The following is a 114,948-nucleotide window of genomic DNA, read 5'->3' as shown; positions in this document are numbered from 1 at the left end:
ATTTCAGGGTGATGGTCAGCTTCTTGCCAACCTCAGCTGCTTCTTCAACGAACGAGGCGATGTAGCCCTGTTCCTTGAGGATCTGTGCGACGCGCACCTTCAGCTTCGACGACGGCATGGAAACCGTGTCGTGGTAAGCCGAGTTGGCGTTGCGCAGACGAGTCAGCATATCTGCGACAGGATCTGTCATTGTCATTTGGGCTTCTGCCCTTCCTCGCTACGGTTTCCGCGCAAGCGCGGACCTGCAACGTAGTTGATCTAGTTGGCGGTCTTGAACGGGAAGCCCAGAGCCTTGAGCAAGGCACGGCCTTCGTCGTCGGTCTTCGCGGTGGTCACTACGGTGATGTCCATACCACGAACGCGGTCAACGGAATCAACATCGATTTCGTGGAACATTGACTGTTCCGTGAGGCCGAAGGTGTAGTTGCCATTGCCGTCGAACTGCTTCGGGCTGAGGCCGCGGAAGTCACGGATACGCGGCAGAGCCAACGTAACCAGACGATCAACGAATTCCCACATACGATCTCCGCGCAGGGTGGCGTGGGTACCAATCGGCATGCCTTCGCGCAGTTTGAACTGTGCGATCGACTTGCGTGCCTTGGTTACCAACGGCTTCTGGCCGGTGATGGCGGTGAGGTCGCGGACTGCGCCTTCGATGAGCTTCGAATCCTTGGCGGCTTCGCCTACACCCATGTTCACAACAACCTTGACGAGGCCAGGGACCTGCATCGGGTTGGAGTAGCTGAACTCGGTAGTAAGAGTCTCGCGGATTTCGGCTTTGTACTTGGCCTTGAGGCGTGGCTGGATCTTGACAGCTGCTTCAGTCATTACAGTGCCTTTCCGGAAGACTTGGCGTAGCGAACACGGACGGTCTTGGACACGCCGTTCTTCTCTACGGTTTCCTCGCGGAAGCCAACGCGGGTCGGCTTCTTAGTGTCCGGGTCAACGATGGCAACATTCGAGATGTGCATCGGGGCCTCAACGACCTCAATACCACCAGTCGTGGTGCCACGCTCGGTCTGACCGGCCTTGGTGTGCTTGGTGACGCGGTTGACGCCTTCAACCAGGACGCGCTGTGCTGCTGGGAATACCTTCAGCACCTTGCCCTGCTTGGTGCGGTCGGAACCGGTGATGACCTGAACGAGGTCACCCTTCTTGATCTTTGCACCCATGGTTACAGCACCTCCGGAGCCAGTGAAACGATCTTCATGAACTTCTTATCGCGAAGTTCACGACCCACCGGACCGAAAATACGGGTACCGCGGGGCTCGCCATCAGTCTTGAGGATGACAGCAGCGTTCTCGTCGAACTTGATGTAGGAACCGTCGACGCGGCGACGTTCCTTCTTGGTGCGAACGATGACAGCCTTGACGACGTCACCCTTCTTTACGTTTCCGCCAGGGATTGCATCCTTGACGGTGGCGACGATAACGTCACCAATGCCTGCATAGCGACGGCCAGAGCCACCGAGAACACGAATGGTAAGGATTTCCTTAGCACCGGTGTTGTCGGCAACCTTTAGTCGCGATTCCTGCTGAATCACTTTTTACTCCTGTCGTCTCGCTGGTTCTCCTAGGGAGCCTTGCGGAACGGATATGGTCCATCTCAGCTTCTGCTTACCCCCACCTCCATACACACAGTTCACAACGCACAAGTGCGCAACAACATGGTGCTGGGGAAGCAGGGCCGAGGCTTAGGCTCAGAGCTATGCCGCACAGCCTTCCGGGCCCGTAAAAAACCCTCCGGCTGCACTGTGCGTTATGTTCGGAGGTGGATAGTCCCCATACATAACGCGCACAGACTAGAAAGTCTACCGCACGGATACGCGATCCCGAAACCATGTGCTAGGGGCAATCCGAGGGTTGTTGATCACATAAGATCCAGCAACTTCCGGTCTCACGATCGAATCTTTTGCAAGGAACACCGGCCAAGAAATCACCAAAAACTCTTGACGATGCTCCTGCCGACAGTGGAGAGCACCTTGATGTCGACGACTACCGGGACCTCGCTGACGAGGGCCAATCTCTGGTCCAACCACGGACGTTTTCGGGACCCAGGTACCCACGCGCCCCATATTCCATGCCCCGAACCTTGTCGTCGCTTTACGGCCCTTGCCACACGGGCTTCCGAGGTGCAGTTCATAACCCCTTCGGACGTAATTCCATCCTAGAAGATTCAGGTTGCTCAATCTCGACTCAGCAGCAAATCTTGCCTAGACATCCAGAGGGAGCCCCCGAAGCTCATCAGTTGGAAAGCTCCGGGATGTATGCCGGGCACCATGCTGGGATTCCGACGCGGCTTAGGTTGGCGGGAATCAACCGTTGGCTTACGCACGGGGCGGTGAACAGCCACCTGACATCAGCCGCACGCGCTCAACTGCGCAATGATTCCGAAGTGGTCTGTGCCGGGTACCAGAAAACGTTGGGAGCCTTGCGATGCCATCCCACGCACCAACACATGGTCGATGGCCGCAAACGCAGGAAACACGCTGTTGGCCGGCCACGTACCCATCGGCACCGGCCCGTACGAAGGCGGAGCCTCGTCGAAACCTTCTGCCAACGCACGAAACTGTGGGTGCGCTCGGGTGCCGTTGAAGTCGCCGGCCAGAACCAGCGGCAGGTCCGTCCGCGGCTGCACCCAGTCTGCAAGGACATTCAATGTCCGTTCCCAAAATGCAGGATCATGGGTCGGGGGCACGGGGTGGATTCCAGCTACCCGGATCTGCCCTGCCCGAGGAAGATCGATCAGGGCCACCGGAATATCGAAAAGCGCGCCATCGGATTGCCATGCAGCCGGCTCTTCGCTGCGTAGCGGGTACCGGGACAAGATCACCGTGTCCACCGAACCCCCGGTCCTCAACGGCCCGGTCCGCTCGGTGTAGTCCCACCCGGCCGTCGATGAGGCCAACGCCTTGATCATGGGTTCGCTGGCTTCCACCAGTACCAGGATGTCGGGGTCCGCTGTACTGACTTCCTTAGCAAGGCCGGCGGGATCCGTGTGTCCACGTCCGGCATTCAAGGACAGGACCGTGAATTGGCTCCCCGGTGGGCAAACTGCCTGGGTACCGGGTGCGAGTGTGGGGGCCAGGGAAAGAACCAGACAAACCAGCAGGACCGCCGCCAATATCCAGGCACGTCTGAACAGCAACACCACGGAATATGCCACTGCCGCCAGACACAGGAGCGGAAGAAGTGCTTGCAGCACCGAAACGAACCGTGAGGGCCAGAAATCAATCCACGGAAGAAGCACCAACAACGCCCCGGCCAGCGACACGGGAATTACCCGGTGAAGCAGTCGCGAGCGAACAATGCCCCGCTCCCCCGGTTCGGTGTTTCCCATCTCGTTCCTCCCACGTCCCTGCCGTCAATCCCGTATTCGGAGGTTCCAAGTCAACGGCCCATGCTACAGGCGGCTTCTAGGAGGAAACGCAAAACACCCCGGCACCAGCTGGATAAATCCAGTGGTCCCGGGGTGTTTCGGGTGTTTCACGTCAGAGTGAAAACCAAGAAGAAGGCTTACTTAGCCTTTTCGAGGATTTCCACGAGGCGCCAGTGCTTGTCCGCAGACAGCGGGCGGGTCTCGGCGATGACAACAAGGTCGCCGATGCCGGCGCTGTTCTCTTCGTCGTGGACCTTGACGTTCTTGTTGCGACGCATGACCTTGCCGTAAAGGGCGTGCTTCACACGATCCTCCACGTCAACGACAATAGTCTTCTGCATTTTGTCAGAAACCACGTAACCACGGAGGGTCTTGCGGTCGTTGCGCTCTGCTGGAGCAGCCACTACGTTCTCCTTCTCGCTCATTACTTGGCTTCCTCAGTCGCTGCGGCCGCTTCAGTCTTCTTGGAAGACTTCTTGGCCTTGGTGGTCTCTTCGACCGCTACCACGACGTCGGGACGAATGCCCAGTTCGCGTTCGCGCAGCACCGTGTAGATGCGAGCGATATCGCGCTTGACACTCTTCAGGTTGCCATGCGATTCGAGCTGGCCGGTAGCCGACTGGAAACGGAGGTTGAACAACTCCTCCTTGGCCTTCTTAAGCTCCTCGACCAGACGGGCGTTATCAAAGCCGTCCAGTGCTTCGGTTGCTAGATCCTTGGATCCGATTGCCATTCCTATTCACCACCTTCGCGACGCACAATGCGTGCCTTCAACGGCAGCTTGTGAATTGCCAGGCGCATGGCCTCGCGAGCTACCTCATCACTGACACCGGAGAGCTCAAAGAGAACTCGTCCCGGCTTTACGTTTGCGACCCACCATTCCGGCGAACCCTTACCGGAACCCATGCGGGTTTCGGCAGGCTTCTTGGTCAGCGGACGGTCTGGATAAATGTTGATCCAAACCTTACCGCCACGCTTGATGTGGCGGGTCATGGCGATACGAGCTGCCTCGATCTGGCGGTTGGTAACGTAGGCCGGTGTAAGGGCCTGGATACCGTACTCGCCGAAGGCTACCGTTGTACCGCCCGAAGCCGTACCACTCCTACCGGGGTGGTGCTGCTTGCGGTACTTTACGCGGCGTGGGATAAGCATTTAAGCCTGTCCTCCTTCTGCGGCTGCAACCGGAGCTGCCTCGGCAGCCGGAGCTGCTTCCGCTGCCGGTGCAGTGTTGCGGTCGTTGCGACGACGGCGTTCGCCACCTTCGGGACGTCCAGCCGGACGCCCGCCCGGACGATCGCCGCGGCCACGGGCCGGAGCTGCTGCAGCCTGAGCTGCCAGTTCCTTCGAGGTGATATCGCCCTTGTAGATCCAGACCTTCACGCCGATACGGCCGAAGGTGGTCTTGGCTTCGAATGCACCGTAGTCGATGTTCGCACGCAGGGTGTGCAGCGGCACACGGCCTTCGCGGTAGAACTCCTTGCGGGACATTTCTGCACCGCCAAGACGACCGGAGCACTGCACGCGGATGCCCTTGGCACCTGCACGCATAGCCGACTGCATGGCCTTCTTCATCGCACGGCGGAAAGCCACACGTGAAGCAAGCTGCTCGGCAATGCCCTGGGCAACAAGCTGTGCTTCGATCTCGGGGTTCTTGACCTCGAGGATGTTCAGCTGAACCTGCTTGGCGGTGAGCTTTTCGAGCTCGCCGCGGATGCGGTCGGCTTCGGCGCCGCGGCGACCGATAACGATGCCCGGGCGTGCGGTGTGGATATCCACACGAACACGATCACGGGTACGTTCGATCTCCACGCGTGCGATGCCGGCGCGTTCCATGCCAACGGTCATCAGTTCGCGAATACGGATATCTTCTTTTACGAAGTCCTTGTAACGCTGACCAACCTTGGTGCTGTCGGCGAACCAGTGCGAAACATGGTCGGTAGTGATACCGAGACGGAACCCATGCGGGTTAACCTTCTGTCCCATTTACTCTTCCCCACCCTTCTTAGGGGTTGCGACGACCACGGTCACGTGGCTCGTGCGCTTCTTGATTTGGTATGCCCGACCCTGAGCACGCGGCTGGAACCGCTTCATGGTCGGACCCTCGTCAACAAACGCTTCGCTGATGAACAGCTCGTCTTCGTTGAACGCGACACCCTCGCGGTCTGCGGCGGCACGGGCGTTAGCCACTGCCGATGCTACAACCTTGAACACTGGCTCTGAAGCTGCCTGTGGGGCAAACTTCAGGATCGCCAGTGCTTCGTTCGTCTGCTTGCCACGAACAAGGTTGACGACGCGCCGGGCCTTCATAGGCGTCACGCGGATATGGCGCGCAATTGCCTTGGCTTCCATTGCTTTCCTTCTCTCGTCTCTCGAAGAAGTGCTAAGCACTCGCTGAACCCTTGCGGGTTAGCGGCGCTTGCCCTTCTTGTCGTCCTTCACGTGGCTGCGGAACGTCCGGGTCAATGCAAATTCGCCGAGCTTGTGCCCGACCATCGACTCGGTGACAAACACGGGGATGTGCTTACGTCCGTCATGTACGGCGATCGTGTGCCCGAGCATGTCGGGGACGATCATCGAACGGCGGGACCACGTCTTGATGACGTTTTTGGTGCCCTTTTCGTTCTCAGCTTCGACCTTGAGGAAGAGGTGCTGATCGACGAAGGGGCCTTTCTTCAGGCTGCGTGGCATGTTTCCAGGCTCCTATCGCTTGTTCTTGCCGGTACGACGACGGCGGACAATCATCTTGTCGCTGTCCTTGTTCGGACGGCGAGTGCGTCCTTCGCGCTTACCGTTCGGGTTCACCGGGTGACGGCCACCGGACGTCTTGCCTTCGCCACCACCATGCGGGTGGTCAACAGGGTTCATGGCAACGCCACGCACGGTCGGGCGAACGCCCTTCCAGCGCATACGGCCGGCCTTTCCCCAGTTGATGTTCGACTGCTCGGCGTTACCGACCTCGCCGACGGTTGCGCGGCAGCGCACGTCAACGTTGCGGATTTCGCCGGAAGGCAAACGAAGCTGCGCGTAGCGACCCTCACGGGCCACCAGCTGCACCGAGGCACCTGCTGAACGAGCCATCTTGGCACCGCCGCCGGGACGAAGTTCCACAGCGTGGAGCACCGTGCCCACCGGAACGTTGCGCAATGGCAGGTTGTTGCCGGGCTTGATGTCAGCGTTTGCGCCGGCCTCAATCGTGTCACCCTGGGAAAGCTTGTTCGGTGCGATGATGTAACGCTTGGTTCCATCAGCGTAGTGAAGAAGCGCGATGCGAGCGGTGCGGTTCGGGTCGTACTCGATGTGAGCGACCTTTGCCGGCACGCCGTCCTTGTCGTGACGACGGAAGTCGATCAGACGGTACTGGCGCTTGTGCCCGCCACCCTTGTGACGAGTGGTGATCTTACCGGAGTTGTTGCGGCCGCCAGTCTTGTGGAGCGGGCGAAGCAACGACTTTTCCGGAGTGGATCGGGTGATTTCTGCGAAGTCGGCTACGCTCGAGCCGCGAAGGCCCGGGGTAGTCGGCTTGTACTTACGGATTGCCATAGTTTATTTCCTCGTTAAAGTGGTCTCCGCTTATGAAAGCGGACCGCCGAAGATGTCAATCGAGCCTTCCTTCAGGGAGACGATTGCGCGCTTGGTAGCTTTGCGAGTCCCCCATCCGAATTTGGTGCGCTTGCGCTTGCCGGCACGATTGAGGGTGTTTACGGAGTCAACTTTGACCGAGAAGATAGCTTCTACGGCGTTCTTGATTTCCGTCTTGTTCGAACGCGGGTCTACCAAGAAGGTGTATTTGCCTTCGTCGATCAGACCGTAGCTCTTTTCCGAAACGACGGGTGCGATGACCACATCGTGCGGAGCCTTGGAGAAGTCGCTCACTTGGCTTCCTCCTTCTTGACCAGGGCATCGAATGCGGCCTTGGTGAAGACAACGTCGTCGGAAACCAGCACATCGTAAGTGTTGAGCTGATCGACGTACAGGACGTGGACCTCGGGGAGGTTGCGGACCGAGAGGGCTGCAACGTCGTTGGCGCGATCGATGACTACGAGCATGTTCTTGCGCTCGGACAGAGCGCGCAGGGTGGCCATTGCAGCCTTGGTGTTAGGCGTGGTGCCTTCAACCAGGGATTCAACAACGTGAATGCGGTTGTTGCGAGCGCGGTCAGACAGGGCGCCGCGCAATGCAGCAGCCTTCATCTTCTTGGGGGTGCGCTGGCTGTAATCGCGAGGAGTCGGGCCGTGGACAACGCCACCACCGGTCATGTGAGGAGCACGGATTGAACCCTGACGGGCGCGGCCGGTGCCCTTCTGCGCGAACGGCTTGCGACCCGCACCGGAAACTTCGGCGCGGTTCTTGGTCTTGTGCGTGCCCTGGCGTGCAGCTGCAAGCTGGCCAACAACGACCTGGTGCAACAGCGGGACGTTGGTCTGAACGTCGAAGATCTCCGAAGGGAACTCGACGGTAAGTGCCTTAGTCATGTAGTTATGCTCCCTTCACAGCGGTGCGTACGAGAACGACGCGTCCGCGGGCGCCGGGTACGGCACCCTTGATCAACAGGAGGTTCTTCTCGGCATCCACAGCGTGAACCGTGAGGTTCTGCGAGGTGACGCGCTCGGCGCCCATGCGACCGGCCATCTTCTGACCCTGGAACACGCGGCCCGGGGTCGAAGCGCCGCCGATGGAGCCCGGCTTACGGTGGTTCTTGTGAGCACCGTGCGATGCCGGAGCACCGTGGAAGCCGTGACGCTTCATGACGCCGGCGAAGCCCTTGCCCTTGGAAGTTCCAACGACGTCGACCTTCTGGCCGGCGGCGAAGATTTCGACGGAGAGTTCCTGGCCTGCGGCGTAGGACTCGGCGTCTGCAGTGCGCAGCTCAACGACGTGACGGCGCGGGGTAACCCCGGCTGCCTCGAAGTGGCCGGCGAGCGGCTTGGTGACCTTGCGCGGGTCGATCTGGCCGTAGCCGATCTGAACCGCTACGTAGCCATCGCGCTCGGCGTTGCGCAGCTGAGTGACGACATTGCTGTCGGCCTGTACAACGGTTACCGGGATGAGGTTGTTGTTCTCGTCCCAAACCTGGGTCATGCCGAGCTTCGTGCCCAGCAGGCCCTTTACATTACGGGTTGCGGTCATAGTTTTCTCGCCACCTCCCCTTAGAGCTTGATTTCGATGTTGACATCCGCCGGCAGGTCAAGACGCATCAGCGAATCTACGGCCTTCGGGGTCGGATCGATGATGTCGATCAGACGCTTGTGCGTGCGCATTTCGAAGTGCTCACGGCTGTCTTTGTACTTGTGGGGTGAACGAATAACGCAGTACACGTTCTTCTCCGTTGGGAGCGGCACTGGGCCGACTACGGTTGCGCCAGCGCGCGTCACCGTCTCAACGATCTTCCGGGCAGAAACGTCAATGACCTCATGGTCATACGACTTCAGCCGGATGCGGATTTTTTGTCCCGCCATGGCGTGATGCCTCTTTCTAATTAGCACTCTCTGTACAGTTACTGTGCCCTACGGGCCCCTTTCGGGACCGGCACGCCTCGCATCGAACTGAATCCGGATAAATCCGGGTTCCTCAATCCGCCGAAGCCCGACCCCCGCGGTCGGGCGTGTCGCACTTTACCGCGACACCAAACCCGCATAAAACCTTGGGGGACATTGTTGGTGTTTCCAAAAATTCGGTTGTATTGCTCCCCAGCCCCGGGCATTATCCCGGGTGAGACACAATCTCGGTTGAAACCCCGTGTCCCGGTGTCGGTTTCCCGACCAGCAGACACAAAGCATGGAAATGTTCACAAACAACTTATCTAGTGTGGCAGGTTCGGGGCCCAAACACAAAATCCTTGGGCCCGCGGACTGTGAAGATATTTTCCCGGCTCTACCCTTTTACACTCCCCAGAGGTAGCGGGAAAAGAAAAACCTCCGGAAATTCGGGACTTCAAAACTCCTTGGAAGCACTCCATGGTTACCGGCACCGATGGTGCCGGTGAGGAAGCTCACCAGCGCTGTCCGATCCCTCAAGGAGGGGTCAGCGGTCGTCGCGCTTCGAACGCCGGATTTCTTTGGCCCTATCGATCTCCTTGGAGAACTGTTTGCGCAGGCGTGCAACCACCACGACCACCGCCACAACGATCAGCAAAACAATCAAAAACTTCATGGTTCCAGCCTAACTGCTGACAGCGCAGAGAACACTAGCAGCGCTCGGTACGTATTTTGGGTCCCTGCCAGCGTCCTTGGATCAGCGCGGAGGATCGTTTGGATTCTGCGGTCTGGGTCTCATCCATGGCATACCGGGTGGTGGCGCTGGAGCTTGGGGAATCGGAGCTTCCGGCGCAGTCGTCGCCCTCGGCACATCCTGGACCGTGCCAGGTGCCCCTTGAACGGGCACCTCCCCCGGGGTCGCCGGCGACGGGTGCTGGGTCTGGGTCCGGGGATGCTGGTAGTGAGTATTTCCCTGGGAAGGGTCCATAGGCATCGCGGGCGGCTGCCCGGTATCCGGAGCACCGTTCTCTGAGCTGCCCTTGTTCATCTTCCCGAGCCGCCACAACGCCAACGCGATCAGTCCAGCCGCAATCAGCAGCAGCAACAGGAAGGTGAACCCACGTAGGAACCAGAGCACCGAAACGGCAATACCGATGGCCCCCCAGATGGTGAAAATCTTGCGGTTGGTCACGAGGCCGAAGACCAGCAATGCCGTGAAGCTCAACAGGACCACCAGCTGCTGGGCCAGCGTCGAGGAAAAGAACGTCCCCATCCCGGCCAGGGTAAGTACTGCTGCGGAGACCGAGAGCACCACCGTACCGTTACGTTCACGCTTGCGCATGAATTCATAGGAGGCAAGAACCCCGAGCACGATCACCCAGTAGTAGAGGGTAGAGAAGTTAGACAGTCCGTCAACGGCCACCCACCAACACCGCTGGATGGCAACGGCTGATATCAAGACCGCTGCCTCATAACCGATTTCGCGGCGTGCTTTCGGAACTTCCGTGGCAGCTGCGGCGAATACGGCCAGCACCAGCAGCAGCGCCCCGAAGTACACATAGCGCTCCGATGCCGCGGCCAGGCCCACCACTGCGCCCAGGCCGAGGGAGACCAACGAGGCAGTGAAGAGCACCCGAGCATGGGCAGGGCCCCAGCCCTCGGTGCGTTGAGCCACCTCCGTGAAGGGCACCTCCTCGGTGCCAAAACGTCCACCGAAGATCGCGGCAATCAGCAGGATCACGCAGGTGGCGCCAAACCCGACCATGGTGTCCAGCGGCTCACTCCCCCGTGCCCCTGCCAGTTCGTGGATGAACTGGGTTCCGCGCACCGAAGCCAACAGCACCAATGCCGCACTGCCGAGCAGCAACAACGGGATGCCCCAGCTCGAGGCAAAGACCACGATTCCGGCGGCACCCACCAGTGCTGCACAGACCTGCCAGCCGGGCTCGGCGGCACTGTGCAGCCCGAAGAGCGCCATCCAGTAGGCCAGGGCAACCACCGCGCGAATCCAGCGGAAGTCTTCTCCACCCAAGCGACGGAATTCGGCAACCAGGATGCCGACCAGCAGCAGCGTCAACACCACGAACGCCACGTTTTGGCCCCAGAGGGGTGTCGGCAGCCATCCGCCGACCCGCAAGTCCGTGCCGAGGCTCGGGGCCAGGACCACGCCCAGCAGACCGAGTGCGGCGGGGATCGAAACATAGGAGAATCCTGCATCTCGTCCGGCCCGGGTCTTGACGACAAGTGCGGCGAAGAGCAGCAGGCACAAGAACTGGACCAGCAACCCGGCTTGGTCGAGGTTGCCCGCATGCACGGCCAGGTAAGTGAGCGGGACCAGCACCAAGATGGCCACGGCGGCCAAGGTCAAAAGACTGCGCGGGTCCGCCGGTTTGCGCGCCTCGGCCTTCCGGGCCGTGTAGGCACGAACCGACTGGCCCGCAGCAATGGTGAAAGCAAACAGTGCGTACTGTCCGTGAGCATCCATCTGGAACCGGTCCGCGATATGCCAGGCGGTCGCGGAGAACAACACCTGGGCGAGCACCGAATACCCGATCCTGAGGGCGAGCTGCGTCTCCACCAAGATCCGTACCCCTACGTAGGCCAGGCCCAGCAGCGCCACGACCTCCACCATCCAGGCCGGCTCCTTGCCGGCGGCGATGGACAGTGCCGCACCCAAGGCCAGCAGCCCGCCCAACTGCACCAACAGTCGTGGACCGCGCGGCAGCTCCCGTGGATCCGTGCCGTCGGCGGGAGCTTGCCGACGATGCCCCAGCACGGCGGTGGCAGCACCCAGGGCTAAGAGAACCAGGAACCAGAGCAGGATCGTGTCCCATGGGTAGCCTGCCCACAGCACCGTGCTCCAGCCCTGGCCATTGTCTGTGATCTGCTCAAGCAAGCTTGGGGTGGCCCTTTGCAACAACACCGACAGCGACCACGTGGCCATCGAAGCGCACAACACCGCGGCGCTGAAACCGATCGATTCCCCGGTGAGCCTGAGGCCTCGGGCGGGTACCGATTCTGCTTCGGGTGCGTTATGTCGCAGGTTTCTGGCTGTCACCACGATCTGTACCAGCAGTGCCAGCACCACTCCGACGAATGTCGCCACCTCGATCGCGAGCTTCAGTGCCGCAAGGCTAGCGCTCTCGGCACCGGGTAGGCTCGGAAGCATCTGCGCGAATCGTGGTTGCAGGATCCAGCCGGCCGCAGCGAAGGAGAACATGGCCCCTGCCGCCGGCACCGAGGCAATCCGGGCCGCCCAACGCAGGTACTGCCCGTGCACGCCGATCACCTGGCGGGCCAGCAGCCAGGTGCCGATGGCGGCTGCAGTGAAGAGTAGTCCCTGCCGTCCCAGGTTCCCGGTCATCGGTTCGATGATGCTCAGGATTGCGACGCCCAGCGGGACCCAGCGGAAGTGCCCGCCAGTCTTGGCACCAAGGAAGAGGCCGGCAATCAGGAACAGGACCAAGGTCCAGTTCGGATCGAGGCCAGTCCCAGCTCCGGTGAGGAAAGGATCGCGCAGTAGTGCTTCGGCACCGAGCACGCTCGCCAGGGCCGCGACGCCGAGCAATACCCAGGTCTCACCGCGGGTGAAGCCGGGCGTGAGTCGCAGTTTTTGTCGGTAGCCCGCGGCGAATTGTGCCAGCAGCACCACTTGGAGCAGCAGCAGCACGGCAAGGATCCGGAAAGTACTGGTCCACGTGAATCCGCCGACGTGCAGGAAGCAGGCGACGGAGATCATCGAGGCGGCGCGTGCCGCGGCAAGGTGCCAGAAACGTTCGTTCACCGGAGCCGCTAGCAGAGCCACGGCGTAGTACAGCGCCGCGGCGGCAAAGAGCCAACCGTAGTCGCGGGCCTCAAGCACCATGGCTGAGAAGATGGCGGCAAGCAACGTGGCAGGTACCAGGTACCGGTGTGCCGTGGTGAAAGAGACCACGTAGATGTTGGTGATCCAGCGCGGCTTTTTGAATCCGACCAGGGTGATCGCGGTGGCCAGCAGCATGCTGAAGAGGAAGTAGAAGATGAGGCCGCGGTTGAGCACCGCACCGCCGGAATAGGCGGTGGAGACCAGGAAGGTGGTGGCCAGGCCGGCAACGATCTTGGACTGAAGTTTGCCTGCGGCGTAGATGAAGGCAGCGGTTCCCACCAGTGAGGTGACAAACCAGCTGGTACCTGGCGCCGTGGACAGCAGCAGGTAGTGGGCCAGCCCCGTCATCGGAATCAGGGCCAGGCCCGTGGCGGTGAATGCGGCGGCCGCCGGGCGCAGTCGCTCGCTTCTGGCATGCATCAGAAGTCCGACGACGTAGAAGCCTGCTGCCACGATTCCCAGTCCGATAACCTTGGCCGCGGCCGGCAGCGCCAGTGCGATGAACAACGATGCCGCGGCGACTAGCAACAATGCAGCCACATACAAGGTGATGTTGATGTTCCGCAGGGCCCGGACACGCGGGTCAAGAGGAACCGCGGGTGGCGGTGGTGGCTGGGGTGCTCGTACCTGCATCTGGGGATGCGGTTGGGGCAACACGGGCGGCATCGGGCCGGGTGCTTGGCTTGGCATGGCACCGGCGATGACCTGTTCCGTCCGGGGGAATCCGGCGGGCTCTGCGGCGCCACGTGTGGAGCCGGAACCACCGTGTGGGCCTTGCCGCAGATCGGGTTGCGGCATGGGTTGCGCGTCGTCGAGCGCGCTCTGGGCACGGTCTCGCACCGCGGCATCGAATCCGCGCTGCCAGGCCTCGGCCAAAGCCAAGCGATCGGGGGTCTGGACGGGGGTTGCTCGCTCGGCCGCTTTCTTCGCCAGTACGTGCTTGCCGAAGAGCATCCCTGCAACAAACATGATCGCGGCTACCGTGATCAGTGCCAATCCATCCATGCCAGGTCCCCTCTTAAATCTGTAATATCTAGTGTCTTCGGCCCGGTACTCACCAAGCATCTTCCTCAGCGTACCGCAGTCAAACTATTCGTTTGATATAAGTGTCGGGCGTCCGCGGGATGTTTCCCCCGGGACGCGAAAAGACCCCTGATGCATTGTCGAAACAATGCACCAGGGGTCTTTTCTCAGACCATTAGGTCAAGACATCCAGGTAGAAAAGACTACTTGGTGATCTTGGTGACCTTGCCCGAACCAACGGTGCGGCCGCCTTCGCGAATTGCGAAGCCGAGGCCCTCTTCCATGGCGATCGGCTGGATCAGCACGACCGACATTTCGGTGGTGTCGCCGGGCATAACCATTTCCGTGCCTTCCGGCAGGGTGATGACGCCGGTAACGTCCGTGGTGCGGAAGTAGAACTGCGGGCGGTAGTTCGAGTAGAACGGGTTGTGACGCCCACCCTCATCCTTGGACAGGATGTAGACGTTGGCCTCGAAATCGGTGTGCGGGGTAATGGAACCCGGCTTCACGATGACCTGGCCACGCTCTACGTCTTCGCGCTTGATACCGCGAAGCAGCAGACCACAGTTCTCGCCGGCCCATGCCTCGTCGAGCTGCTTGTGGAACATCTCGATGCCGGTAACCGTGGTCTTCTGGACCGGGCGGATGCCGACAATTTCGATTTCCGAGTTGATCTTCAGGGTTCCACGCTCGGCGCGGCCCGTAACAACGGTGCCACGACCGGTGATGGTGAAGACGTCCTCAACGGGCATCAAGAACGGCTTGTCCTTGTCGCGAACCGGGGTCGGGACGTTTGCGTCAACGGCGTCCATCAGGTCCTCAACGGACTTGACCCAAACCGGGTCGCCTTCCAGTGCCTTGAGGCCCGAAACGCGGACAACCGGTGCTTCGTCGCCGTCAAAGCCCTGCGAGGAGAGAAGTTCGCGAACTTCCATTTCCACGAGGTCCAGCAGCTCTTCGTCATCGACCATGTCGGACTTGTTCAGTGCGACCAGCAGGTAGGGAACGCCAACCTGGCGGGCAAGCAGAACGTGCTCGCGGGTCTGAGCCATCGGGCCGTCGGTGGCGGCAACCACGAGGATTGCGCCGTCCATCTGTGCGGCACCGGTGATCATGTTCTTGATGTAGTCCGCGTGACCCGGGGCATCAACGTGCGCGTAGTGGCGCTGCTCGGTCTGGTACTCAACGTGTGAGATGTTGATGGTGATACCGCGCTGGCGTTCTTCCGGCGCGGAGTCGATGTTCGCGAAATCGCGCTGCTCGTTCAGATCCGGGTACTTGTCAGCCAGTACCTTGGAAATGGCGGCGGTCAACGTGGTCTTACCGTGGTCAACGTGACCAATGGTGCCGATGTTGACGTGCGGCTTGTTCCGCTCGAACTTTGCCTTTGCCACAGGTTCCTCCTAGAAACGTTTACAGAAGACGTACCTCGTCCACACGGGTCGCGGACGAAACTTGTACAAGTCTACTGGGGGCTTAGTGAAATGTTTAAATTGTGGTTAGCTGCGGGATCCACTGGGGATCCGTTAGTTGGCCTGGCCGGGCCGGATTGGATTTCTCCGCACCGGCCCCACCCTGCGGCCACTCACCCAAGACTCGGGTTCACGGCCAATTCTTCGTCCTGACGATTACTCGCCGCGGGACTTCTGGATGATCTCTTCGGCAACTGCCTTCGGGACCTCTGCGTAGCTGGAGAAGGTCATCGAGTACACGGCACGGCCCTGGGTCTTCGAACGCAGGTCACCAATGTAACCGAACATCTCGGACAGCGGAACCGTCGCACGGATGACCTTCACGCCCGAAGCGTCTTCCATCGAAGCGATGGAACCACGGCGGGAGTTCAGGTCACCGATGACGTCGCCCATGTACTCCTCAGGAGTACGGACTTCGACATCCATGACCGGCTCGAGGATGATCGGGGTGGCGCGGCGTGCGCCTTCCTTGAACACCTGTGAGCCAGCAATCTTGAACGCCATTTCCGAAGAGTCGACGTCGTGGTAGGCACCATCGAGGAGGGTAGCCTTCACGCCGACCATCGGGTAGCCGGCCAGGATGCCGAACTGCATGGCGTCCTGGATTCCGGCGTCAATCGACGGGATGTATTCGCGAGGAATACGTCCACCGGTTACGGAGTTCTTGAATTCGTAGATGACACCGTCAACAACTTCCAGAGGCTCGAACGAGACCTGGACCTTTGCGAACTGGCCCGAACCACCGGTCTGCTTCTTGTGGGTGAAGTCAACCTTCGCCACAGCCTTCTTGATGGTTTCGCGGTATGCAACCTGCGGCTTGCCGACATTGGCTTCGACGCGGAATTCGCGGCGCATGCGGTCCACCAGGATATCCAGGTGGAGCTCGCCCATGCCGCCGATTTCGGTCTGGCCGGTGTCTTCGTTTTGGGAGACAGTGAACGTCGGGTCCTCGGCCGAAAGCTTCTGGATGGCCGTGGAGAGCTTCTCCTGGTCACCCTTCGTCTTCGGTTCGATCGCCACGAAAATCACGGGAGCGGGGAACGACATTGACTCAAGCACGATCGGGTGTGCCGGATCGCACAAGGTGTCACCGGTGGTGGTGTCCTTGAGGCCGATCACTGCGTAGATGTGACCCGCGTGGATCTCGTCTACCGGCATTTCCTTGTTGGCGTGCATCTGGAAGAGCTTTCCGATGCGCTCCTTCTTCTGCTTCGTCGAGTTCAACAGCTGCGTACCGGAAGTTGCCTTGCCGGAGTACACGCGGATGAAGTTGAGCTGGCCGAAGAACGGGTGCGTAGCAATCTTGAAGGCGAGGGCCGAGAACGGCTCGTCTTCCGAAGGCTTGCGGACCAGTTCGATCTCTTCGTTCTTCGGATCGTGGCCAACCATGGCCTCGACGTCGAGCGGCGAAGGAAGGTAGTCGATGACAGCATCGAGCATCGGCTGGACACCGCGGTTCTTGAATGCAGAACCACAGAAGACCGGGTACAGTGCCGAGTTCAGAACCATCTTGCGGATGCCGGACTTGAGTTCAGCAATGCTGATCTCTTCGCCCTCAAGGAACTTCTCCATGAGCTCGTCAGAGCTCTCGGCGACGTCCTCTACCAGCTTGGCGCGGTATTCTTCGGCCTTTTCCAGCATGTCGGCAGGGATTTCGCGGGTCTCGTAGGCGGCACCCATGGTGACGTCACCCTTGGAGTCGCCTTCCCAAACGAAAGCCTTCATCGTCATCAGGTCGACAACGCCGGTGAACTCCGACTCGGAGCCGATCGGCAGCTGCATGACCAGCGGCTTGGCACCAAGGCGCTTGATGATGGTGTCTACGGTGTAGTAGAAGTCAGCACCCAGCTTGTCCATCTTGTTGACGAAGCAGATACGCGGAACGTTGTACTTGTCAGCCTGGCGCCAAACAGTCTCGGACTGCGGCTCCACGCCTTCCTTGCCATCGAACACTGCAACTGCGCCATCGAGGACGCGCAGTGAGCGCTCAACCTCAACGGTGAAGTCAACGTGACCGGGGGTGTCAATGATGTTGATCTGGTTGTTGTTCCAGAAGCAGGTCACGGCGGCAGACGTAATCGTAATGCCGCGTTCTTTTTCCTGTTCCATCCAGTCGGTCGTTGCGCCACCGTCGTGCGTTTCGCCGAGCTTGTGGTTCACACCTGTGTAGAACAGGATGCGTTCCGTAGTAGTGGTCTTACCGGCATCGATGTGAGCCATGATACCGATATTGCGGACCTTGTTAAGGTCGGTAAGCACGTCCTGTGCCACGTTGTCTCCCTTTGTAGGTTAAGTCCGAAACGTTGGCGGGACTGATCTGCGATCAGTCCCGCCAACCGGACTAAACGCTTTTTACCAGCGGTAGTGGGCGAAGGCCTTGTTGGACTCTGCCATCTTGTGAGTGTCTTCGCGACGCTTGACAGCGGCACCAAGACCATTCGATGCGTCGAGGATCTCGTTCATGAGACGCTCAACCATGGTCTTCTCGCGGCGAGCCTTCGAGTAGCCAACGAGCCAGCGAAGAGCCAACGCGGTGGAGCGTCCGGGCTTGACCTCAACGGGAACCTGGTAGGTCGCGCCACCGACACGACGGGAGCGAACTTCGAGGGCCGGGCGGATGTTATCCATGGCCTTCTTCAGAGTCACAACCGCGTCGGCGCTGTTCTTGGCGGTCACACCTTCGAGTGCACCGTAAACGATACGCTCTGCGGTGGACTTCTTGCCGTCGACCAAAACCTTATTGATCAGCTGGGTTACGAGCGGGGATCCGTAAACCGGATCCGAGACGAGGGGGCGCTGTGGCGCGGGGCCCTTACGAGGCATTACTTACCTTCCTTCTTGGCGCCGTAGCGGGAACGAGCCTGCTTACGGTTCTTGACACCCTGGGTATCGAGAGCGCCACGTACGATCTTGTAGCGCACACCCGGGAGGTCCTTCACACGTCCGCCGCGCACGAGCACGATGGAGTGTTCCTGCAAGTTGTGGCCGACACCTGGAATGTAAGCTGTAACTTCGACGCCACCGGCAAGACGCACACGTGCGACCTTACGAAGTGCGGAGTTCGGCTTCTTCGGGGTGGTGGTGTACACACGAGTGCATACGCCACGACGCATTGGGTTGCCCTTAAGGGCTGGGGCCTTGGTCTTAGTGACCTTCGGCGAGCGACCCTTACGGATCAGCTGCTGAATAGTAGGCACTTTCGTGTCCTCCGATTTCTTTGTTCTGCGGCGCCACCCACAATCAAACTGCATTGGAGACGCTGCGTTTATAGTCGTTTCATCACAGCGACTTCGGATTTGACCCTAGGCGTGCGAAAATGTGGCATCTGTTGCGCAACCTACCCGCAACCCGGACCGTGTCCATTTGCCACACATGAAAAACAATTAGCTCAAGCTTAGCACGCACTTTGCGATGCCCTTGACACTGCCGTTACCTGCGCGTGCCCCGAAAACCATGCTGCCACGCTACCGAGCAGGGACGGCGGACCAATGCGCCCCGTAATTCCGCTCTTACGGCCGATCACCGGGCACCTCACGTGGCATCACGCTGAAATGCAGATCACTTAATTTGGCTGGCAGCTCGCCTAGATCGCACCGTTTGCCCACCGCCCACTCGGCCGGAAGACACCAGAATTCATGAAAAGTTATCCACAATTTTCCGTTCCCCGGTTTTCGAGGCCTTCAGGGGTCCATGGTGGACACATGAGAACACTGGCAGCATTCGCTAGCGACGGGTTGGATGGACTCCACCAATCCTTGGCGCCGTCCACCACGGAAGGTACGGATACAACGGTATCCGTAGACCACGTGGACGATCCGTTTCGCCTGCTCGCTATTCTCAATCCGATGCTCACATCACTTTTGGACGATCTAGCGGCCGCGGCCGGCCCCTCGCCCGTTCGGGCCGTACTTCTGGCCCTCCTCACCGAGGACCTCGCCAGAACGATCGGCCGCGCCCAGATCATTGCCGCAGGAATGTTGGAGGATTCCGACGCACATACGCTGAAGGAAGAGCCACTCACCCAGGTGCACAGGATCCACACTCACCTGAACGAATTCATCGAAGGCGAGATCGCCCTACCTGCCGACCAGCGTTACTCCCCCGGCACCAAGATGCTATTCAAGAACGGCACCGATGTGGCCAAGGACCAGCTGCACCTTTCCCATGCTCAGGCCAAACATCGAATCACCACCAGGGACCTGCTGGTGCCGCGTCGCGGCTTCAACGGCGCCACCATCGAGCCTCGCTTCGGACAGCTGGCCACGGTATTCCACGACGGCACCGCCGACCCTCAGCAGGTCGCCAACGCTGCCCGCAGAATGGCAACCCTACAACCGGGTATAGCGGCCCAGCCCAATCCCCAGGAAACTGCCGCCCGCGTCGAGGAGCAAGTCGCCGAGTCCTTGGTTGCCCGAAACCAATCCGGAACCGGTCAGCTCTTCAAACTCATCGAAGCGCAGCTAGACGCCGGGGCACTAGAACGTAGCGAAGCACAGATGGAGGCCAATTTCGGGCTTCAGTACAAGGGCAAGCAGATCCGTGGGTTTATTTGGGAGATTTGCACCGGCGTCGAGGGGCACGAGCTGCTCACCTCAGTGTCCGACCAATTGGCCAATCCTCATTCGCAATTCGGCAATCCCGTCGACGTCGCCACGGCACGTGCCAAGGAACCCACAGCCACCGCGCAACCAGAGCTTCCCATCCCGGACTTCGCAGATGCTCCTGACGCACCGGCTCCAATCCCCGCTTGGGCCATCGACCCCAACACCCCACCAGATCAAATACCGGTGGAAGGCTTCACAAACATCGCAAAAACCGACCCCGGACTAATCGAGCTTCCCGGGCCGGTTCCGTTACCCGGAGAATCACTTGCAGAAGCGCGTCAACGGGAGAAGGGCAGGAGCTTGTTGCAGTACTTCCTTGATTCGGTACGACGATTCAGCGACGGCGAATCCGACCGGACTCTCCCCAAGCCTCCAATGCTGGAAATGATCGTCACGATTCCACTGGATACATTGATCGGGACGAGCGACCAACCAGGTGTCACCAGCCACAACCATTTGGTCTCTCCAGGATTCGCGCGAAAGCTCGCCGCCACCGCCAACGTCATCCCTGCCGTTCTGGGCACCGCATCGCAACCATTAGACCTTGGACGAAAGCAGCGATTCTTCAGCCGGGCGCAACGCCGAGCTATGCTCCTGCGCGACAAAGGATGCATCAATCCCGGTTGTACGATGGCTGCCCACCGCTGCGAGGCGAACCATATCCAACCTTGGTATCTCGGCGGCGAGACCAATCTGTCAAATTCTGCACTCTTGTGCCCCATATGCCATGCATCTTTCCATGCCGGTCATTTCAAGATCGTGGTCATCGATTCGATTCCCTACGTGCTTCAAAACAGGGCCCTGGATCCGGAACAGCGACCGCGCCGCAATTGGATCTTTCATCCCAAGGCAGCAATCGCAGCCTGATTCGTAGGACCATCAGCCCACCCCTACACGACCTTGGCCAAGTTCAGACTTCTTGTCGTCGAGCATCCGGGCGACGCCGGGAATGAACGTCGGTATGCGGCTCTCTCCCGGGGAATAAGCTAACCCATGCGGTAAATCTACTAGAGGATAGAACAAGTAGTATTCATGCTTGTTTGATGCCCCTTGGTGCGGCGGATGCCTCCAAAGCAAGCAAGATCCCGGCCTGCCACCTTACCGTGCCTAAAAAGTCCCCGCATCCAGGAGACTGATCTTCTAGTATGGGACTCTTTGTCCGGCGGTCTGCTGCCCAGTCTTTGGGACATGGTTCCTAGGCCTGAAGGCAGTCGTTTTCACGCCGTGGTCATTCTGGCAAAGCTGAACACAAAAAAGCCGGCCCGCACCGCACTTCCCTATTCCTCCTGCGAGGTACGGGAAGCACGGCACGGGCCGGCTTCTGTTGCGGGGGCAGTCGACCGACGCGGTCGGTCAACTGCCCTTACGCCTTAGCGAAAATCGCTGCCCAGATCGTAGTCATCCATGGCGATGGCATGGAATTCCGGGCTCAGGCCCGGCTCCAAACCTTCGTAGTCCATGCCAGTGGAGAATGCGGACTGGCCGGTGAACAGCGAAGCCTTCGCTGCCTCGGTCGGTTCCACGTTCACCTGGGTGTAGCGATCCAGACCGGTACCGGCCGGGATCAGCTTACCGATGATCACGTTTTCCTTCAGGCCGAGCAATGGATCGGACTTGCCTTCCATTGCGGCCTGGGTCAGGACACGCGTGGTCTCCTGGAAGGATGCAGCCGAGAGCCAGGAATCGGTAGCCAAGGAAGCCTTGGTAATACCCATCAGCTCGTCACGACCGGAGGCCGGACGCTTGCCCTCGGAGACAGCCTTGCGGTTCTCCGACTGGAAACGTGCCTTGTCTGCAAGCTCGCCCGGCAGCAAGTCGGTTTCGCCCGACTCGATGACGGTGATGCGACGCAGCATCTGGCGGACGATGACTTCCACGTGCTTATCGTGGATGCCCACGCCCTGGGACTGGTAGACCTCCTGGACTTCGCGAACGAGGAACTTCTGCGCCTCACGCGGGCCAAGAACTCGCAGTACCTGCTTCGGATCGATAGCACCGGCAACAAGCTGCTGGCCAACGGTGACGGATTCGCCCTCGATAACCAACAGACGTGCACGACGCAACACCGGGTAGGCGATTTCTTCGTCGCCGTTGTCCGGAGTGATCACGATGCGCAGCTGCTTCTCGGAGTCCTCGATGGTCACGCGTCCTGCAACCTCGGAGATCGGGGCAACACCCTTGGGGGTACGTGCCTCGAAGAGCTCCTGGATACGGGGCAGACCCTGGGTGATATCTTCCGCGGAGGCAGCGCCACCGGTGTGGAAGGTACGCATGGTCAGCTGGGTACCTGGCTCACCAATGGACTGTGCGGCAATAATGCCCACTGCCTCACCAATGTCCACCGTCTTGCCACTGGCCAACGAACGGCCGTAGCAAAGTGCACAGGTTCCGACTGCCGACTCACAGGTCAGCACGGAGCGGACCTTGATATCGGTGACACCGGCTGCGAACAGTTCGTCGATGACCACGTCACCCACGTCAGATCCGCCGCTTGCCAGTACCTTGCCCGAGGCGTCGGTCACGTCAGTGGCCAACGTACGGGTGTACGCCGAGTTCTCGACCGTTTCGTGCATACGCACGGTACCGATCTCGTCGGTGTAGGCGATCGGCACGTTCAGGCCACGGCTCGTGCCGCAGTCCTGTTCGCGAACGATGACATCCTGCGAGACGTCCACCAGACGACGGGTCAAGTAACCCGAGTTGGCGGTCTTCAGCGCGGTATCCGCCAGGCCCTTACGGGCACCGTGGGTCGCGATGAAGTACTCGAGAACCGACAGGCCTTCACGGTAGGAAGACTTGATCGGACGCGGGATGATCTCGCCCTTAGGGTTGGACACCAGACCACGGATACCGGCAATCTGGCGCAACTGCAGCCAGTTACCACGAGCCTTGGAAGTCACCATGCGGTTAATGGTGTTCAACTCTTCCATGCCTGCCTGCATCGCCGCAGCAACCTCATCGGTTGCCTTGGTCCAGATGTCGATCAGGTCCTGACGACGCTCCGAGTCGGCAATCAGGCCCTTGTCGTACTGCGACTGGACGCGAGTTGCCTTGATCTCGTACGGGGCAAGAATTGCAGTCTTGTCCATGTTCGAGGTGATGTCGGAGATGGCCACGGTGATACCCGAGCGGGTAGCCCACTTGAAGCCAGCGTCCTTCAGGTTATCCAGCGTTGCCGCGGTAACAACCTTCGGGTAACGCTCGGCCAAGTCGTTGACGATGTCCGAGAGCGCATCCTTACCAGCAACGCGCTCAACCCACGGGTAGTCCGACGGCAGTGTCTCATTGAACATGACCTGTCCCAGCGAGGTATCGATGAGCGCATCGGCGCCCTCAACCCAGCCTTCCGGAGCCGGCTGATCAGCGGACGGGACGAAGCCCGACACACGGATCTTGACCGGCGAGTTCAGGTGCAGCTCGCCGCGGTCCATCGCCATGATGGCTTCGGCCGCCGAGGAGAACGCACGACCGGCGCCCTTCTCGTCGAGACGCTTGGTGGTCAAGTGGTGCAGACCAATGATCATGTCCTGCGAAGGCAGGGCAACCGGGCGACCATCCGAAGGCTTGAGGATGTTGTTGCTCGAGAGCATCAAGATCCGGGCCTCGGCCTGAGCTTCGGGGCTCAGCGGCAGGTGTACTGCCATCTGGTCACCGTCGAAGTCAGCGTTGAATGCGGCACAAACCAGCGGGTGCAGCTGAAGGGCCTTACCTTCAACCAGCTGAGGTTCGAACGCCTGGATGCCCAAACGGTGCAGGGTAGGTGCACGGTTAAGCAGCACCGGGTGCTCGGTGATGATCTCTTCGAGAACATCCCAAACCTGCGGGCGGTAACGCTCGACCATACGCTTGGCGCTCTTGATGTTCTGTGCGTGGTTGAGGTCAACCAGGCGCTTCATCACGAACGGCTTGAAGAGCTCCAGAGCCATCTGCTTAGGCAGACCACACTGGTGCAGCTTCAGCTGCGGGCCAACCACGATGACCGAACGGCCCGAGTAGTCAACACGCTTGCCGAGGAGGTTCTGGCGGAAGCGTCCCTGCTTGCCCTTGAGCATGTCGCTCAGGGACTTCAGCGGACGGTTACCCGGACCGGTCACCGGACGGCCACGACGACCGTTATCGAAGAGCGAGTCAACAGCTTCCTGCAGCATGCGCTTTTCGTTGTTCACGATGATTTCCGGCGCGCCCAGATCCAACAAACGCTTGAGGCGGTTGTTGCGGTTGATCACGCGGCGGTACAGGTCGTTGAGGTCGGAGGTCGCAAAGCGGCCACCGTCCAGCTGTACCATCGGGCGAAGCTCCGGCGGGATCACCGGAACGGCGTCCAGGACCATGCCCAACGGGGAGTTGGTCGTGGTCAGGAAGGCGTTGACGACCTTGAGGCGCTTCAGGGCACGCGTCTTGCGCTGGCCCTTACCGTTCTCAATGATCTCGCGGAGGATCTCCGCTTCTGCTTCCATGTCGAAAGACTCGAGACGCTTCTTGATGGCTTCGGCGCCCATGGAGCCCTCGAAGTACAGTCCGTAGCGTTCGCGCAGCGAACGGAACAGGCCTTCATCACCCTCAAGGTCAGCGACCTTCAGGTTCTTGAAACGGTCCCAGACCTGGTCAAGACGCTCGATATCGGCGTCGGCGCGCTTACGCACCTGGGCCATCGTCTTGTCCGCGAGGTCGCGGGTCTTCTTCTTCTCTGCTGCCTTGGCACCTGCGGCTTCGAGGGCAGCAAGCTGGTCCTCGAGTTCACGGGCAATGGCGGCAATGTCGGAGTCGCGGGTATCAACCAGCTGCTTACGTTCCAGATCGTGCTGAGCCTGGAGGTTTGGCAGCTCGGCGTGACGACGCTCTTCATCAACGGCGGTGACCATGTAGGCGGCGAAGTAAATGATCTTCTCAAGATCCTTCGGAGCCAGGTCAAGCAGGTAGCCCAAGCGCGAGGGAACGCCCTTGAAGTACCAGATGTGGGTCACTGGAGCGGCGAGCTCGATGTGACCCATGCGTTCACGACGTACCTTGGCGCGGGTAACTTCGACACCACAGCGTTCGCAAATGATGCCCTTGAAACGCACACGCTTGTACTTGCCGCAGTTGCACTCCCAGTCACGGGTGGGACCGAAGATCTTTTCGCAGAAAAGACCGTCCTTTTCCGGCTTGAGTGTGCGGTAGTTGATGGTTTCGGGCTTCTTTACCTCGCCGTAGCTCCACCCGCGGATCTCGTCCGCAGTTGCCAGGCCGATGCGCATGAGGCCGAATGAGGATTCGCTGGACATATGGTCCTTATCTCTCTTCTAAGTTCTCTGAAGTCTAATGTGGTGGGTGAATTGCCGGTCCATGCGGATCGACGCCCACCGTTGGGTCTGAAAGAAATCCAGTTCGTGTGCCGTGGTCCCGTGCTCGGGGCGGACTGACCGGTGTTGCCGGTGCCCGCCCCCGAAAGCACGGAAGGCCACTGCGCGGAACTAAACCTCTTCGACGGAGTTCGGTTCCGACCTGGAAAGATCGATGCCGAGTTCTTCCGCTGCCCGGAAGACTTCTTCGTCCGAGTCTCGCATTTCGATGGTCTGACCGTCGGTTCCGAGGACCTCGACGTTCAGGCACAACGACTGCATTTCCTTGATCAGGACCTTGAACGATTCCGGAACGCCAGGCTCCGGGATGTTCTCGCCCTTAACAATCGCCTCGTAGACCTTCACACGACCGTGGATGTCATCCGACTTGATCGTGAGCAGTTCCTGCAGGGTGTAGGCGGCACCGTAGGCCTCCAGGGCCCACACTTCCATCTCACCGAAGCGCTGGCCACCGAACTGTGCCTTACCACCCAGCGGCTGCTGGGTGATCATGGAGTACGGGCCGGTGGAGCGGGCGTGGATCTTGTCGTCCACCAGGTGGTGGAGCTTCAAGATGTACATGTAGCCAATGGATACAGGATCCGGGAACGGCTCGCCGGAGCGGCCATCGAACATCTTGGCCTTGCCGGAGTTGCCGACCAACCGGACACCATCACGGGTCACCGCGGTGTGGTCCAGCAGTCCGCGAATCTCGTCTTCCGAGGCACCATCGAATACCGGGGTGGAGACGGTCGTGGACTCGACCTCGCGCGGCAGTGCCGGCAGGTTCTTGATCCACTCGGGCTCGCCCTCGATCTTCCAACCCTGCTTCGCGGCCCAGCCCAGGTGAATTTCCAGGACCTGGCCGACGTTCATACGGCCCGGGACGCCCAACGGGTTCAACACGATGTCGACGGGGGTACCGTCTTCCAAGAACGGCATATCTTCGATCGGAAGGATCTTGGAGATGACGCCCTTGTTACCGTGGCGGCCGGCAAGCTTGTCACCATTGGTGATCTTGCGCTTCTGGGCCACGTACACGCGGACCAGCTGGTTGACGCCCGGAGGCAGATCGTCGTCGTTGTCGCGATCGAAGATGCGAACACCGATGACCACGCCGGACTCACCGTGCGGAACCTTCAGGGAAGTATCGCGAACTTCGCGGGACTTCTCACCGAAGATCGCGCGCAGCAGGCGCTCTTCCGGGGTCAGCTCGGTCTCGCCCTTGGGCGTGACACGGCCAACGAGGACGTCGCCGGCCTCAACCTCGGCACCGATGTGGATGATGCCGCGCTCGTCGAGCTGCGCCAAGATCTCCTCGGAGACGTTCGGGATGTCGCGGGTGATTTCCTCGGCACCAAGCTTGGTGTCGCGGGCATCGACTTCGTGCTCTTCGATGTGGATCGAGGTGAGCACATCGTCAGAGACCATGCGCTGCGACAGAATGATCGCATCCTCGAAGTTGTGCCCTTCCCAGGACATGAACGCCACGAGGAGGTTCTTGCCCAGGGCGAGCTCGCCCTTGTCCGTGGACGGGCCGTCGGCGATGATCGAGTTGTAGTCAACCCGATCGCCTTCGGAGACCATCACGCGCTGGTTGTATGCGTTGCCCTGGTTCGAGCGAGCAAACTTCATGATCGGGTAAGCAGCCTCGGTGCCGTCGTCGTTCATGACGGTGACCAGGTCGGCCGAGACCTCGGAGACGACGCCGCCGGCGGTGGCAATGACGGAGTCGCCAGCATCCACCGCCGCGAACTTCTCCATGCCGGTGCCCACAAGTGGGGACTCGGAGGCCAACAACGGCACGGCCTGACGCTGCATGTTCGCACCCATGAGGGCGCGGTTAGCATCGTCGTGCTCGAGGAACGGAATCAGGGCAGTTGCCACAGAAACCATCTGGCGCGGGGAAACGTCCATGTAGGCGATTTCGCCCGGCTCGGCGATGACGGGCTCGCCGCCGCCGCCCTTTTCACGAACCAGAACGCCTTCTTCAATGAAGTGGCCATCCTCGCTCAGCGGGGCGTTAGCCTGTGCAATGAAGTGGTCCAGCTCATCATCGGCGGTCAAGTAATCGATCTGACCGGTGACCTGGCCGTTGATGACCTGGCGGTACGGGGTTTCGATGAAGCCGAAGGCGTTGATGCGACCGTAGGTAGCCAACGAGCCGATCAGACCAATGTTCGGTCCTTCAGGGGTCTCAATGGGGCACATACGTCCGTAGTGGGACGGGTGAACGTCTCGGACTTCCATGCCTGCACGGTCACGGGACAGACCGCCCGGGCCCAGCGCGGAAAGACGACGCTTGTGCGTCAGACCGGCCAGCGGGTTGTTCTGGTCCATGAACTGCGAGAGCTGCGAAGTTCCGAAGAACTCCTTGATCGCTGCAACAACCGGACGGATGTTGATCAGCGTCTGCGGAGTGATTGCTTCGACGTCCTGAGTGGTCATACGCTCACGTACAACACGCTCCATACGGGACAGGCCCGTGCGGATCTGGTTCTCGATCAATTCGCCAACGGCGCGGATGCGACGGTTTCCGAAATGGTCGATGTCATCGACGCTCACGGTCAAGTCGACGGGCTTGCCGTTGCGGATGCCCGGGGTGGTCTTATCGCCGGCGTGCAGCGCGACCAGGAACTTGATCATTGCGACGATGTCATCGATGTTCAGCACCGAGGCGTCGGGGCTGTTCAGCGGTGTATCGACGCCAAGCTTGCGGTTGATCTTGTAACGACCAACCTTGGCCAGGTCGTAGCGCTTGGCCTCAAAGTAGAGGTTGTTCAGCAATGCCTGTGCGGCATCGACTGTCGGCGGCTCGCCCGGGCGGAGCTTACGGTAGATATCCAGGAGTGCTTCTTCCTGGGTATCGGTGGTGTCCTTCTCCAAGGTGGCGCGGATCGAGTCGTACTGTCCGAACTCCTCGAGGATGCGGCCTTCGCTCCAGCCAAGGGCCTTCAACAGGACCGTGACCGACTGCTTACGCTTGCGGTCGAGGCGGACGCCGACCTGGTCGCGCTTGTCGATTTCGAGTTCGAACCAGGCACCACGCGACGGGATGATCTTCGCGGTGAAGATGTCCTTGTCACTGGTCTTGTCCGGGGTGCGCTCGAAGTAGGCGCCGGGAGAACGAACGAGCTGTGACACCACGACACGCTCGGTGCCGTTGATGATGAAGGTGCCCTTGTCGGTCATCAGCGGGAAATCGCCCATGAACACGGTCTGTTGCTTGATTTCGCCCGTGTTGTTGTTCATGAACTCGGCCTTAACGTACAACGGAGCCGCGTACGTTGCGTCGCGGTCCTTGCACTCGGCCATGGTGTACTTGGGATCCGCAAATTCCGGCTCGGTGAAGCTCAGGGACATGGTCTCCTGGAAGTCTTCAATCGGGGAGATCTCTTCAAAGATCTCGGCCAGGCCAGAGACACTGGCTACACTGGTGTCACCAATGGTCTGGGCGTGTGCCAGACGGTTCTTCCAGCGCTCGCTGCCGATGAGCCAGTCGAAGCTCTCGGTCTGCAACGCCAAGAGATTGGGGACGTCAAGTGGTTCGTGAATTTTTGCAAAAGAAAGTCGGCCAGCATATTCCGCGCTGCGGGCCGAACTAGCGGTTTGATTGTTAGAGGTGCTCGAGGCGACCAAGATGGATCCTTCCACAGACCGTCAGGTTTCCGGCGTCGTCTCCCCGTGAAGAGTTTTACTGATCACAGCACCGCTGAGCAGGCCTACCGCTATATGAAGGCCGGAGATGAAAAGAGAAGACGCAAATCTCCACGTTACACCATGCGACTTACCATGTCCACCACTCCCCATGCAACCCGACCACCCAAGGAAGGGCATAAGGGAGATCCTCATCACTAGTGAGATAGCGGCTGTGGCGCACAGCACAGCGCGATAGTCTAGAAGCAAGCGTTGAAACACAACAGCCCTTGAAAGCGAGATCTTCAATCATGTCCTCACCTCGTGACGCAGTCATACTCGCCGGCGCACGCACCGCCTTTGGCCGCCTTAACGGCCAACTTGCCACGCTCAGCGCCGTACAGCTCGGCGCTGCGGCGATCCGTGGGGCTCTGGACCGCTCCGGAGTCGCGGTCAAGGACGTGCAGGCAGTGATCATGGGCCACGTGGTCCAAGCGGGTTGCGGGCAAAATCCTGCACGCCAAAGCTCCATTGCCGCAGGTATCGGCTGGAACGTCAATGCCATCACGTTGAACAAGGTCTGTCTCTCCGGATTGGCCGCCATCACCGATGCTGCACGCCTCATTCGGGTGGGCAACGCAGAGGTAGTGGTGGCTGGCGGCCAGGAATCCATGTCACAGACTCCGCATCTACTGCCGGGATCTCGCCAAGGCTGGACGTACGGAAACATCACCGCGATCGATTCGGTGGCCAACGACGGTCTCACCGATGCCTTCGATGGAAATTCCATGGGGGTTAGCACCGAAACCAAGAACACCGAACTCCGACTGAACCGTACACAGCAGGACGAGGTGGCCGCGGCATCACACCAACGAGCCGCCGCAGCCGCCGCTTCCGGGGTCTTTGCCGAGGAGATCGTGCCGGTCAGCATCGCGCAGCGCAAGGGCGCTGACCTGCTCATCGATACCGATGAAGGCATCCGGCCGGCAACCACCCTTGAATCACTCGCCGGCTTGCGTCCGGCCTTCGCCACGGACGGCACCATCACCGCCGGTAACTCCTCGCCACTCTCCGACGGGGCAGCAGCGGTCATCGTCAGCTCCCGCGCCTACGCCCAAGCGCACGGCCTGAAGATCCTGGCGACCATCGGCGCCGCCGGCCAGGTCGCCGGACCGGACAACTCTCTGCACTCCCAGCCGTCCAATTCAATTCTGGCTGCGCTAAAAACCCAGGGGTGGAGCACCGGGGACCTTGACTTCATTGAAATCAACGAGGCCTTCGGCGCCGTAGCCTGCCAATCGCTCAAGGACCTGAACTACCCCTTGGAACAGACGAATATCCATGGTGGGGCGATCGCTCTGGGACACCCGATCGGTGCTTCGGGCGCACGTCTGGCACTGACTGCCGCACTCGAGCTCAATCGACGCGGTTCCGGCAAGACAGCAGTCAGCCTGTGTGGAGGCGGCGGACAAGGCGACGCACTGCTGCTGAGCAAGGACTCCTAATACCTATGACGGACCAGCTACCAGCAGGCGTGGAACGCATGCTGAACGACGCGGCAACCCGCAGGCTTGAGGTCTCCGTGGTGAACCGGCCGCCAGCCAACAGCCTGGCCGAGGCAGCAGCACTCTTGGGCATACTCCCCCGGAGCATCATCAAGTCGCTCGTGCTCAAGCGCCAGGACGGCACGTTCTTGTTCACGCTGATCCCTGGCGACCGGGTGATTTCCTGGCCTAAGTTGCGTGCGCTGCTCGGTGCGAACAAGTTGTCCATGCCCAGCTCGGATGCTGCCCAGGCGGCAACAGGCTACGAGCGCGGCACCATTACCCCGCTGGGTTCAAGCACTCCGTGGCCCGTGGTTGCTGATCTTGCGGTTGCTTCGGGGCGGATCTGCCTCGGTTCCGGATCGCACGGCCATTCCGCCTTCGTGGATTCGGCCGCCCTGATCACCGCGTTGGGCGCAATCGAGGGCGATATCAGCGACCCTGACCCACAGTTTCGTTCTTCTTGAGACCCAGTCGGGTCCCGATAATCTCAAGGCCTCGGCTGGTTGCCGTGGCCAGCGGTTTCGCTAGCGGACGTTCAACGAAGCGCTGAACCAGGAATGCCGCGGCAAAGATGATGCCGATAACCAACGGCAAAGTCGCGTATTGGCCCAGTACCGGGCTTAGGTGGTCAATGAGCCACCAGCCCCAGACCTGGTGCAGAAGGTAGACCGGATAGGTCAAGGCGCCAAGCACAGCCATGAAGCTCCACTGCACCTTGCGTAAGGGCGTCAGCACCAGCAGTGCAACCACGGTGAAGAGCCCGACCACGATGAGCCAGTAGTGCCAGGCCGGAAGTTCATAGCCAACCAGCTCCATTGCTTCCTGCGGCCCCTTGACACCCGTGAAGTAGGCAGCGATTCCGACGTTGAACCCCAGCAGGGCCCAACGTAGCGTGCTATGCCCGAAACGGTAGATCAAGAACAGTAGGATGCCTCCGCAGAACAACGGCGCGTATTCCGCCATGAGGTTCTCTGCGGCGGCGTCTTCCCCTGTGAGTGCGGCTGCAAGCCCGAACACTGGCCAAAGCGCGGCTAGCACCGTCATGCCGCGAACGGTCAGCAGGCGAAGGGCTATCAGCACCAGGATCAGCAGATAGAAGCGCATTTCCACCCACAGCGTCCAATAGACACCGTCGATGTGTCGAAGGCCCATTGCCGGGTGGAACATTGTCAGGTTGGCCAGTAGTTCTCTCATGCCTAGGCCAGCACCTATCTGCGGCCACATGACAATGACCAAGAAGCCAGTGGCCAGCACTGCTACCCAGTAGCCCGGATACAGCCGGCCAACGCGTGAGCCGACGAAGCGTCCGGCACTTTTACCGTAGGCCGAGAGCAGAATAACGAAACCACTGATCATAAAGAACAGCTGGACGCCCATGTTGCCGTAGACACTGAAGCGTGAGAGCACCGGCCATGCTTCCTTGGCAGTTTCGGTGCCCCAGAAACCATGGTGCCAAGCGGTGTAGTGGAAAAGCACCACGAGCACGGCTGCCAAGAAGCGCAGCCCATCAAGAAGCGCCAGTCGCGGCACTTTTTTCGTCGTCGGCTTAGAAACCGGATCGGGCTTCGTGGACGATGGGGATGCCGGGACCTTGCTCAGTACGGCTGTGTTGCTCGACATCGCTGGTTCACCCCTGCATATCATTGGCTTCGTTATAGTTCCGTTATCTACGGTACCAAAGATCAATGGCACAAAGCCCAGGGGAGTAATAATCGGCCAGAATCACAGGAAGTCTTAAGAATTCAAGAGTTGAGGGATTTGACGTTAAAAACCGCTGGCCCACAAAACCAATTGGTTTTGTGGGCCAGCGGTAAAGAAGCGAAGAGTTACTTAAGGGTAACCGTTGCGCCGGCGGCCTCCAGGGCCTCCTTTGCCTTCTCTGCAGCTTCCTTGGTTGCGCCCTCGAGGACGGCCTTCGGAGCCGCGTCAACGACCTCCTTGGCTTCCTTCAGGCCCAGCGAAGTCAAGGAACGTACTTCCTTGATGACTGCGATCTTCTTGTCGCCTGCAGCTTCGAGGATGACGTCGAATTCGGTCTGCTCTTCGGCTTCGGCGGCACCAGCGGCCGGGCCGGCAACTGCGACAGCAGCTGCGGAGACTTCGAAGGTCTCCTCGAAGGTCTTTACGAACTCGGAGAGTTCGATGATGGTCATTTCCTTGAAGGCTTCCAAGAGCTCTTCGGTGGACAGCTTAGCCATGGTGGGCAGCCTTTCCGTCGGCGGCACATACGTGCCGCAAGTTACTTGAGTGAGGGGTTGAAGAAAGCTTAGGCTTCTTCGGTGGCGGCTTCGGCAGCAGGTGCCTCGGCCTCGGCAGGTGCTTCAGCAGCGCCACCGTTTGCTTCTTCGAGCTTTGCGCGCAGTGCTTCGATGGTGCGGACCGCGGCGGATGCCGGGGCCTGCAGTACACCGGCAACACGTGCCAGCTGAAACTCACGCGATTCAAGGGCTGCCAGTGCGGCAACTCCGGCTGCGTCAAGGGCCTTGCCCTCGAAGAAACCGGTCTTGATGATGAGCTGCTTGTTGTCCTTCGCAAAATCCGTGAGGCTCTTAGCGGCAGCGATTGCATCACCCTTGATGAAGGCGATTGCAGTCGGGCCAGCAAGCTGGCCTTCGAATGCTTCGATGCCGGCTTCCTTTGCTGCGATACCAGTCAAGGTGTTCTTCACAACCGCGTACTTGGTCTCCTGACCAAGTGAGCGGCGAAGCTGCTTGAGCTGCGCAACAGTAAGCCCACGGTATTCGGTCAGGACAGCGGCGGTCGACTCCTTGAAGTCGGCGGTGATTTCCTCAACTGCGGAAACCTTAGTCGGCGTTGCCATAACACTCCTTCCGGGGTATAGATCTGAAACCTGTCAATCTGGCCCGGTCAGGAGTACTGACATAAAAAACGCCCCATGCAGATGCACGGGGCGGAAAGAACGCAACAATATTGCGAAAAATTCACTTCGTTCACCTGCGCAGGTCGTCCTTTGTGGGACTTTCGGAGTCATGCAGCGTAAAGCAGCAATCCTCGACCGACGGTCTTCGGTAGTAATAACCCTAACAGCTCTAGGCCGTTGGTTCCAAATTGAACCGGTGGCGCCTCTGCAGCCAGGGCATGACCACGACTTCACGTGGTCTTTCAGAGAAAAGACGACAGGCCCCTCAGGTTCCGCAACTTGGGGGAAAGCGGAAGGGAGGGGCCTGTCTAGCGGCAATGCAACTTGGGGGAACGCATTGCCGCGTGTACACGCTCGGGCGGGGCTTGGGGTCCTCGCCATAGAGCGTGTGGTGACAATGTCACCGGGTCGCAATCAGATTGCGAACACTCAATCCTAGCAGGAATATGGGTTCCCACAACTCCCTCGGTACATAACTTCCTCAATACCTCTGTGAGCAGGGGAAATTCGATTCAAGCGTTCATTCCTCGGCTCCAAACCGAACCCTCACGCCAATTTTTAGGACAAGGATGCACATTTGCAGGGAGCACTTCCGGCAGCTTCCACAACTAAGAAACCCTGATGGATTCCCAAACATTGGGGTTGTCACTAGATATGGGCCAGGACAGGCTTCCTCGATATCTGCAGGTTCCTGACGAGCCCGATGATCAGGTACACCGGTCAGAAGAATCACACCCCAGGCCGGGCCCGAAGCAGCTCGCACGGTGGCTTGGTCGCGATCGGTACGAAACGAGATCAGCGACACCTGGTGAATCTCCGCTCATTCCAGCAAGGTGTTGAGCGAAGATTGCTGCCGCCTGCGAGGTGGCCACCAGATGCGTTTGGGCCAGGACACCGAACGTCACCCCTGGGCAGCTTTTGGCGGCCATTGGGCGGGCCGTTCTGCGGATCTAGTCGTTCGATTCATGAATTGCAGGTTAAACGAAGCTGCCCCGCTCCGCGCCTGAGGCGGGGAACGGGGCAGCTTCTAAAGCGACGTTATTAGGCGTCAGCAATAACCTTGGTGACATTCGGGTCAACCGAGATGCCCGGACCGAAGGTCGAAGCCACGGTGGCCTTGGTGATGTAGCGGCCCTTGGAGGAGGAAGGCTTCAAACGAATGACCTCATCCAGTGCTGCTGCGTAGTTCTCTGCAAGCTTCTGTGCATCGAAGGAAACCTTGCCGATGATGAAGTGCAGGTTCGAGTGCTTGTCGACGCGGAAGTCGATCTTGCCACCCTTGATCTCATTGACGGCCTTGGCGACGTCCATGGTCACGGTGCCGGTCTTCGGGTTCGGCATCAGGTTACGAGGACCCAAGACCTTACCCAGACGGCCAACCTTGCCCATGAGGTCAGGAGTTGCAACCGCTGCGTCGAAGTCGGTCCAGCCGCCAGCGATCTTGGCGATCAGATCGTCCGAGCCAACGAAGTCGGCGCCGGCTGCAATTGCAGCCTCTGCCTTGTCGCCGTTTGCGAACACCAAGACACGGGCGGTCTTGCCGGTGCCGTGGGGAAGGATCACGGTGCCGCGAACCATCTGGTCGGCCTTACGAGGGTCAACGCCCAAACGGAAGGCAACCTCAACGGTCTCATCGGCCTTCGAGAAGGCGAGCTCCTTGGCCAAGGCAACTGCCTCGACCGGAGCGTAGAACTTGTCTTCTTCGATCTTCGCCGCGGCGGCTACGAATGCTTTACTGCGCTTTGCCATCTGCTTTTTCTCCTTATGCAGTCGTGGTCATATTTGGGTCGCGCGCGACCCTGCCACTTGCAACGCGGGGCACCGGGTTTTCCCGGCGGATTCCGCATCGTCTTGGTTGTTTTGGGGATGCGATCCTGGAATTAACCAGGTTCGCGGGGTGCAAAAGGCTTACTTAGCCTTCTACGGTGATGCCCATGGAGCGGGCAGTGCCGGCGACGATCAGGGCAGCAGCCTTGATGTCGTTGGCGTTGAGGTCTTCCATCTTCACGGTGGCGATCTCTTCAACCTGTGCCTGAGTCAGCTTGGCAACCTTGACGGTGTGCGGGGTTGCTGAACCCTTGGCGACGCCGGCGGCCTTCTTGATGAGCTCGGCTGCAGGTGGAGTCTTCGTGATGAAGGTGAAAGAACGGTCTTCGTAGACAGTGATCTCAACCGGAACCACGTTGCCGCGCTGCGACTCGGTGGCGGCGTTGTACGCCTTGCAGAATTCCATGATGTTGACGCCGTGCTGACCAAGCGCCGGGCCGATCGGAGGAGCCGGGTTGGCGGCGCCTGCCTGGATCTGCAGCTTGATGAGTCCGGTGACCTTTTTCTTGGGGGCCATGTCGGGTCCTTCTTCTTTTGCTTGGCCCCAATGCACAGGAGCGTGCTTCGGGGGGTTGACCACCGTGGCGCGGTGGCCGAAAGCGTGCCCTTTTCCGGTAAAGCGTCCGGGTCCAGGCACGAAACCTTAATGTTACTGGATTTTCGTGACCTGGCTAAACGACAAGGTCACGGGGGTCTCGCGCTCGAAGATCGAGACCAAGACGACCATGGTCGAGGACTCCAGCTTGATCTCGCTGATCGTTGCCGGCAGCGTCTCGAACGGACCGTCATTGACGAGAACCGATTCGCCGACCTCAAAGTCGACGGTGACCTCGGTGATAGGGGCACGACCAGCCTTGGAGTGCTCGCCGGATTCCTCTGTCACGATGGTGTGCTCAAGCATCGAGAAGACTTCCTCGAGGCGCAGCGGAACCGGATCGTGGGCGTTGCCGACGAAGCCGGTGACACCGGGAGTGTGGCGAACCGCACCCCACGAAGCGTCGGTAAGTTCCATACGGACCAATACGTAGCCGGGGATGCGAACACGGCGCACGATCTTGCGCGTGGTGTTCTTGATCTCGACGACCTCTTCCATCGGGACCTGGATTTCATAAATGAATTCCTCCATGCCAAGGGTCTGGCTACGGGTCTCGAGGTTGAGCTTCACGCGGTTTTCGTAACCCGCGTACGAGTGGATGACGTACCAGTCACCGGGCTGGCGGCGAAGCTGGGTGCGGAATTCTTCAATGGGGTCCACTGCCGGGGTTTCCTCGGCGGCTTCATCCTCGGGAGCCTGCTCGGCGGCTTCATCCTCGGGAGCCTGCTCGGCGGCTTCATCCTCGGGAGCCTGCTCGGCGTCCTCGGAATCCGTGGGAGCCTGCTCGACGTCCTCGGAAACGACGGAATCGGCCGACACCTTATCGGTATCGACCTCTACTGCCTGGCCTTCGAGTTCCTCGGTGGCCTGCGGTTCGTGTTCCTGCTCGGACACTGCGGTTCCTGCTTTCTGTTACTGGTTCACCAGAAGTCTGGGGCGAATGGTCCAGGGTTACTGTTCGGGCGAATTGGTGAAGATCAGGATCGATCCGTTGCCGAACACATAGTCCAGACCGGAAATGATCAACATCATCAAGACCACGAAGCCAATGACGACCAACGTGTAGTTGACCAGCTCACTGCGGGTCGGAGTGACGACCTTCTTCAGTTCCGAAACCATTTGGCGGAAGAAGAGGACAATGCCAGCGAAGAAACCGACCTTGGACGGCTTCTTATTGTGCCCAGCGCCATGCGAATTGCTCGCAGTCGTTTCGGTCACCGATTCCTCGTTTCAGATTATCCCACTTGAAACAATCACGGTGCGCCGCAGTCGTATCGACCACAACACACCGTGACGTGAATATTCGCCGAGCAACCGTAGATGATTGCCACTGCGCAGGGCAGACAGGACTCGAACCTGCAACCTGCGGTTTTGGAGACCGCTGCGCTACCAATTGCGCCACTACCCTTTGAGCGTGAGCTCTTTAGAGCATCAAATCCATTGCGGACTTGGCGCTCCAGATGTTTTCCAACACCGAGGATCAAGTCTACGCAATGAATACGCCGATTGTCGAACCGGGTTTCATACCATCGTGTTTTTCGTCGGAATCAAGGGTGGCCGCACGGCTGTTAGCGTTGATTCCATGCTTCCATCCACCTCTCGGCCGCCAGTTGCCGGGCTGTCCAGCGCCTTAGTCCTGCTGGTCTTTGCCGGCGGGTCCGTCCTCGATGCGATTCTGCGTGCCATCTACCACTACTCACCGGCACCAGGTCAGCTGCCGGTGCTGTTGCTTGCCGCCGTTCCGGTGTTCATTGCCACCGGTCTCTGGATCTGCCTGCGCGGAATCAAGTCGCTGGCCGGCACCTCGCTGCTGCAGCTACTGCTGGCCACAGCGGTTGGTGTGGTGACGATGGCTTCGACGCTCCCACTGTCCTGGTACTTGGGCATCGGTTTGGTCCTGTGGGCGATGCGGCTGCGCCACAACGTGCTGACGTGGGTGGGCACCAGCCTGCTGGTACTGGCCGCCGGTGCGCAGTTAGAAATGATCGGTTTCTCTGGCGTCCTTTTCCTGCCTTTTGTTCTCACCCCTCCGGTGTTCCTAGGTGCAGCCGCCTATTACCAGTGGCACCAAGTGCGCCACACCCAAGTGGAAGCCGACATCGAATCGGAACAGTCCATCGAGTTGCACCGCAACCGCTACGGCCGGGAACCTGGGCACTGACCTACCTTCTGGGCGCTTAACACTACGAGGGTGTGTCAGTAAATAATGGCCCGCGACCACCGCTCACACTAAGCTTGAGGCAACGCCCATCCACCCTCTCCCTTCCAGGAAGCGACGACATGCCACGCATTTCCCGACGTATCGGGTCCATCGCAGAATCCGCCACCTTGGCCGTTGATGCCAAGGCCAAGGCCATGAAGGCTGCGGGGCGTCCCGTCATCGGCTTCGGCGCCGGCGAACCGGATTTCCCGACCCCGGACTACATTGTCGAGGCTGCGGTCGCCGCGGCCCGCAACCCCAAATACCACCGCTACTCGCCCGCCGCAGGTCTGCCGGAACTGCGTGCCGCAGTCGCGGAAAAGACCATGCGCGACTCGGGCTACCAGCTCGAACCTTCGCAGGTGATGGTCACCAACGGTGGCAAGCAGGCCGTATACAACGCGTTTGCCACTCTGTTGGATCCGGGCGATGAAGTCATCATGCCCACCCCCTTCTGGACCACCTATCCCGAGGCCATCCGCCTGGCCGGAGGCGTCCCCGTCGAGGTGTTCGCAGGTCCGGAACAGGGTTACAAGGTCACCATCGACCAGCTCGAAGCCGCGGTAACCCCAAAGACCAAGGTGCTGCTCTTCGTCTCCCCCTCGAACCCGACAGGGGCGGTGTACTCCCCGGAGCAGGTGGCTGAAATCGGCCGTTGGGCCGCGTCGAAAGACCTGTGGGTCATCACCGACGAGATCTACGAACACCTGACCTATGACGATGCGGTATTCACCTCGATCGCCACCGCAGCTCCGGAACTGGGCGACAAGGTCATCATCCTCAACGGCGTGGCCAAGACCTATGCCATGACCGGCTGGCGCGTGGGTTGGATGGCCGGACCGTTGGACGTCATCAAGGCTGCCACCAACCTGCAGTCGCACGCGACCTCCAATGTTTCGAACGTCTCGCAGGTCGCTGCGCTGGCGGCAGTGTCAGGCCCATTGGACGCTGTGGCGGAAATGCGCGCAGCCTTCGACCGCCGCCGCAAGGCCATGGTCTCGGCGCTCAACGCCATCGACGGGGTCAACTGCCCGGTCCCCGAGGGCGCGTTCTACGCATACTCGGATGTTCGTGGCCTCTTGGGCAAGGAAATCCGCGGTGTGGTCCCCCACACCAGCGCAGAGCTTGCCGCGCTGATCCTGGAACACGTTGAGGTTGCGGTGGTCCCGGGCGAAGCCTTCGGCCCCTCCGGCTTCATCCGCATGTCCTACGCACTGGGCGATGACGACCTGGCCGAGGGCGTGAGTCGGCTGGCGACGCTGCTCGGCGAGGCCAAATAGCAGCGTTCTGACTACACGGCGAAGGCCGGCGGAAGGATTCCTTAGCGGAATCCGATCCGCCGGCCTTTTTCATGTCCTGAACCCGAACCAGGGGGGCAACGGGGAGCCACGGATTCACCACGCGAAGGAACTCCGTTTCTGGGGCGGTCCGGGAACTTCTCACGTGCAGAGCTGTCAGGACTTACGGAATCTTCTGTCGCGTCGAGGCGCTCCGAGTGGAATAGAACGCGGGCCCTCAACGGTTATGAATGAGCAGAACGAGAGGTACCCTCCCGGGGTATCCGTTCTCACTACGGATGAGTACCACCGTGACTACCATCAGCATCATTGGTTCGGGGAACATGGCCACCACCATCGGCACCCGGGCGGCGAAGCACGGTCACACCATCGAGATCATGAGCCGCAATACCGCCAAGGCGAAGGCACTGGCCGAGCAGCTCGGCAACGGAGCCGCCGTCGGCACGTTCGGCGCAAAACCGCCGGGTGAGATCGTCATCCTTGCCGTCCCGTACGCCGGCGTGGTTGATGCCGTCACGACCTACGGAGATGCGCTGGCCGGCAAAATCCTCGTCGACATCACCAACCCGTTCAACGACGATGCCAGCGGGCTCGTGACCACCACTTCGGCTACTCAGGAAATCGCAGCCGCCGCGCCCGAGAGCGCCCATGTCGTGAAGGCCTTCAATACGATCTTCGGCCACGTTCTTGCGACGGGAACCCCGCTGGACGCGTTCATCGCGGGCGACAGCGCCGGGGCGAAATCGACTGTCACAGCGTTCCTGGAAAGTATGGAACTGCGGGCCCTCGATGCAGGTAGGCTGCAGGCGGCCCCGACCCTCGAGTCGACAGGCCTCCTGTTGATGGGGCTGGCGCGCAATGGTGCCGGCTTCGACATCAGCCTGGGCGCCGCGGTCCGCTAAGCATTCCCTCCAGGCGCTCGCCAGGCCGCGCCGACCATGATCAACCAACTCCAGCCGATTGAGGCTAACCGCGACCAACTGCACCACCGCCGTCTGGCCCGCTGCTGGTTCTCGGGGATACGTTGAGGACGAGGTACCCAACCTGATCTGCCGCGATACCCAGCAACCAAACCGTGATCGACAGGCCAAACCCTTGGTGCGCCACAAAGGGAAGGGGCTCGGGTTTTCACCTCAGGTGCTCTCCCCTGCTGAGCTGCTGGGGGCCTACCGGCGCACTACCGATCGCCAGAGGCGTCGTAACCCCAGTTCCCCGAGGGACTCAGTGGGATGTGGCTGAGAATGCACCGAGGTCCCTACTCAGAGGATTCGGCGGTCCACGGCCCAGCGGGTCAGTTCGTGCCTGTTGGAGAGCTGTAGCTTGCGCAGCACCGAAGACACGTGGGTTTCCACCGTCTTCACCGAGATGAACAGGTCCTTGGCGACTTCCTTGTAGCTGTAGCCGCGCGCGATCAAGCGCATCACCTCCAGCTCCCGGGCACTGAGCAGATCCAGTTCCTCGTCGGCGCTGATGGCCGCCTGCGTGCCGAAGGCATCGAGGACAAATCCGGCCAGACGCGGGGAGAACACCGCGTCGCCTCCTGCGACCCGCAGCACGGCATCGGAGATCTCCGCACTCGAGATCGATTTGGTGACATAACCGCGCGCTCCGGCGCGGATCACCGTGACCACGTCTTCCGCTGAATCTGAGACGCTCAGGGCCAGGAACTTCACCGAGTCGAACACGTCAACGCAGCCGGCCAAAACTTCGGCCCCGCCGCCTCCACGGCCCCCGGGCAGGTGCACATCAAGCAGCACCACCGCCGGCATCCTCTCGTGCACCACCGCGATTGCACTCTCCACCGAATCGGCCTCCCCGACCACTTCGAGGCGTCCGTCCAGGTCGGCTTTGAGCCCGGAACGGAAGATGCCGTGGTCATCGACCACCACCACCGGCACCCGTTCGGCGGTGCGTGGGTGTGTTGCCTCAGTCATCGTCTTCTCCATTTTTCGTGTCCATAGCCAGGTGCACCTCGGTGCCCCCGGAGTTACTCTTGATGGCGGCGCGCCCGCCATTGCGAGCCATCCGCCCGATGATCGATTCGCGCACCCCGTGCCGGTCGGCAGATACAGCCTCGCGGTCAAAGCCCTCACCGCGATCACGCACAAACACTTCCACGGCGGCCTCCGAGGCCTCCACATACACCGAGATGGTACCGCCGGCGTGCTTGGCCGCGTTCGCCATAGCCTCCCGGGTGGCCTGCAGCAGGGCGTCGTGCCCGGGGGCCCCGACGCGTTCACCGACAATAACCACATTGATGGAGACCAGGTACAGTTCCTCGATTTCGGCTGCAGCGGCACGGATCGCTTCCCCGATCTCACCGTCTGTGCGTTCTGACTCGTCGTACAGCCAGGAACGCAATTCCCGCTCCTGGGAGCGGGCCAGGGCCACCACTCGGGCGGGGTCCTCGGCCCGCTTCTGAATCAGCGCCAGGGTCTGGAGCACCGAATCGTGCAGGTGCGCCGCGATATCGGCGCGTTCGGCCGAGCGCACCCGGTTGGCTCGTTCCGAGACATAGTCACGCCAAAAACGTAGGCCCCAGGGCAACAGCACCAGCACCAGTCCGACGATCACCGCCAAGGCCACCGCGAGGCCGGAGAGCAGCGCGCCAAGGCCCACCGCGCCGGAAAGCAGCAGCAGTAGTCCGGCGACCACCAGCCCCACGCCCACCAGCAGCCTGGCGAGGCCAGCGGCTCCCAGTGCTCCGGTGCTTCTGCGCAGCCCGGCACGGCCTCCCTCGTCAAGCTGTGTCCAGGCCAGCACCGCTCCGGCGACGATGACAAGCACCGGCCAGATGATGTCCCAGCGGATTTGTGTGCCCAGCAGTTGGGCCACCGCCAGCGCCGCGACCACCAGCAACGCCAGCCCGATGAGGATTTGGCGCAGCGATGCCTGGCGCTCCGCCGAGGCCGGATCGGATTCTGTGGCCTCGGTGCGTCCACCGAATTCCTCGGCCAAGGTGAAGCGACGGGTCCCGGTACTCCGGGCGGCGTCGCGTTGCGCGTCCAGGGTACTGGGCAAAAAGATCCACAGCCAGGCGTACAGTACGATTCCCGCGCCTGCCAGCAGGGACGAGACGGCAAAGCCGATGCGTACCCATTTGACCGGCACCTGGAGGTGCGCAGCCACCCCGGAACACACCCCGGCCAGGATGCGGGGGCTTCCGCGCAGCAGCGCGGGACGCAGGGTTGCTTGGCTCATGTATCCATCCAAGCACGCCCGGGCGGAGAAATCGGCGTTTGTGGTGCCGACCGGGGTACCACTCAGGGTTCAATCAGGGGCGACCCCCATAGCGGAAGCCACCACGGTTCGGCGAAGATTGAACTATGAATGATGCATCGAGGGAAAACGGATTCTTCCGCTGGGTACGGGAATTAGGGCTGCACCGTGGCGAGGACAACTGGGTCGGCGGCGTCGCCTCCGGGGTGGGGCAACGCTGGGGGATCTCCACGATCCTGGTCCGCGGGATCATCGTCGCCTTGTGCTTCGTGGCGGGCCTTGGCCTGTTCCTCTACGGCATCGCCTGGGCCTTGCTGCCCGGGCAGGATCAGAAGATCCACCTCCAGGAGGCGATCGCCGGACGCTGGGCAAGCGGGATGACCGGTGCCCTGGTGTTCAGCATCGTCGGAGCCGTCGGTTCCCCCGCGATTTTCGGTGGACACAATTCCGGATTCTTCGGTTGGTGGGACGGCGGGCTGTGGACGCTGCTGATCATCGCCGGGGTCTGCTGGCTGATCTTTTCCCGACGCGGACACGAGACCCCCGACGCCCGGCACTACACACCTCAAGACAACGACCCCTTCGGGCCACCGGCAGCCACCCCCACTGCCGGCTTTGATTCCCCCCATAACCGGGCTCCAGGACAGGATGTCGCTGCGCCCGATGCGACGGTACCGTTCACCACCGATCGGACCAAGCACGAGGGCCAGGTTTCCAGTGCCATGGTGCTCCCGGGTCAGGACCCGCTGCGCCCTGGGGCACCTCAGTCGCTGATCGGCCCGCTCACTGCACAGGATGCAGCGAAGTATCAGGCCGGCAAGGACACCCCGACGCTGCCGCTCGGCAGCCTCGGAAAGACCAATGGGACACCCCAGGAGGAACAAACCATGGACAGCAGTACACCGAAGGCTGCGGATCCCGCGGCCCCGGCAAGCCCCTCGACGCCACGTGACACCGCGGGAACGACACGCGAAGCACACTCGTCCCCGGCTTCCGGCAACGGACCTCCCACACCTCCGATCAGGCCAGTGCCCCCGGCCGCAGCGGGTTCTGCACCGCAGGCTCCGCGCCCGGCACGTACCAAGGCCATCCCCGGCTATGCGGCAACGATCGTCCTGGGACTGGCGGTGCTCGCCTTCGCCATGATCACCGGGCTGTCCCAGCTGGGCATGCTCACCCTTCCGGTCAACCCGGTATCCGTGGGCTTCGCCGTGGTTTTGATCGTCATCGCTCTGGGATTGATCGGCGCGGCGCTGAACAAGCGTACCGGCGGTGCCTTGGTCGGCTTCGGCATCGTCGCCCTGATTTTCTCGCTGCTCTGGGGCGGTGGATCGTTCCGGGACTCCGGGCCGATCTCCTCGTTCCGCGGCATCACCACCACCGAGAATGGCGAAACCACCAACGTCTTCCACTCCGGGGAACTGGACCTGCGCTCCTACTCGAGCATCACCTCGGACACCACGGTGGAGATCGACAACGTCTTCTCCTCCATGAAACTGATCGTGCCTGACAACATCCCGGTGGTCATCGATTCACAATCCGCCTTTGGATCCCAAAAAATCAATGGTGCCACCGCACAAATCCGCAACGGAAGCACGGTCCTGAACGCCGACACCGGCGGCCCCGAACTCCGACTGAAGATGGACGGAGCGTTTAGCAGCATTGAAATCAACGTAGAGAAAGCCGAGGTTGCACCATGAGCCAGCACACCGAAAAACAGCACGGCAACATTGAACCCGCAGCACCCTTCCCCACCGGCACCCTGATCTTCGGTTTGATCCTGCTGGCCATCGGGCTGGCCTTGATCGCCGGTTTGCTGCTGAACTTCCAGATCAGCGCGCCGATGCTGTTCATCTCACTGGTCGCAGGTGCCGGACTCATCCTGGTCATCGCCGGGATCCTGGCGGCCCGCCGCACCCCCTGAAACAACCCTCGCATCGGCACCCGGATGCTTTATTCACCCAAACACCAGCCAACTCACTCTTCGACGTGAAAGACTTTGACACTATGGACACTTTTTACAACTCCCTTCGCTCGATTCCCTTCCGCCGCGGACCCAAGCGCTTCTTGGGCGGTATCGCAGGAGGTATCGCCGACAAGTTCGGCTGGGATGTCTCCCTGGTGCGCATCGGCGTGCTGCTCAGCTTCCTCCTGCCGGTGATTGGCCCGGGCCTTTACCTCGTCGCTTGGCTGCTGATCCCGTACCAGGACAACTCGATCGTCTTGCAAAAGATGCTCCGCCCGGCACGCTAAGACGCACCATAGACGAAGCCCACAGCACCTGCGGCCCGACTTCCGACAGCAACGGACAGAGGGAACCGCAGGTGTTTTGTTTTGCTGTCCGTCCCGCGGCTTGTTGCCTGTTGCGGTTCAGTGGTGGCGATCACCACACTGCCTTGGTTAGACTGGGGTGCACATCCGAGCTCAACGTCGCGCTCCCATCACCAAACGTCCACCGAGGTCTTGACCGCGCGGGCGATCGGGAACACTACGAGGAATTGAGTTTGCATGCGCATCGGGATCATGACTAGCGGCGGAGACTGCCCCGGATTGAACGCTGTTATCCGTGGGGCGGTGCTCAACGGCATCAAAAGCTACGACCATGAATTCGTCGGCTTCCGCGATGGCTGGCGCGGGGTCAAGGACGGGGATGTCATCGACCTTCCCCGACACGCGGTCCGCGGCATCTCCAAGCAGGGCGGAACCATCCTGGGCACCTCACGCACCAACGCGTTCGAGGGTGAGAACGGTGGCCCGGACAATATTGCCGCGACGCTGCAGCGCCTGGGGATCGACGCTGTCATCGCCATCGGCGGAGAGGGCACCTTGGCAGGGGCCAAGCGGCTCTCCGACGCCGGGCTGAAAATCGTCGGGGTCCCCAAGACCATCGACAACGACCTGGACGCCACCGACTACACCTTCGGCTTCGACACAGCGAACCAGATCGCCGTGGAGGCCATCGACAGGCTGCGCACCACCGGAGAATCCCACCACCGCTGCATGATCGCCGAGGTCATGGGCCGGCACGTGGGTTGGCTGGCATTGCACGCAGGCATGGCCACCGGCGCCCACGCAATCCTGATCCCCGAGCAGTCCACCACCATGGAACAGATCTGCACCTGGGTCTCCGAGGCCCGAGACCGCGGGCGCGCCCCACTGGTGGTCGTGGCCGAGGGGTTTGTCCCCGAGGGCGCCGAGGAGGCGTTCTCCGACCGCGGCCTGGACAAATTTGGTCGGCCGCGCCTGGGCGGCATCGGCGAGCAGCTGGCCCCGTACATTGAGGACGCCACCGGCATCGAAACCCGTGCCACGGTGCTGGGCCACATCCAGCGCGGCGGGGTACCCAGCGCCTTCGACCGGGTGCTGGCCACCCGGTTGGGCATGGCGGCCGTCGATTCAGTGGCCGATGAGGCGTGGGGCACCATGGTCTCGCTGCGCGGCACCAAGATCAACCGGGTGCCGTTCCAGGCGGCACTGAACAACCTCAAGGCGGTCCCGCAGGAACGCTACGACGAAGCGCGGATCCTCTTCGGCTGAGCAATGGAGCATTTCCTGCACTAGGCTCGAAACGTGAATCTTGAATTCGGCACTCGTGCCATCATTGCTTTGTCCTGGGCCCGCGAATTTGCGGTGCCCGACTCCGGGCTGCAGCCGGACCGCGACCCGGTGAACCTCTTTGTGCCCTCCACCGGCACCGACACGGTCCAGGTACTGCATCTGGGTGATCACCAGGTGGTGCGTGCGCCAGAGGAGTTTCTCCCGCTGCTGCGCGGGGCCGCCGACCAACGCTTCGTCGATGACCGGGCGGTTCTGGGGCTGCTGCATTCCTCCGGACTGGCACCCTCGGTCCGTTCGCTGGGCGTGGACGCGCTAACCTACCTCGATGAGCCGTTCGAGATCGTGGATTCCGAGCACATCACCGTCTCCATTGACCCCGAGGACCTAGCCGAGTTGCGCCTGGGCTGCCCGAGCGACGATGCCTCATCTACCGCGCTCGGTGACTGGGACCAGTGCTTCACCTTGTTTTCCGACACTCGGGAGGACCCGGTGGCGGGCGCCGGTTATTGGGCACCGGGCGGACTGTTGGCTGACACCACGGTGCTTGCGCACCCGCAGCTGCGCGGTCATGGGCTGGGCAGGTATGCCGCGGCGCTGGCAGTGGACGATGCCCTATCCGAGGGATTGATCCCGCAGGCTCGCATCAAGGAAGGCCAAGACGCGGCCAATGCGTTGGCTACCTCGCTCGGGTTCGAGCTAGTCGGGTCGTTGATGACGCTGAAGTTGCACCCCGGGATGTAAAGACAGGTCAAGGCCGGGCCACGGGATATTCCCTGGGCCCGGCCTTTAATCGTGGTGAGGTATCGGCATCCGGCGACTCAGAGCTCGCCGCAGCACCATTCCCGAGGCGTCATTTCCCGGGCACCGGGTAGTGCTGCGCGGTGTTTTGCTGCGTAGTGTTTTAGCGCGGGGTGCGCAGGAACCCGGTGAAGCGTCCGGCGATCTGCCCGGCGTCGGGCGACACGATGGTCTCCTGCTTCGCGGCGTAGTGCTCCTGCTCGTCCACCACTTCGACGTCGGATTCCGGGTCGATGTTCCGTTTGACCAGTGCCAGCCCGATGGGTCCGGCCTCGAAATGCGATGCCACTGAGGTCAGGGTGCCCACGACCTTCTCCCCGATGCGTACCTCAGAGCCGAGAGCCGGCAGCGTGTGCATCGAACCGTCCAGCTGCAAGAACACCAGTCGGCGCGGGGGCCGGCCGATGTTGTGCACGCGGGCCACGGTTTCCTGGCCCTTGTAGCAGCCCTTGTCCAGGTGCACCGCGGTGCGGGTCAAATCCAGTTCGTGCGGAATGGTCTTCTCGTCGGTGTCCATGCCGAAGCGCGGGCGCCAGGCGGCGATGCGCAGGGCCTCAACCGCGAGCATTCCTGCCAGCGGCAGATCCCCTACGGCGGTCTGAAGCTCATCACGCGGCACCAGGTAGAGGAACCAGGGACGTTCGGCGCCCGGGTGCTCGGGTGCGGAGTAGGCGTAGCCGCCCTCGGTGACCCCTGGCCATGGATCGACCCATACCGGGTGCGTCGCCAGTGTCGGCTGTGGTGCGCAGGCACCCAGCAACGCGTAATCTTCGGAGACGTTGGTGATTTCCACGCGCATCATGAAGCGCATACGCGTCAGGAAGGCCACTAGCTCTTCGGCCTGACCGGGCTCGAGCAGCAGCCAGAGGGTGTCTTCGCCGGCCAGCACGCGGATGTCGAATTCGATGCGTCCCTGCACTGTGAGCAGCAAGGTCTGGGTGCTGGTGCCGGGGCGCAGCTTATCCACGGCCTGGCTGGAGAGCGTATTGAGCCAGGACAGGCGGTCTTCACCGCGCAGCGTCACCACCTCAAAGTGGGAGAGGTCGGCCACTGCGGTGCCGTCGTGCAGCTGGCGTTGTTCCTTGTTCAGTTCCCCGTAGTGGGCTGCGACGCCCGCATCGATCCCTGATCCGGCAACTGCGCCGGGTCGTGACAATAACGGCGAGTTCGCCATATCTAACCCTGTTTCTTGAGGGCGGCCGATGCGTGGGCCTTCAGCTCGTTGCCGCCGGTGGATACATCCCAGCGCCAGTACAAATCCCCGTTGACCAACCCGAAGATCCGGGTGGCGGAGGCATAGTCTTTGGCGTTGGTCCCGCGCATCACCAGGTCGGTGGCCAATTGGATCTTCGGCCCGTCGATGACGCCGTAGTAGAGTTCACAAATCGCTCCGGGGTGCACGATATTGGCCTGGATCTTGAATCCGCCCTCGGCAATGCGCAATTTTTCCACGTCATCGGCCGATCGAAGGGCGGGGACCATGTCCCCCGGAATCATCCCGGGTCCGGGATCCGCTTCGAGCATGGGGCGTTCCAGCGACCAAAAACCGGTTTCGACGGTCAGCGGGCGCAGGATGGCGCCCTTTTCGTCGGTGATCCAGGTTTCGGAGCGGTACTCCAGGAACGGCAAACCGTTCTGCGTGAAGCTCATCCGCTGCAGGAAATGCCCATCGTCGGCTTCGCCGTCGCCAAGGCGGCCGGTCCCTTCCCAGGTGCCGATCAGCCAGGACAGCGGAACCAGTTCGGGGGTCAGGTCTGTGGGAATCTCGATCGCCATCGTGCGTTACTTCTTTACTGCTAGTGGTTTTCTACTTCTGACCCTTGAAGAGGCGCGCGACGACAAGTCCGGCAAAGCCGGCCATGCCCAGGCCTGCGACGACCAGCAACGAGAGGAAGAAGATTTCGAGTCCAAGGTATTCGTTCATGCCACCATCCTAACCGCTTCTGGGCGCTGTACGCCTCTTTCATGACGTCAGCCACGCCATCAAACACGACCCTCCGGTGTCTTCTCGCGGCTTCCCCCAACTGCAGCAGGAGGGATCCGGCGGGATCAGACCAGGATCAGCAGCACGTACCAGGTGACGGATCCGCACACCAGCAGCGGGGCCAGGGCCGCACCCAGCGCCTGCACGGTGCTACGCGGCCCGCCCAGGGACACGAGCATGGCCCGGAAGCCGACGACAACAAGCCCGCAGGCGGCACCGAGGACCAGCGCCGGGACCAGCTCGATCCTCGGGTGCAATAGGCTTGCCGCGCCGCCGGCGAGCACCGCCAGCACAAAACCCAGCGGGAAGGCAATGCGGTCGGGCAGGCGCAGCACACCGGCCGCGGCGGCCGCCAGGATGCTGATCCCTGCCATCAGGGCACCGGCCCGCCAGGGCTCTTGGGCGCCCAACGCCGCCCAGCCGGAGCCAAAGCTCGCCACCAGCATGCCGGTGATGCCCACGGCCGCGGATTCCAGGCGTTTGCTGGCATCGGTGCCGCGCACCAATTGGGTCAGGAAGACCAGCACGACGCCCGCTGCAACGCTCGGTGCCACCCAGGCCAGGGTGGGCAGCGGATCGGCCATGACCCCGAGCAGGGTCGCCGCGGCGGAGATACCGAAGATCACCACCGAGAGCGGGTTGGGGCTCGAGGCCCGCATCAGCCGCGGCCAACCCAGGGCGAAGGCGGCAAGCAGCAGCAGCGTTACTGCCGTCACCGGCCAGTGGCTGTTGTTGGGCAGGTATCCGGCACCCACCAGCAGCGCCAACCCGATGGTTCCTGTGGCCAAAACTTTGAGTCTCACGGCATCTATCCTGCCTTATCCCGCGTCACGGGCCGCCATTTCCGTTCCCGCGCGCCAGCTGTGTCCGAGCCGATGGCCCCGGCACCATCTCGGTTCCCGGGGCCAAGTCCCTGTCCTGGCCCGGCGGGTGTCCTCGCTGGTGGATCAGCGCGGATCGGGCGACCAGTGAGGCCGGGGCGCGAAACATCGCCGAAACCCACAGCAATCTATACTTCAAAACCTAAGTACCGATCGGTCCCCACGCATCCACCGCGCGACCCGTCAGGCAGGGCCCGTGCTGCGGGCCCCGTCTTCCGGACCACCTCACGAGGGAGCGGAGGCCGATCGGTGATCCATCTTCATCAAGCCCGCCGGAGGACCCGATGGCAGTGATCGCACTGCTCACCAACAGCCCGGAGCTCTCCGCCGAGGTCATCCCGGCCCTGGGGCTGCTCTCGCACGAGGTCCGGGTGCTGCCTGCCGCTGGAAGCGCGCTATTGGCGGCCGAGGGCGTCGAGGTGTTGCTGGTCGATGGCCGCAAGGACCTGGCCGGTTCACGCACACTGTGCCAACTGCTGCGCACCACCGGGGTCAGCTCCCCCTTGCTGCTGGTGCTCACCGAGGGCGGCATGGCCGCGATCTCCGCCGCCTGGCAGATTGACGATGTGTTGCTTAACACCGCCGGGCCTGCCGAGGTTGAGGCCCGACTGCGGCTGGCCATCGCCAAGGCGGCCCCCACCGGGGCCGCCGCCGCGGCGGGAACACCGATCCGTGCCGCAGGGGTGATGATCGATGAGGCCAGCTACACCGCCAAGGTCCACGGCGCCCCGCTGAACCTCACCTACAAGGAATTCGAGCTGCTCAAATACCTGGCACAGCACCCGGGGAGGGTCTTCACCCGTGAGCAATTGCTGCACGAGGTCTGGGGCTATGACTACTACGGAGGCACCCGGACCGTGGATGTGCACGTGCGCCGGCTGCGCGCCAAGCTGGGCTCCGACCATGAGCAGCTCATCGGCACGGTGCGTAACGTAGGGTACCGATTCGCTCCGGCACGCCACGAAACCACCGAGAACATCGACGCCTCGGCGCCGCTGCGCTAGTTTGGGTTGTATGAGCGCCGCACCGAACCCCGAAGTCAGCATCGAGATCGTCACCGGAACCCCGGAATCCGAGGTGGCCCTGGCCCTGCAGTGTCTGGTGGCAGCGGCCGAGGAAGCCGACGGCAACCCGCCACTGAGTGAGCAGACCCTCGTGGAGCTGCGTAGCGCCTCGGCAGCGCCCCTGCTGGTGGGCGCCTACGCCTACCTGGGTCAGGATGATGAGACGGTGTCCACCGATTTGGTCGGCGCCGCCGTGGCGGTGCGCGGCACCGACGAGGCACCGGGCACCCTGGAAATGGTGGTGCACCCCTCTTGCCGCGATAACGGCATCGGCGCTGCCCTAGTCACAGCACTGGCCGGTGCCATCGGCAGCAACACGCTGCGGGCCTGGGCGCACGGCAACCACGAGGCAGCGGCAAAACTGGCCGAACGCTTCGGCTACGCCCCGGTGCGTGAACTCTGGCGCATGCGCATGGTGGCAGGAACCGCGGTGCCGGCCCCCGTGGTGCCCGAGGGCATCACCATCCGTGCTTTCGATCCGGCCACCGACGGACCGGGCTGGGTTGCTGCCAACGCCGCGGCCTTCGCCCATCACCCCGAACAGGGTGCGATGACCGATACGGACCTGGCCGCACGCATGGCCGAGGACTGGTTCGACCCGGCAGGCTTCCTGCTGGCCGTCGATACAGACGGCAAAATCCTGGGCTTCCACTGGACCAAGGTGCACCCCGCGCTTTCCTCCCCCACCACCGGGGAACACCAGGGCCTGGGCGAGATTTACGTGGTCGGGGTGATCCCCGAGGCGCAGGGCACCGGACTGGGCAAGGTGCTCACCCTCGCGGGCATCGACCACCTGAATTCGCTGGGCCTCGAGGCGCTGATGCTCTACGTGGATGCGGACAACACCGCGGCGCTCGCCCTCTACCGGAAGCTGGGCTTCACCAAATGGGACGTCGACGTCATGTACGCACCTCTGCGCCCATCCGATTCGGTAAGGTAATAACGACGCAATGCCGCGTGAGAAATTTCCGCGGCACGCCGTGGTCACACGCGGCAACATGAAAATTCCACGCTAGGGGCAACAGCCATGGACCCGCAGCCAGCCACCTCCTCACTGGGCATTACCGATGTTCCCGCCGCCCGGGCCACCCAGGACCGGATCGAGGTGCCCGATTTCGCGCCCTCACCGATCCCTGACGGCGACTTCGCCGACGACAGATTCCTGGATAGGGAACTGAGTTGGCTGCACTTCAACGCCCGGGTGTTGGAGCTGGCCGAGGATGAGGAACTGGCCCTGCTGGAGCGGGTGCATTTCCTCTCGATCTTCTCCTCGAACCTCGATGAGTTCTTCATGGTGCGCGTCGCCGGCCTCAAACGCCGCATCGCCACCGGACTGGCCGTGCCCTCCGCCGCGGGCATGAGCCCCATCGACCAGCTGGAAATGTTGCTGGCCGATGCCCACGCCCTGCAGCTGCGCCACGCGAAGGTCTTCTCCGAGAAGGTGCGCCCTCAGCTGCAAAAGGAACAGATCCTGTTGGTGGGCTGGGAGGACCTTGATGAGCGCGCCCGCGAGGAGCAGCGCCGCTGGTTCATTGACCAGGTCTTCCCGATCCTCACCCCGCTGGCCGTGGACCCGGCCCATCCCTTCCCCTACATTTCCGGGCTCTCGCTGAACCTCGCGGTGGTGGTGCGCAACCCGGTGTCCGGCAAGGAGCTCTTCGCCCGGCTCAAGGTCCCGGACATGATGCCGAGGCTAATCTCCGTGGACGGGCCGCGCGCCGGGAATTCCGCCGGCCGCGTCGCCCGCTTCATCACGCTGGAAAACGTCATCGCCGAGCACCTGGATTACCTGTTCCCGGGCATGGAGGTCGTCGAGCACCACTCCTTCCGCGTCACCCGCAACGAGGACCTCGAGGTCGAGGAGGACGACGCGGAGAACCTGCTCCAGGCCCTGGAGAAGGAACTGCTGCGCCGCCGCTTCGGTCCCCCGGTACGCCTCGAGGTGGTCGATGACATCTCGGCGAACATCCGGGCCCTGCTGGTGCGCGAGCTCGGTGTCGAGGAGGACGAGGTCTTTGCGCTGCCCGCCCCGCTGGATCTGCGCGGGCTGAGCGTGATCGCGAACATCGACCGCTCCGATTTGCACTACCCCAAGCACCTGGCCCACACCTCCCGGCATCTGAACGAATCGGAGACCTCCAAGGCAGCCAACATGTTTGCTGCGATGCGCCGGCGCGACATCCTGCTGCACCACCCCTATGACTCCTTCTCCACGAGTGTGCAGGCGTTCTTGGAGCAGGCCGCCGCCGACCCCAAGGTCATGGCCATCAAGCAGACGCTGTACCGCACCAGTGGCGATTCGCCGATCGTGGATGCGCTCATCGACGCCGCCGAGGCCGGCAAACAGGTGCTCGCGCTGGTGGAAATCAAGGCCAGGTTCGACGAGCAGGCCAACATCTCCTGGGCGCGGAAGCTCGAGCAGGCCGGGGTGCACGTGGTCTACGGGATCGTGGGCCTGAAAACCCACTCGAAACTTTCCCTGGTGATCCGCCGGGAGGGCGAGCGCTTGCGCCGCTACTGCCACATCGGCACCGGCAACTACCATCCGCGCACTGCCCGCTACTACGAGGATCTGGGGCTGCTGACCAGTGACGACGCGGTCGGCGAGGATCTCTCACGACTCTTCAACCAGCTCTCGGGCTACGCCCCGCGCTCCACGTTTAAACGCCTGTTGGTCGCCCCGCGTTCGTTGCGCTCGGGGCTGATCGACAAGATCGAAGCGGAGATCGCCAACCGCAAGGCCGGGCTCGAGGCCCGGGTGGTCATCAAGGTCAATTCGATGGTCGACGAAGCGATCATCGACGCGCTCTACCGTGCCTCGCAGGCCGGGGTAAGAGTCGATGTGATTGTGCGCGGGATCTGTGCGCTGCGCCCCGGAGTGCCGGGGCTCAGCGAGAACATTTCGGTCCGCTCGGTGCTGGGGCGGTTCTTGGAGCACTCCCGGGTGTTTATGTTCCACAACGCCGGATCCCCGGTGGTGTTCATCGGGTCCGCGGATATGATGCACCGAAACCTGGACCGCCGCGTCGAGGCGCTGGTGTCACTGAGCAGCAGGGAAGACACCGCGGAGCTGGTCGCACTGCTTGACCGCTACATGGATCCGGGCACCGCCAGCTGGCACCTGGATTCCGAAGGCGACTGGACCCGGCACCACAAGGACGCCGACGGGTTGCCGCTGATCGACATCCAATCCTGGCTGATCGAATCGCGCACCCGCCAGCGGACCGTGGTCAGGCGTTAGGGACAGTGCATTTCGTGCGTTCAAGTGATTCCGAGTCCATCCGCACCGGTATTTTTTCCGTCCTGGCGGCAGGCGCGCTGATCTGGAGGATCAACGGTCACGGGCTGGAAGTCCTGATGATCCACCGTGAGCGGTATGACGATTGGTCCTGGCCCAAGGGCAAAATCGACGCCGGGGAAACCCTGCCCGAGTGCGCCACCCGTGAGGTCTTCGAAGAGGTCGGGTTGGATATCCAGCTGGGCATCCCATTGCCGGCGATGGCCTATCCGGTGGGAGCCGGGCCCAAGGTCGTCTACTACTGGGCGGCCAAGGCCCCGGGGACCGCTCCGGTCCCCGATGGGAAAGAAGTCGACGCCGTACGTTGGGCGAGCCCCGAGGTGGCACGGAAGTGGCTGACCAACCCCGGAGATCTGGAACCGCTTGAGGGGCTGGTTGCCGCGCACCGGGCCGGAGAGCTGGACACTCACGCCTTTGTGGTGGTGCGCCACGCCAAGGCCAAGCCGCGCTCCAATTGGACCCGCGAAGAAGGCAAACGCCCGCTGGCCGCCACCGGGCAGCGCCAGGCGCTGTCCGTGGCCAAGCTGCTGGATTCCTGGCGCCCGGGCAAGATCGCTTCCAGCCCGTGGACCCGCTGCGTGCAGACCATCGCGCCCTACGTGAAACAGCAACACTCCACCGTGAAGATGCTGGCCTCCATCACCGAACACGGGGCCAAGCGGAACCCGGACAAGGCCCGACGGACCATCGCCAAATTGCTGGATCGGCGTCGCGCGCAGGCCGTGTGTACGCACCGGCCGGTGCTGCCGCTGGTGCTGGCCGAACTCCGTTTGCGGATGGATGCCGCACTGGCCACATTCCTGCCCCAGACCGACCCCTATTTGCGTCCCGGGGCGGTCATTGTGCTTCACCAAACGGCCTCCGGCAAGCGCAAAATCGTTTCGGTGGAAGTTTACGAAGCCTTTGATGACTAGTCACAGCATCAAGCGGTAGTCTGAAACCAGGCGACCGCTAGGCGCGGCGCCGCGGGTGTGTTTAAAAGGTTCAAGGAGTGCAGCATGTCCCACCACAATTCGCAGCAAGCCCAGGGTTCCGAAGCCAAGATCGCGCACCAGGGGTTGCGGCTGGACCACGACGAGGATCGCGGCCGCTATGGCCTGTGGCACGGGGCCACCTACGTCGGCTTCCTGGGCTATAGCGTCGAGGGTGAGGTTGCCACCCTGCAACACACCATCATCAACGAGGAATACGGTCGCCACGGCTACGCCCGGGCACTTGTCACCCTGGTCCTCGAGGACATGCGCGCACGAAACCTCAAGATCATCCCCGAGTGCTCCTACGTGCAGGACTACCTGCGTCGTTACCCGGAGTACAACGACCTGCTGGCCTGAGCCAGCTTTCGGTAACAATTTGGCCGCGTCGGCCGCGCAATCCCTCTGGTGAGCGGACATTGTCTCAATGAGTTGATACATTGATACAAAGTCCTACCAAAGGGGTCCCCTTATGATCGGCGCGTTCACCGCCATCGGTTCCGGCCTAGCCATCTCGGCGGCACTGATCTACCTGCTGCTGCGCTTCCTCGTCGCCGAGCCTAGAGCGTCCCATGCCACCGCCGCCATCTCCCGGCATGCCTTCTGGACCGCGCTGATCGCGTTTTTCGCGTCGGGCACCTCCGGGCTCGCCAACCTCTGGGTGAACCCCGGGGAAAATCTGCTTCTCGAGACCGGCAATGCCAGCGCCAGCGTCCCGACACTGATCATGCACGCCGCGGCCCCCGGACTCTGGCTGGGCATCGTCTACATCCTGGGGCAGTTCACCTGGCCACGACATCTGAAACCGGTCCGCTCGGCCTCGCTTCAGGTACGCAGCATCAAGACCGCCATCCCCAAATTCCTCGCCGGATTCCTGCTGCTGAGCACCATCCTCAGCACCGCGCTGGTCATCGTGGCGTGGACCGATGCCGGCGCCCCGGACCGAGCGGGCAACGACCCTTCCGCCTCCATGGGACTGCCGATTTACGACGGCGGCACCGACGGATACGGCAACCCCGTTGATGAGGACGGCTACGTCCTTGACCTGGACGACCCCGGGCAATACATCACCCGTGCCGAGGCCGACGCTGCCGAGAACGAGCCCCTGATCACGCCGATCTCCGGCACCCGGCCCGGCGAGGAAGTCGGCCCCTATCTGCTCGGCGGTCTGGGACTGGTACTGCTGGGTTCCCTGGCTGCGGCCACCACGGTCATTCGCCGCCCGCCGCTGGATTCCCTGGATGCCGCGGACAACGCGGTGCTGCGCGAGATCTGGATCAACCGGCTACTGCGCACCACGATCTGGGTGGTGACCGGCTTCGGTATGGCCTCCTTGAACTACATCAGCGAGGGCATCCGGGCCCGGGCCGACTGGGGCCTCCCCGTCGGCGATTCCGGCTCCGTCCCGTCTTCGATCGGCCTGGACTACGCCAATGCCTTCCAGGGCGGGGCCACGCTCTGGATGCTGCTGGTGCTGGTGCTCATCGTTGCTTTTGGACCTCCGAAGCTCGCCGCCTCGGCTTCGTTCACCGGGCTGCGACCCGGCGCGCCGTCCGCAGCATTTTCCAAGGCCCGGGACTTCCTGTTGCTGGCCCAAGGAGCTTCCATCATCGCCGTAATGATGCTGGCGATGGTCCCGGCCTGGACCTCGTACTCCTCCTCCGATGTTCAGCTGCACCGAGACGAGCTGGCCTCACACGCGCTCACCTTACTGCTGGTCATCGGTGGATACTTCCTACTCCAAGCACTGGCTGCCTGGATCGTTTCGCACCGGCTTGGCGGCAGCATCGCCCCCGGGCAGCCACGCACCGGTCTGCTGCCCACCTGGTTCGTGGTGGTGCTGTGCCTGGCGGCGGCCACCGGCGTGGCCAGCATCGCCACTGCCCTCATCAAGGGCCCACCGGCCCTAACCTCCGGCGCGTGGTGGTTGTTGGGAATCTTGTTGCTCACCGCGGCACTTGCCCGGGCCTTGTACCGGTTGGCCGCGCGCCGGCCAATGCTGCGCGGGGCCGACGCCAGAGAAGATCACGAGCTACGGGTGTTGGTGGCTCAGCGTGGGGCTCGCACCTTCGGCGGTGCTTCGTTGTTCACCGCCGGACTGCTGGCTAACCCCAGCTATTGGGCCCCGACCGACTTCGGCTATGTGTCGGACCCCTACCTCGGATTCGAATCCTCCGGCCTCCAGCTCATCTGCCTGGTGCTGGGTGTTGTGCTGTTCCTGCTTCCGGCGGCGACAGCCTACCGCACCCCGCGGCCCCAGTCCCCAGCGCGGACCCCGAGTAACCATTGAGCGTCCTAGTCACCGTCGATTTACGCGACGCCACTCCGCCGTTCGAACAGATCCGCACGCAGATCGCCTCACTGATCGCCGTGGGTCAGCTGGCCAACGGCTCCCGCCTACCCACGGTGCGGGCGCTGGCCACGGACCTGGGAGTGGCCACCGGGACCGTCGCCCGGGCCTACAAGGAACTCGAGGCCCTGGGGCTGATCGAATCCCGGCGCAGGCTCGGCACCGTGGTGACCCACACCCCCTCGGGCAGCAAGCTAGCAGCCGAGGAGGAAATCAAGTTGCGGATCAGTGAACTCATCACCGCTTCGCGCGCCGCAGGCATCGAGGATGCCACCTTGCTCTCGCTGCTCCAGGGCAGGCTTCGGGCCACCGGATAGGCTCAGCTCATGACGATGTACGATCCCACGGCCGACACCCTCCCGCCCTTGCGAGGCCGGCATTGGCCTTGGCTTTTCTTTACCGCGGCACTGATGCTGCTCGGGGCCTGCGCGCTGCTGGGAGCGCGCGCTTACGCGGGCCTACCCGATTCCGTGCCGACTCATTGGGGTGCCGATGGGCTGCCCGACGAATTCTCCGCCAAGAGCATCGGCACGGTGTTCATGCCGCTGTTTATCGGTGCCGCGGTCGTGGTGTTTCTGGCATTTCTGGCGGTGGTGCTCGGGGCGATGCTGCCATCGGACCCGGAGGCCAGCGCGTGGAAGAGTATCGGGCGCATCGCCATGATCCGTTCCACCGCCATGCTCATGGGGTTGATCGGACTCGGTATCGTCACTGTGGTCAGCGACGGATTCCTCGCCGGGATCCACGGTGGTATCTCCATGCCGATGTGGCCCTTGGCCATCGGATCCGCGCTGCTACTGCCGCTGGCCCTGCTGCTGTACTGGCTCGGTGCCCGCTGGGGACGGGCCCGGGCCGCCGAACTGGGTCTGGCACCCAGCGACGACGAGGCACGCGAAGATGCACTGTGGATCTCGGGGATCCTCTACAACGATCCGGCAGACCCGGCCATCTTGGTACCGCAGCGCTCCGGGATGGGATCCGGCAGCACCATCAATGTGGGACACCGCACGGGAAAATTAATCGCCATCGGTTTTGTGGTGATCATGAGCGCATTTGTATTGTCCATGGCGTTGATCCCCTCCTGATCGCTCGGGCCGCGGTTAGACTGATGCGGTGACGATTCAACCGACGGTTCAAACCCCGTATGAAGACCTGCTGCGTGACGTCCTGGCCCATGGCACCGCCAAGGGCGATAGGACCGGCACCGGAACCTCAAGTGTGTTTGGCCGACAAATGCGCTTTGACCTCTCCGAATCCTTCCCGCTGATCACCACCAAGCGGGTGCACTTCAAGTCCGTGGCCGTGGAACTGCTCTGGTTCCTGCGCGGGGATTCAAACACCTCCTACCTGCGTGAGAACGGGGTGAAGATCTGGGATCAGTGGGCCGATGAAAACGGCGAACTGGGACCGGTCTACGGGGTACAGTGGCGCTCCTGGCCCACCGCGGACGGATCCCACATCGACCAGATCACCCAGGTCATGGATTCGCTGCGCAGCAACCCGGATTCACGCCGGCACATCGTCTCGGCCTGGAACGTCGCCGAGGTCCAGAACATGGCGCTGCCGCCCTGCCACGCGTTCTTCCAGTTCTATGTGGCCGACGGCATACTCTCCTGCCAGCTCTACCAGCGCAGCGCCGACATGTTCCTGGGCGTCCCATTCAACATCGCATCGTACTCGCTGCTGACTTGCATGATGGCCGACCAGCTCGGCCTGCAACCCGGCGAGTTCATCTGGACCGGCGGGGACACCCACATCTACGACAACCACATCGAACAGGTCACCGAGCAGCTGACCCGGGAACCCTACCCGTACCCACGCCTGCGCATCACCCGCACCCCCGATTCGATCTTCGACTACACCCTCGAGGACTTCGTGATCGAGGATTACCAACACCACCCGACGATTAAGGCCCCCATCGCCGTATGAGCAACCAAGACAACAGCGCCGGACACCGCGCCGAAACCACCGCCCTCGAACGCATCGGCATGATCTGGGCCGAAGCAGCCGACGGCATCATCGGCGCAGACGGCGCCATGCCCTGGTCCCTGCCCGAGGACCTGGCCCACTTCAAGGCCACCACCGCCGGACACCCGGTGATCATGGGACGTAAAACCTGGGAGTCGTTCCCGGACAGGTTCCGCCCGCTGCCCGGGCGTACCAACATCGTGATCACCCGAGATGAAACCCGCCACGCCGCGCTGCGCGGCGCAGGAGCGGTGCCGGTGGCCAGCACCGAGGCCGCACTGAAGGCAGCCCGCGCGGCCGAGGGCGCCCAGGAAATCTGGGTCATCGGCGGCGGCGAAATCTACACCGCGTTCTCACCGTTGGCCCACCTGGCCGTCAAGACCATCATCAACGTCTCCCCCCAGGGCGACACCACCGCCCCGGTACTGGGTGCGTCCTGGAGCAAGATGCTCTCGGAACCGGATTCCGGCTGGCTCACCGCTGCCAACGGCACGCAGTACCGCGTCGAGGCATGGGAGCAGAAGGCATGAAGGACGCCATCAACGCGCTGAAAACCAGCCCCGAGGGACTCTTTGTGCTCGGCTATATGCTCTTCCCGCTGTTCGCGCTGATCTTCGCCGGGCTGGGCCTGTTCATGGTCCTGACCGGGTCCAAGATCATGGGCCTGGTGCTGCTGCTGGTCTTCACTCAAATCTTCGCCTTCGGCTCGCTCAAGCTGGTGGGCATACGCAAGGCACTGCTGGCCGAAGAGGGTGAAAACCCGGTCAAATGAGCCAGCGCCCGCCGGAGCCACCCCAAGCCAAAAAGTCGATGTTCAGGTACTACGACCCTGCACGTGATGAACGCGACAGGGTCGTTATGCTGGCCCACGAAGAGCTTCGGGCCGCGGGCGAAAAACCTCACCTGCTGCGCACCGTTGACGGTGAGCTGTTCAGCTACAGGCGCGAGGAGATCGGCTTCGTGACCGGAGGTTCGGGGGCAAAGATCAGCACCGGCCCCGGCATGCTTATTGCCGGGACACTGTGCTGGATTGGTGCCCTGGCGCTGGCCAGCTTCATGTTTGGTGTGCAGGACGCCACCACCGGTGAGCGAGTCGGGCTGTGCTTTCTTGCGGCGTTCGGTGCCGCCCTCGCCTGGTACTTCATGCACCTGGGCTTAGCCGAGCACCGTGCCCGCAAGCTGCGCAAGGCCCGGAAGCTGCCCAAGCCGTTGTTGGGCGCGAATCTGAACCTGCCGTAGCCCGGCATTGGGCAGGCACGTAACCCAATGTCCGGCCCGCGCCGTTGACCCCTTAAGCTGGAGATATGACTTCTTCTGTTGGTTTTGTCGGTTACCGCGGCATGGTCGGCTCCGTCCTGATGCAACGCATGCAGGACGAAGGCGACTTCGCGAATCTCGACCCCGTGTTCTTTTCCACTTCCAACGCTGGCGGCGCTGCCCCGGCCTTTGCCTCCGGCGCGCCCGCCCTGCAGGACGCCTACGACATTGATACCTTGGCCAAGCTGCCGATTATCGTCACCGCCCAGGGCGGGGATTACACCACCGCAGTTCACTCGAAACTGCGCTCACGCGGCTGGGACGGCCTGTGGATCGACGCGGCCTCCACCCTGCGGATGAACGACGACTCGGTGATCGTGCTTGACCCGGTCAACCGCAACGTCATCGATGCCTCGCTCGCCTCGGGCACCAAGGACTTTGTGGGCGGTAACTGCACCGTCTCCTGCATGCTCATGGGCCTGGGCGGACTGTTCAAAAACGGCCTGGTCGAATGGGGCACCGCGATGACCTACCAGGCTGCTTCAGGCGGCGGAGCGCGGCACATGCGCGAGCTGCTGACCCAGTTCGGGGACATCAACAGCCACGTCTCCTCCGAGCTGAACGACCCGGCCTCCGCGATCCTGCAGATCGATCAGAAGGTCCTGGCCGCCCAGCGCGGCGGACTGGATGCCACCCAGTTTGGTGTGCCGCTGGCCGGCTCACTGATCCCGTGGATCGACGCGGATCTGGGCAACGGGCAGTCCAAGGAAGAGTGGAAGGCCGGGGTGGAAACTAACAAGATCCTGGGCAACACCGAGCAGAACAAGGTCATCGTCGACGGGCTCTGTGTCCGCATCGGCGCCATGCGCTCGCACTCCCAGGCGCTGACCCTCAAGCTCACCGAGGACCTGTCGGTCTCCGAGATCGAATCGCTGCTGGCCACGGACAATGAGTGGGCCAAGGTGATTCCGAATACCAAGGAAGCCACGGTCGACGCGCTGACCCCGGTTGCGGCCTCCGGCACGCTGGATATCCCGGTGGGACGCATCCGCAAGCTGGAAATGGGCCCGAAGTACATCTCCGCCTTCACCGTGGGCGACCAGCTGCTCTGGGGCGCCGCCGAGCCGCTGCGCCGCATGCTGGCCATCGCACAGGGCCGTCTCTAACCCAGCAGCCTCACGCAGGTGAGGCCGGTCGCCGGCCCCGTCACCCGATTGAGGTGGGCAGGGGCAGCGGCCGGCCTTTTTGCTGTCCTACTTTGGGGGCGTTATGGCCACCTGTTGCAGGCCTGTGCCGACCCGCTGCTCAGTGCTTTCCGAACTCCAGCTGAGACTGCAGCCGGGCGGTGATCTGCCGGGCGCGGACCGGTCCTAAACCGGGCTCAAAGGGCACAAATCCCCCGGGATGCGCCGCGCCGGTGGCAGATGTACTGCTGCCGGAGGTGCCCTTGCCGGTGCCCGTGCCAACGGGTCGCCAGGTGCCGATGGTTTGCCCGGAGGCGACCACGGTGCGCAAGAAAATCCCATTTTTACCCGGGGTGACCGCCTGGGCGTGCTCGACCGGCAAGGTCGCCGAGCGGTCCCGGTAGCCGAGCAAAAACTCGTCAAAGCCCGGCAGGGCCAGGACGCTGCGTGCCCCGGGCGGCTTCGCCCAACGCTCCGCGTGCGCCGGAGCATAGTGGTAGGTGACTCCGCCGAGCTCGGTGCTGCCCAGTCCCTGGCCCAGTTCACGCACCGCGGCGCGTACCGGGGTCAGCGGTACCCCCAGCCACCACGCGCAATCGGCGATCGTCGCTGGGCCGTGGGATTCAAAATAGCGTTGCACCAGCAGGACCAGGGCCGCGGCCGCATCGGTTGGCTGCCCGGCGTCCGGGATCCATTCGGCGGCATCCAGGAACAGTTGCCGGGTCGCGCTGCCCGGTTCCATGGGACCCTGAACGATCACCCCGCGCAGGCTGACGGCCACGATCAGGTGGTAGCCGCGCTGCCCCGCAAGACTGGAGCCGGAGGCGGCAAAGGATGCCAGCAGCTGCGCGCGGGTGGCACCGGCCCCGGCGCAGCGTTCACGCGCCACCTGGGCCAGCGTCCCGATTTCGTCCTCGGTAATGTTTTCCTGCGCCCGGGTGGTGGCCATGGTGGCATTCATCCGCGGTGCCGTCACCGATAGCAGGGTGCCGTGCAGCTGCGGGGATACAAGCATCAGGGTGCCGCGCGCACCCCAGCAGCGGATGATTGACCCGTTGGCCAGTGCCGCATGGATATCGCTGAGTCCCGAGCCTGGCAGGCGCACCCCCACGGCCCAGCATCCCTGGGATAGGTCTTGGGCCTGCATCATGCCCAGGGCCTCAAGAACGTGGCCGGGCGTGGTGGCCGGGGCATTGCTGGTGCCCGGCGGAATACCGGGCAGCAGTCCCTGGGCGGCCAGGCGCAGACGGGCGACGGTTCTGCGTTGCGCGGCTGTGAGCTGCAGTTCTTTGGGGGCCATGGTGTGTCCCACGATTCCTTACAGGGCGCAGCCGATCAAGAGCGGTTCGTTGTGCAGTTCGATGCCGAAGCGCGTTTGCACCCCGGCACGCACGGCCCGGGCAATGGCCAGGATGTCCGCACTGGTCGCGTCCCCGCGGTTGGTGATGGCCAGGGTGTGCTTGGTGGACAGCGAGGCCCGCCCGGCGGCCAGTGCCTCACCGTCGGTGCCTTCGAGCCCGTAGCCCTTGGCAAAGCCGGCCCGATCGATCAGCCAGGCCGCTGAGAGCTTGACCTTCCCCGGGGTGTCCACCGGGAAATTCGGTGTGCCTTCGGGCAGCGAGCCGAGCACCTCGGCAGGAACGATCGGGTTGGTGAAGAAGGAGCCGGTGGAGTAGGTATCGCGGTCCGCAGCGTCCAGCACCATGCCCTTGGAGGCGCGCAAACCCAGGACCGTGGTGCGCACCGCTGATGCATCGGCGCCCTGGCCGACCTCAACGTCCAGGGACTTGGCCAGTTCCTGGTAGCGGATCGGTGCCGAGATGTTGCTGCGTTGAAGGGCGAAGGACACCTCGAGGACCACGTATTGCGGGGAGCCGTTGGTGGTGCTGCGCTTGAGCAGCGAGTCGCGGTAGCCGAAGCCCAGCCCCGCGTTGCCGAAGTAGGTGGTGCGCCCGGTGGCACGCTCATACACCTTGGCCTCCAGGAACGTGTGGGCGACCTCGGAGCCGTACGCGCCAACGTTCTGCACCGGGGTGGCCCCGGCCGATCCGGGGATCCCGGAGAGCGCCTCGAGCCCGGAGAGCCCCGCGGCCAGGGTTTGGGCGACGGCATCGTCCCACGGGTGCCCGGCAGCGATGTCCACGCGGATGCGCCCGTCGGATAACTCCTTGCCGATCACCACCCCTCGGTTGGCGATCTGCAGCACCGTGCCGGCGTACCCGGCGTCGTCGATCAAAAGATTCGAGCCACCGGCAACGATCAGCAGGTCCTCCCCGGCCGCGTCGGCGGCGCTGAGCGCGGCGGTAATCCGCTCCTCGGTGTCCGCACGGATGAAGATGCCGGCGGGGCCGCCGACGCCGGTGGTGGTCAGGGGTGCGAGCAGCTGGGTGTTCACGGTGGTTTGCGCCTTAGTTCTTGGGGGTCGAGGGGGAGGGGGTCGTGCCAGGGTTCTTCTTGGCTTCTGCCGCGGCGGGGGCCAGGAAGAAGGAGATGGCCACGAGGATGCCCACGTAGCCCAGGGCGTGCAGCAGGCCAATCTTATCCGCCAACAGGCCCAGCAGCGGCGGCCCGCCCAAAAACGCGCCGTAGCCGATGGTGGAGACCACCGAGACGCGTGCCGCGGCCCGCATCGGGTCATCGGAGGCAGCGCTCATGGCCACCGGGAAGCACATGGCCACGCCCAGGCCCCACAACACCAGGGCCGCGAAGGCGGTGTGGATGGAGGGACCAAAGACGAAGAGCAGCAACCCGGCCAGGGTGGACGCCGCGGAGAGCCGAAGGACCAACACGCGCCCCAGCCGCTTCAGGATCTGCCCGCCGCCCAGCCTAGCCAGGGTCATGGCCGTGACAAAGACGCCGTAGCCCACGGCACCCACGGAGTTGATCGCGTCATAGCCGTCGGCCAGCGCCAGCGCCACCCAGTCCCCCGCCGCGCCCTCGGCCAGCGCCATGCCCAGCACCAGCGCCCCGAGCACCAGGGTGCGCGGTTCGCGCCAGCCATCGGCCAACAGCGAGCTATTGGAGTGCCCGCTGCCCTGGTTGGAGGGATCGGCCCGAAAGGCCCGGGTGCCGGTGACGATCAGGGCCAGCACCACGACCGAGAGGATCGCGAAGTGCCAGGAAATCGGTAGGTGCAGCGCCGCTCCCAGGGCGCCGGCCGCGGCACCCAGCACGGTGCCCACGGAAAAGAAGCCGTGCAGCACCGGCATGATCGGTACGCCCAGGGCCCGTTCCATGGCCGCCCCCTGGACGTTGGAGGACACGTTCCAGACCGCGTTCCCGACTCCGAAGAGCACCAATGCCACCCCGGTGGCGGCCAACGAGTTGAATCCGGCGGCGGCCACCCCCACCAGGGCCAGCGCGATCGCGGTCAGCGATGCGGCGAAGCGCAGGGTGCGTTTGGAGCCCAGGCGCATCACCACGGCCCCGGAGACCGAGACCGAGGCGAAGGAACCGGCGGTCATGCACAGCAGCAGCAGGCCGACCTCCCCGTGGCTGAGCCCCAGCGCGTCACGTACCGCCGGCAACCGGGAGACCAGGGTGGAAAGGCTCAGCCCGGAGGCCAGATACAGCGCCAGCACGCCGTTGCGCCAGGGCAGCACCTCGGGATTGGCCTGGCCCGCCTTGGCGCGCGCCGCGGGTTTGGCTGCTGGTTTCAGAGCTGCACCACGGCCTGGGCCTTGATGAGCACCTTGGTGCCTTCGACGCTGACGCTCAGATCCACGCGGGCGGTGCGGGCCTCGGCGTCCAGTGCGCCGATGGTGCCCACAATGTCGATCGCGGTTCCCGGCGCGTCGGAAGGATTGGTTCCATCCGGGTCGGCGACCGGGACGGGCTTGGTGAAACGACTCTGGTAGTCGATGATCGCGCCCGGATCCCCGGCCCAGTCGGTAACCAGCTGCACTGCCGCGCCCATGGTGAACATGCCGTGGGCGATGACCCCGGGCAGCCCGACCTCGGTGGCGAAGCGCTCATTGAAGTGGATGGGGTTGAAGTCCCCCGAGGCCCCGGCGTAGCGCACCAGGTCCCCGCGGTTCACGAAGACAGTGGTGGATCCGATCTGCGCACCCTTTTGAAGGGTATTGAAGTCGATCATTACGCTTCCTCTCCGCGTACCAGGATCGAGGAAACGGTGGTGGCAACCGCTTCGCCCGCCGTGGTGGTGATTTCTGCCCGGGTGGAAATCATCGCGCCGCCGCCCATGGTGCGCACGGTATCCACGTGCAGTTCGGCCACCAGTTCATCTCCGGCAACGATGGGACGGTGGTGGGTAAAGCGCTGGTCGGCGTGTACCACCCGGGAGAAGTCGATGCCGCTGGCCGGATCGTTGACCAGCAGCGCGTCGGCGCGTTGGGCCACGACGATGGCGAAGGTCGGCGGGGCCAACAGGTCACTGTGCCCGAGGTCCGCTGCGGCGTCCAGGTCGTAGTGGGCCCGGTGGGTGGCCTTCACTGCCGCGGCGAATTCGCGGATCTTCTCGCGGCCCACCACATAGGGCTCCTGGGCCGGGTAGCTCCGGCCTGCCAGTTCGGGGTTGATGCTCATCGGTATGCCGCTCCTGTGTCGTGGCTGATGCTAACTAAGTGTGTGCAGTGTGGGGATTGGCCCGCACGGGGTCGGCGGTTTAGGCCCTGTCCCCGGGAGTATTCTTGTTCCGCTTCGCCGGACGCGGCTTGATTAGTCCCTGGGAGACGCGCCAGGCCCTGGCGTCGCGGGCGCGCACCGTCATCCCGATCAGGTGGGCCACCAGCCCGACGCCGATGATGCCCAGTGCGGTGTACATCAGCGGGCGGTTGTGGGTGTTGGCCCCGATGAGGGCCAAGATGATTCCGGTGGCGGAAATCACGATCGACCCGATGGCCAGTTTCTTATACAGTCCGGACGAAGCTTCCCAGGGGGTATTGGTCATGATCCAATCCTAATTCAGCACGGCAAATCGGGTTAGAACAGGGCGCCTTGCACCGCTGGCGGTTCGGTCACATACGTGCCGAAGACCAGTTTGCGGCCCTTGAGCAGTGCCGCATTCGCCACGAAGGTCTCGGGCTGCCCGAGCAGGCCAACACCCAGCACCTGCCCGGAGATCGAATGCACCACGAATCCGTGCTGCCCGTGGCTCAGATACTCCGGATAGGGCTGCAGCAACTGCGTATCGAATCCGGCCAACAGCTCCCGGCCCTGTTCGGGCGCCTCCCAGGTTTCCTCCACCACCTGCGACCCGGCCAGGATCCCGGCGTCTAAACCGGAGACCAGGGTGCGGGCTTCGGCCGCGGCGGCGGCGTTGAGCGCCTCGAGCGCGGCGCTCCCTACCGGGTTTTCCAGCAAGCCACGGGCCTTGGATGCGGCACGCACCTGCTGGGTGAGCCCAAGTTCGCTGGTGGCTAGGTCCTCCAGGATGCGTACCACTGCCCCGTCGGGGCACCAAGCAACATAGCGGGCCGCGATGGCGCCCTGTTCGGCCAGGCGTCGCCATTTGCTGGGGCCGGCCGCGGTGCCGATCTTGGTGGTGCCGTGGGCGAAGGTGGCAACATAGAGCCAGTGCGGCTGACCCAGGTAGTCGCGTAGTCCCGCACCGGCGCGGCCGGAGCGGTGGAAGTCATGCATGGCCCTGGACTCATCAAGGCTCTGGCACCCGGTGCATTGGGTTCCGGCGCTCAGTTGTTCATCGCTGGGGCAGGGCACCAGCGTGCGATGGGTCCGGTCCTTGATGATTTGGTGGCCCAGGCACCAGCGCCCGGGCAACACCGTGAAGCCCAGCACGGTGCCGGGTTCCAGGGGCACGTCGTGGCCGTGCCCCTGGGCATCGTCGAGCACCAATGCCGGGGTCCCTGGCTCCGAGGGCCAGCCGATGCCGCGGCACAGCAGCCAGGGATCTTGCACCTTAGTCGTGCAGCGCCCCGGCCACCGCGGCCGTGGCGTGCAGCCAGGAACGACGCGTTGCCGGACGCAGCCCTTCGAAGCGGATCTGGCCCTTGACCAGTGCCGCATCGTAGGGGACGGTCACCACGGAGCGCGCCAGGCGGCGGAAGCCGTGGGCGATGCGGTCGAGCTGTTCGCTGTTTCCGTGGGGTTCGTGCTGCGAGACGATCACCACGGCATTTTTTGCTAGGTCTGCGTAGTGTCCCCCGCGTTTGGCCAGGGCCTCGAGCAGCAGGGCGCCGGCCTCGGCGTGTTCCTCCACCGTGGTGCTGGCGATGACCAGCTGGTCGGTGTGATCGATCATCCGCATCCAGCGCTCGGCGGATTCATCGTTGCCCGAGTCCACGATGGTCAGGGCAAAGAACTTGGAGACGATTTCATGGAGCTTGTCGTAGTCCGCAGCGTTGACGAACTGCTCGCTGGCCAGCAGCGTGGGGTCGGTGCGCAGCACGCTGTAGCAGTCCTCGGGCTGGTAGTGCGTGTAGTCGTGGATGACTGGATCCCCGACCTTGACGTCCTTGAGCCCCGGTGCGGCGGCCAGCAGGTCCATGGAATGTGCCCCGTGCGTGCCTTGGATGGTGCGCCAGCCGAGGGTTCCGCGGGTGCCGTTGTTGTCCCAGACCAGCACCGGGTCACCGGTGTTGCGACCGAAGACTGCCGAAAGCAGCACCGCGGTGGGAGTCTTGTTGGCCCCGCCCTTGCCGTTGACCACGGAAATCGTCTTGGACTCGGCCAATCGGGTCCCCACGGTGCGACGCCAATTGCGTTCTTCGACTTCTTCGACCGACGGCGCCATATTGAAGCCCAGGCGGGAGAGGAAACCGCGGAAGCCACGTTCGGCGCGGAAAGTTGTTTCGTCTTCCGGGCGAAGGAACGTGTCACGGGTTCCGGCGGCCGGGTTGAGCTCGCGGAAGGCCTGGCGGCGGCCCGCGGAAGTGGAGAGGTCCTCGGCGGTTGCCGGGGATGCTGCGCTCGGCGGCACTGGTGTTGCGCCAGTCGGTGTTGCCGACTCCGGTGCGGCTTTGGGCCCGGCTGGCTTCTGGGCGTTGGCAGGCTTCGGCGTGTCGGCCGGCGTGGCTGATGCCGGCTTCACTACAGCGGGCTTCGGAGCCGGTGTATTTCCCGCCGTCTTGGCTGGGGCTGGCTTCGCGGGCACGGGTTTCGGCGCCGCAGTGGCTGCCGCAGGCTTGGCTGGAGCTGGCTTCGGTGTCGGGGTGGCTGCCGCGGGCTTGACCGGCTCTGGTTTCGGGGCAGGAGTCGCGGCCACCGGCTTCGCTGGCGTTGGTTTCGAGGCTGCCACCGGCTTCGCGGCCGTGGCTTGCGCCGCGGGCTTCGCTGCTGCAGTGGGTGCGGACTGCGCTGTTGCTGAATTCTTGTCGGCAGTCTTTGGCGCCGGCACAACGGCGGGGCCTGCGGACTTTGATGCCGGAGCCGAGGGCTTGGCCGGATTCGACGCTGCGGGTGCTTGAGGCTTTGGCTGTGCAGGCTTTGTCGCCGTTGGCTTCGCTGCCGTTGAGGCAGTGGGAGCTGTCGGCGCGGTGGGAGCCGATTTCTTGGGCTCAGCCTTCGGAGTCGGCTTCGCGACTGTTGCAGCCGCTGCTGCGTCCTTCGTCACCGGGGCCGGTACCGCCGGCCTGGATGGGGTCTTGCTGTCTGCATCTTTTGTCTGGCGAGCGTCGGCTGCCGGCATGAATTTTGCTGGTCCGGCGGCCGCGACGGGTGGCTTAGGCAGCGGCTTTGCTGCTGTGGGAGCCGAAGTGGCGCTTGTGGGTGCGGGTTTCGCTGCAGGTGTGGAAACCTCGGGGCTGCGCCTGCCGGGACCGGCAGAGGTCCCGGTCGATCCCGCCTCAGGAACTGCGTCGAACTCGTCAGCTGCCTGAGGCGAACTATCGGTCCGATTGGCTTCTTCTCCGGCCTTCTCCTGGGCCTCCAGTTCGGCTTCGCGGGCGCGCCGCAGAGAAGCCCTGGTCGGGAACTCTTGGTTGAAGTCCGCCTTCGGCATGAGCTTCGTCCTTTCCTGAAGGTTCGTAGTCGTACTTTGCGAGTGGCTCTGCCTAGTCCCTCAATCTCGGCCCGGCACGTGTCCATGCAGCATTCACGCTTTGTCCATCCTATCGGCCATCCCTTGTGAACCTTCGGATTGAGTCGGAATCATCACATTTTTCTGCCAAGTAGGAAATGGGATGGCTCGTGGTTAGCCTTGGAAGAGGATAGCCGCGCCCGCAGCGATGGTTGAGGGGCGCCTGGAACGGACAGGATTTCGCTTGGACTTTTTCTCCACCGCCTTGGACGCGATAAGCGCTTTCATATTCGCTGCGGCAGGTAATCCCCTGTCGTATCTCATGATTTTTCTTTTCTGTGCCATTGACGGCTTCTTCCCTCCGGTGCCCAGCGAGTCCCTGGTTGTTGCCCTTGCTTCCTTGGTTCCAACCCACGGAAATCCCAACCCTTGGGTTCTGGGGCTGGTGGCGGGCCTGGGAGCCTTCGTTGGCGACAACGTGGCTTACATGATCGGACGGGGCATTGGAACAGACAGGTTCGCGTGGATGCGTAGGAAACGTCTGCAACATGCCTTCGCTTGGGCCGGCTATGAATTACGTCTTCGCCCGGTGTCGTTGATCTTGGTCGCTCGTTTCGTGCCCATTGGCCGCGTCGCGGTTAACCTGGTTGCAGGTGCCACAAAATTCCCGCAACGCAAATTCGTCATTCTCACCAGCTTTTCCAGCTTGGCGTGGGCAGCGTATTCGGTGATGATCGGGGTTTTGGCCGGGCGCTGGTTCGAGGAGCATCATTTGCTGGGGATGGTCGTAGCCGTGGCGGTGGCCATCGGACTGGGAATCCTGATTGACCGGATCGTATCGAAGGTCAGCGGCAATACGTCATTGCGCAAATAGCCAGACTCAGCAGCAAAACAAAGAACCGCGGTTACCTCCAGATTTCGGAGGCGACCGCGGTTCTTTTTCAGAGCCCCCCATCGGAATCGATCCGATGACCTCGTTCTTACCAAGAACGCGCTCTACCACTGAGCTAGGGGGGCAACGAGAAATTACTCTACACAACGATCGACCCGAAATGCACATCCAAACACACGGACATGACGAACAGCACATTCGGCCGTGTGTGGGGTCAAGTCTTCGGACCTGCTCCTGCGGGTGCGACTACCTTTGGACCGGATCGAAAGGCCGGACTTTGGGTAGTTCCACGCCATTCGGTAGCGCCGAGATGGGCACAATGACAATGAACATCATGTCCATGTTTTTACCGACCCATACGTACTGGCCCAGCCAGAAACCAAATATGGTGACCCTGACGCCCGGCAACAGGGCACCGACCAGGTTGTAAAGCGCGAATACGCGGTAATGTCAATGTCCCACGCCCGCGATGACCGCACTGTAGGTCCGCACGATCGGAACAGGCTGCGCCGACATCACGTCCCGTCGAAGCGTTCAAAAAAGACACATACCTATCCACATAGTCCTGACGGAAGAATCTGGAATCTGGCTTGTTGAATACGGCAGGAACACCCTCAAGCAGGTAGGTGTCGGCACGGTTCAGCTGACTGTCGAGGACCATGGTGTTGTCATTCCAGAGCCCGTGGCAACCGGCCACGCCAACCGTATGGCCAGCGCTTCGTGATTGGCGGCAAAGTCGACCATCGGAGACTCGGGCCACCCAGCATCCTGCCAGCGCTGCAAAACAGCCAGCACGGCGGCGGGCTTGCCCTGCAGAAACAAAAATCCCCGCCTCTCCAGAAGAGAGACGGGGAATATTCTGTAGCGGCTCCGGGACTCGATCCCGGGACCTCACGATTATGAGTCGTGCGCTCTAACCAGCTGAGCTAAGCCGCCACGAATGATAAGACCCGCGTCCGCGTCAGATTCCCTTGCGGGCCGACTCAGACGCGGGCCATTCCATTCAGAGCCCCCCATCGGAATCGATCCGATGACCTCGTTCTTACCAAGAACGCGCTCTACCACTGAGCTAGGGGGGCAACGAGTAAGAACTCTACCAGCAATTTTCGAGGCCGTGAAATCGGCATGGCACTTTGTGATCGACCACACAAATCTTTCCGAAAGGAGCATGTCAGGAGTCCTATTCGGCCCCGAAGCCGTGAGGCAAGTCACCGCTTCCTTGAAGATTTCGGTGATCCCTTATTGCCATTCGATGTCTCTTGGAAAGCCCCCGACACCCATGGACTCCAACCGCTGGTTATTTTCGCCCCCACATCATGATGCCTTGAGGCCCCAAGTTCGTGACATGCGCTGCTCGATTTACCGTGCCCGACGGTCCCTCTGCCAGGGGCAACCGTACTGCGCCTGGTTTCGGATCATGAGCCGGCTCGCCTGACACAGGGCCGATGCTCACCCGCTCGCCACCTGGGATCTTCCCTTGCGGCGAGCGGTCCACAGCAGCCAAGATGGGCAGCGGCCAGCTGGTCCTTTCAGCGGCGTCCGGCGTCGGCTCCACCCTTGTGGCTCCAACCGCACTGGCGGTTCGCCCGATGCCTGCTACGGCGCCTCGGCGCGTAGCGACGAAAAACAAGGCCCCCGGTGGCGGTGCCCGCTCCTCATTTGGAGCAGAACACCCTCACCGAGGGCCTTGATTCGTTAGTGCTTAGTAATCGCGACGGCGCGGGCCGCCGGTGGTGCGAGGCTTACGCGGGCCGCCGAAGCTGCGCTCTCCGCCGCCCTGGCCGCCGCGGTATCCGCCGCCGCCTTCGGAGGAACCTTCGCGACGGTCGTTGCCGCCGCGGTATCCGCCGCCGCCACCCTGGCCGCCACGGTAACCGCCGCCGCCACCGCCCTGGCCGCGGTATCCGCCGCCACCGCCCTGGCCGCCACGGTATCCACCGCGGTCGTCATCACGGTCGGACTTGGGGCTGCGCCCGTTGTCCAGTTCCAGGTGGATCAGTTCGCCGCCGATGCGGGTGCGTGAGAGGGAATTCTTCTGCTCCGAGGAGAGATCTGCGGGCAGTTCCACCAAGGTGTGGTCGGCACGGATGTCGATGCCGCCGATCTGTGCGGAAGTCAGGCCGCCTTCGTTGGCCAATGCGCCAACGATGGAGCCGGGCATGACGCGCTGGCGACGACCCACCGCAATGCGGTAGGTGGCGTTGCCTTCGGTCAGGGCGCGGGACGGGCCGCGGGAGCCGAAGCCGTCCTTGCCGCCCTTGGCCATGCGTGCCTGCTTGGCCGGCGGGGTAGGCATGTCCTGCATGAGCAGCGGGCGACCGCCCTGAGCCATGTGCGCCAGCGCTGCAGCGATCTCGACTTCGTCGATTTCTTCGTGCTCGGCGGAGAACTTCTCCACCAGTCCGCGGAAGACCGAGAGGTCCTGCGAGGAGATGGTCTCGCCGATCTTGTCAGCGAACTTGGCCAGACGCTTGTCGTTGACTGCGTCAACGCTTGGCAGGTGCATCAGCTCAACGGTCTGGCGAGTGGCCTTTTCGATGGCTCGCAGCAAGTACTTCTCACGCGGGGTCATGAACAGGATCGCGTCGCCGGTGCGCCCTGCACGGCCGGTACGGCCGATGCGGTGCACGTAGGACTCGGTGTCGTGCGGGATGTCGAAGTTGATCACGTGGGACACGCGCTCAACGTCAAGGCCACGGGCCGCGACATCGGTAGCGACCAAGATGTCGATCTTGCCATCGCGCAGGTTCTCGATGGTGCGCTCGCGCTGCTGCTGCGGGATGTCACCGTTGATTGCTGCGGCGGTGAAGCCACGAGCCTTCAGCTTGTCGGCGAGGTCCTCGGTGGCCATCTTGGTGCGAACGAAGGCGATGACGCCGTCGAACTTTTCCGATTCCAGGATGCGGGTCACGGCGTCGAGCTTGTGGGCTCCCATGACCTGCACGTAGCGCTGGCGAATGTTCGGCTCGGTGGTCGTATTGGACTTGACCGAGATTTCCTGCGGGTTGCGCAGGTACTGCTTGGAGATCCGGCGGATTGCCGAAGGCATGGTGGCCGAGAACAGCACCACCTGCTTCTCTTCCGGGGTGGCCTCAAGAATCTTGGCGACCTCTTCGGCGAAGCCCATGCGCAGCATTTCGTCGGCCTCATCCAAGACCACGTACTGCAGGTCCGAAAGGTCCAAGGAACCCTTGTTGATGTGGTCGATGACGCGGCCTGGGGTGCCGACGACAACCTGGGCGCCGCGGCGCAGGCCGGCAAGCTGCGGGCCGTACGGGGATCCGCCGTACACGGGAAGGACGGTGAAGTCGCCCATGTGCTTGGCATAGGAGGTGAAGGCCTCGGCGACCTGGAGCGCAAGCTCACGGGTCGGGGCAAGGACCAGAACCTGGGTCTTGCGGGCAGTGCCGTTCAGGTCGGCAAGCTCGGCCATCTTCGACAGGGCCGGAAGGGCGAACGCGGCGGTCTTGCCGGTACCGGTCTGGGCGACGCCAACGACGTCGCGGCCTTCGAGCAGCGCCGGGATGGTCGCGGCCTGAATTGGTGAGGGCTTTTCGTAGCCGAGATCGGAGACGGCGGCGAGGACGCGGCCGTCGAGGCCCAGATCGGTGAAGAGAATCGAATCTTCTTCGGTCTTGGAATCGGCGGTGGGCTGGTTTTCGGGCATGTCGGAAGACAAGGAGAATTACCTCATTCATAGGGGCGGAATAGACCCCGTATCAACGAGGTTCCGCAGCACAATCGGACGCATCACTTTGGTCCGGCGACTCCCCTATGAAAGGAACAACCCGCATCAGATGGCGGGCTCACACACGACGAGCTCCTGCCTCAAAAATTGGGCAGAATGCGAGGGAAGCCGGAAACAGTGAACACCTAATCTTATCGTCTGTTGCCCAGCTTTGGGGACACAAGGCCGGTGAGGTTGCGCACACGCAGCCCGCTCAGGGGTACGATGTCCGGCTTTCACCCCGTGGGGGCACTTCCAAGCGTGCGCAAGACCTTGGCCGGGAGCTCGATGCCGGTAGCCATCTGGTGGGCCAGCAGAGCCTGGGCCTGCTGCGGCGTGGGGCCGTGGAAAATATCGCGGATCCGCACCCCGTGCCCGGGCCGGGAAAGCACCGTGATGGTGTCCCCCGCAGCAATTTTCCCGGTGCGGATGACCTTCAGGAAGCAGCCGATGTCCGCGCGTTGGGTAAACCTCGCCACCCAGTTCTCCTCCTCCAGGTGCCGGGAGAAGGTGGAGCACGGGATCCGCGGGCAGGTGACCTCCACGATGACCGCGGCGCCGATGGCCCAGCGTTCGCCCACGATCGCATCGCTGGTCTGGATCCCGGCTACCCGCAGGTTCTCCCCGAAGAGCCCGGCGGGAACCTCGCGGCCCAGTTCCGCACCCCAGCGCTCGGCCTCGGCGGCGCTGTAGGCATAAACCGCCTGGTCGTAACCGCCATGATGCTCACGATCCACCTGGACATCGGCGTAGAGCCCAATCTTGCGGACCTTCACCTTCCCTGAGCTTGGTCGCTTGTCGATGGCGGTGATCCCCACGGCACCGGCATCGGGCTTCAACCCGTGCACGATACACACCGCTTCCAACACTCCGGTGCCCAGGGGCGTGGATTCGGCTTCGGTGGCAGCTGCAGGAAGACTCATGGCACACAGCCTATGCGAGGTGCCCCCGTTGCTCCGAGCCTGTACCTCGAGAAGGTGGGGGCGACACCAAAATCCGCGTCGGCCCCCGGCATCGGGTAATCTGCGGTGCATGGAGAAGAACCAACGCGCCCTCACGGCCACCACGTGAACATTGCCAAAGCCACCGTGCCGGCCTCGCTGCTGACCGCCCGCTGGTGGTGGGCCGCTGCTTCGGTCTCGTCGCTGGCGTTTGCCGCAGGATTCTTTCTCAATGCCGCTTCCCGTCCGGCCCAAGAGGCCCCGGGGTTCTGGGGAGCCGGCATCGCACTGGTGGGTCTGGGCCTGATCATCGGCTACTGCACCTTCCGGCTCTGGCTCGGCCAGCTGGCCGGTCGCACGTCCCTGTCCTGGTGCGGGATCATCGTGGGCATCCCGCTGCTGACCCGCGGGGTGCGGGTGGGGATCTTCGGGGCCTTGCTGCTGGTGGGCGTACTGCTGCTCTGGAGCCCGGGAACTGTTCGGTATTTCGCCCCGCAGGCCAAGGCCGCCCGGGCCAAGCGTCGGGCATCACGGATCGCCGAAAAGAGCCGCAACCAGCGCTGAGTATGCCTGTTTATTCGGATCCGCCCATGTCGGAGCGGCCGAAATCATGGAAGAGTGCAGCCATGAACACTTTTGCCATCACCAATGCACGCATCGTCCCGATCACTTCGCCACCGTTCACCGGAACCCTGTTGGCCACCGACGGGGTGATCACCGCGGTGGGCCCCGAGCTGACGATCCCCGAGGGCGTGGAAAGAATTGATGCGCACGGCGCCTGGCTGCTGCCCGGGCTCATCGACGCGCACGTCCACCTGGGCATGCACCCGGAGGGCGAGGACAGCTCGGGCACCGACGTGAACGAGATGACCGACCCGAATATGGCTGCGGTGCGGGCCATCGACGCCATCGACCCCTTCGATCCGGGCTTCGATGACGCGCTGGCCGGGGGCATCACCGCGGTGAATGTGAATCCGGGCTCCGGGAACCCGATCGGCGGGCAGACCGTGGCCATCCACACCCACGGGCGCTGGATCGATGAGATGGTGCTGCGGGCACCCAGTGGCATCAAGTCGGCCCTAGGTGAGAACCCTAAGCGCATATACGGGGGCAAGGGCAAGACCCCTTCCACTCGGCTGGGCACCGCGATGGTGATCCGCGAGGCGTTCATCGAGGCGCAGAACTATATGGCCGCCGCTGACCCGGCCAAGCGCGATGCGAAGCTCGAAGCCCTGGCGATGGTGCTGCGTCGTGAGATCCCGTGGCGCCAGCATGCGCACCGCACCGATGATGTGGCCACCGCGCTGCGTTTGGCCGAGGAATTCGGCTACGAGCTGGTCCTGGACCATGGCACCGAGGCCCATGTCCTGGCCGATGTGGTGGCGGCGCGCAACGTGCCGGTGCTCATCGGCCCGCTGTTCACCACCAAGTCGAAGGTGGAGCTGCGCGGACGCTCGCTGGCCAACCCGCGCCGACTGGCCGAAGCCGGGGTGGAAATCTCCATCATCACCGACCACCCGGTGATCCCCATCAACTTCCTGATCCACCAATGCACCCTGGCGGTGAAGGAGGGCCTGGATCCCGACACCGCGCTGCGCGCCGTGACCATCAACCCGGCGAAGGTGCTGGGCTTAGCGGAGAGGTTGGGGTCCCTGGAAGTCGGCAAGGACGCCGATGTGGTGCTGTGGAGCGGGGATCCGCTCAATGTGCTCTCCCGGGCCCTGCGCGTGTGGATCGGCGGGAAGACGGTGATGGAATACGATGCAGCGACCCGCACCCCGGTGGTGGCGGCGCGCAAGGTCGTGCCCGAATAGCAGCGACTGCCCAAACACCTACACGTGCCGCGGGGCCCGAGGGAAAGATTCCCTCGGGCCCCGCGGCTCTTGCTGCCTGTGTACTGTCAGGCCACTAGCTGCCTACAGCTTGGTGAAGGCCTGTTCCAGATCGGCGATCAGGTCCTTGGTGTCCTCGATGCCCACCGAGAGACGCAGCAGGTTCACCGGGACGGCCAGCTCGGTGCCCTTGACCGAGGCGTGAGTCATCTCCGAGGGGTAGTTCATCAGCGATTCGATGCCGCCCAGGGACTCGGCCAGGGTGAAGACGCGGGTGGCTTCGGCAATGGTGCGTGCCGCATTCTCGCCCCCGGTGAACTGCACCGAGACCATGCCGCCGAAGCCGCTCATCTGCTTCTTGGCCAGCTCGTGGCCCGGGTGCTCGGGCAGCCCCGGGTAGTGCACTGCCTCGACCTCGGGGCGCTGCTGAAGCCACAGTGCCACGGCCATCGCATTTTCCGAGTGGGTGCGCATGCGCACGCCCAGGGTCTTGAGCCCACGAGTGGTCAAAAACGCGTCCATCGGGCCGGAGACCGCACCGACGGCGAACTGGATGAAGCCGATGGCCTCGGCCAAAACCGGATTCTTGACCACGATGGCGCCGCCGACCACATCGGAGTGCCCGCCGATGTACTTGGTGGTGGAATGCACCACCACGTCGGCACCCAGGTCCAGAGGCTGCTGCAGGGCCGGGGAGGCGAAGGTGTTATCGACCACCAGCAGTGCGCCGGCGTCGTGGGCGATCTGGGCGACAGCGGCGATGTCGGTGATGCGCATCATCGGGTTCGAGGGCGTTTCCACCCAGACCAGCTTGGTTTTGTTGGCGCCGATGGCCTGCTGCAGGGCATCGTGGTCGGACATGTCCACCGGGGTATTGCCGATGCCCCAGCCACCGAGCACGCCGTTGATCAGCCGGTAGGTTCCGCCGTAGGCGTCGTTGCCCAGCACGATGTGGTCCCCGGGTTCGGCCAGGGCACGAATCAGCGAGTCTTCGGCGGCCAGGCCCGAGGAGAAGGAGAAGGCGTGGGTGCCGTTTTCCACCGCGGCCAGCTGCTCCTGCAATGCGTCGCGGGTGGGGTTGCCGCCGCGGCCGTACTCATAGCCGGCGCGCAGGTTACCGATGCCGTCCTGGGCGTAGGTCGAGGAGAAGTGCAAGGGTGGCACTACTGCCCCGGTGCGTGGTTCGAAGGCCTGTCCGGCATGGACGGCGCGAGTGTTGAATCCTGGGTTGTTGCTAGGCATGAGGGGGATCCCGCTTTCTTAGTGGGTGAGGTGGGACAGCAGGTCGTGGCGGGTGATAACCCCGATTGCTGCCCCGTCGTCGGTGACCAGCAGGGCGTCGTGCGTCGAGAGCTGGTCCTTGGCCCGGTCGATGGATTCGTGGAGACCGATCAGCGGCAGCGGTCCGGTGACCAGCGGGCCCACCGGATCGGTGAGGGAGATTTCGTTGCGGAAGAGCCGCTCGGTCAGCGTGCGCTCATCGATGTAGCCGCGGACCTCGCCCAGCCGCACGGGCGGTTCGGCCGAGAGCACCGGCAGCGCCGAGACGCCGTATTCGTTCATGATGCCGATGGCGTCGCGCACCGACTCGTTCAGGTGCGTGTGGACCAGGTCCGGCAGCCCGGCCGGCTTCGCGGCGAGCAACGCGCCCACGGTGTCCGACGCGTCGTCGCGCAGGAAGCCGTAGGAACGCATCCAGTCGTCATTGAAGATCTTGCCGAGGTAGCCGCGCCCGCCATCGGGCAGGATCACCACCACGATGGCGTCGGCCGCAAGATCCTTGGCCGCCTGCAGTGCCGCGACCACCGCCATGCCGGAAGAGCCGCCGACCAGCAGCCCTTCCTCCTTGGCCAGGCGGCGGGTCATGGCAAACGCGTCGCCGTCACTCACCGCAATGACCTCGTCGGGCACCGCCGGGTCGTAGTTGCCCGGCCACATGTCCTCGCCGACTCCTTCGACAAAGTAGGGGCGCCCGGTGCCTCCGGAGTAGACCGAACCATCGGGATCCGCGGCTATCACCCGGACCGGGCCCGAGGCCCTATCGGCAGAGACTTCCTTGAGGTAGCGACCGGTGCCGGTGATGGTCCCGCCGGTGCCGGCGCCGATGACCACATGGCTCAGCGTGCCGTCGGTGTCTTCCCAGATTTCCGGGCCGGTGGACTCGTAGTGACTGTCCGGGGCGGCGGGGTTGGAGAATTGGTCGGGTTTGTAGGCCCCGTCGATCTCTCGCACAAGGCGGTCAGAGACCCCGTAGTAGGACTCGGGGGAATCGGGGGCGACCGCGGTGGGGGTCACCACGACGTCGGCGCCGTAGGCCCGCAGCACGTCGCGCTTTTCCTCCCCGACCTTGTCGGGGGTGACGAAGATGGTCTTGTAGCCCTTGAGCTGCCCAACCATGGCCAGACCGACCCCGGTGTTACCGCTGGTGGGCTCGACGATGGTTCCCCCGGGCTTCAGTTCTCCGGAGGCCTCCGCTCTTTCCACCATCTTCAGGGCGATGCGGTCCTTGATGGACCCTCCGGGGTTCAGGTATTCCAGCTTCACCAGGACGGTTGCCTCGATGCCGGAAGTGACCGAATTGAGCTTGACCAACGGGGTTTTCCCGATCAGGTCCAGGACTGTGCGTGCATACTTCATGGCGCCACTCTACCGGCGGGGCGTCATATTTCTGACGCCGTTCGTAGTGAAACTTCATCCTCGCAGGCCCCAGGACATGAGGTGCCAATGGCAGACTTGGACCATGCCCGAAAATATGTCTGCAGCTCTGCCCGAGGCCGATGCGTACGCCTCGTGGCGGCCGGACGGCGCCTATGCGTTGGACAAAACCTTGGGCATCCTGCGGCGCGGGCCCGGCGATCCCACCATCAAGCTGACCGGCTCGCGAGCCTGGCTTTGCTTCCATACACCGGGTGGACCTGTCACATTGGCTCTCTCGCGCACCGGGGGCCTGAGCCCCACCATCGAGTTGCGAGCTTGGGGGCCCGGCGCCGGGGAAGCCATCGAACGGGGCCTGCACCTGGTGGGTGCCTATGACGACTGGAGTGCTTTCGACGACCGGCACTGCCCCGTGACTTTGCCTGCGGTGGTGGCGCAGAGCCGGAGGTTCAATCGGGGGCTGCGTTTTCCGTCGACCGGACGAGTTTTTGATGCGCTGCTGCCGGCCATCTTGGAGCAGAAGGTCACGGTGATTGAAGCAAATTTCGCCTGGCGCTACGTGTGCGAGGCCGTCGGTGAGGTCCCACCAGGTCCGGCCCCCGCGGATATGCGCCTGCCGCCGACCCCCGCGGCGATCCGTTCGCTACAGACATGGCAATGGCATCAGGCCCGTGTGGATGCCAGGCGGGCGGCGACCGCGGTGCGTGCGGCTGCGGCGGCAGCGAGTCTGGAACGCTGGGGGCTGCTGGAGCTGGGGGCAAGACGTGAGAATGTCGCGGGAACCGGGACTCTGGCCGCGGCGCTGAGCTCCATACCGGGAATCGGTGCTTGGACCGTTGCCGAGGTGTTGCAGCGCACCCATGGTTCGGCTGACCATGTTTCGGTGGGCGATTATCATTTGGCGGCCTTCGTCGGCCAAGTGCTTACCGGACGACGGGTCGATGATGCAGGAATGCTGGAATTGCTGGCACCATGGTCGGGTCACCGCCAGCGCGTGGTGCGCTTGATCGGTCTTTCTGGGCACCGCAAACAAGCGTTCGGTCCCCGGTTGGCGCCGATGGATCATCGACGCCACTGAGCCCCAAAGGGGCCGAAGCTACTGGGCTTGGGCTTCTTGTTCTGCGATCTGCGCGTGGACTTGCTTCATGTCGATGCCCTTGACGGCGACCACGAGGTCGTCGAGTTGCGAGGCGTTCATGACGCCGGGCTGGGAGAAGACCAGCACCTTGTCACGGAAGGCCATCAGGGTCGGGATCGAAGTGATGTTGGCGGCTCGCGCCAGTCCCTGTTCGGCCTCGGTGTCGACCTTCGCAAAAATCACCTCGGGATATTTCGCGGAGGTTTCCTCGTAAACGGGGGCAAATTGGCGGCAAGGACCACACCACGCAGCCCAGAAATCTACGAAGACAATGTCATTTTCTTCCAACGTCGTCGTGAACTCAGACTCGGTGATATTGAGAGTAGCCATGAATCAACATTACCGCGTGTTCGCTGTCGTGCCCCAGTCGATCGCCTATTTTCGGCGTTCCGCGGCGTTGCGGCACCTTGGAATCAGGATTGAGAAGAGTTATCCACAATTTTGTTGCACCCCGCCCATGGGGCTGCCGACGCGCCTACGCTCGAGTGGAAGTCCCCATCATTCTAGGAGGTTGCCATCGACTGCACCACGCGGCGCCGGATGGGCCTTGGCCCGCAATCCGGTTCGCTAGCCAGCTCTGGCTCTCCTCATGGGGAGTCATTGGTCACTTGGATACAGAAAGGACGCATCTGCGCTCCGTGACCCCCTTTTCGGTCACCGATCCGGATGCTCAACAAGGACATGACACGCTGCACATTGTTGCTGATCACTACCGGAGGAACCGGGCGCAAGGCTTTGTCAGAGGGGATGCTTCTCGCCGAGCGGTACGTCGACGCGCTTCCCATGGATTTGGCAATCGTTGACTCGATGCCTTTCGCGGTAGCCCCCGCATTGCGCATTCAGGAAAAAGCTTCATTCCCGGTACCGCTGGAAGACACTACTTCCGCCGCGACGTCGGTGGGACCATTGCAAGCCATCTGGAACGGGTGCCGCTGGCTCACCCCAGGGTCATGCCCACCAGGGCCCCTCGAAGACAATGGGGCCACCGAATGGCAGTGGGCGCACTATCGGGCGGTCCTTGATGCTCCTGCGGAAGCCATCATGCTGCTGTGGGACATCTATGTCATCCCGATGAGCCAGAAGCTGGCGGCCTGAATCGTGGGTGGCCGAGCAGCGGCACAGGTTGTTGATGTGGGTCGCATCCAGCAGCTGCCTCGGCCAACCCATTCATCTTTTTCCCCTGACTTGCATCAACGGTGCCGGGGGCAAAGAGAAAGACCGTGTTCAAATCCTAGGATTTGAACACGGTCTTCGTTCATTCGGTGGCAGATACTGGATTCGAACCAGTGAAGGCGATGCCAGCTGATTTACAGTCAGCTCCCTTTGGCCACTCGGGTAATCTGCCGAATGTTCTCTTCGGAACGAGTAGAAACTCTACATGAGAGTTTCACCAGAGCGCAAATCGAGGTCCCTTTGAAGCAGAAAAGCCCGGATTTACGGTCGCTTGCGGCGCCCCGGTACTCTTGTAGGCAAAGCACACATTCCCTATACGAGGAGGCTCACATGGCGAGCGATTCAACTTTTGATGTTGTCAGCAAGGTCGACAGCCAGGAAGTGTCCAATGCAATGAATCAGGCGCAGAAGGAGATCGTTCAGCGCTATGACTTCAAAGGCATTGGTGCAGAGATCGACTTCAGCGGCGAGAAGATCCTGATGAAGGCCAACTCCGAGGAGCGTGTCAAGGCGGTTCTCGATGTGTTCCAGTCCAAGCTGGTCCGACGCAACATTTCCCTGAAGTCCCTGGAAGCCGGCGAGCCGTACGCCTCGGGCAAGGAATACCGCATCGAGGCCGAGATCGTTGAGGGCATTGCCCAGGACGTTGCCAAGAAGATCAACAAGCTGATTCGCGACGAGGCACCCAAGGGCGTGAAGTCCACCATCCAGGGTGATGAGCTGCGCGTGTCCTCGAAGTCACGCGACGACCTGCAGGCCACCATGACCCTGCTGCGCGGCTTCGACGAAGCAGACCTGCAGTTTGTGAACTTCCGCTAAGCGGACTGTATTTGAGCCTGCTGCGCGTAGGCAGGTGATGGCGAAGGCCGGGACCATTGGTCCCGGCCTTCGCCATCTTCATCGTCGATCGCTGGCTGCATACTGTCAGCAATGAAACGGGGAATGCCTCGCCCCCTGACCACCGAGGAAACTGGTCGGATCAGGAACCGAGCGGGCGTCCGGCCATCTTTTCGAGCCGCGCCACCCGGTCGTCCATGGGCGGATGTGTGGAAAAGAGCTTCTTGGCACCACCCAGGAATGGGTTGGCGATCATCAGGTGCGAGGTATTGACCAGACGCTGGTTGTCGGCCGGTAGCGGTGCGCGCTGCACCCCGCTCTCGAGCTTGCGCAGGGCAGAGGCCAGGGCCAGCGGGTCTTGGGTCAGCTTCGCGCCGTCTTCGTCGGCATCGTATTCGCGGGTTCGGCTGATGGCCATCTGGATCACCGTCGAGGCCAGCGGGGCCAGCAGAGCCATCGCGATCATCGCGATCGGGTTGGCGTTGCGCCGGTCCCCGCCTCCGAAGAAGAGCATCATCTGTGCCACCGAGGTGATCACGCCTGCCACCGCGGCGGCCACCGAGGAGGTCAGGATGTCGCGGTTGTACACGTGCATCAGTTCGTGCCCCAGCACCCCGCGCAATTCGCGCTCGTTGAGCAGCGTCAGGATGCCCTCGGTGCAGCACACCGCGGCATTCTGCGGGTTACGGCCGGTGGCAAAGGCGTTGGGTGCGGAGGTGGGGGAAACATAGAGGCGCGGCATGGGTTCCTGCGCCGTCATCGAGAGCTCGCGCACGATCCGGTACATGGCCGGCTGCTCCGCCTCGGTGACCGGGCGGGCCTGCATCGAACGGATGGCCAGCTTGTCCGAATTCCAGTAGCCGTAGGCGGTGGTGCCCACACCGATCAGGGCGAAGATCCAGATGAAGGCGCTGCTTCCGGTTCCCGACGCCAGCAAGGCACCAATGGCCAGCAGCATCGCGAACATGCCGCCCAGCAGCCCCGCCGTCTTCAAGCCGTTGTTGTGATTGTGCACTGCGGTTCTCTCCTTGATGTCAGTTCCGGGTACACCGGATGCATAGCTAACGTCCAGTCTAATTAAACCTGCTGTGTGCTGGCTTTGTTCCCGCCGGACCGACACTCAGGAAGTCGGCTGTCTGGAGTCGTACCGCAGGAAGCCCGGCTCCCGGCGCATCAGGAGGGCGGCGGCCACGATGCAGGCCATGCCGCCGGCCACCAACGTCCACCCTTCGCCCAGGGGCGCAGCAAAGGCTCCGGAGAGCATCTCGCCCAGGCGTGGCCCGCCGGCAACGACCACGATGAAGACCCCTTGCAGGCGCCCGCGCAGACGGTCCGGTGTTGCCGTCTGCAAGATGGTGGTGCGGAAGACCGAGGAGATGGCGTCGGCGACTCCGGCCAGCGCCATGGCGGCAGCAGCGGGCCAGAGCCAGGGCCCGGCAGACCCGTCGAGGGGCACCGGACCGCGCGAGGCCAGCAGCACCACCACTCCGAAGAGTCCGATGCTCGCGCCCCACACGCAGACACAGATGAACACCGCCAGGCCTTGCCGGTGAATGCGGGCCACCGGTCCGGAAAACATCCCGGCCAGGAAGGCGCCCATGGCGGTGGCGGCCAGCAGCAGTCCCATGGTCAGCTCTCCCCCGCCGATCAATACCGCGCCGATGGCCGGCAGCAGCGCCCTCGGCGCCGCCAACACCATCGCTGCCATATCGATCAGGAACGTCATGCGCACGTTCGGGGAGCTGCCCAGGAATTTGAACCCCTCGATGACCGAGCGCAGGCCGGCCTTGGCAGGGGTCCCCTCGGGAGGTAATGAAGGTAACTTGTAGACCGACCAGACAGCGGCGGTGTAGGTGAGCACGTCGATGGAATAGGTCCAGCCGAATCCGAACTGAGCAACGAGCAGCCCGCCGAGCAGCGGCCCGACCATTTGGGCAATACCGAAGGTGACCATGTTCAAGGAGTTGGCCGCGGGCAAGGCCTTGAGTCCGACGATGGCGGGGATGATGGCTCCGCGCACCGGCTGGTTGATGCCGCCGGCGGCCGAGTGGATGGCAACCAAGCCGTAAAGTACCCATACGTTATCGACGCCCAGCCACGCTTGAGCGGCGATTGCGGCGGTGGCCACCCACAGCACCAGCGCGGAGACCAGGGCGACCTTGCGGCGGTCGTGGGCATCGGCGATGGAACCGCCATAGAGTCCGGTGAGCACCAGCGGGACTAGGGCGAAGGCACCCAGCAGCCCGACGTGCAGGCTCGAGCCGGTCAGCGCGTAGACCTCCAGGCTGACCGCCACCAAGGTCAGCTGCCCGCCCACGGCGGAGAGCGCGTTGCCGATCCAGAGCCGCTTGAAGGCGGGGCTGTCGCGCAGAGGTGTCAGGTCGGCAAGAAGTCGGGCCACCACCTGAGTCTAGCCATTTGCGACACGCCTCAGCGCTTCCTTATCTTGACAGAATCAAAATAAGGGGGTGGAATGGGTCACATGGACTATTCGGCACAGATGCGAGACCTCGGCCTGCGGGTTACCCGCGGTCGCCTTGCTGTGCTTGAAGTCCTGGACGGGCACCCGCACTCCTCGGCGGAGAAAGTTGTCGCCGAGGTCCGCTGCTTGTTACCCCAAGTTTCCATCCAGTCTGTTTACAACGTGCTCAATGATCTGACGGCGCAGGGAATGCTGCGCCGCTTCACTCCGCCGCATTCCGCGGCTCTCTACGAGACCCGCGTGAACGACAACCACCACCACGCCATATGTACCGGCTGTGGCCGGATCGAGGACGTGGAATGCGCGGTGGGCCATGCCCCTTGCCTAGTCCCGTCCGAGAACCATGGCATGGAAATCCAGATTGCTGATGTCCTATACCAGGGCATCTGTGAAGACTGCAGGAAACGCGCTGCCGCCTAGCGCGTCACCGGACACCGACAGTCGAGTTACCAACCCCATATTATGAAGGAGAATCTCTTGAGCGAGAACTTCACGACCACACAGAGCGGTGCCCCCGTTGCCAGCGACGCACACTCGCTGACTTCCGGCCCCGACGGCATCACCGCGCTTCACGACCGCTACCTGGTTGAAAAGCTGGCCTCGTTCAACCGCGAGCGTGTCCCGGAGCGCAACCCGCACGCCAAGGGCGGCGGAGCCTTCGGTGAATTGGTTATCACCGAAGATGTTTCGAAGTACACCCGTGCAGCGGTCTTCCAGCCGGGCGCCACGTCCGAGACGCTGCTGCGCTTCTCCTCGGTTGCCGGCGAGCAGGGCTCCCCCGACACCTGGCGCGATGTGCGTGGCTTCGCGCTTCGCTTCTACACCACCGAAGGCAACTACGACATCGTCGGAAACAACACCCCGGTGTTCTTCATCCGCGACGGCATCAAGTTCCCCGACTTCATTCACTCGCAGAAGCGCCTCGGCGCTTCCGGCCTGCGCGATGCCGACATGCAGTGGGACTTCTGGACCCACTCCCCCGAGTCCGCACACCAGGTGACCTACCTGATGGGCGACCGCGGTCTGCCGACCTCGTGGCGCGAGATGAACGGCTACGGCTCGCACACCTACCAGTGGATCAACGCCGAAGGCGAGCGCTTCTGGGTGCAGTACCACTTCCGCTCCCGTCAGGGCGTGCACAACATGTCCAACGAGGAAGCAGAGAAGCTTGCCGGCTCGGACGCCGACTTCTACCGTCGCGACCTGTTCGACAACATCGAGGCCGGGAACTTCCCGACTTGGGACGTCGCAGTGCAGATCATGCCGTATGAAGAAGGCAAGACCTACCGCTTCAACCCGTTCGACATCACCAAGACCTGGTCGCACAAGGATTACCCGTTGATCCCGGTCGGCCACTTCACGCTGAACCGCAACCCGCAGAACTTCTTCGCCGAGATCGAGCAGGCAGCCTTCTCGCCCTCGAACCTGGTTCCGGGCATCGACATCAGCCCCGACAAGATGCTGATGGCCCGCGTGTTCTCCTACCCGGATGCCCAGCGCAACCGCATCGGCACCAACTACAACCAGTTGCCGGTCAACCAGCCGCACGCCGCTAAGGTCAACACCTACATGCACGAAGGTGCCATGCAGTACACCTTCAACGCACCTGAGGCCCGCGTCTACGCCCCGAACTCCTTCGGTGGACCGGAAGCCGACGCAGCCCGCGCTGGAGAAGGCAGCTGGGAAACCGACGGCGAAATGATTCGCGCCGCCGCGACCCTGCGTTCCGAGGACGACGATTTCGGCCAGGCAGGCACCCTGTACCGCGAGGTCTTCACCGCGGAGTCCAAGGAACGCTTCCACGCGAACCTGCTGGGCCAGTGCCAGGGCATCACCATCGAGTCCATCCGTGAAGGCTTCTTCCAGTACTGGACGAACGTTGATGCTAATCTCGGTGCGATCCTGCGCGACGCCTATGCAGCCGGCGTCGCAGGCACGACCGATGGTGCAGCTGAGATGGCGGGCAAGGCCTAACCAGGCCCTGGCTACGAGCCACCACTGACAAAGCGGCCCGACCTCCTTCGGGAGGTCGGGCCGCTTTGTCGTGCCGGGATCCACGATCTTCCTTAGGCGGCGTCCTGCTTGACCGTCGCCTTGACCGTCGCTCGCAACTCCGCCCAGACGCCAAGTCCCACGATCAAGGCGCCGCCTAGGGCGAGCGCCACAACCGGCAGCAGGGTGGCAGGGTCCGCGGCAACGACGTTGCGGGATTCGTCCTGCCACGGCCACAAGGCGCGCAGGCCACCGGCCATCAGCCCCGTGATGACCACCATGGTGAGGTGGTGACGCACGGCGAGCAGTTTGCGCAGGCCGAGCACGATCACCACGCCTCCCACCACAGCACCGACCATGAACAGGCCGAGGTAGCCGAGTTCGCGGTTGTTGACCGCCGCCAGCGTCGGCTCGTAGAGGCCCAGCGCGAGCAGCAGGAACGATCCCGAGAGGCCGGGAAGCGCCAGGGCGCACACGGCCACGGCGGCACACGCGATGATCGTCAGCGGCGTCACCTCAAGGGTCTGCGGCGGCAGCGAGACGCCGATGCCGGCAATGAGCGCAGCGAGCACCGCGTAAGCGGTGTCGCGACGGCGCCACCGGCCGGCCAAACGGATCGGGATCAACAAGGACACCAGCACCATGCCGAAGAACGCCGCCCGCATCAACACCGGGTGGTTCGCGGACAGGTCCTCCATCACCTGGGACATCAGCAGAATGCCGGCAATCATGCCCCCGAGCAGTGGAACGACCAGCAGCCAGTCCACCTGACGCAGGCGGCTAACCCCCTCGCGGCGTGCTGCTGCCCCACGGGCGATGCCCGCAAGCACCTGGTAGACCCCGACGATCAAGCTGGAGGCAGAGGCGATGAGCCTCTCGTAGATCATCACGGCCAGTGCGACGGTGCCGCCGCTCACCCCGGGCATGGTTTCGACGGCACCAATCAGGCCGCCACGGACCAAGTTCGCGGCAATTTCGGGCAACGGCCGGCGACTTTTCTGAGCTATTTCATTTTTCACGATTCTAGTACGCTAGCGCACCGTTGCCGCGCTGCCCGCATTTCCCCCTGCCTTTCGGATCACATAGCGTGGCCGCATGGTCCCCCGACGACGAGGATTCCATCCAGCGCACCACTTCCTGGTCGGATGCCTTGGGGAAGCGGGGACGTCCCCAGTTCATTGCCGCCATGCGGTTCCTTGCCGCACAAGACAGGGGCCCGTGCTTTCCGCTACTTCGGAAATCACGAGCCCCTGCAACCTACAGTCTAGCCGCGGGAAATCCTGACCATTTCCTCGCGCTCCACGACCTTCACCCGAGCACGGTCAACCGGACCGTTGGTGGTCTGTGCCGGGGAAGCACCCTCGCCCAGGGAAATCTCGTGGGCATCAAGCTTTTTCCAGCCATCCCAGGTCGTGTATTCGACGCCGCGGGCTTCGAGCAGTTCGATGATTGCGTCTTCGCTCGGGTTGCTGGCCATCGGCAGCGAGAGCCGGTCCTCGAGCAGGTTCCCAATGGTTTCCAGCGCATCACCCTTGGTGTGACCGATCAGGCCAACCGGTCCGCGCTTGATCCAACCCGTGGCGTAGACACCCGCCACATGCGATCCATCTGCGTCCAGTACGCGTCCGCCCTCATTGGGGATGACACCGCGCTGCGCATCATATTCAACTTCGGCTAGCTCGGAACCGAGGTATCCGATGGCCCGGTAGACGGCTTGCACCGGGTAGTCGATGAATTCGCCGGTGCCCTTGACGTTGCCGGTGCCGTCGAGCTCCTGGCGTTCAAACTTGATGCCGGAGACCTTGCCGTCCTCACCGCTGATTTCCACCGGGTTATGTAAGAAGTGCAGGTGCAAGCGGCGCGAAGCCCCGGTGTCCTGCTCCTCCACAATCCAGTTGGTCAGCGTGTTGACCATCGTCTTGACCTGGTTGTTGGACTTGATCAGCGCGTCCGAGGCCTCATCGAATTCGAAATCTTCCGGGTAGAGCACAATGTCCACGTCGCGGCATTGGCTCAGTTCGCGCAGCTCCAGTGGGGTGAATTTCACCTGCGCGGGGCCACGGCGGCCAAAGATATGCACGTCGGTGACCGGCGAATCCTTCAGACCTTCAAAAACGTTGTCCGGGATCTCGGTGACCAGCAGGTCCTCGGCATGTTTGGACAGCACACGGGCCACGTCGAGGGCCACATTGCCGTTGCCCAGCACCGCGATCTCCTTGGCCTGCAGCGGCCAGGTGCGTGGGACATCGGGCTGCCCGTCATACCAAGAGACGAAGTCTGCGGCGCCGAAGGAACCCTCCAGCTCGATCCCCGGGATCTCCATCCGGGCGTCCTTGATGGCGCCGGTGGCAAAGATCACCGCGTCGTACATTTCACGGATATCGCTGAGCTTCAGGTCCCGGCCGTAGGTCACGTTTCCCAGGAAGCGGATATCCCCTCGGTCCAGCACCTTGTGCAGCGCGTTGACGATACCCTTGATGCGCGGGTGGTCGGGCGCCACACCGTAGCGAATCAACCCGTAGGGGGCAGGGTAGGCGTCGAGCAGGTCGATGCTGACCTCGAACTCGCGCTCCGCCTTGGTAAGGATGTCGGCAGCATAGACGCCGGCCGGTCCTGCCCCGATGATGGCGACACGGAGCGGGCGTACAGCTGAATCGGACACGAGGGGATTCCTTCCGGAGAATGATCACTGGGGCGAGCAAATAGCGCACACCCAGCTAGTCTAATTGGCTCCGTCGGGCAAACGTGAATCACTGTAAGCAGTCTCACGCCCGGTCCGGCGGGTTCCCCTTGATTCCATCAGCCTTCGATGGGCAGAGGTTCCGCACCGGAATTCCGGCCGACACCGACCCCACGATAGGCTCACAGGCAAGGGACAAACCATGCCCCGACACGACGCCAAACACCCATGTTACCCGCGAGCAGGGCCAAGAGCCGTGCGAACGGACCCCGATCCTGCAAGGTTTGCCTGCGGATCCGTACCGCCGAAATAGAATCGATGTACCGCCTGTTGAGCCAATCATGACCCCGAAGCCCGCCATTGCCACGACTGCCACCAGCACGGGACCAGCTAGCGAACGCTCCACCGGACTACTTCAGGGACTGGGTGCCTACGGCCTTTGGGGCATGATGCCGCTGTACTTCCTGACGATCGCCATCGCCTCCCCGTGGGAGATCGTCGCCTCGCGCATCGTCTTCTCGCTGGTCTTCTGCATGATTCTGCTCAGCGTGTCCAAAAGTTGGACCGTGTTCCTGGCCCTGAGCCGCGACCGTCGGGCCATGATCCGGCTCTCGATCGCTTCGGTGCTGATCGCGGTGAACTGGCTAACGTACACCTATGCGGTGCTCAACGGCCATGCCACCGAGGCAGCGCTGGGGTATTTCATCAACCCGCTGGTGTCCATTGGCCTGGGCGTGATCTTCCTGAAGGAAAAACTGCGCACCATGCAATGGGTGGCCATCGGGTTCGGCCTGGCGGCCGTCATCACCCTGACTTTCGCCTATGGCAACGTCCCGTACATCGCCCTGACGCTGGCGTTCTCCTTTGGCTTGTACGGTTTTGTGAAGAACCGGGTGGGGCGCACCGCCACCGCGTTGACTTCGCTCACCATGGAAACGATCATCCTGCTGGTTCCGGCGCTGGGGTTCATGATCTGGCTGGTTCTCACCAATGCGGACACGTTGGTATCGGCAGGGCCGGCACACTTCTGGTTGCTGGCGGCCAGCGGAATCGTCACCGCCGTCCCGCTGCTGCTCTTTGGCGCGGCGGCGCGCAGGCTCCCGCTCTCGACCCTGGGTACCATGCAGTTCCTAGTCCCGATCCTGCAGTTCATCGTGGCCATGGTCGTCTTCAAGGAACCCATGCCGCCCGAACGCCTGATCGGATTTTCGCTAATCTGGGTAGCTGTCATCTTGTTGTGCATCGACATGGCCAGAGAGCCCCGCAGACTCGGCTCCACCAAGGTTTCCTAGACGCGCAGCCCCGCGTCCGGACTAACCCGCCGATAGCAGCAATAAAGGCAGGTTGGTTGTCCCGGATCTGGGAGAACCAACCTGCCTCTTTTTACTTTTTACGCTGCAGCGACGTGAGCTATGCGTTGGCGCGGATGGCGCCTTCCAGCACCTCGAAGGCCTCGGCCAGCAGCTCATCGCCAATGACCAGCGGCGGCAGCAGGCGGATGACATTGCCGTAGGTGCCACAGGTGAGGATCAGCACGCCCGCGGCCAGGGCGTCGGCGGCGATCTTCTTGGTGGTCTCAGCATCCGGCTCGGTGCTGCCGGCCTTGACCAGCTCGATGGCCACCATGGCGCCGCGGCCACGGATGTCGCCGATGATCGAGACCTCGTTGGCTAGGGCACGCATCCGGGTGAAAAACTGTTCCTCGATTTCGCGGGCACGGCCGGCGAGATCCTGCTCTTCCATGAACTTGATGGTTTCCAGTGCTGCGGCAACGGCAACGGGGTTGCCGCCGTAGGTCCCACCCAGGCCACCTGGGTGGACGGAATCCAGTAGTTCGGCGCGGCCCACGATTCCCGAAAGCGGCATGCCGCCGGCGATGCCCTTGGCCACCGTAATGATGTCCGGGACGATGCCCTCAATCTCGGAGGCGAACCAGGCGCCGGCACGGCAGAATCCTGCCTGCACCTCATCCGCGACAAAAACAATGCCCTGTTCCGTGGCCCACTCGCTCAGGCGCGGCAGGAATCCTTCGGCCGGGACGATGAAGCCGCCCTCGCCCTGGATCGGCTCGATGATGATGGCGGCGATCTGATCGCCGCCGATCTGCTTCTCCATGGCCAGGATGGCGCGCTCGGCAGCCTCCCGGCCCGTAATGTTCGGGTTTTCCTCGCGGTACGGGTAGCTCATGGGCATGCGGTAGATTTCCGATGCCAGCGGGCCGAAACCGCGCTTGTAGGGTGCTGCCTTGGCGGTCAGCCCCATGGTCAAGTTGGTACGGCCGTGGTAGGCGTGGTCGAAGGCCACCACCGCTTGGCGGCCGGTGGCCACCCGGGCGACCTTGATGGCGTTCTCCACTGCTTCGGACCCGGAGTTGAAGAAGACTGCCTTCTTGGCGTGGGTTCCCGGGCTGATCTCGGCCAGCTTCTCGGCCAATTCGATGTAGCCCTCGTAGGGGGTGACCATGAAGCAGGTGTGCGTGAAGCGGGCTGCCTGGGCGGCCACGGCGGCGGCGACCTTTTCATTGGAGGCACCGACCGATGTCACAGCGATTCCGGAGCCCAGGTCGATGATCGAGTTGCCATCGACATCGACGATGATGCCGCCATCGGCATCCGCCACGTAGACCGGCAGCGCGGAGGAAACACCGGTGGCGACTGCCGCCGAACGGCGTTGCGCAAGCTCGATGGATTTGGTGCCGGGGAATGCGCCATTGATGTCGCGCTTCTGTGTAATGCGGTAGGTGACGTCCATGAACGATCAGCCCCTTCCCCGGATCTCTTGCCCGGTGACTTGTTGGTATCTACTTCCCAGTAGCCTATGCCGTCTCGAGCAACGTCCGCCAGTGAAATTGGCACAGTCGGATTCGCCCGGAGCAGTGCAGATGCACAGGACATCGCCCACCCAAAAAAGACGCGGGCCCTCACCCCCGGATGATGTCCCGGGGTGAGGGCCCGCATGTGGTGCGGTTGGTCGCGACTAGAGTTCCGGCGCGATGTCTTCGGGCAGTTGGCCCTCGTCTTCCGGGTGCCGGGACAGGTGGACCAGCGAGAGCGCAAGTCCGCCCCAAATAGTTGCCAGCGAAATGACCAGCATGGTGATCGCGATGGGTGTCATGATGTTGCTTCCTCGTCTTCCTCTGCAGCAATTGCCGCGTACTCTGGGTCGTCGATCTTGGACTTTTTACTCCAGGGGATCAGGGACAGGATGATCGCCACGACCACCAAGGCCCCGGCCATGCCCCACCCGTAAACGGCCAAGAAATCCACCGGGTAGCCCTCGTAAGGTTCATTGATCTTGGTAACAAACTCGTTGTAGAGCATGTAGGCAAGTGCCAACGGGGCAACGACACCGACCAGGATCATCCAGGTCCAACGCATCTTGATCGAGGAAGTCCGGTTCAGGTGCTTGGAGAGCACCGGGAGCTTGCGGAACACCCAAGCGATCATCACCACGGCCACCAGCGCACCGGCGAGGATGCCGAAGCTGTTGACGAATGCGTCGAAGGTGTCCAGCAGGTACAAGCCTGTCACCGTGGGGAAGAGCACAATGGAAATCAGTGCAACAGGGACACAGACGGCAACCGCCGAGGCGACGCGGCTCCAACCCGATTTGTCTTGCACCGCAGCCACGATGACCTCAAGGATCGAGATCAACGAAGTGACGCCGGCAAAGACAAGCGAGCCGAAGAAGAGCACACCCATGATTGCCCCGAACGGAGCCTCAGAAACGATGGTCGGGAAGGCGATGAAGGCCAGCCCGATACCGGCGGTGGCAACCTCGTCGATTGCACTTCCCGCGGCCTGTGCCATGAAACCCAAAGCAGCGAAAACGCCGATACCGGCGAGCATCTCGAATCCGGAGTTCGCGAAGGCAACGACCATGCCGGAGCCGGTGAGGTCGGTCTTGCGTTTGAGGTAGGAGGAATAGGTGATCATGATGCCGAAGGCAACCGAGAGGGAGAAGAAGATGTGGCCATAGGCTGCCGCCCATACGGTGGGATCGCCCAGGGCTTCCCAATTGGGGGTGAAGAACGCGTTCAGGCCGTCAATCGCGCCGGGCAGGAACAACGACTGGGCAACGAGCAGCACGAACATGACCACCAGCAGCGGCAGGAAGATGCCGTTGGCTCGCGAGATGCCCCTGCGCACGCCGGCCACCATGATCACGATGATCACAAGCCAGACGATCAGCAGCGGCCAGAAAATGCCAGGAACATAGTCGAGGGTTACTCCCGGGACCTCGGCGACTTGCAGGAATTCTCCCATCAGGAAGCCTGCGGCGTCATCGCCCCATGCCTTGGTGACGGAGAACCATGTGTACATCGCAGCCCACGCGATGATGACCGCGTAGTAAATGGCGATGATGAAACACACCAGCACCTGCCACCAGCCCAAAACCTCTGCGCCGCGGTGTAGCCGCCGGTATGCCAGCGGCGCCGAGCCTCGGAACTTGTGTCCGATCGCGTAGTCAAGGAAGAGCAGCGGAATACCGGCGCTCAGCAACGCAGCCAAATACGGGATTAGAAAGGCGCCGCCACCGTTGTCATAGGCGATGTAAGGGAAGCGCCAGATATTCCCCAGGCCGACGGCGGAGCCGATGGCGGAGAGAATGAATAGTTTGCGAGTAGAGAAGGTCTCTCGACTTGCCAGAGCGGGTTTTCCGCCCTGAGCAGAAGATTGAGTGGTCATGCATCAACGTTAACCCACATGTGAGCCCCGCTATAAGAGCTGCGCCACATCTTCCGGCGATTCCGCACAACTCGCCGTGCGAATGCACAACATGTTCCATAGACTTGGTGCATGGCCATCACTTTGTTGAAACTTCTTGAGTCCCACACCCTGGGGCTCAAGGCTCACACCGACATCACAGACGTCGGGGTGACCCCCATAGAATGGGCGGCCGTCACCGAGCTGCGCGATCCTTCGCCGTTTCTGACCGGCGGGGAAATTGTCCTGACCACTGGACTGAGGCAAAACACCATCGCCGCTCAGGAAGCGTTTGTCGACACACTTGCCGGCGCCGGGGTGTTGGCTTTGGGCTTCGGCACCGGGCTCAGCCACCGCAATGTCCCGGCGGCAGTCATCCGCAAGGCCACCGAGCTGGGGCTGCCGGTCTTCGAAGTCCCCTACGAAACTCCGTTCGTCGCCATCACCAAGCTCATCGCTGACGCGCTGAACGATGACCACCTCAAACGACTTGAGCAGCTCTTACAGGGCCACCAGAAGCTGGCGTCCACGCTGTTGACCGGCGGCCTGCGCGCGATGCTCAATGAGCTGTCCCGGAAACTGGGCACCGCCGTCGCGCTGACCCAATACGCGGCAAAACTCCACGGGCCCGAGCTGGGCGGAGACGAGTGGCATCGGGTACCGATCGCCACCGGTATGCGTGACAAGTGCACCCTGTACCTCGCCGAGCCTTACTCGCACGATGGTTTGGTGCATTATGCCCAGAGCCTGATCGGGCTGGAACTGGCCAACCAGGCCCTGCTGCGCGAATCCAATCGCATGGTCGCCGGCCAGACGTTCTCCGATTTGATGGCCGGAACGCTCAAGGGGCCGGAGGCGGATGCGCGGTTGCAAGGAATCGGGGTGGTTCCGAACCGGCCGCATTCGGTGGTGCTGGTGGCTGCCGAGTCCGGCCAGGAAACGGCCCTACGTACCCTTCCGATCCCCCCGGGCTTCGACCACGTGGTCTCGGCGATCGTGGATGATCGGCTGGCGCTGGTCGTGGCACGCAACGATGGCACCGAGGTCGCCGACGGAATCGACGCGTTCCTGCAGGGTGCAGGAATCAAAGCCACGGTCGGATTCGGCGGCGGCTACACCCAACCCAACGGTCTACGCTGGAGTTTTTTCGAGGCGGTCGAGGCGCTGCGCCACGGCGAACGCATCAACACCCCCTCCAAACTGTCGCTGACCTCGTTGCTGCTGGCCGCTCGCGACGTCCCGCTCCAGGCGCTGGCACTGGAGGCCCTGGAGCCGTTGCAGGCCTTCGATAAGAAACATGCCGCCGAGTTGTTGGGCACATTGCGCAGCTACCTGGAACTTGACGGAAGTGTCGGCTCGGTGGCCGAAGCCCTCGGATTGCACCGGAACACCGTGCGCTACCGGTTGCAGCAAGTCAGTGAGCTTTCCGGCTACGATCCGACGACCACCGCCGACCGAGTGCAATTGTGGCTGGCACTCAAGGCAGTGGACCTGAACTAGCCCGGCTGGCCGATAGGATGGATGTCATGGCTGAAATGTTCCTTGAGAAGTTCCGTTCACTGGTTCCGCTGTACCTCGAGGACGAGTGGCAAACCGAAGATGGACTCACCGAGTCCGAGCTCGAAGAAGACCTTGCCGAGGTCGACTCCCCCATCCCACTGGTCCTGCGCGAGTTCTATCAGGCCCTGGGCGGCTGCGAAGACCTCATGGAGGCCTACCATTACTTCTTCGATCCCGAAGAGCTCGAGATCGAAGATGGCTACCTGTTGTTCCTCGAGGACGAAGAGGAAAAGTACGTGTGGGGCTTCCGCATCGACCAGCTCGAGGTCCCGGACCCGATCGTTTACCGGCGGCAAAATGCCCGCGGCGTGTGGAAGTCCGAAGAGGGAACCTTCAGCGAATATGTCCTAGACATGTTCAGCTGGGTCTTCGACGAGCTGTCCCCCGAGCTGGACAACTAACAGCAGCTTCATGGATCGACTCTGGACATCGCATGCTCCGGCGGACTATGCCTGCCCGTTCTGCGAGCTGCTGGCCGGCGGCGAACTAAGCGCCGGAAACCTTTGCGCGGCAACTGACCTGATCTACCGCACCGAATCCGTGGCCGTCATCATGGCGTGCGACGGATTCGGGCCCCACGGCGGGCACGCCATGGTGATCCCTGTCGAGCACCACGAGGCGATCTATGACCTACCCGACGATATTGCCGCGCAGATCATGTTCGAGACCCGGCGCATCGCCCTGGCCATGAAGCACGCCTGGAACCCCGAAGGAACCAGCACCCGCCAGCACAACGAACCGGCCGGCAACCAACACGTCTGGCATTACCACCAGCACGTCTTCCCCCGCTTTTCCGGCGACAACCTCTACGGGCATTTGCGCCACCGGGTACCGGTTGCCGAGCGTGCACAAAAGGCCGCCCAGTTGCGGGCGGCCCTCGGTGCAGCGAGCCTCTGGGGCGAGGACCCCACCAGGTTCAGTTATTGATGGATTACATCCGGTGAAGCCCTAGAGCTCCCGGGTCACCACGGCGTCGGCAAAGGCCGTCAGCGAGGCCTTAACCGTTCCTTCGGGCAGCGGTGCCAGCGACTCGATCGCGTCATCGGCCCAAGCTCGGGCCACGTCCCACGCCTGGTTGGTGGCATCGTTGCCGGAGACCGCAGCAACGGCGAGGCCCAGGGCCTCATCGCTGGTCAGGTCCCCATCAACGAGCTCAAGCACGCGCGCGGCGTCTTCGTCCCCCGCTGCCGCGGCGTTGCGCATCAACAGGATTGGTAGCGTCGGAACACCTTCGCGCAGATCGGTACCGGGGGTCTTGCCCGACCGCACCTGGGCACCTGTGACATCGATGACGTCGTCGGCGACCTGGAAGGCCACCCCGACCTTCTCTCCGTAGGAGCGCAGGACCTCGACGTACTGCTCTGCCCCACCGAAGAGCGCCCCATAGGCACCGGAGGTTGCCAGCAGTGAGGCGGTCTTATCGGAGATGACGCTGAGGTGGTGCTCGATGGGGTCATCGCCCTCCCGCGGACCCACGGATTCATGCAGCTGGCCCAGGCACAACCGCTCAAAGGTCCGTGCTTGCATGGACACCGCCTCCGGACCGAGCTCCGAGCCGATCACCGAGGCGCGGGCGAAGATCAAGTCACCGGTGAGGATCGCAACCGAGTTCCCCCAGACCTCGTGGGCCGTGGGTGCTCCGCGGCGCATCGGGGCGGAATCCATGACGTCGTCGTGGTAGAGCGTCGCCAGGTGGGTCAGCTCCACGATGGCCGCGGCCTTGATGACCTCCTCGGTCACCCCATCGCCCAGCAGCGAGGCCAGCACCACCAGCAACGGCCGGATGCGTTTGCCACCGGCTTCAACCAGGTGGCGGCTGGAGGCATCAATCAGGGGGTCGGAATTAGCTATGGCGTCGCGCAACAGCTTCTCGACCTTGGCCAGTCCGGTGGCGATGGCGGGGCCGAACTCGGGGTCTTGGGCGATGAGCCCAAATCCCCCGGGAAGGTTCACGGCTGCAGCCAGCACGCCCGTTTCGGGGTTCAAATCGAAGGAGTCGTGCACGCCGTGTCCGGCAGCTGTCCAGTTTGTCTGTGAATCGGTCACTGTTCTAAGACTTACTATCTCTCGACGGTCGGTTCCAGCCGCGGCGGGTAGGCCGATACTGGTTGCTGGTCGGTTGGCACCAGCTGCTCAAGTACATGGTTCACTCTATCGCCAAACCATGCCGGGACTTCCTTCGTGGTCGGCATACGGCAGGTCGCGGGCCCGGCATGACGTCATGAGGCTGATTCCTGGGCCTGGAGCTTGGTGGCCCGGTGCACTGCCACGATGCCCCCGGAGAGGTTCCGGTAGCGGCATGATTCCCATCCGGCTTCCTCAATCCACGCGGCCAGCCGGTTCTGCGCGGGCCAAGCGCGGATGGATTCGGCCAGATAGACGTAGGCCGAGGGGTTCGAAGAGAGCTTGGTGGCCACCGGAGGAAGGGCGCGCATCAAATATTCGGTGTAAACGGTGCGAAACGGCGCCCAGCCGGGGTGCGAGAACTCGGCAACCACCAGCCTGCCGCCGGGCTTGGTCACGCGCAGCATCTCGGCCAGTGCTTTTTTCGGTTCACCTACGTTGCGCAGCCCGAAGCTGATGGTCGATGAGTCAAAACTATTATCGGCAAAGGGCAGGTTGGTCGCATCCCCTGCGACAAAGTCGATATCAGGGCGCCGGCGCTTGCCGACCCTCAGCATGCCGTGGGAGAAATCGCAGGCCACAACACCGATCCCGGCGTCCGCATATGGTTCGGACGAAGCGCCGGTCCCGGCCGCCAGATCCAGCACTCGCTGCCCACGCGTGGCACCCAGCGCATCGACCACGATCTTGCGCCAGCGCCGGGTTTGGCCCATGGAGAGGATCTCATTCATCACGTCGTAACGCTCGGCGACATCGTCAAACATGGCTTGAACTTCTTCGGGACGCTTTTCCAACGATGCACGGCTCACCTTTTCATTGTCGCAAAGTTCAAGGACAAGCGCGAAAACGCGCAGAGGCGCTCGAGGCGTGAGCGGCGCCACGTCGGCTCCGTAGGGCCTCATTTCCGGCGGTAAGCTAAGCAGACCATGACTTCCCAACTTTCCGCTGCCCCGGGCACCCAGCCACCGGGCACCGTTCCGCTGTTGCGTTCGATCACCATCCAGCGTCCGGCCATGAGCGAGCACGGACTGCTTGACTACATCACGCGCGACGAGTCCCTGGTCTGGTCCCGGCATGGGGAAGGGACCATCGGCTTCGGCCAGGTCGCACGCTTCGAATCCACCGGGGCCGAGCGCTTTGCGCTGGCGCGGCACTGGTGGGACGCGATCTCCGAAGCAGCCGATGTGCAGGATCCGCTGCAGCAGCCGGGCACCGGGCTGATCGCTTTCGGGGCCTTCGCCTTCTCGTTTTCCAGCAGCTATGCCTCGAGGCTGATCGTCCCGAAGATCGTGGTGGGGCGCAACGAGACGTGCAGCTGGATCACCTACACCGTGGCCGACCCCGAGGCCGAACTGTCCGCCGAGGCAGCCGAGACCGAATTGGCGGGCCTGCTGGAGGACTACTCCCCCGAGCATGAGCTCGGCGCCGGTGCCGACAAACTGGTGGCCGGGCAGATCTCCGAGCAGGCCTACCGGGAGTCGGTGCTCAAGGGCGTGTCCGTCATCGAGTCCGGGGCTGTGACCAAGCTGGTGTTGGCCCGCGACGCCGTGGCGGAGCTGGCCTCGCCCATTGCCGTTGCCCAGGTCCTGCGCCAGCTGGCCCTGCGCTACAACGACTGCTGGACCTATTCGGTGGACGGGCTCATCGGAGCCACCCCCGAGATGTTGGTGCGTGTACGCGGCGATTTCGCCGAGGCGCGGGTGCTTGCCGGGACACTGGACCGCGCCACCGCACCCAGCGACGATCCCGACTATGCCCACCGGATGCTGCTCGAGGACGAGAAGCAGCGTCACGAACATCAACTGGCGATCGACTCGCTGACCGAACAGCTCGGTCCGCTGGCCTCGGGCATGGATGCTCCGGATGAGCCCTTTGTCCTGCAGCTGCCCAATGTCTGGCATCTGGCCTCCGACGTCAAGGCAACTCTGGCCACACGCGCGGACGGAAGCGTTCCAGGAGTGCTTGACCTAGCCGAGGTCTTCCACCCGACCGCCGCAGTGTGCGGCACCCCCACCAAGGAAGCCGGCCGGATCCTGCGCGAACTCGAAGGCATGGACCGCGGCCCGTACGCCGGACCCGTGGGTTGGATCGACACGCGCGGCAATGGCGAATTCGGCATTGCCTTGCGCGGCGGAGTGGTCGAATCGCCCACCTCGGTGCGGCTCTACGCCGGCTGCGGCGTGGTCGCGGCGTCCGATCCGGCGGCAGAGCTTGCCGAGTCGTGGGCCAAGATGCGCCCAATGCGTGAGGCCCTGGGCATCTAGCGCCGGCGAAACGGCCGACATAACAGTTGCACAACAGCCCTTGTTTACAAGGAGAAACTCTATGTAGCCTGTGAGGCATATCTCAAAGTGTTGCGCCGACGGTTAGAATGATCTCCGACGCAAGACCTGCGAGCGATCACCTAGAGAAGGATCACACTCCATGCGGATTTCATCAACCGTACTCAAGTCACTGGCAGTGGCTGCCGTTGGCACCTTGGCACTGACGGCCTGCGGCAACAGCGATACCCCGGCAGCGTCCTCGGACGCCAGCGGCATCACGCTGATCAGCGAGGGCAAGCTCACCGTTTGTTCAGACATCCCGTACGAGCCGTTCGAGTTCACCAACAAAGAAGGCAAGATCGTCGGCTTCGATATGGATATCGCCGCCGAAATCGCCAAAGACATGGAGGTTGAACTCTCCGTGATTGATTCCAGCTTCGATGCCATTGAATCCGGGCTTTTCAAGACCCAGTGCGATATCGCCATTTCCTCGGTTTCCATCACCGATGCCCGCAAGGGAAACATGGATTTCTCCTCCCCCTACATGGATGACGATCTGACTCTCGTCGCCAAGGAAGGATCGGGCGTCACCGATCTGGAGTCCGCCAAGGGCAAGAAGGTCGGCGTGCAGCAGGCCACCACGGGCGCAAAATTTGCCAAGGAAAACGGTCTTGACGCCATCGGCTACGAGGACTCGGGCCTCCAGCTCGCTTCGTTGAAGGCCGGGACAACCGTTGCCACCTTGGGAAACCAGTCTGTGCTTGGCTACGCCATCAAGGATGACCCGACACTCAAGCGTGTTGCGGACTTCACGACCGGCGAACAGCTGGGCGTTGCCGTCCCCAAGGGAGCAACGGCCATGCTGGACCAGGTCAATACGACGCTCAAACGTCTGACCGATGATGGATCACTGGCCAAGTTCACCGAAACCTGGTTCGGCGCAACCAACTAAAGTCATTCCCGTTTGATGCATGTTCTCAGGCGAGGCCCTGGCTCCCGATCGGAACCGGGGCCTCGCTATCTTTCACGAAAGGCTTCAATCCCATGGCCATGACTACTCGTCAACGCGCCCGATTAAGCAAAATCATCCAAATCGTCATCTTCGTCGGCATCATCGTGGCCGTGGTGCTCCAAGTCGATTGGAAGATCCTCGGCGAAAATTTCTTCGCGTTCGACAAGCTTGGCCCCATCTTCCCCGACCTGATCACCGTCGGACTGAAGAACACCGTGTTCTACACCGTCATCTCCTTTGCCTTCGGCTTGACCCTCGGATTGCTCCTTGCGCTGATGAAGATGGCCAGCTTCGCACCGTACCGTTGGTTGGCGACCGGATTCATCGAGTTCTTCCGCGGAGTTCCAGCCATCCTGGTCCTGATCGCTTTTGGCTACGGTGTACCTACCGCTTTCCCCGGCACCAGCTGGCCGCAACCAGTAGTGGTCATGGTTTCTCTTGGCTTGGTTTCGGCGGCCTACATCGCCGAAACCCTGCGTGCAGGTCTGCAGGCTGTTCCCAAGGGCCAGATCGAGGCCGCTCGGTCCCTCGGCATGCCCGCGTGGCGAGCCATGATCACCATCGTGATCCCCCAAGCATTCAAGATCGTCCTTCCGCCAATGACCAACGAGGTCATCTTGCTGACCAAGGACTCTTCCCTGGCCTTTATTCTGGGAGCGAGCATGGCCCAGTACGAAATGACCAAGATCGGGCGCGACGGCATCACCTCCCTCGGGGCCGGAATCACCCCGTTGATTGTGGCCGGTGCCCTCTACCTGGTAATCACCGTTCCGTTGAGCCTGGTCGCTCGAAAGTTTGAATCCCGTACTGCACGGACGAAGCGATAGGGAATCTCCTCATGACTGACAACAACACCCAAACCACGTTCAAGGCTTCAGGCGTAGACATCCGGGGCCTGCACAAGTCCTACGGCGACAACGAAGTCCTCAAGGGCATCGACCTCGAGGTCAAGCCCGGCGAAGTTGTATGCCTCATCGGGCCCTCGGGTTCGGGAAAATCGACGCTGCTGCGCTGCGTCAACCTCCTGGAACAACCCAATGCCGGAATCATCCACGTCGGCGGCTTCGAGGCCACCGATCTTGATGTCAATCTGGACACGATGCGCCAGAAGGTCGGCATGGTGTTCCAACAGTTCAACCTGTTCCCGCACCTGACTGTCATGCAGAACTGCACGGTGGCGCAGACCAAAGTCCTCAAACGTTCCGCAGCACAAGCCAAGGAAACGGCCCAGAAGAACCTCACCCGCGTGGGACTCGGCGACTACGGTGATCGGTTCCCGGACCAGCTCTCCGGCGGCCAGCAGCAACGTGTTGCCATTGCCCGTGCATTGTCCATGGACCCGACGCTGATGCTCTTTGACGAGCCGACCTCGGCCCTTGACCCGGAAACCGTGGGCGAAGTCCTAGCCATCATGCGCTCGCTGGCCAAGGCCGGCATGACCATGCTGGTGGTGACCCACGAGATGTCTTTCGCCAAGGAGGTCGCCGACCGCGTGGTCTTCATGGACGGCGGCGTCGTAGTTGAAGAAGGCCCGGCCAAGGACGTTATCGGTAACCCGCAGCAGCCGCGTACCCAGGATTTCCTGAGGCGCGTGCTCGATCCCACCCACGTGGAGATCGCCGAGTAGCACCTCGGCCTGTTATTCACTTCCAAGCTCGGGTCATCCGTCCATCAAGGACTGGGGGCCCGAGCTTTGTTGTGCCAGCAGGAAACGGCAACCCACGGTGGCCTGGAACGATTCCTGGTTCAGCCTTCGGCGACCGGCCAGGACAGCGTATTCACCGCGTCGGCGATCGAAGTGTGCATCGTCCGCAGTTCCTTGCGCGATACGACGACTTCGATGATCCGCCTCCCTGTGGCACCGGTGGACAATAACTTCCTGAGCTCGTCAAGACTTTGCACCCCGACGTATTGCCATCCGTAGGCCTCGGCCAGAGAGGAGATACGCACCTTGTGCGGGGTGGCAAAAAGCCGTTCGACGGCGTTGGCGTAGTTGCCCGATTCCGCGACGGCCCCGTGTTCGAGGGTGGAGAAGATGGCCCCGCCAGCATCGTTGAGGACCACCACCTCCATCTCGGGCTCGGGTTCCCCGTCACCGATCAGCAGACCGCCCACATCGTGCAGGAATGTCACATCCCCGACCAACAGCGTGGTCTTGGTTGCCGTGCGTGCCCGGGCAATACCCGTGGCGGTGGCTACCGTACCGTCGATGCCGGCCAGCCCGCGGTTGGCGTAAATGCGTGCCTTGGTCCGGTCCGCAGGTGTCCCGCAAAGATCCACATCCCGGATCACGTTGGAGGATCCCAAAACCAGGTTTCCTTCGACCCGCGCCCACACTTCGCGCGCGACCACCGGACCGTTCAAGAGACCGCCGGCATCCACGCATTCCTCGATGAGTGTTTCTGCTTGCTTCCCCAGCTCCTGCCAGCAGCCCAACCATCCGGCCGGAGGATTCCCGGCAAAACGGACCAGTTCAGCGGCCTTGGAAATGAGTTGCTCGCGTCTGCGGCCCGGTTCAAACCAAGGTGCGGGCTTCGGTGCCCACAAAGCAGTCTGGATGTCGGTGTTTCCCAGCAACAGCGCCACCGGTCGACTCAGGGTCGCCCGACCAAAGAGCACCACCCGTTCGATGCGGTGCGCGTGCCGGGCCAGCAATGGTCGGTAGGGGCCGATGGCATTCGGGCCGAACCTGGCATTGGAGCTTGGTTCAGCAAAGAGCGGAAGCCCAAGTGCCCGGGCGAAGTCTTCTGCCTCGGGGCCGGCTCCGTGTCCCGCGACCACCACGGTCCGAAATTCTGCGCCCTGCTGCGGAGTCCCCCAGCTGATGTTGTTCTCGTGATTCTGTGGGACCGGCGGGCTGGAGAGGTTCGCTCCGAAGGTAGGCAGCGAGTCTCCCGGCCCAGGAACCAGCGGGTCCCGGAAGGCCACGTTGATCTGGACCGGACCGGGAGCCAGCAGATTCGTTCCTGCGGCCGCGGCCATCGCCGAGGCTACTAGCGAATCGGGATTCCCCCCGGCCGAGATATTGATGCTGCTGCGCACGTGCACACCAAACAAGTCGATCTGGTTGGTGGTCTGGTTGGCTCCGGTGCCGTGCAGCTCGGTGGGGCGGTCGGCTGAGAGCACCACGAGCCGGGCCCCCACGTGGTTGGCTTCCATGACCGCGGGCAGCAGCTCCCCCACCGCGGTGCCCGAGGTGGTCACCACCGGTACGGGTGCGCCGCTGGCCAGGCTCAGCCCTAGCGCAGTGAACCCGGCATCACGTTCGTCGATGCGCACGTGCAGACGAATGGTTCCTGCGGCTTCCGCCTCGGCCAGTGCGTAAGCCAGCGGGGCGCTGCGTGATCCGGGGCAGATCACCACGTCGCGGACCTCGTGGGTCTGCAGTGTGGCAAGCAACAGGCGGGCAACGTCCATGGAGGAAAGTTCGGGGACGGAATCGGAGGGCATGACTACCATCCTAATTCCGTCCCCGACCAGAACCCCTTTCCGCCTATTCGGAGATGGCGATATAGCGGGTAACCATATCGATGAAGTCCCGGTCCTGGGTGCTATCGTTCCGGTCAACATGGAATTCCTCGACATAGTCGATGGGGCGTCCGGTGTCCGGATTGAACATGATCATGCTCTGGTTGGTGCCGCCCATGCCGGGCGTCTTGACGCCGAAGACCATGACTGCGCGATCCCACCGGTCAGTGCTCGTACCCAGAAATTCCAAGCCCTTGATCTTGGGCAGCATGTTCAACACCGCTATACTTTGGGACTGGTCCGGTTTCCAGTCCGTCAGCATGAACCCCAGGCTTTGCACGAACCCCTCCGAACCGTCACCAACTGCGGCGCTATTGGATGCCTGGAACATCCGGATCTGGTCGAAAAGCTTGGTGGGGTCGCTACTCGGGGCCGTCTTGAACCAGAGTTGCATTTCGCCGGGCTTGAAATCGATGGTGTCGACGCTGCCTGGGACTTGGTTCCCGTCGAAGGGAACAAACGTGACGGTTTCGCCGGTGATCGAAAATGGGTCACCCACGGTCTGTGTGATGCTGCCGCTGAGATCCTTGGCCCGTCGGGTCTCGGTCACCGTCGGGATAGAGATCCGTTCGTCGACATCACCCTCGATCAAGGTGATTGTTCCGGTGCCGTCCTCGAGAACCACAGGATCTGTGTACTGATCTGCCAAGGGAACGAACATGGACCCGGCCTCCCAACGGCCAACCGTCAGGTGGCCGGCGTTGAAGTCCGCGGGTTCGGAATGCCTCTGGGCAGCTTCAATTAGCGCTGCAACAGCTTCAATTAGCGCTGCAACAGCTTCATCCGTACTCATCGTGGCTGGTTTGATGCTTGTCAGCGGCAGGGGCGACGCGGTCGCCTTGGTGGTGCCATCCAAAACGGATCCCAGCGGCACCGCCAGGAGCGCTGCCACGGCGGCAGCGGCCAAGGTCCCCAGGACCCAACGACGTGTGGTCTTGCGCTAGGTTCCCAGCGCAACCACGTTGCTCGGCATTGATTCCTCCACCGCGTCTTCGCCGCGCTTCGTCGAGTCATCGACGGAATCATTGGCGCTCGCCGGTTCGGCCAAGATGGAGGCCAGATCGTCCAGGGCTCGTTGGTTCAGCGCCGGCGTCTGTTCGACAGGGAACGGGTTCGAGGTCCGGATCCCGGCATCGAGCATGTTGTCGTCCTCGAAAAATTGCTTACGCATTGGGGACCTCGCTTCGTAGGATGTGCTTGAGGGATTTACGGGCGCGGCTGATGCGAGCCCACGCCGCTTCCACGGTGCAGCCCAGGATCTCTGAAAGCTGTTGGGCGCTCAATTCCTCCCAGTACGTCAGGTACAGGGTCTCGCGCTCTGCATCGCGCATTCCCAGCATGGCCTCACGCAACCTGGCCGCGTGTTCGTCGCTGGTACCCCGATCCGGGCAGTGCTGCAACTTGACCTCAAGTGCAGCAACTCGCAGTTGGCGCCGGTATTCGTTGCCGATCAGGTTCTTGCAGGTCTGGTACAGGAAGGCCAGACCCAGCTGCTCGGCCTGCTCGAACTTGGTCCAAGCGACCCTGAAGGTCTCGCTGGCAAGATCACGTGCCGTCTCGTGGTTGTTGATCCGTCGCTGAGCAAACGCCAGGACCAACCAATAATGCTGACGGTAGAAACTGCTGAACAGTTCTTCGGGTGCGCTTGGGGGTCTACTTTCGCCCTCCAGCAACCTTGCATCCGGTTGCATGGGCCTCCCTCGATCTCGTTGGGAAGTCTTACACACTAGCTATTTCCGGCATCCGGACATTCCTGACAACCGCCAACACGGGGAATTTTTTTGGCAAGCAAAATGCTCTCCGTACCAACGGTGTCAAACCGCTGGTACGAGGAGCATTACGCTGGCCCGCGCCCGGAATCCGCGGGCGCTCTGTAGTTACTTCTGGTTGTTGCCTTTGTTGTTGCCGTGGCCGTTGCCCTTGTTGTTTCCGTGGCCGTTGCCGTTATTGTCTTTGTCTTTGTCCTTAGGGCCATGGCCCTTCGCCGTGGTGAAGACCTGGACCACCGAGGGCCGCGGCCCGTAGACCTCTCCGCGCTTGGCCTTGGAGGGGTTCATGACGTAATCGGGGAAGAAGGACGTCGGGTCCTTGAAGGTGCCACCCTCGCCCGGGTGCTGGACGGAGACGAACACCGATCCGTCGCGGTCGTGGATCAGCGGACCGCAGGTCTCAGCACCCGCCGGGACTGCCAGGAACTGTTCGACCTTGCCGCGCTCCCTGCCGGTCAGGGTGACCTTGTGCAGGGCGTCGCAGTAGCCGATGGTGCCCGGCTGACCGTCGGTGGAGATCCACAGGTTGCCGTTCGAGTCGAAGGCCAGATTGTCTGGGCAGGCGATCGGTGAAACCTTGTTCTTCGGGAATCCCGAGAAGTAGGTGCTCTCGTCTTTCGACGGATCCCCTGCGACCAGCAGGATGTTCCAAATGAATTCGGTTCCTGTGGCGTTGTTGTTGCGCTCGGTCAGCTCGATGACGTGCCCATCGCGGTTCTTGGTCCGCGGGTTGGCCTCATCGACGGTGGCCTTGCCGGAGGTGTCTCGCTGGGTGTTGTTGGTCAGTGCGATGTAGAGCTTGCCGGTGACCGGGCTCGGTTCCACATCCTCGGGACGGTCCATCTTGGTGGCCCCGACCTTGTCGCCGGCCAGACGTGTGTAGACCAGCACCTCGTCCAGGCTCATGCCTTGGACCTTAGAGACGCCGTCCTGCACCAGCGGAATCCAAGTTCCGCTGCCGTCGAAGGAACCGTCCGCCGGAACCGCGCCGGATCCATCGATCTGGGCGGCCGGTGAGTTCCCGGAGAACTTGGCAACGTAGAGATCGCCTTCGGAGAGCAGGGTCATGTTGTGCCTGCGGTCCCCTCGGCGGTACTTGTCCTTGGAAACGAACTTGTAGACGTAGTCGAAACGCTCGTCGTCACCCGAGTAAGCCACCACGCGCCCGTCCTTGGCGACGGCCACGTTGGCGCCTTCGTGCTTGAAACGGCCCATGGCGGTGTGCTTGACAGGGGTTGAGTTCGGGTTCTGCGGGTCAATCTCCACGATCCAACCGAAGCGGTTGATCTCGTTCTCATAGCCGGGGTTGTGGGCGGAGAAGCGCGGGTCTACATCTTCCCAGCCGCGCTCGGTGGCCTCATCCGAGATGCCGTACCGAGCATCGTTGGCTGTTCCGGTCCCGCGGAAGTACTGGTTGAAGTTCTCTTCGCCGGAGAGCACGGTGCCCCAGGGGGTGGTGCCGCCGGCGCAGTTGTTCAAGGTACCCAGCACCTTGCGCCCGGTCGGGTCCGCCACGGTCTTGAGCAGCTCGGAACCCGCGACCGGACCGTCGATGGCAAAGGCAGTGGTAGCGGTGATGCGGCGGTTACGCTCTCCCCCGCGAATATAGGACCACGGGGTTCCGGCCTTCACACGCTTGACTTCGACCACGGAGAATCCGTGGGCTGCCATGGCGATCTTTGCCGCTTCGGACTTGTTGGCCTCATACCATGCCGGATCGAACATCAAGTCTTCGTTGGTGTACTCGTGGTTGGCCACCAGGACGCCGGAGCGTCCAGAGTACTTGTCCACGATGATGTTCAGGTAGTCGTTGTTGTAGCCGAATTGGCCTGCCTGGCGCTTGGCGCTCTGCTTGGTGATGTCGAAGGCCGGGGCGTTATTGAACAGCGGGTCACCCCAGCGGATCACCGGCGCCCAATCGTAGCCTTCGGGCACGGTCATGGCGTCGCGGGTGCGGGGAACCGGCGCGATGGCCTTGAAGTTGAGTTTTCCGCCGCCCTTCGGCGCAACGATGGTGTCGGCGTGAGCGGCAGGCGTCCCGAAGGCTTCGGTGCCGATGACCAGGGCGGCCGAGGCGACCGCACCGAGCCCCAGAACGGCACGGCGCCCAAGCGCCGAATCGGCAATGTCACGGAAGTAGCCGTTTTCGCTGGTGTTGCACACGTCCTTAGCGCAGGCATTACCGCACTTGAAGTGGCAGGTGGCCGCGTCGCGGTTACCGCGAGTGTGACCGAGCATGGGAAGGAAGGTGCGGGTGAGGCTCATGGTTATCTCCGTGCAACGCGATCGAGTGGATGACTTCGATTTATAGCGTTCCAGCCACCGGTGAGCACCCGGCCGCCGGAAGGTTAACGCGCGGTGTCCGGCACGTGTCATGTATTGCTATTTCCCGAAAAAGTGAGGGACGTCACCCCTTGGGAGGAGTGCCGGGTCAGGGCCTGGAACCGGATCGCTGCAGTTGGACGTGGCAGTCGGCCAGGCGTTGGTTCCACCAGGACCGGCGTTCAGGATCAACGCCGTGTCGGCGCATGAGGTCCGGGTCCGCCGCGATCTCCCGCAGGTGCAGTTCCCCGTTGACCGCTAGGAACCTGTCGGTGGTGATGTCCGTGGAGAAGAGTGATCCGGTGGCCAGCCCGCAGGCGTAGGGCAGTTCGGGCAGGGCTGCTGCTAGTGCGGCGCCCTGTCGCAGTCCGATGGAGGTGTCCAGGGCCGAGGAAACCACAGCAGGCAACCCTGCATCGCGAACCACCGCCAGTGCCCGGCGTACCCCGCCCAGCGGCTGGGCCTTGATGATAATCAGGTCCGCTGCCCCGGCACGTGCCACGGCCAGCGGGTCCGATTCCTTGCGCACCGATTCGTCGGCGGCGATCAACACCCCGAGCCCGCGACGAGCCACTTCCTTGCGCACCCGAGCCAGCCCCTCGATACCGGCCACCGGCTGTTCGGCATATTGCAGTCCGAACTCGGCCAGGGCTTCCAGCCCGGTCATGGCCTCATCGTGGGACCATCCGGCGTTGGCGTCGATGCGGATCGCTGCCCCGGGCAACAACCGGCGGACTTCGGCCACCCGGGCGATGTCCTGGGCAAGGTCCTGGCCCTTCTCCGCGACCTTGACCTTAATGGTGTGGGCAGCGTCGTAGGACGCTAGGACGCCGGCGATGTGCTCTGGCCCGACCGCGGGGAGAGTTGCATTGACCGGAACCGTGTGACGCACCGGGTCCGGGTAGCCTTCCCAGGCCGCCTCGATGGCCGAGCGCAGCCAGGCTGCGGCTTCCACCGGGCCGTATTCCAGGAACGGGGAGAATTCGCCCCATCCAGCCGGTCCTTCCAGAAGCATCGCCTCACGGTGCCGCACCCCGCGAAACTGCACGTTCATGGGTAAGGACACCACGTGGGAAGCATCGATGAGCTCGTCAAGGGAGGGCAGCTGGTTCATGGTTTCCAGCCTAGCTTCCCTCCGGGCCCGAGCCCGCGGTCGGTGGTTCCACGCCAGGTTCCCCGTCGAAGGCTTCAGCGCTGTCACCGGGGCAAGGCAGAACATCTCGCGGCACCACCGACACATGGGCCACCGCGGTGGGAGAAAGCCCACGTTCTGGGTGCACAGCGATGGTTCTGTGGAATCCTAAAGGAGATGAGCCCTTCGAAACCGACGTCTTCCGGCCGCACCTTGACCCCTTGGTATGGCGCGCTGGTGCTCTTGGGCGCCCTCTTTTGGGCCGCGTATACCTTCTTTGTGCACACCAAGCTGGGTCAATGGATCGACGAGGCGGCGTTGTTGGGCGGCGAGGCTTTCCTCGCCGCAGATAAGACCCGCAGGCCCGCGTTGGCCTTCTTGGACTATATGCCTGCCGCCTCGGCCCTGCTGGCCGGTGGATTCATTCTCTTCGCGCTTCTCCGCAGGCGCGACTTCCTGCGCCCGGCCGTGGCAGGCTTGCTGCTGCTCGGCGCCACCGGCACGACCCAGCTGCTTAAGCATGTGCTGCTCACCCGGCCGGACCTGAACATCTCCGCCGCTTCGGTGAACTCCTTTCCTTCGGGTCACACGACCTTTGCCGCGGCTGCCATGGCCGCGATCTTCATCGTGGTTCCCGTGACGCACCGGCCGCCGGTCGCGTTGCTGGGGTGGGCCTATGCGGCATTAGCCGGGGCTTCGACGCTGGTGCTGGGATGGCACCGGCCCGGTGATGTGATTGCCGCCTATCTGGTGGTGGCGTGGTGGAGCGTGGCCGCAGGTCTGTTCCTGCGCCACGCACATGGCAGCGAAGTTGACCGGCGCAAGCACTCCGCAGCACCGCGCTCGCTGTCCGAGCGGATGCTCGGCTTCCTGGCTTGGGCCGGGGCGGTCGCCGTGGCGGCGGCGATGGGCCTGGCGCTTCTGTTGCCACACCCGGTGATCGGCACCGTGGGTGACCGTTCCCTGTTCTTGTTCCTGGCGGTCGGCTTGGCACTGGTCCTGGGGACCGCGATGGTCGTCGGATGGCTGGTCTTTGAGCTCTTTGCCCGTTACGGGTCGCCGATCCGCCGCCGGTTGGTTCGCGGGATGAAGTAACCGAAAAGCCCCGCACCGAGCAGCGAGATCCCGCTGATCGCCCACACGCCGGTGCCCAGAGTCGCCACGGCGACCAGAAGCGAGAGCAGCACCGGACCGGCCATCGCCCCGGTGTCGGACATCAGCCGCCACAGTCCCAGGAACTTGGGCCGGCCCGAGACCGGAGAGTAATCTGCGCCCAGGGTCATCACGATGCCCGAACCGATCCCGTTGCCGAAGCCCATCAACATGGCCACCGCCATCATGGTGGGCACCGAATGGGTCAGCGGCAGCAGGAACAACGACGTGGCCATCACCGCCATGCACGGAACTGCGACCCAGGCCCGTCCGCGCTTGTCCATGACCTTGCCCGCGGGATAGAAAATCAGCATGTCGATGGCCCCGGAAACCCCGTAAACCAGGGAAATGGTGGCAGCATCCAGCCCCAGATTTTCGCCCCAGAGTGGCAGCACGATCTGGCGGGTGGATCGTACCGCAGAGATGCAAATGATGCCCAACCCAACCCCCAACAGGATCCGCCATTGGTCCTTGGCAATGGACCACATCGATCCGCCGGCACGGCTTTGGCCTTCCTCGACCGCTGCCCGACTCTGCAGGTCAGGGATCCAGAGGCAGACCACCAACGCGATGGCCATCGCGCCCATCCCCACCCAGTAGGCCCCGGCGATGCCCAACCAATTCATCGCCACGGTGGAAGCAAAAGGTCCGACAAAAACACCGATGCGCATCACCCCGCCCAACGTGGACATGGCCCGCGCCCGAAATTCCAGGGGAACGGCCTCGGCAAGGTAGGACTGGCGGGCTAGGTTGAAGACTCCTCCGGCCATGCCCAGCATGGTCACCCCGAGGGCAAACACCCCCAGGTTCGAAGGGATGATGCCCAGCACCATGCCCAGCGCCGCCCACCCTGCGGCGATGACCATGGACAGGCGTTCACCGATCTTGGTCGTGAGCATGGCCGCGGGGATGTTGGAGATCAGTGATCCGACACCCACGAGGGTGACCACCAGGGCGGCGGTGGCCAGGGTGGCTCCGCGGTCCAGCGCCGACAGCGCGATCACGGGAGTCACGGCGCCCAGACCGAGGCCGTAGAGCAGCGAAGGTGAGTACACTTTCAACGCGGTGGTGCGCAGGCTGAAAGGTTGTTCACTCATCCGTTCATCCTACGCAACCAGCTAGCTCATTTTTACGCTCAGCCGCTGCAGGAAGATCGCCGATTGCTCGGGTCCGTAGGGCAGCACTTCGAGTTGGTGGGCCGTGGGATCGAAGCTACCTGCAGGCGAGGAACGCACGATCGCTTCGCCTTCCAAGATTGCGGCACGTAGCTGACGGTGCTGCCGGCTCACGAACGCGATATCCACCGGGTTGCCGTGTCCCGGTACCACGATGGTTCTCTGCCCGCATTCGGACTCGAGCTTGCCCAGCAGTTCGGCCCAGGCATAAGGGTCGGCATCCTCGAAGTTCGGTGGCCCGCCTTCTTCGACCAGATCCCCGGTGAATAGCACCTCGCCGCAGCGCACCATCAGATCCCCGTCGGTGTGCCCGGGACCCGGCAGTAAAAACTGCAGCTCTAGCCCGCCTAGATCCAGCATTGTCTCGTCGGCGGTAACCAGCCGTTGCGGAACTAGGATCTTCGAGTATTCGCCTTGGCGCATCGCCATCTCGGGTTCCAGGAACCTGACTAGTTGGCGTTCGTTTTCACCCATGCTGCGCAGGTGTTCTGCGGCGGCGGCGCTGGCGTGGAATTCTTCCACCCCCTGGGCTGCGAAATAGCTGTTGCCAAAGACATGGTCCCCGTGGGCGTGGGTGTTGATGACCAGCAGGGGCAGGTCGGTGATTTTGCGGATCGCCGTGTGGAGGCCGGCTGCCTCGCGCGGCCCGGAACCGGTATCGATGACCGCGGCGTGTTGGGCGCCCACGATCAATCCGGTGTTCATCGAAAACCCGTGGTTCAGCAGCCGCCAGCAGTGCGGGGCAAGCTGCTCAACAAGCGGTTTGCGGGCCTTGGTCATCGCGGGGTACCCGTTTCCTCGGAGCCGGTGGTTGCCGATAAATCGGCGGTATCCACATTCTGCCGTAAAAACGCCGCGGCCACGACCGAGGTCCCATGTGACACGGTGGTGCCGCAGGGATAGGTCGGCGTGCCACCGCTTTGGGGTCGGTTAGACGACGGTGATCTTCACTTTGCCAAAGGGAACTGCCTCATCCACGAAGGCCTGCTCGGAGTGCCCACCGAGCCCGCGGATGTGGACGCCGAATTTTCGCTCGGCCATCGACTCGCGGAAGACCGGCATGATGGTGTCGATGTGAAACTCGTCCTTGCCTTCAAGGTACTGCTCGTATTCAACAGGTAGCTTGTCCATGGCTTCAGGATAGTTCGGCCGGACCTCAGGGACTAGGGCGCGGGCCAGGAAAACTCGTTACCTGGGCCGCGCCGCTCCCACGTTTTTGCGGGCGTGGCACCTGGACAACGGCAAAGGCCCGGGTGCGGCAGGGGTTATCCTGCCGCACCCGGGCCGTGAGCGTTGGTTAGTACCAGCCTAGAGGTCGGCCAGTACCGCTGCCGGGTTCTCCATCGCGTCGGCAACAAAGCGCAGGAACCCTGCGGCGGTTCCCCCGTCGCAGGCGCGGTGGTCGAAGGCCAGGGTCAGCTCGGTGAGCTTGCGTACCGCAAGTTCACCCTCGACGACCCACGGCTTGTCGATGATCCGCCCGACACCCAGGATCGCTACCTCGGGGTAATTGATGATGGCGGCCGAGCCATCAACACCGAAGACCCCGTAGTTGTTCAGCGTGAAGGTGCCGCTGGTCAGCTCGGCCACGGAAGCCTTGCCGGCGCGGGTGACCTCGGTCAGCCTGGCCAACTCGGCGTTGAGGCCGCGGGCGCTGAGGTTCTGCGCGTTGCGGATCGAGGGGACCATCAGTCCGCGATCGGTCTGCGCCGCGATGCCCAGGTTGATTCCCTCGAAACCGACGATCTCGGCCGGGCCCTCGGCGCTCTGTTCGATCCGGCTGTTCAGTTCCGGATACTTCTGCAGCCCGGCGACCACGAAGCGTGCGATGAAGGCCAACAGGCCCGGGGTGTTCTTCGGGTCCTTCGCCTTCATATCGGAGCGCAGCGCCAGCAGGTTGCTGACATCCACATCCACCCAGACGGTCGCCTCGGGGATTTCGCTACGCGACCGGGTCATGGCCGAGGCGATGGTCTTGCGCACCCCGGTGATCGGGGTCCGCGAGGCAATGGGCAGGCCCGAGCGAGAATCGATATCGCCGGCAGGCTGCGCGGGTGCCGGCGTCGTTGCCGGAGCTACGGGTGCAGAAGCCGGAGCCGCGGGGGCGGAGCGCACTGCTGCCGCCGCCTCGATGTCCGAGCGCAACACCAGTCCTCCGGCGCCACTGCCTGTGACCTCGGCGATGTTGATGCCCAGTTCCCGGGCGAGCTTGCGCACCAGCGGGGAAATCACCAACGGCGCGCGGCGCGGGGCTACAGCCTCGCCC

The 114,948-nt window shown here is 62.8% G+C and carries 110 protein-coding genes and 5 tRNA genes (2 of these 115 only partly in view); 42 read left to right on the top strand and 73 right to left on the bottom strand.

What is annotated here, in order from left to right:
- The 22 genes from rpsH to rpsL all read right to left on the bottom strand — a co-directional run.
- A protein-coding gene (gene rpsH, locus ADIAG_RS09035) for a 30S ribosomal protein S8 (protein ID WP_007271041.1) crosses the window boundary here: on the bottom strand, positions 1-196 show its 5' end (the start). 203 nt of this gene lie to the left of the window's left edge; 196 of the gene's 399 nt are visible here — the first part of the coding sequence; the start codon lies at positions 194-196; its stop codon lies off the left edge, out of view.
- A 62-nt stretch (positions 197-258) separates the two neighbouring features.
- Positions 259-828 carry a 50S ribosomal protein L5 gene (gene rplE / locus ADIAG_RS09030; protein WP_007271040.1) on the bottom strand — a complete coding sequence of 190 codons (570 nt, stop codon included), beginning with the start codon at positions 826-828 and terminating at the stop codon, positions 259-261.
- Positions 828-1,172: a 50S ribosomal protein L24 gene (gene rplX, locus ADIAG_RS09025; protein WP_007271039.1), complete on the bottom strand. Its 345-nt coding sequence runs from the start codon at positions 1,170-1,172 to the stop codon at positions 828-830. The genes rplE and rplX overlap by 1 nt, the downstream gene beginning before the upstream one ends.
- A 2-nt stretch (positions 1,173-1,174) precedes the next feature.
- Complete coding sequence (rplN, locus tag ADIAG_RS09020; RefSeq protein WP_007271038.1) at positions 1,175-1,543, bottom strand: 50S ribosomal protein L14; 369 nt, start codon at positions 1,541-1,543, stop codon at positions 1,175-1,177.
- A gap of 815 nt (positions 1,544-2,358) precedes the next feature.
- Positions 2,359-3,339, bottom strand: a complete 981-nt coding sequence (locus ADIAG_RS09015; protein WP_007271037.1) for an endonuclease/exonuclease/phosphatase family protein — start codon at positions 3,337-3,339, stop codon at positions 2,359-2,361.
- A 176-nt stretch (positions 3,340-3,515) separates the two neighbouring features.
- Positions 3,516-3,803 carry a 30S ribosomal protein S17 gene (rpsQ, locus tag ADIAG_RS09010; protein ID WP_007271036.1) on the bottom strand — a complete coding sequence of 96 codons (288 nt, stop codon included), beginning with the start codon at positions 3,801-3,803 and terminating at the stop codon, positions 3,516-3,518.
- Positions 3,803-4,111 (bottom strand): 50S ribosomal protein L29, encoded by a 309-nt coding sequence (gene rpmC, locus ADIAG_RS09005; RefSeq protein WP_007271035.1) that lies wholly within the window; start codon positions 4,109-4,111, stop codon positions 3,803-3,805. The genes rpsQ and rpmC overlap by 1 nt, the downstream gene beginning before the upstream one ends.
- A 2-nt stretch (positions 4,112-4,113) precedes the next feature.
- On the bottom strand, positions 4,114-4,530 hold the full coding sequence (gene rplP, locus ADIAG_RS09000; RefSeq protein ID WP_007271034.1) for a 50S ribosomal protein L16: 417 nt from the start codon (positions 4,528-4,530) through the stop codon (positions 4,114-4,116).
- A complete protein-coding gene (gene rpsC, locus ADIAG_RS08995) occupies positions 4,531-5,361 on the bottom strand; it encodes a 30S ribosomal protein S3 (RefSeq protein WP_007271033.1) in 831 nt (276 codons plus the stop codon).
- Positions 5,362-5,727: a 50S ribosomal protein L22 gene (rplV, locus tag ADIAG_RS08990; protein ID WP_007271032.1), complete on the bottom strand. Its 366-nt coding sequence runs from the start codon at positions 5,725-5,727 to the stop codon at positions 5,362-5,364.
- A gap of 57 nt (positions 5,728-5,784) precedes the next feature.
- Positions 5,785-6,066 carry a 30S ribosomal protein S19 gene (rpsS, locus tag ADIAG_RS08985; RefSeq protein ID WP_007271031.1) on the bottom strand — a complete coding sequence of 94 codons (282 nt, stop codon included), beginning with the start codon at positions 6,064-6,066 and terminating at the stop codon, positions 5,785-5,787.
- 12 nt (positions 6,067-6,078) lie between these two features.
- Positions 6,079-6,918 (bottom strand): 50S ribosomal protein L2, encoded by an 840-nt coding sequence (gene rplB, locus ADIAG_RS08980; protein ID WP_007271030.1) that lies wholly within the window; start codon positions 6,916-6,918, stop codon positions 6,079-6,081.
- Between the two features lie 30 nt (positions 6,919-6,948).
- The gene (gene rplW, locus ADIAG_RS08975; RefSeq protein ID WP_007271029.1) at positions 6,949-7,251 is read right to left on the bottom strand and encodes a 50S ribosomal protein L23; all 303 of its coding nucleotides are present in this window, start codon (positions 7,249-7,251) and stop codon (positions 6,949-6,951) included.
- Positions 7,248-7,850 carry a 50S ribosomal protein L4 gene (gene rplD / locus ADIAG_RS08970; protein ID WP_007271028.1) on the bottom strand — a complete coding sequence of 201 codons (603 nt, stop codon included), beginning with the start codon at positions 7,848-7,850 and terminating at the stop codon, positions 7,248-7,250. The genes rplW and rplD overlap by 4 nt, the downstream gene beginning before the upstream one ends.
- A 4-nt stretch (positions 7,851-7,854) precedes the next feature.
- A complete protein-coding gene (gene rplC, locus ADIAG_RS08965; RefSeq protein ID WP_007271027.1) occupies positions 7,855-8,505 on the bottom strand; it encodes a 50S ribosomal protein L3 in 651 nt (216 codons plus the stop codon).
- 20 nt (positions 8,506-8,525) lie between these two features.
- On the bottom strand, positions 8,526-8,834 hold the full coding sequence (gene rpsJ, locus ADIAG_RS08960) for a 30S ribosomal protein S10 (RefSeq protein ID WP_003803825.1): 309 nt from the start codon (positions 8,832-8,834) through the stop codon (positions 8,526-8,528).
- Positions 8,835-9,399: 565 nt separating this feature from the next.
- Positions 9,400-9,528, bottom strand: coding sequence for a hypothetical protein (locus ADIAG_RS22375; protein ID WP_007271026.1), 129 nt, complete (start codon positions 9,526-9,528; stop codon positions 9,400-9,402).
- A gap of 81 nt (positions 9,529-9,609) precedes the next feature.
- Positions 9,610-13,722: a hypothetical protein gene (locus ADIAG_RS08955; protein ID WP_007271025.1), complete on the bottom strand. Its 4,113-nt coding sequence runs from the start codon at positions 13,720-13,722 to the stop codon at positions 9,610-9,612.
- Positions 13,723-13,943: 221 nt separating this feature from the next.
- Positions 13,944-15,134 carry an elongation factor Tu gene (gene tuf, locus ADIAG_RS08950; RefSeq protein WP_007271024.1) on the bottom strand — a complete coding sequence of 397 codons (1,191 nt, stop codon included), beginning with the start codon at positions 15,132-15,134 and terminating at the stop codon, positions 13,944-13,946.
- Positions 15,135-15,368: 234 nt separating this feature from the next.
- Positions 15,369-17,483, bottom strand: coding sequence for an elongation factor G (gene fusA, locus ADIAG_RS08945; protein WP_007271023.1), 2,115 nt, complete (start codon positions 17,481-17,483; stop codon positions 15,369-15,371).
- A gap of 81 nt (positions 17,484-17,564) precedes the next feature.
- Complete coding sequence (gene rpsG / locus ADIAG_RS08940) at positions 17,565-18,035, bottom strand: 30S ribosomal protein S7 (protein ID WP_007271022.1); 471 nt, start codon at positions 18,033-18,035, stop codon at positions 17,565-17,567.
- On the bottom strand, positions 18,035-18,409 hold the full coding sequence (gene rpsL / locus ADIAG_RS08935) for a 30S ribosomal protein S12 (protein WP_007271021.1): 375 nt from the start codon (positions 18,407-18,409) through the stop codon (positions 18,035-18,037). The genes rpsG and rpsL overlap by 1 nt, the downstream gene beginning before the upstream one ends.
- Positions 18,410-19,018: 609 nt before the next feature.
- Here rpsL and ADIAG_RS20155 point away from each other — a divergent pair.
- Positions 19,019-20,683 (top strand): HNH endonuclease signature motif containing protein, encoded by a 1,665-nt coding sequence (locus tag ADIAG_RS20155; RefSeq protein WP_051059884.1) that lies wholly within the window; start codon positions 19,019-19,021, stop codon positions 20,681-20,683.
- A 503-nt stretch (positions 20,684-21,186) separates the two neighbouring features.
- Here the strand turns inward: ADIAG_RS20155 and ADIAG_RS08925 are convergent.
- Both ADIAG_RS08925 and rpoB read right to left on the bottom strand, forming a co-directional pair.
- Positions 21,187-25,080 (bottom strand): DNA-directed RNA polymerase subunit beta', encoded by a 3,894-nt coding sequence (locus ADIAG_RS08925; RefSeq protein WP_007271019.1) that lies wholly within the window; start codon positions 25,078-25,080, stop codon positions 21,187-21,189.
- A gap of 189 nt (positions 25,081-25,269) precedes the next feature.
- Positions 25,270-28,776, bottom strand: coding sequence for a DNA-directed RNA polymerase subunit beta (gene rpoB / locus ADIAG_RS08920; protein WP_007271018.1), 3,507 nt, complete (start codon positions 28,774-28,776; stop codon positions 25,270-25,272).
- Positions 28,777-29,084: 308 nt separating this feature from the next.
- Between rpoB and ADIAG_RS08915 the strand changes: the two genes are divergently transcribed.
- Both ADIAG_RS08915 and ADIAG_RS08910 read left to right on the top strand, forming a co-directional pair.
- Entirely contained in the window at positions 29,085-30,278 is a 1,194-nt protein-coding gene (locus ADIAG_RS08915) for an acetyl-CoA C-acetyltransferase (protein ID WP_007271017.1), read from the top strand.
- A 5-nt stretch (positions 30,279-30,283) separates the two neighbouring features.
- Positions 30,284-30,784 (top strand): aminoacyl-tRNA deacylase, encoded by a 501-nt coding sequence (locus tag ADIAG_RS08910; protein WP_007271016.1) that lies wholly within the window; start codon positions 30,284-30,286, stop codon positions 30,782-30,784.
- On the opposite strand, the gene ADIAG_RS08905 is transcribed toward ADIAG_RS08910, so the two are convergent.
- From ADIAG_RS08905 to ADIAG_RS08870, 8 genes are all read right to left on the bottom strand, one after another.
- Positions 30,750-31,940, bottom strand: a complete 1,191-nt coding sequence (locus ADIAG_RS08905; RefSeq protein ID WP_007271015.1) for an acyltransferase family protein — start codon at positions 31,938-31,940, stop codon at positions 30,750-30,752. The two genes, ADIAG_RS08910 and ADIAG_RS08905, sit on opposite strands and share 35 nt — an antisense overlap.
- Positions 31,941-32,146: 206 nt before the next feature.
- Entirely contained in the window at positions 32,147-32,518 is a 372-nt protein-coding gene (gene rplL / locus ADIAG_RS08900; protein WP_007271014.1) for a 50S ribosomal protein L7/L12, read from the bottom strand.
- Between the two features lie 68 nt (positions 32,519-32,586).
- On the bottom strand, positions 32,587-33,141 hold the full coding sequence (gene rplJ / locus ADIAG_RS08895; RefSeq protein ID WP_007271013.1) for a 50S ribosomal protein L10: 555 nt from the start codon (positions 33,139-33,141) through the stop codon (positions 32,587-32,589).
- 1,101 nt (positions 33,142-34,242) lie between these two features.
- Complete coding sequence (gene rplA / locus ADIAG_RS08890; protein ID WP_007271012.1) at positions 34,243-34,950, bottom strand: 50S ribosomal protein L1; 708 nt, start codon at positions 34,948-34,950, stop codon at positions 34,243-34,245.
- Between the two features lie 163 nt (positions 34,951-35,113).
- The gene (gene rplK, locus ADIAG_RS08885; protein ID WP_007271011.1) at positions 35,114-35,545 is read right to left on the bottom strand and encodes a 50S ribosomal protein L11; all 432 of its coding nucleotides are present in this window, start codon (positions 35,543-35,545) and stop codon (positions 35,114-35,116) included.
- A gap of 132 nt (positions 35,546-35,677) precedes the next feature.
- A complete protein-coding gene (nusG, locus tag ADIAG_RS08880) occupies positions 35,678-36,517 on the bottom strand; it encodes a transcription termination/antitermination protein NusG (RefSeq protein WP_007271010.1) in 840 nt (279 codons plus the stop codon).
- 57 nt (positions 36,518-36,574) lie between these two features.
- Positions 36,575-36,841, bottom strand: coding sequence for a preprotein translocase subunit SecE (secE, locus tag ADIAG_RS08875; protein ID WP_007271009.1), 267 nt, complete (start codon positions 36,839-36,841; stop codon positions 36,575-36,577).
- Positions 36,842-36,958: 117 nt separating this feature from the next.
- Positions 36,959-37,031: transfer RNA gene (locus ADIAG_RS08870), tRNA-Trp, on the bottom strand.
- A 174-nt stretch (positions 37,032-37,205) separates the two neighbouring features.
- On the opposite strand from ADIAG_RS08870, the gene ADIAG_RS08865 reads away from it, so the two are divergent.
- From ADIAG_RS08865 to ADIAG_RS08855, 3 genes are all read left to right on the top strand, one after another.
- On the top strand, positions 37,206-37,784 hold the full coding sequence (locus ADIAG_RS08865; RefSeq protein WP_007271008.1) for a hypothetical protein: 579 nt from the start codon (positions 37,206-37,208) through the stop codon (positions 37,782-37,784).
- 119 nt (positions 37,785-37,903) lie between these two features.
- A complete protein-coding gene (locus ADIAG_RS08860) occupies positions 37,904-39,103 on the top strand; it encodes a pyridoxal phosphate-dependent aminotransferase (protein ID WP_007271007.1) in 1,200 nt (399 codons plus the stop codon).
- A 308-nt stretch (positions 39,104-39,411) separates the two neighbouring features.
- A complete protein-coding gene (locus tag ADIAG_RS08855; protein ID WP_043474310.1) occupies positions 39,412-40,023 on the top strand; it encodes an NADPH-dependent F420 reductase in 612 nt (203 codons plus the stop codon).
- A 357-nt stretch (positions 40,024-40,380) separates the two neighbouring features.
- Here the strand turns inward: ADIAG_RS08855 and ADIAG_RS08850 are convergent, their stop codons facing one another.
- Together ADIAG_RS08850 and ADIAG_RS08845 are read right to left on the bottom strand one after the other, a co-directional pair.
- Entirely contained in the window at positions 40,381-41,055 is a 675-nt protein-coding gene (locus tag ADIAG_RS08850; protein ID WP_007271005.1) for a LuxR C-terminal-related transcriptional regulator, read from the bottom strand.
- The gene (locus tag ADIAG_RS08845) at positions 41,048-42,322 is read right to left on the bottom strand and encodes an ATP-binding protein (RefSeq protein ID WP_007271004.1); all 1,275 of its coding nucleotides are present in this window, start codon (positions 42,320-42,322) and stop codon (positions 41,048-41,050) included. Before ADIAG_RS08845 ends, ADIAG_RS08850 begins: the two co-directional genes overlap by 8 nt.
- A gap of 125 nt (positions 42,323-42,447) precedes the next feature.
- Between ADIAG_RS08845 and ADIAG_RS08840 the strand changes: the two genes are divergently transcribed.
- The 5 genes from ADIAG_RS08840 to ADIAG_RS20150 all read left to right on the top strand — a co-directional run bounded on the left by ADIAG_RS08840 (position 42,448) and on the right by ADIAG_RS20150 (position 46,639).
- The gene (locus ADIAG_RS08840) at positions 42,448-44,040 is read left to right on the top strand and encodes a PspC domain-containing protein (protein ID WP_007271003.1); all 1,593 of its coding nucleotides are present in this window, start codon (positions 42,448-42,450) and stop codon (positions 44,038-44,040) included.
- A complete protein-coding gene (locus ADIAG_RS08835) occupies positions 44,037-44,264 on the top strand; it encodes a hypothetical protein (protein WP_007271002.1) in 228 nt (75 codons plus the stop codon). Before ADIAG_RS08840 ends, ADIAG_RS08835 begins: the two co-directional genes overlap by 4 nt.
- Before the next feature lie 83 nt (positions 44,265-44,347).
- Positions 44,348-44,593, top strand: coding sequence for a PspC domain-containing protein (locus ADIAG_RS08830; RefSeq protein ID WP_043474142.1), 246 nt, complete (start codon positions 44,348-44,350; stop codon positions 44,591-44,593).
- Between the two features lie 255 nt (positions 44,594-44,848).
- The gene (locus ADIAG_RS08825) at positions 44,849-45,877 is read left to right on the top strand and encodes a 6-phosphofructokinase (protein ID WP_007271000.1); all 1,029 of its coding nucleotides are present in this window, start codon (positions 44,849-44,851) and stop codon (positions 45,875-45,877) included.
- A 33-nt stretch (positions 45,878-45,910) separates the two neighbouring features.
- Complete coding sequence (locus ADIAG_RS20150; RefSeq protein ID WP_007270999.1) at positions 45,911-46,639, top strand: GNAT family N-acetyltransferase; 729 nt, start codon at positions 45,911-45,913, stop codon at positions 46,637-46,639.
- Between the two features lie 160 nt (positions 46,640-46,799).
- On the opposite strand, the gene ygfZ is transcribed toward ADIAG_RS20150, so the two are convergent.
- The 3 genes from ygfZ to ADIAG_RS20145 form a co-directional block, all read right to left on the bottom strand.
- On the bottom strand, positions 46,800-47,870 hold the full coding sequence (ygfZ, locus tag ADIAG_RS08810; protein ID WP_007270998.1) for a CAF17-like 4Fe-4S cluster assembly/insertion protein YgfZ: 1,071 nt from the start codon (positions 47,868-47,870) through the stop codon (positions 46,800-46,802).
- Between the two features lie 2 nt (positions 47,871-47,872).
- On the bottom strand, positions 47,873-48,472 hold the full coding sequence (locus ADIAG_RS08805) for an FABP family protein (RefSeq protein WP_007270997.1): 600 nt from the start codon (positions 48,470-48,472) through the stop codon (positions 47,873-47,875).
- Between the two features lie 273 nt (positions 48,473-48,745).
- Complete coding sequence (locus ADIAG_RS20145) at positions 48,746-49,483, bottom strand: hypothetical protein (RefSeq protein WP_007270995.1); 738 nt, start codon at positions 49,481-49,483, stop codon at positions 48,746-48,748.
- A gap of 362 nt (positions 49,484-49,845) precedes the next feature.
- Here ADIAG_RS20145 and ADIAG_RS08795 point away from each other — a divergent pair, with 362 nt between their 5' ends.
- The 13 genes from ADIAG_RS08795 (at position 49,846) to asd (ending at position 61,635) form a co-directional block, all read left to right on the top strand.
- On the top strand, positions 49,846-50,565 hold the full coding sequence (locus tag ADIAG_RS08795; RefSeq protein ID WP_007270994.1) for a winged helix-turn-helix transcriptional regulator: 720 nt from the start codon (positions 49,846-49,848) through the stop codon (positions 50,563-50,565).
- A gap of 10 nt (positions 50,566-50,575) precedes the next feature.
- Complete coding sequence (mshD, locus tag ADIAG_RS08790; protein WP_007270993.1) at positions 50,576-51,565, top strand: mycothiol synthase; 990 nt, start codon at positions 50,576-50,578, stop codon at positions 51,563-51,565.
- 87 nt (positions 51,566-51,652) lie between these two features.
- Positions 51,653-53,866: an RNA degradosome polyphosphate kinase gene (locus tag ADIAG_RS08785; RefSeq protein ID WP_007270992.1), complete on the top strand. Its 2,214-nt coding sequence runs from the start codon at positions 51,653-51,655 to the stop codon at positions 53,864-53,866.
- A gap of 5 nt (positions 53,867-53,871) precedes the next feature.
- Positions 53,872-54,837, top strand: coding sequence for an NUDIX hydrolase (locus tag ADIAG_RS08780; protein WP_007270991.1), 966 nt, complete (start codon positions 53,872-53,874; stop codon positions 54,835-54,837).
- A gap of 84 nt (positions 54,838-54,921) precedes the next feature.
- Positions 54,922-55,254 (top strand): GNAT family N-acetyltransferase, encoded by a 333-nt coding sequence (locus tag ADIAG_RS08775; RefSeq protein ID WP_007270990.1) that lies wholly within the window; start codon positions 54,922-54,924, stop codon positions 55,252-55,254.
- A gap of 112 nt (positions 55,255-55,366) precedes the next feature.
- Complete coding sequence (locus ADIAG_RS08770; RefSeq protein ID WP_007270989.1) at positions 55,367-57,184, top strand: hypothetical protein; 1,818 nt, start codon at positions 55,367-55,369, stop codon at positions 57,182-57,184.
- Positions 57,181-57,561, top strand: coding sequence for a GntR family transcriptional regulator (locus tag ADIAG_RS08765; protein WP_007270988.1), 381 nt, complete (start codon positions 57,181-57,183; stop codon positions 57,559-57,561). Before ADIAG_RS08770 ends, ADIAG_RS08765 begins: the two co-directional genes overlap by 4 nt.
- 9 nt (positions 57,562-57,570) lie before the next feature.
- Positions 57,571-58,329: a DUF1648 domain-containing protein gene (locus ADIAG_RS08760; protein WP_007270987.1), complete on the top strand. Its 759-nt coding sequence runs from the start codon at positions 57,571-57,573 to the stop codon at positions 58,327-58,329.
- Between the two features lie 28 nt (positions 58,330-58,357).
- Positions 58,358-59,173 (top strand): thymidylate synthase, encoded by an 816-nt coding sequence (locus tag ADIAG_RS08755; RefSeq protein ID WP_007270986.1) that lies wholly within the window; start codon positions 58,358-58,360, stop codon positions 59,171-59,173.
- On the top strand, positions 59,170-59,742 hold the full coding sequence (locus ADIAG_RS08750) for a dihydrofolate reductase (protein WP_007270985.1): 573 nt from the start codon (positions 59,170-59,172) through the stop codon (positions 59,740-59,742). Before ADIAG_RS08755 ends, ADIAG_RS08750 begins: the two co-directional genes overlap by 4 nt.
- Positions 59,739-59,984, top strand: a complete 246-nt coding sequence (locus tag ADIAG_RS08745; RefSeq protein WP_007270984.1) for an NF038396 family protein — start codon at positions 59,739-59,741, stop codon at positions 59,982-59,984. The genes ADIAG_RS08750 and ADIAG_RS08745 overlap by 4 nt, the downstream gene beginning before the upstream one ends.
- Positions 59,981-60,451 carry a hypothetical protein gene (locus ADIAG_RS20140; RefSeq protein ID WP_007270983.1) on the top strand — a complete coding sequence of 157 codons (471 nt, stop codon included), beginning with the start codon at positions 59,981-59,983 and terminating at the stop codon, positions 60,449-60,451. The genes ADIAG_RS08745 and ADIAG_RS20140 overlap by 4 nt, the downstream gene beginning before the upstream one ends.
- Positions 60,452-60,516: 65 nt before the next feature.
- Positions 60,517-61,635, top strand: a complete 1,119-nt coding sequence (gene asd / locus ADIAG_RS08735) for an aspartate-semialdehyde dehydrogenase (protein WP_083874039.1) — start codon at positions 60,517-60,519, stop codon at positions 61,633-61,635.
- A 139-nt stretch (positions 61,636-61,774) separates the two neighbouring features.
- Here the strand turns inward: asd and ADIAG_RS08730 are convergent, their stop codons facing one another.
- The 8 genes from ADIAG_RS08730 to ADIAG_RS08695 all read right to left on the bottom strand — a co-directional run bounded on the left by ADIAG_RS08730 (position 61,775) and on the right by ADIAG_RS08695 (position 68,662).
- Positions 61,775-62,953: a winged helix DNA-binding domain-containing protein gene (locus ADIAG_RS08730; protein ID WP_007270981.1), complete on the bottom strand. Its 1,179-nt coding sequence runs from the start codon at positions 62,951-62,953 to the stop codon at positions 61,775-61,777.
- Between the two features lie 18 nt (positions 62,954-62,971).
- The gene (locus tag ADIAG_RS08725) at positions 62,972-64,048 is read right to left on the bottom strand and encodes a UDP-N-acetylmuramate dehydrogenase (RefSeq protein WP_007270980.1); all 1,077 of its coding nucleotides are present in this window, start codon (positions 64,046-64,048) and stop codon (positions 62,972-62,974) included.
- 13 nt (positions 64,049-64,061) lie between these two features.
- Positions 64,062-65,255 (bottom strand): MFS transporter, encoded by a 1,194-nt coding sequence (locus ADIAG_RS08720; RefSeq protein ID WP_007270979.1) that lies wholly within the window; start codon positions 65,253-65,255, stop codon positions 64,062-64,064.
- A gap of 53 nt (positions 65,256-65,308) precedes the next feature.
- Positions 65,309-65,749 (bottom strand): MaoC family dehydratase, encoded by a 441-nt coding sequence (locus ADIAG_RS08715; protein ID WP_007270978.1) that lies wholly within the window; start codon positions 65,747-65,749, stop codon positions 65,309-65,311.
- Positions 65,749-66,198 (bottom strand): FAS1-like dehydratase domain-containing protein, encoded by a 450-nt coding sequence (locus tag ADIAG_RS08710; RefSeq protein ID WP_007270977.1) that lies wholly within the window; start codon positions 66,196-66,198, stop codon positions 65,749-65,751. The genes ADIAG_RS08715 and ADIAG_RS08710 overlap by 1 nt, the downstream gene beginning before the upstream one ends.
- Positions 66,199-66,277: 79 nt before the next feature.
- Positions 66,278-66,562 (bottom strand): hypothetical protein, encoded by a 285-nt coding sequence (locus ADIAG_RS08705; protein ID WP_007270976.1) that lies wholly within the window; start codon positions 66,560-66,562, stop codon positions 66,278-66,280.
- 32 nt (positions 66,563-66,594) lie between these two features.
- A complete protein-coding gene (locus ADIAG_RS08700; RefSeq protein ID WP_051059882.1) occupies positions 66,595-67,530 on the bottom strand; it encodes a hypothetical protein in 936 nt (311 codons plus the stop codon).
- A 1-nt stretch (position 67,531) separates the two neighbouring features.
- Positions 67,532-68,662, bottom strand: a complete 1,131-nt coding sequence (locus ADIAG_RS08695; RefSeq protein ID WP_152426100.1) for an ATPase — start codon at positions 68,660-68,662, stop codon at positions 67,532-67,534.
- Here ADIAG_RS08695 and ADIAG_RS08690 point away from each other — a divergent pair.
- Complete coding sequence (locus ADIAG_RS08690) at positions 68,643-69,038, top strand: hypothetical protein (RefSeq protein ID WP_152426099.1); 396 nt, start codon at positions 68,643-68,645, stop codon at positions 69,036-69,038. The genes ADIAG_RS08695 and ADIAG_RS08690 overlap by 20 nt on opposite strands.
- Positions 69,039-69,854: 816 nt before the next feature.
- Positions 69,855-70,463, top strand: a complete 609-nt coding sequence (locus tag ADIAG_RS08680) for a DedA family protein (RefSeq protein ID WP_043474289.1) — start codon at positions 69,855-69,857, stop codon at positions 70,461-70,463.
- Positions 70,464-70,534: 71 nt separating this feature from the next.
- On the opposite strand, the gene ADIAG_RS08675 is transcribed toward ADIAG_RS08680, so the two are convergent.
- From ADIAG_RS08675 to ADIAG_RS08650, 5 genes are all read right to left on the bottom strand, one after another.
- Positions 70,535-70,606: transfer RNA gene (locus ADIAG_RS08675), tRNA-Thr, on the bottom strand.
- Positions 70,607-71,343: 737 nt separating this feature from the next.
- Positions 71,344-71,417 (bottom strand) — tRNA-Met (locus tag ADIAG_RS08665).
- 71 nt (positions 71,418-71,488) lie between these two features.
- Positions 71,489-71,560, bottom strand: a tRNA-Thr gene (locus tag ADIAG_RS08660).
- Positions 71,561-72,183: 623 nt separating this feature from the next.
- A complete protein-coding gene (locus ADIAG_RS08655) occupies positions 72,184-74,148 on the bottom strand; it encodes a DEAD/DEAH box helicase (RefSeq protein WP_007270972.1) in 1,965 nt (654 codons plus the stop codon).
- Positions 74,149-74,444: 296 nt separating this feature from the next.
- Positions 74,445-75,131: an MOSC domain-containing protein gene (locus tag ADIAG_RS08650; protein ID WP_007270971.1), complete on the bottom strand. Its 687-nt coding sequence runs from the start codon at positions 75,129-75,131 to the stop codon at positions 74,445-74,447.
- 144 nt (positions 75,132-75,275) lie between these two features.
- On the opposite strand from ADIAG_RS08650, the gene ADIAG_RS08645 reads away from it, so the two are divergent.
- A complete protein-coding gene (locus ADIAG_RS08645; protein WP_007270970.1) occupies positions 75,276-75,713 on the top strand; it encodes a hypothetical protein in 438 nt (145 codons plus the stop codon).
- 62 nt (positions 75,714-75,775) lie between these two features.
- Complete coding sequence (locus ADIAG_RS08640; protein ID WP_007270969.1) at positions 75,776-76,963, top strand: amidohydrolase; 1,188 nt, start codon at positions 75,776-75,778, stop codon at positions 76,961-76,963.
- A 102-nt stretch (positions 76,964-77,065) separates the two neighbouring features.
- On the opposite strand, the gene ADIAG_RS08635 is transcribed toward ADIAG_RS08640, so the two are convergent.
- Positions 77,066-78,223 (bottom strand): cystathionine gamma-synthase, encoded by a 1,158-nt coding sequence (locus tag ADIAG_RS08635; RefSeq protein WP_007270968.1) that lies wholly within the window; start codon positions 78,221-78,223, stop codon positions 77,066-77,068.
- A gap of 18 nt (positions 78,224-78,241) precedes the next feature.
- Entirely contained in the window at positions 78,242-79,618 is a 1,377-nt protein-coding gene (locus tag ADIAG_RS08630; protein WP_007270967.1) for a cystathionine beta-synthase, read from the bottom strand.
- Between the two features lie 103 nt (positions 79,619-79,721).
- Here ADIAG_RS08630 and ADIAG_RS08625 point away from each other — a divergent pair, with 103 nt between their 5' ends.
- Complete coding sequence (locus ADIAG_RS08625) at positions 79,722-80,714, top strand: DNA-3-methyladenine glycosylase family protein (RefSeq protein WP_043474132.1); 993 nt, start codon at positions 79,722-79,724, stop codon at positions 80,712-80,714.
- Between the two features lie 18 nt (positions 80,715-80,732).
- Here ADIAG_RS08625 and ADIAG_RS08620 read toward each other — a convergent pair whose 3' ends face one another.
- Positions 80,733-81,104 carry a thioredoxin family protein gene (locus tag ADIAG_RS08620; RefSeq protein WP_007270965.1) on the bottom strand — a complete coding sequence of 124 codons (372 nt, stop codon included), beginning with the start codon at positions 81,102-81,104 and terminating at the stop codon, positions 80,733-80,735.
- Positions 81,105-81,455: 351 nt separating this feature from the next.
- Between ADIAG_RS08620 and ADIAG_RS08615 the strand changes: the two genes are divergently transcribed.
- Positions 81,456-81,869 carry a hypothetical protein gene (locus ADIAG_RS08615; RefSeq protein WP_007270964.1) on the top strand — a complete coding sequence of 138 codons (414 nt, stop codon included), beginning with the start codon at positions 81,456-81,458 and terminating at the stop codon, positions 81,867-81,869.
- 168 nt (positions 81,870-82,037) lie between these two features.
- Here the strand turns inward: ADIAG_RS08615 and ADIAG_RS08610 are convergent.
- A tRNA-Tyr gene (locus tag ADIAG_RS08610) sits at positions 82,038-82,119 on the bottom strand.
- Between the two features lie 158 nt (positions 82,120-82,277).
- On the opposite strand from ADIAG_RS08610, the gene ADIAG_RS08605 reads away from it, so the two are divergent.
- Entirely contained in the window at positions 82,278-82,766 is a 489-nt protein-coding gene (locus ADIAG_RS08605) for a YajQ family cyclic di-GMP-binding protein (RefSeq protein ID WP_007270963.1), read from the top strand.
- 160 nt (positions 82,767-82,926) lie between these two features.
- Here the strand turns inward: ADIAG_RS08605 and htpX are convergent, their stop codons facing one another.
- The gene (gene htpX, locus ADIAG_RS08600; RefSeq protein ID WP_007270962.1) at positions 82,927-83,799 is read right to left on the bottom strand and encodes a zinc metalloprotease HtpX; all 873 of its coding nucleotides are present in this window, start codon (positions 83,797-83,799) and stop codon (positions 82,927-82,929) included.
- 105 nt (positions 83,800-83,904) lie between these two features.
- Positions 83,905-85,185, bottom strand: coding sequence for an MFS transporter (locus ADIAG_RS08595; RefSeq protein ID WP_043474285.1), 1,281 nt, complete (start codon positions 85,183-85,185; stop codon positions 83,905-83,907).
- 72 nt (positions 85,186-85,257) lie between these two features.
- On the opposite strand from ADIAG_RS08595, the gene ADIAG_RS08590 reads away from it, so the two are divergent.
- Together ADIAG_RS08590 and ADIAG_RS08585 are read left to right on the top strand one after the other, a co-directional pair.
- On the top strand, positions 85,258-85,686 hold the full coding sequence (locus ADIAG_RS08590) for a Fur family transcriptional regulator (RefSeq protein ID WP_007270960.1): 429 nt from the start codon (positions 85,258-85,260) through the stop codon (positions 85,684-85,686).
- 57 nt (positions 85,687-85,743) lie between these two features.
- Positions 85,744-87,240 (top strand): catalase, encoded by a 1,497-nt coding sequence (locus ADIAG_RS08585; RefSeq protein WP_007270959.1) that lies wholly within the window; start codon positions 85,744-85,746, stop codon positions 87,238-87,240.
- Between the two features lie 92 nt (positions 87,241-87,332).
- Here ADIAG_RS08585 and ADIAG_RS08580 read toward each other — a convergent pair whose 3' ends face one another.
- A complete protein-coding gene (locus ADIAG_RS08580) occupies positions 87,333-88,277 on the bottom strand; it encodes a DUF368 domain-containing protein (protein ID WP_007270958.1) in 945 nt (314 codons plus the stop codon).
- A 245-nt stretch (positions 88,278-88,522) separates the two neighbouring features.
- On the bottom strand, positions 88,523-89,920 hold the full coding sequence (locus ADIAG_RS08575; protein ID WP_007270956.1) for an FAD-dependent oxidoreductase: 1,398 nt from the start codon (positions 89,918-89,920) through the stop codon (positions 88,523-88,525).
- Between the two features lie 359 nt (positions 89,921-90,279).
- Between ADIAG_RS08575 and rarD the strand changes: the two genes are divergently transcribed.
- Entirely contained in the window at positions 90,280-91,230 is a 951-nt protein-coding gene (gene rarD, locus ADIAG_RS08570; RefSeq protein ID WP_007270955.1) for an EamA family transporter RarD, read from the top strand.
- Between the two features lie 118 nt (positions 91,231-91,348).
- Here rarD and gabT read toward each other — a convergent pair whose 3' ends face one another.
- The 3 genes from gabT to ADIAG_RS08560 all read right to left on the bottom strand — a co-directional run bounded on the left by gabT (position 91,349) and on the right by ADIAG_RS08560 (position 94,626).
- On the bottom strand, positions 91,349-92,689 hold the full coding sequence (gene gabT / locus ADIAG_RS08565) for a 4-aminobutyrate--2-oxoglutarate transaminase (RefSeq protein ID WP_007270954.1): 1,341 nt from the start codon (positions 92,687-92,689) through the stop codon (positions 91,349-91,351).
- A gap of 225 nt (positions 92,690-92,914) precedes the next feature.
- Positions 92,915-93,052: a methionine/alanine import family NSS transporter small subunit gene (locus tag ADIAG_RS20880; RefSeq protein WP_007270953.1), complete on the bottom strand. Its 138-nt coding sequence runs from the start codon at positions 93,050-93,052 to the stop codon at positions 92,915-92,917.
- The gene (locus ADIAG_RS08560; RefSeq protein WP_007270952.1) at positions 93,049-94,626 is read right to left on the bottom strand and encodes a sodium-dependent transporter; all 1,578 of its coding nucleotides are present in this window, start codon (positions 94,624-94,626) and stop codon (positions 93,049-93,051) included. Before ADIAG_RS08560 ends, ADIAG_RS20880 begins: the two co-directional genes overlap by 4 nt.
- Before the next feature lie 111 nt (positions 94,627-94,737).
- Between ADIAG_RS08560 and ADIAG_RS08555 the strand changes: the two genes are divergently transcribed.
- From ADIAG_RS08555 to ADIAG_RS08545, 3 genes are read left to right on the top strand one after another with little or no spacing between them, the layout of a single operon-like run.
- Positions 94,738-96,144 (top strand): PucR family transcriptional regulator, encoded by a 1,407-nt coding sequence (locus tag ADIAG_RS08555; protein WP_007270951.1) that lies wholly within the window; start codon positions 94,738-94,740, stop codon positions 96,142-96,144.
- A gap of 26 nt (positions 96,145-96,170) precedes the next feature.
- Entirely contained in the window at positions 96,171-96,605 is a 435-nt protein-coding gene (locus ADIAG_RS08550; RefSeq protein WP_007270950.1) for a hypothetical protein, read from the top strand.
- A gap of 10 nt (positions 96,606-96,615) precedes the next feature.
- Positions 96,616-97,131, top strand: a complete 516-nt coding sequence (locus ADIAG_RS08545) for an HIT family protein (RefSeq protein ID WP_007270949.1) — start codon at positions 96,616-96,618, stop codon at positions 97,129-97,131.
- Positions 97,132-97,152: 21 nt separating this feature from the next.
- Here ADIAG_RS08545 and ADIAG_RS08540 read toward each other — a convergent pair whose 3' ends face one another.
- Positions 97,153-98,250 carry a polyprenyl synthetase family protein gene (locus ADIAG_RS08540; protein WP_043474124.1) on the bottom strand — a complete coding sequence of 366 codons (1,098 nt, stop codon included), beginning with the start codon at positions 98,248-98,250 and terminating at the stop codon, positions 97,153-97,155.
- Positions 98,251-98,423: 173 nt separating this feature from the next.
- The gene (locus tag ADIAG_RS08535) at positions 98,424-99,137 is read right to left on the bottom strand and encodes a demethylmenaquinone methyltransferase (protein WP_043474122.1); all 714 of its coding nucleotides are present in this window, start codon (positions 99,135-99,137) and stop codon (positions 98,424-98,426) included.
- 117 nt (positions 99,138-99,254) lie between these two features.
- Between ADIAG_RS08535 and ADIAG_RS08530 the strand changes: the two genes are divergently transcribed.
- The 4 genes from ADIAG_RS08530 to ADIAG_RS08515 all read left to right on the top strand — a co-directional run bounded on the left by ADIAG_RS08530 (position 99,255) and on the right by ADIAG_RS08515 (position 103,231).
- A complete protein-coding gene (locus ADIAG_RS08530) occupies positions 99,255-100,592 on the top strand; it encodes an isochorismate synthase (protein ID WP_007270946.1) in 1,338 nt (445 codons plus the stop codon).
- 160 nt (positions 100,593-100,752) lie between these two features.
- The gene (locus ADIAG_RS08525) at positions 100,753-101,544 is read left to right on the top strand and encodes an ABC transporter substrate-binding protein (protein ID WP_007270945.1); all 792 of its coding nucleotides are present in this window, start codon (positions 100,753-100,755) and stop codon (positions 101,542-101,544) included.
- A gap of 92 nt (positions 101,545-101,636) precedes the next feature.
- Positions 101,637-102,431: an amino acid ABC transporter permease gene (locus ADIAG_RS08520; RefSeq protein ID WP_007270944.1), complete on the top strand. Its 795-nt coding sequence runs from the start codon at positions 101,637-101,639 to the stop codon at positions 102,429-102,431.
- Positions 102,432-102,442: 11 nt separating this feature from the next.
- The gene (locus ADIAG_RS08515; RefSeq protein WP_007270943.1) at positions 102,443-103,231 is read left to right on the top strand and encodes an amino acid ABC transporter ATP-binding protein; all 789 of its coding nucleotides are present in this window, start codon (positions 102,443-102,445) and stop codon (positions 103,229-103,231) included.
- A 119-nt stretch (positions 103,232-103,350) separates the two neighbouring features.
- Here ADIAG_RS08515 and menD read toward each other — a convergent pair whose 3' ends face one another.
- From menD to ADIAG_RS08485, 6 genes are all read right to left on the bottom strand, one after another.
- Positions 103,351-105,054 (bottom strand): 2-succinyl-5-enolpyruvyl-6-hydroxy-3-cyclohexene-1-carboxylic-acid synthase, encoded by a 1,704-nt coding sequence (menD, locus tag ADIAG_RS08510; protein ID WP_007270942.1) that lies wholly within the window; start codon positions 105,052-105,054, stop codon positions 103,351-103,353.
- Positions 105,055-105,097: 43 nt separating this feature from the next.
- Entirely contained in the window at positions 105,098-105,925 is an 828-nt protein-coding gene (locus ADIAG_RS08505; RefSeq protein WP_152426098.1) for a hypothetical protein, read from the bottom strand.
- Positions 105,926-106,072: 147 nt separating this feature from the next.
- Complete coding sequence (locus ADIAG_RS08500; protein ID WP_007270940.1) at positions 106,073-106,303, bottom strand: hypothetical protein; 231 nt, start codon at positions 106,301-106,303, stop codon at positions 106,073-106,075.
- On the bottom strand, positions 106,296-106,823 hold the full coding sequence (locus ADIAG_RS08495; protein ID WP_007270939.1) for an RNA polymerase sigma factor: 528 nt from the start codon (positions 106,821-106,823) through the stop codon (positions 106,296-106,298). Before ADIAG_RS08495 ends, ADIAG_RS08500 begins: the two co-directional genes overlap by 8 nt.
- A gap of 186 nt (positions 106,824-107,009) precedes the next feature.
- Positions 107,010-109,166, bottom strand: coding sequence for a PhoX family protein (locus ADIAG_RS08490; protein WP_007270938.1), 2,157 nt, complete (start codon positions 109,164-109,166; stop codon positions 107,010-107,012).
- A gap of 166 nt (positions 109,167-109,332) precedes the next feature.
- A complete protein-coding gene (locus ADIAG_RS08485) occupies positions 109,333-110,337 on the bottom strand; it encodes an o-succinylbenzoate synthase (protein WP_007270937.1) in 1,005 nt (334 codons plus the stop codon).
- Positions 110,338-110,532: 195 nt separating this feature from the next.
- Between ADIAG_RS08485 and ADIAG_RS08480 the strand changes: the two genes are divergently transcribed.
- Positions 110,533-111,450: a phosphatase PAP2 family protein gene (locus tag ADIAG_RS08480; RefSeq protein WP_007270936.1), complete on the top strand. Its 918-nt coding sequence runs from the start codon at positions 110,533-110,535 to the stop codon at positions 111,448-111,450.
- Here ADIAG_RS08480 and ADIAG_RS08475 read toward each other — a convergent pair.
- The 4 genes from ADIAG_RS08475 to ADIAG_RS08460 all read right to left on the bottom strand — a co-directional run.
- A complete protein-coding gene (locus tag ADIAG_RS08475; protein WP_007270935.1) occupies positions 111,405-112,604 on the bottom strand; it encodes an MFS transporter in 1,200 nt (399 codons plus the stop codon). The genes ADIAG_RS08480 and ADIAG_RS08475 overlap by 46 nt on opposite strands.
- A 21-nt stretch (positions 112,605-112,625) precedes the next feature.
- Positions 112,626-113,462 (bottom strand): MBL fold metallo-hydrolase, encoded by an 837-nt coding sequence (locus ADIAG_RS08470; RefSeq protein ID WP_007270934.1) that lies wholly within the window; start codon positions 113,460-113,462, stop codon positions 112,626-112,628.
- 150 nt (positions 113,463-113,612) lie between these two features.
- The gene (locus ADIAG_RS08465) at positions 113,613-113,813 is read right to left on the bottom strand and encodes a hypothetical protein (protein WP_007270933.1); all 201 of its coding nucleotides are present in this window, start codon (positions 113,811-113,813) and stop codon (positions 113,613-113,615) included.
- A 177-nt stretch (positions 113,814-113,990) separates the two neighbouring features.
- Positions 113,991-114,948 carry the 3' portion of a dihydrolipoamide acetyltransferase family protein gene (locus ADIAG_RS08460; RefSeq protein WP_007270932.1) on the bottom strand. The gene runs 458 nt beyond the window's last position, so the window shows 958 of its 1,416 coding nt (coding positions 459-1,416); its start codon lies beyond the right edge, outside the window — the gene reads right to left on this strand; its stop codon occupies positions 113,991-113,993.

The organism is Paeniglutamicibacter gangotriensis Lz1y, from assembly GCF_000348945.1.
Taxonomy (GTDB): Bacteria; Actinomycetota; Actinomycetes; order Actinomycetales; family Micrococcaceae; genus Paeniglutamicibacter; species Paeniglutamicibacter gangotriensis.
The sequence above is the reverse complement of the archived record's forward strand: the minus strand, read 5'-3'. Positions and strand labels throughout refer to the sequence as shown.

Coding starts and splice junctions, on each gene's coding strand:
- rpmC (WP_007271035.1), bottom strand. CDS start 4,111: ATGGCAATCGGATCCAAGGATCTAGCAACCGAAGCACTGGACGGCTTT.
- ADIAG_RS08550 (WP_007270950.1), top strand. CDS start 96,171: ATGGCTGAAATGTTCCTTGAGAAGTTCCGTTCACTGGTTCCGCTGTAC.
- ADIAG_RS08840 (WP_007271003.1), top strand. CDS start 42,448: ATGAATGATGCATCGAGGGAAAACGGATTCTTCCGCTGGGTACGGGAA.
- ADIAG_RS08620 (WP_007270965.1), bottom strand. CDS start 81,104: ATGGCTACTCTCAATATCACCGAGTCTGAGTTCACGACGACGTTGGAA.
- rplA (WP_007271012.1), bottom strand. CDS start 34,950: ATGGCAAAGCGCAGTAAAGCATTCGTAGCCGCCGCGGCGAAGATCGAA.
- ADIAG_RS08710 (WP_007270977.1), bottom strand. CDS start 66,198: ATGAGCATCAACCCCGAACTGGCAGGCCGGAGCTACCCGGCCCAGGAG.
- ADIAG_RS08925 (WP_007271019.1), bottom strand. CDS start 25,080: ATGTCCAGCGAATCCTCATTCGGCCTCATGCGCATCGGCCTGGCAACT.
- ADIAG_RS08630 (WP_007270967.1), bottom strand. CDS start 79,618: ATGAAGTATGCACGCACAGTCCTGGACCTGATCGGGAAAACCCCGTTG.
- rplJ (WP_007271013.1), bottom strand. CDS start 33,141: ATGGCAACGCCGACTAAGGTTTCCGCAGTTGAGGAAATCACCGCCGAC.
- ADIAG_RS08560 (WP_007270952.1), bottom strand. CDS start 94,626: ATGACCACTCAATCTTCTGCTCAGGGCGGAAAACCCGCTCTGGCAAGT.
- rarD (WP_007270955.1), top strand. CDS start 90,280: ATGACCCCGAAGCCCGCCATTGCCACGACTGCCACCAGCACGGGACCA.
- ADIAG_RS22375 (WP_007271026.1), bottom strand. CDS start 9,528: ATGAAGTTTTTGATTGTTTTGCTGATCGTTGTGGCGGTGGTCGTGGTG.
- ADIAG_RS08520 (WP_007270944.1), top strand. CDS start 101,637: ATGGCCATGACTACTCGTCAACGCGCCCGATTAAGCAAAATCATCCAA.
- ADIAG_RS08525 (WP_007270945.1), top strand. CDS start 100,753: ATGCGGATTTCATCAACCGTACTCAAGTCACTGGCAGTGGCTGCCGTT.
- rpsG (WP_007271022.1), bottom strand. CDS start 18,035: ATGCCTCGTAAGGGCCCCGCGCCACAGCGCCCCCTCGTCTCGGATCCG.
- ADIAG_RS08715 (WP_007270978.1), bottom strand. CDS start 65,749: ATGATCGACTTCAATACCCTTCAAAAGGGTGCGCAGATCGGATCCACC.
- ADIAG_RS08830 (WP_043474142.1), top strand. CDS start 44,348: ATGGACACTTTTTACAACTCCCTTCGCTCGATTCCCTTCCGCCGCGGA.
- ADIAG_RS08770 (WP_007270989.1), top strand. CDS start 55,367: ATGATCGGCGCGTTCACCGCCATCGGTTCCGGCCTAGCCATCTCGGCG.
- ADIAG_RS08805 (WP_007270997.1), bottom strand. CDS start 48,472: ATGGCGATCGAGATTCCCACAGACCTGACCCCCGAACTGGTTCCGCTG.
- ADIAG_RS08760 (WP_007270987.1), top strand. CDS start 57,571: ATGACGATGTACGATCCCACGGCCGACACCCTCCCGCCCTTGCGAGGC.
- rplL (WP_007271014.1), bottom strand. CDS start 32,518: ATGGCTAAGCTGTCCACCGAAGAGCTCTTGGAAGCCTTCAAGGAAATG.
- rplX (WP_007271039.1), bottom strand. CDS start 1,172: ATGGGTGCAAAGATCAAGAAGGGTGACCTCGTTCAGGTCATCACCGGT.
- rplP (WP_007271034.1), bottom strand. CDS start 4,530: ATGCTTATCCCACGCCGCGTAAAGTACCGCAAGCAGCACCACCCCGGT.
- rpsQ (WP_007271036.1), bottom strand. CDS start 3,803: ATGAGCGAGAAGGAGAACGTAGTGGCTGCTCCAGCAGAGCGCAACGAC.
- mshD (WP_007270993.1), top strand. CDS start 50,576: ATGAGCGCCGCACCGAACCCCGAAGTCAGCATCGAGATCGTCACCGGA.
- ADIAG_RS08655 (WP_007270972.1), bottom strand. CDS start 74,148: ATGCCCGAAAACCAGCCCACCGCCGATTCCAAGACCGAAGAAGATTCG.
- ADIAG_RS20880 (WP_007270953.1), bottom strand. CDS start 93,052: ATGACACCCATCGCGATCACCATGCTGGTCATTTCGCTGGCAACTATT.
- rpsC (WP_007271033.1), bottom strand. CDS start 5,361: ATGGGACAGAAGGTTAACCCGCATGGGTTCCGTCTCGGTATCACTACC.
- ADIAG_RS08615 (WP_007270964.1), top strand. CDS start 81,456: ATGACACGCTGCACATTGTTGCTGATCACTACCGGAGGAACCGGGCGC.
- ADIAG_RS08555 (WP_007270951.1), top strand. CDS start 94,738: ATGGCCATCACTTTGTTGAAACTTCTTGAGTCCCACACCCTGGGGCTC.
- ADIAG_RS08590 (WP_007270960.1), top strand. CDS start 85,258: ATGGGTCACATGGACTATTCGGCACAGATGCGAGACCTCGGCCTGCGG.
- ADIAG_RS08915 (WP_007271017.1), top strand. CDS start 29,085: ATGTCCTCACCTCGTGACGCAGTCATACTCGCCGGCGCACGCACCGCC.
- ADIAG_RS09015 (WP_007271037.1), bottom strand. CDS start 3,339: ATGGGAAACACCGAACCGGGGGAGCGGGGCATTGTTCGCTCGCGACTG.
- ADIAG_RS08905 (WP_007271015.1), bottom strand. CDS start 31,940: ATGTCGAGCAACACAGCCGTACTGAGCAAGGTCCCGGCATCCCCATCG.
- ADIAG_RS08635 (WP_007270968.1), bottom strand. CDS start 78,223: ATGCCTAGCAACAACCCAGGATTCAACACTCGCGCCGTCCATGCCGGA.
- ADIAG_RS08470 (WP_007270934.1), bottom strand. CDS start 113,462: ATGACCAAGGCCCGCAAACCGCTTGTTGAGCAGCTTGCCCCGCACTGC.
- ADIAG_RS20140 (WP_007270983.1), top strand. CDS start 59,981: ATGAGCCAGCGCCCGCCGGAGCCACCCCAAGCCAAAAAGTCGATGTTC.
- ADIAG_RS08795 (WP_007270994.1), top strand. CDS start 49,846: ATGGCAGTGATCGCACTGCTCACCAACAGCCCGGAGCTCTCCGCCGAG.
- ADIAG_RS08745 (WP_007270984.1), top strand. CDS start 59,739: ATGAAGGACGCCATCAACGCGCTGAAAACCAGCCCCGAGGGACTCTTT.
- ADIAG_RS08465 (WP_007270933.1), bottom strand. CDS start 113,813: ATGGACAAGCTACCTGTTGAATACGAGCAGTACCTTGAAGGCAAGGAC.
- ygfZ (WP_007270998.1), bottom strand. CDS start 47,870: ATGGCGAACTCGCCGTTATTGTCACGACCCGGCGCAGTTGCCGGATCA.
- rplV (WP_007271032.1), bottom strand. CDS start 5,727: ATGGAAGCCAAGGCAATTGCGCGCCATATCCGCGTGACGCCTATGAAG.
- rplE (WP_007271040.1), bottom strand. CDS start 828: ATGACTGAAGCAGCTGTCAAGATCCAGCCACGCCTCAAGGCCAAGTAC.
- ADIAG_RS08825 (WP_007271000.1), top strand. CDS start 44,849: ATGCGCATCGGGATCATGACTAGCGGCGGAGACTGCCCCGGATTGAAC.
- ADIAG_RS08495 (WP_007270939.1), bottom strand. CDS start 106,823: ATGCAACCGGATGCAAGGTTGCTGGAGGGCGAAAGTAGACCCCCAAGC.
- gabT (WP_007270954.1), bottom strand. CDS start 92,689: ATGGACGTCACCTACCGCATTACACAGAAGCGCGACATCAATGGCGCA.
- ADIAG_RS08475 (WP_007270935.1), bottom strand. CDS start 112,604: ATGAGTGAACAACCTTTCAGCCTGCGCACCACCGCGTTGAAAGTGTAC.
- ADIAG_RS08845 (WP_007271004.1), bottom strand. CDS start 42,322: ATGAGCCAAGCAACCCTGCGTCCCGCGCTGCTGCGCGGAAGCCCCCGC.
- ADIAG_RS08705 (WP_007270976.1), bottom strand. CDS start 66,562: ATGACCAATACCCCCTGGGAAGCTTCGTCCGGACTGTATAAGAAACTG.
- rpsS (WP_007271031.1), bottom strand. CDS start 6,066: ATGCCACGCAGCCTGAAGAAAGGCCCCTTCGTCGATCAGCACCTCTTC.
- ADIAG_RS08605 (WP_007270963.1), top strand. CDS start 82,278: ATGGCGAGCGATTCAACTTTTGATGTTGTCAGCAAGGTCGACAGCCAG.
- ADIAG_RS08530 (WP_007270946.1), top strand. CDS start 99,255: ATGACTTCCCAACTTTCCGCTGCCCCGGGCACCCAGCCACCGGGCACC.
- ADIAG_RS08910 (WP_007271016.1), top strand. CDS start 30,284: ATGACGGACCAGCTACCAGCAGGCGTGGAACGCATGCTGAACGACGCG.
- ADIAG_RS08515 (WP_007270943.1), top strand. CDS start 102,443: ATGACTGACAACAACACCCAAACCACGTTCAAGGCTTCAGGCGTAGAC.
- ADIAG_RS08545 (WP_007270949.1), top strand. CDS start 96,616: ATGGATCGACTCTGGACATCGCATGCTCCGGCGGACTATGCCTGCCCG.
- menD (WP_007270942.1), bottom strand. CDS start 105,054: ATGCCCTCCGATTCCGTCCCCGAACTTTCCTCCATGGACGTTGCCCGC.
- ADIAG_RS08485 (WP_007270937.1), bottom strand. CDS start 110,337: ATGAACCAGCTGCCCTCCCTTGACGAGCTCATCGATGCTTCCCACGTG.
- ADIAG_RS08785 (WP_007270992.1), top strand. CDS start 51,653: ATGGACCCGCAGCCAGCCACCTCCTCACTGGGCATTACCGATGTTCCC.
- ADIAG_RS08865 (WP_007271008.1), top strand. CDS start 37,206: ATGCTTCCATCCACCTCTCGGCCGCCAGTTGCCGGGCTGTCCAGCGCC.
- ADIAG_RS08850 (WP_007271005.1), bottom strand. CDS start 41,055: ATGACTGAGGCAACACACCCACGCACCGCCGAACGGGTGCCGGTGGTG.
- rplB (WP_007271030.1), bottom strand. CDS start 6,918: ATGGCAATCCGTAAGTACAAGCCGACTACCCCGGGCCTTCGCGGCTCG.
- rpsJ (WP_003803825.1), bottom strand. CDS start 8,834: ATGGCGGGACAAAAAATCCGCATCCGGCTGAAGTCGTATGACCATGAG.
- ADIAG_RS08955 (WP_007271025.1), bottom strand. CDS start 13,722: ATGGATGGATTGGCACTGATCACGGTAGCCGCGATCATGTTTGTTGCA.
- ADIAG_RS08640 (WP_007270969.1), top strand. CDS start 75,776: ATGAACACTTTTGCCATCACCAATGCACGCATCGTCCCGATCACTTCG.
- ADIAG_RS08490 (WP_007270938.1), bottom strand. CDS start 109,166: ATGAGCCTCACCCGCACCTTCCTTCCCATGCTCGGTCACACTCGCGGT.
- rplD (WP_007271028.1), bottom strand. CDS start 7,850: ATGACTAAGGCACTTACCGTCGAGTTCCCTTCGGAGATCTTCGACGTT.
- ADIAG_RS08505 (WP_152426098.1), bottom strand. CDS start 105,925: ATGAGTACGGATGAAGCTGTTGCAGCGCTAATTGAAGCTGTTGCAGCG.
- ADIAG_RS08625 (WP_043474132.1), top strand. CDS start 79,722: ATGCCCGAAAATATGTCTGCAGCTCTGCCCGAGGCCGATGCGTACGCC.
- ADIAG_RS08500 (WP_007270940.1), bottom strand. CDS start 106,303: ATGCGTAAGCAATTTTTCGAGGACGACAACATGCTCGATGCCGGGATC.
- ADIAG_RS08835 (WP_007271002.1), top strand. CDS start 44,037: ATGAGCCAGCACACCGAAAAACAGCACGGCAACATTGAACCCGCAGCA.
- ADIAG_RS08750 (WP_007270985.1), top strand. CDS start 59,170: ATGAGCAACCAAGACAACAGCGCCGGACACCGCGCCGAAACCACCGCC.
- rplK (WP_007271011.1), bottom strand. CDS start 35,545: ATGGCCCCCAAGAAAAAGGTCACCGGACTCATCAAGCTGCAGATCCAG.
- ADIAG_RS08775 (WP_007270990.1), top strand. CDS start 54,922: ATGTCCCACCACAATTCGCAGCAAGCCCAGGGTTCCGAAGCCAAGATC.
- ADIAG_RS08860 (WP_007271007.1), top strand. CDS start 37,904: ATGCCACGCATTTCCCGACGTATCGGGTCCATCGCAGAATCCGCCACC.
- rplC (WP_007271027.1), bottom strand. CDS start 8,505: ATGACCGCAACCCGTAATGTAAAGGGCCTGCTGGGCACGAAGCTCGGC.
- ADIAG_RS08730 (WP_007270981.1), bottom strand. CDS start 62,953: ATGGCCCCCAAAGAACTGCAGCTCACAGCCGCGCAACGCAGAACCGTC.
- asd (WP_083874039.1), top strand. CDS start 60,517: ATGACTTCTTCTGTTGGTTTTGTCGGTTACCGCGGCATGGTCGGCTCC.
- ADIAG_RS08650 (WP_007270971.1), bottom strand. CDS start 75,131: ATGAGTCTTCCTGCAGCTGCCACCGAAGCCGAATCCACGCCCCTGGGC.
- ADIAG_RS08480 (WP_007270936.1), top strand. CDS start 110,533: ATGAGCCCTTCGAAACCGACGTCTTCCGGCCGCACCTTGACCCCTTGG.